Genomic DNA, 115,343 nt, shown 5'->3' with positions numbered 1-115,343 from the left:
CCGTCGGCCGTGATCCGGTCGGTGAAATGGCTCCTCGAACGTTTGAAGGGCTTCTTGCCGTACTCCGCGTTGCTCTCCGTCTTGCCCGTGCTCCCCGTGCTCCCCGTGCTCCCCGTGCCCCGCGTGCTCTCTGGGCTCTCCGTGTTCTCTGCGCTCTCCGGGTTCATCGCCGGTCTCCTTTCGGTGGTGGGGACCCTCGGTGCCCTCGGTGGGTGAAGGGCCGCGTCGGTCCCGTACCCCGCTTTCCGTCCCGGTGCGCCGTGGCCACGTCGGCGCCGGCGACCAGCAGCGCCGCGAGCACGAACGCCACCGCGACGATCAGCCCGTGGTCGAACGCCTTCGCCCAGCCGTCCCGTCCCACCTGGCCGAAGAAGACCGACCCCACGGCGGCGATACCGATGGCGGATCCCACCCGCTGACCGGTCTGGAGCGTGCCGCCCGCGCTGCCCGCCATGGGCACCGGCACCTCGGAGAGCGTCAGGGTCTGGTTCGGTGTGATGACGAGTCCGCTGCCGAGGCCCGCCACCAGCAGCGGCGCCGCCATCGCCCAGCCCGCGCTGTGTCCCGGCACCAGGTGTACGGCGAACGCGGTGGCCGCCAGACCGGCCGTCACCATGATCAGTCCGACCACGACCAGCGGCCTCCCGAACCGGTTGACCAGCCGTCCGCCGATGCCCGCCGCCACGGCGGAGCCCACCGCGAAGGGGGTGATGGCCAGTCCGGCCTCCAGGGCGGAGTAGTGCAGTCCGCTCTGGAGGTAGAGGGTGCTGATGAAGAAGATCGTGGTGAACCCGGCGAAGTACAGCAGGATCAGCAGACACCCGAGCGAGTAGGAACGGACGCGGAAGAGCCGGAGGTCCAGCACCGGCTGGGTGCCGCCGGGCCGGCACCGGGACTCCCATTTCACGAAGCCGGCCAGCAGCGCGGCGGCGACGATCAGCAGCAGCCACTTCTCGCCGCCGTGCCACTGCTGCGACTGGACGAAGGGAAGCAGAAGCGCCAGCACGCCGGTGCCGAGCAGCAGTACCCCGAGTGGGTCGAGATCGCGTGGCCGTACGGGGGCCGCCGACGGGGTGTCCGGCAGCAGTCGCCTCGCCAGCAGCAGACAGATGACGCCCAGGGGCAGATTGACGTAGAACACCCAGCGCCAGCCGTCCCGCTCGCCCGCCGCCTGGATGATCAGACCGCCCAGCAGCGGTCCCACGGCCGTCGAGATGCCGACCACCATTCCGAACATGCCGAAGGCGCGGCCCCGCTCGCGGCCGGTGAACATCTGCTGGATCAGTGCGGAGATCTGGGGGGTGACGACGCCTCCGGCGAAGCCCTGAACCAGCCGGGCGATCACCAGCCAGAGACTGGACTGGGCGGCTCCGCAGGCCGCGGAGGCCAGGGTGAAGAGGGCGAGCCCGATCATGAAGACCGGGCGCCGGCCGCGGGCGTCGCCGAGCCGCCCGGCGGGGATCAGGAAGAGGCCGAAGGCGAGCGCGTAGCCGGACAGCACCCACTGGAGGTCGGAGACTGGGGTGCGCAGCCCCTCCCGGATCGACGGCAGGGCCACATTGACGATGGAGACGTCCAGGAGCGTCATGAAGCCCGCGACCAGACATACGGCCAGGGCCTTCCAGCGCCGGGGGTCCGGCGCCGCGGCGGCGTCCTGTCCGCTCCCCCGCCCTGTGTCTCCGGCCATGAATCGCACCCTAGTTCGCGGGCCCGGATCCCTCACCCGGAGTGCGCCGACCGGTGGACGGGACGGCGCGGACGGGGTACGGGCCCGCGCGTGGCGCGCACGGGCCCGTACCCCGTCATGTCCGTCGCCCGGCCTCAGACGCCGTGCCGGACCGTGCGGGTCACTTCACGTTGATGGCGGTCCAGGCGGCGCCGACGGCCTTGTACTCGGCGCTGGTCGTGCCGTACAGGGCGCCCGCCGCGCTCAGCGTCGCGGTGCGCGCCTTCGCGTAGTTGGTGGAGGACGTCATGTACGTGGTCAGCGCCTTGTACCAGATCTGCGTGGCCTTGTCGCGGCCGATGCCGGTGACCGTGGAGCCGTCGTACGTCGGGCTGTTGTAGCTCACGCCGTTGACCGTCTTCGCGCCGCTGCCCTCGGACAGCAGGTAGAAGAAGTGGTTGGCCGGGCCCGAGGAGTAGTGGACGTCGATGTTGCCCAGGGTGGACGACCAGTAGTCCTTCGACGCGCCGTCCTTGCTCGGCTTGTCCTGGTAGCGCAGCGGCGTGCCGTTGCCGTTGATGTTGATCTTCTCGCCGATGAGGTAGTCGCCCGGGTCGCTCGCGGTGTTCGAGTAGAACTCGACCGCGGTGGCGAAGATGTCGGAGGTCGCCTCGTTGAGACCGCCGGACTCACCGCTGTAGGTGAGGTTGGCGGTGGCGGCGGTGACGCCGTGGCTCATCTCGTGCGCGGCCACGTCGAGCGAGGTGAGCGGGTTGGCGTTGCCCGAGCCGTCGCCGTAGGTCATGCAGAAGCAGCTGTCGCTCCAGAACGCGTTCACGTAGTTGTTGCCGTAGTGGACGCGGGAGTAGGAGCCGACCCCGTTGTTCTTGATGCCGTTGCGGCCCAGCACGTTCTTGAAGAAGTCCCAGGTCTCGGCCGCGCCGTAGTGGGCGTCCACGGCGGCGGTCTGCCGGCCGCCGGCCCAGACGTCGTCGGCGTCGGTGAAGAGCGTGCCGGTGCCCGAGGTGCCCTGGTTCAGGTCGTACGTCTTGTGGCCGCCGCGACCGGCGTCGGTGAGGTTGTACGTGGTGCCGCTCTTGGTGGTGCCGAGTGTCACCGAGCCGTTGTACTTGCCGGTGCCGGTACCGGCCTCGATGGCCTCGTCGGTGAAGAGCTGCTTGCCGGTGGCGGCGTCGGTGATGACGTGCAGCTCGCTCGGGGTGCCGTCGGGCTGGACGCCCTTGACGACGGTCTCCCAGGCCAGCACGGGCTTGCCGGTCGCGGCCCAGATCACCTTGCGGGGCGCGGTGTCGGCCGCGGCCTTGGCGGTCTTCTCCGCCGAAGCGGCCTTCAGCGCGCTCGACTTGGCGGTGGCCGCGGGGAGTTCGGCGGCGGTGGAGGGCACGGCTATTCGGGCCGTGGTCGCCTTGGTCACGCTGCGCGCGCCGGCCGGGGCCTCGTGGACGACGAGGTCGCCGCCGAGGACGGGCAGGCCCGCGTAGGTCCGCTCGTAACGGGTGTGGACGGTTCCGTCGGCGTCCTTGATGACGTCCCGGACGACGAGCTTCTCCTGGGCGCCGAGGCCGAGGGCGCCGGCCTCGCTCGCGGCGTCCGCCTGGGCGGACTTGATGGCGTCGACGCGCTGGGCCGGGCTCAGCTCCAGAGCCGTGGCGCCGCTCTCCCGGGTGGGGTCGGGCTGGGCGGCGGCCGGTCCCGACTGGACGCCGACGACCACCATGGCGGCGGAGGCGACCAGGGCGGCGACACGGACAACGTTCGTGCGGGGGGTGGAAGCTACGAGTCTCACTCAGTCTCCAAGAGTGCCGGGCCGTCGGTAACGGCCCTGTGTGGGGAAGCGGCGGCCGTGGATGGACCGTCGCCCGGTGGTGCTGAGCTGTGCGAGTGCCGTGAACAGGCTCACCGCGTGGTCCACCCGCGCTGAGCCGTCCAGAGAGTGACATCGATCGGACTCGTAAGAACAGATCGGATACCAGGATTTGACCTTGTGTTGTCAATTCAGTGCGGCATACAGACATCAATCGGTCGCGTCGACAGGGGGGTTGACAGCGGGAGGGTCCCGCGCCGGGGAGACACGGGACCCTCCGTGGGCAATCGGTCATACGCCCCGAAAAGCCGCCGCTATTCGAAGAGATCGGCGTACGAGCCGAGGGCGAGCGCGATGTCGGCCTGCGCCCAGAAGCGGTGGTACGTGAAGGTCGGCGCGGCCCCGCCGTTCAGATACGCCTCGACCTTCGACCAGGCCGGGTCGTCCTCGTAGAAGGACCGGATCGACGCGAAGGTGGAACTCCCGTTGATCGCGTCGCCGTTGGGCATGGTGCCGGTCCAGCCGCTCGGTACGTACACCGGGTCGTCGAAGCGGCTGTAGTCGGCGCGGGTCTCCGGGACCGCGATCCCGAGCGCGTCCCGGTGGTGGTCCCACATCCCGTCGAGGAGCGCCTTCGCGGTGGTCCTCGCCGCCGCGTTGCCGGACTTCGCGGCGTAGTAGGAGAGGGTCTTGGCGTACGCGGCGGCCACCCCGACGTCATTGGTGTAGTCGGCGACCGTCACATGCAGACCGGTGTTGGCGCCGGGAGCGGCGGCGTTCCAGGTGTCGGGCTTGCCCGACCACTGGAGGGTCGACGGGATCCGGTACGTACCGTCGGGGTTGACGGTGGTCTTGGACAGGGCCCAGGCGACCCACTTGTCCAGCACGGCCTTGGCGGCGCTGTCGCCGGTCTGGTGGTAGTACTCCGCGACCCGCTCCATGGACCAGGCCTGGAAGCCGAACCACTGGTTGGACGGCGGGTCGTGGTAGACGGGCGCCTCGTCGTAGTACATGCCGTAGAAGGTGGGGGTGCCGGCCGGGGGCTGCGCGTACCGGCCCTGCCAGCTGTTGGTGGCGCCGCCCGCGATGGCGCCCTCGGCGGACTGGAGCCAGCGGTAGAACTCCACCTGCCGTTTGAGGCTGGTGTTCCAGTCCTGCTGGCCGGTGGCGGACGCGGGCTTGAGATCGGCGTACGAACTCAGCGCCCAGGCGGCCATCGGGTTCTGGTAGCCGCTGTGGCTGAAACTGGAGCCGATGCGCCAGGCCCAGCCGGCCGAGGCATCGGTGGCGCCGCCCCACGCGTAGTACCAGGAGAGCAGGTAGTGCGAGCTGTTCTTGCCGCTGCCCGCCGGGCAGGCCGTCTCGCCCACGCAGCCGCCGACCTTCTTGAAGTACTTGTCGTACATCGCGTAGCGGAGGTAGTCCCCCATCTTGGCCGCCTTGGCGACACTGGCCGCGACCTCGCCGCCCTTGCCCTGCTCCTTGGCCCACTCCGACGCCCAGTACGCGGCCTGCACGGCGCGGGCGTCGGCGTCCGGCGCGTTGGTGAACTTCCACTGCTTCGCGTAGGAGGCGTCCCCGGTGAAGAGGTCCAGATAGCCGTTCCTGCCGCCGTACGTGAAGGAGTCGCAGGTCGGCTGGGTCACGGTCTCCCAGACGGACTCCTGCGGTCCGCGCTGGAAGGTGTTGATGTACGAGGGGCCCTGGTCGGCCGGTCCCGCCTCGCACTTCCCGGGCGAGTTGCCGAAGCCGTAGACGTTGTCGACGTCCTGGATCCAGTGCATGCCATAGATGTCATCAGTGCCGTAGGCGCTCTTCAGCTCGCCTGCGAGGGGGTCGTTGCCGACCGCGACATTGCCGTTGAGCTGCGAGGGATACTGCGAGGGCAGATCCCACTCGGGGGCGTAGGTGGCCGGTTTCGACGCGTTGTAGAACCCGTTCGTGGGCTGGTCGGCGTGGGTGGGGATCATGTACTTCTCCATGGTGGCCCACGCGCCGTTGAACTTGCTCCAGTCGCCGGTGACCTTGCCGTACATGGCCTGGAGCCAGATCAGATAGCTGTACGCCTCGGAGGTCGTCTCGTGCCCCTGGTCGGGCGCCTCGACGATCAGGGTCTCCACCGAGTGGTACGGGATGCCCTCCGGCGAGAAGTAGCCGGCGGCCGGGTCGGTGATCTTGCCGTACAGATCGAGGAACCGGGCCTCGTAGGTGCCGGCCGCCGCCAGCTGGGTGACGGTCACCTCGGCCTTGGTCTGGCCGGGCGCGGTCGCCGTGAAGGTGGCGGCGCCGGTGCCGGTGGCCGCGGCGGAGACGGTCACCTGCTGGGCGGTGTTCCAGTTGGCGCCGGTGAAGGTGAGAGTGGAACCGGAGGTGAGGGTGAGGCCGGTGTTGCCCGCGGTACGGGCCACGGTGACCGTCACCTCGGCGGCGGGCCGGGTGGAGAGCTTCACCCCGAAGGTGCCGGTCCTGCCCTGCTGCACGCCGAGCTGGGCGGGGCTCGCGACGAGCGACGGGCCCGCGGTGACCCGTACGCCGACCGGCGTGGACTCCGCCGCGGCGCCCTGGCCGTCGTACGCCTTCGCGTAGAGCGAGAGATCGCCGGCGGGGACGTCCGGGTAGTCGAAGGTGTACGGGGAGGTGGTGTCCGTGCCGAGCAGCCGGGTGTCGCTGTAGAACTCGACCTTGGAGATCCCGGCGCCGTCGGCGGCGACGGCGGTGGCGGCCATCGGGATGGTGCCGCCCGCGGTGAACACCGCGCCGGGCGCCGGACTGGTCAGCACGGTGAGGGGCGGCTGATGCGCGCCCGTGCAGCGCACGCCGTTGACGGTGAAGACGGCGGGCGCGGTGTTGGTACCGCTGTAGGTGAAGTTGGCACCGGCGGTCGCCGCGGCACCCGGGGCGATCCGCGCGTTGTGCGCGGCGTTCCTGACGGTGGCGGTGGTGCCGGACTGGCTCCAGGCGCCGTTCCACCCGCTGGTGAGCTTCTGGTCGCCGGAGTAGTCGTAGCCGAGCGTCCAGCCGTCGATGGGGTCCGTACCGCGATTGGTGATCGTGAGGTCGGCCGTGAAGCCGCTGCCCCAGTCATTGGTCTTGTAGTCGACACCGCACTGGACGGCCGCGGCATGCGCGGGGGTGCCGTTGACCGCGGTGAGCCCGAGCGGCAGGGAGAGGGCGGCGGCCAGCGCGGTGAGCAGGCGCCGGACTCCGCGCGGCCGGACTCCCCGGGGCCGCGTTTCACGCGGTCGGACTCCACGTGGTGTGCCGGATCTTCCGGGTGGCGGTGGTGCCCCTGGCGGTGAACCTCGTAAGCCGGGCATGGGGTGGTCCTCCTCGCGGTCCGGTGCGGGTGGTGTGGGGGTGCGAACCAGTGGGAGCGCTCCCAAGCGTTGAGCGGGACCGTGGGCCTGTCAAGAGTTTGAACGCGACGCATGTCCGGGCGAGTTGTCAGATAAAAGAATTCAACTGGGCTGTTGACTCACGCGACTTCGGCGCTACCGTCGGAAGCCAACCAGTGGGAGCGCTTCCATCAGTCATACGCCGTGTCAGGCGGCGTATCGGCCATCGAGGAGTCGCTCCATGCGAGCACCACCCCGCCTCACCGCACTGCTGGCCGCCGCGGCCCTGGCCGTGGCGGGCACCGCTCTCGCCCCGCAGCCGGCCGCGTCGGGAACCGCGGCCGGCTGCACCACCGCCTACAGCACCACCGGTCAGTGGGACAGTGGCTTCCAGGGCGCTGTCACGGTCACCAACAACGGGTCACCCGTCGAGAACTGGACACTCACCTTCGATTTCCCCGGGAGTCAGAAGGTGACCCAGGGCTGGAACGGGAAGTGGTCGCAGTCCGGGAAGACCGTGACCGCCGTCAACGAGAGCTGGAACGGGAAGATCGCCACCGGCGGCTCGCTCAGCGCCGGGTTCATCGCCTCCTGGTCCGGGTCCAACCCGGCGCCCACCGCGTTCAGGCTCAACGGCGTGGCGTGCGACGGCGGTCCGGGACCGGGTGACCCCACCGATCCGCCGACGGATCCCCCCACCGACCCACCGACCGACCCGCCGGGGCCGGGGGGCGCTCCACCGAAGCTGCGCGCCTCGGGCAACAAACTGGTCGACGAGAACGGCACGACCCGCCGCATGCTCGGCGTGAACCGCTCCGGCGGCGAGTTCGCGTGCGTCCAGGGCTACGGCATCTTCGACGGCCCGGTGGACGACGCGTCGGTGCGGGCCATCGCCGACTGGAAGGTCAACACCGTACGGATACCGCTCAACGAGGAGTGCTGGCTCGGCCTCGCGCATGTGAAGCCGGAGTACGCCGGCGCGAACTACATCGCCGCGGTCAAGCAGTTCGTGACCAGGCTGGAGGCACACGGCATCACCCCGGTCGTCGAACTGCACTGGACGCACGGCACGTACACGGGCAACGACAGCCACTGCCCGGACACCGAGTACGCGACCTGCCAGAAGCCGATGCCCAACGCGCGGTACACACCGGCCTTCTGGACCTCGGTCGCGCAGACCTTCAAGGACGACCCGGCGGTGGTCTTCGACCTCTTCAACGAACCGTTCCCGGACCGGGCCACCAGCGATATCAACGCGGCCTGGACCTGCTGGCGCGACGGCGGCACCTGTCCGGGGATCGATTTCGAGGTGGCCGGAATGCAGTCGCTGGTGAACGCGGTACGGGCGACCGGCGCCCGGAACCTGGTGCTGATCCCCGGCATCGCCTACTCCAACGACATGCGGCAGTGGCTCAAGTACCGGCCCGCCGACCCGGCGGGCAATCTGGCCGCCGCCTGGCACACGTACAACTTCAACGTCTGCGCGAGCGAGAGCTGCTGGAACGAACAGCTCGCGCCGGTGGCCGCCCAGGTGCCCTTCGTGGCGGGCGAGATCGGCGAGAACACCTGCTCGCACGGCTATATCGACCGGGTCATGGCCTGGCTCGACAACCATGGCGCCTCATATCTCGGGTGGACCTGGAACACCTGGGACTGCTCCTCGGGACCCGCTCTGATCAGCGATTACAACGGCACGCCCACCAGTTTCGGCGTAGGACTCCGTGACCATCTGAAGGGACTCTCATGAGCCGCACCCCCGCCCCTCCGCGACGTGCACGAGGCGCGGCGCTCGCCGCGTTCGCGCTGGTCGCCGCCGCGGCCGGCACCGCGACCGCGCTGGACGCGCCCGCCGGCGCCGCCGCGGCCGGCTGCACCGTCGACTACCGGATCCAGACCGCCTGGAACGGCGGTTTCTCGGCCAATGTCAATGTGACCAACACCGGCGACGCGATCAGCTCCTGGAAACTGGAGTGGAGCTTCGCCGGCGACCAGAAGGTGACACAGGGCTGGAACTCCGCGATCACCCAGAGCGGTACGGCCGTCTCCGCCGCCAATGTGGCGTGGAACGGCGCGCTGTCGAGCGGCGCCTCGGCGTCCTTCGGCTTCAACGCGTCGGTCACCGGGTCCAACGCGGTTCCGGCCGTCTTCAAGCTCAACGGTGTCACCTGCAACTCCCCCGGTGGCGGCGGGCCGACGGATCCGCCGACCGACCCGCCGACCGACCCGCCCGCCGGTGCCAAGGTCGACAACCCGTACGCGAACGCCGGGGTGTACGTGAACCCGGAGTGGTCCGCGAAGGCCGCGGCCGAACCCGGCGGCACCAAGGTCTCCAACCAGCCGACCGGTGTGTGGCTGGACCGGATCGCGGCCATCGAGGGTGTCGGCACGGGCATGGGGCTGCGCGACCACCTCGACGAGGCGGTGCGGCAGGCCGCGGGCAGGCCGTTCGTCGTCCAGCTCGTGATCTACAACCTGCCCGGCCGTGACTGCGCCGCGCTCGCCTCCAACGGAGAGCTGGGCCCGACGGAGATCGGCCGCTACCAGCGCGAGTACATCGATCCGATCGCCGCCATACTCGCCGACAGCAAGTACGCGGGTCTGCGGATCGTGACGACCGTCGAGATCGACTCGCTGCCCAATCTGGTCACCAATGTCACACCGCGGCCGACCGTCACCCCGCAGTGCGACGTGATGAAGGCGAACGGCAACTACATCAAGGGCGTCGGTTACGCGCTCAACCACCTCGGCGCCATCCCCAACGTCTACAACTACGTCGACGCGGGCCATCACGGCTGGATCGGCTGGGACGACAACTTCAACGCCTCGGCGCAGATCTTCAAGCAGGCCGCGACCGCCGAGGGCAGCACGGTCGACAAGGTCCACGGCTTCATCGTCAACACCGCCAACTACGGCGCGCTCAAGGAGAACAACTTCACCATCAACGACAACGTCGCCGGCAAGTCGGTCCGCGAGTCGAAGTGGGTGGACTGGAACCGCTACGTCGACGAGCAGTCGTTCGCCCAGGCGTTCCGGCAGGAGCTGGTGGGCGTCGGCTTCCCGTCGGGCATCGGGATGCTGATCGACACCTCGCGCAACGGCTGGGGCGGCTCGGCGCGGCCCGCCGGTCCCGGTCCGCAGACCAATGTGGACACCTATGTGAACGGTGGACGCTACGACCGCCGGATCCATCTCGGCAACTGGTGCAACCAGTCCGGTGCCGGGCTGGGCGAGCGGCCGAAGGCGGCGCCCGCCGCCGGGATCGACGCGTACGTGTGGATGAAGCCCCCGGGCGAGTCGGACGGCGCGAGCAAGGAGATCCCGAACAACCAGGGCAAGGGCTTCGACCGGATGTGCGACCCGACGTACACCGGCAATCCCCGGAACAACAACAACATGTCCGGTGCGCTGCCGAACGCGCCGCTGTCCGGTGACTGGTTCTCCGCGCAGTTCCAGGAGCTGCTGAAGAACGCGAACCCGGCGCTGTAGCCACCGCCCCTCCACCGCCCTTTCCACTGCCACTGCCACGGCCACTGCCACGGCCACTGCCACGGCCACTGCCACTGAGGCCGTCGCCGGGAGCGAGGTCGTGGCCGGGTGAGGGACCGACGCGGAACGGGCGTGGGACCGGCGGAAGCCCTACGGGGAGCCGGTCCCACGCCTTCCATATATTCCACTTATTCCGTTTCGCCGGGAAAGGAGGAAAATGACAGAAGAAAGAGCTAATGGAGGCGAGCGATGACACAGTCCCGCTACACCCAGGACCGCGGACTGACCACCCGCATGGTGACCACCATGTTCCTGATCGGCCTGCTGTACGTGGTCCTGGTCGGCGTGCTGCTGGCCGTGCTGGGCAAGTTCTGGCCGGTCATCCTGATCCTCGTCGGAGGGCTGTTCATCGCCCAGTTCTGGTTCAGTGACAAGATCGCGGCCTTCGGCATGGGCGCGCGCGAGGTCACCCCCGAGCAGGCACCCGAGCTGCACGGAGCCGTCGACCGGATCTGCGCGCTGGCCGATATGCCCAAACCCAAGGTGGCGATCGCGCGGAGTGACATACCGAACGCGTTCGCCACCGGCCGGAGCGAACGCAGCGCGCTGGTCTGTGCCACCACCGGTCTGCTCCGCAGGCTGGAGCCGGAGGAGCTGGAGGGTGTCCTCGCCCATGAGATGTCGCATGTCGCGCACCGCGATGTCGCCGTGATGACCATCGCCTCGTTCCTGGGCGTGCTCGCGGGTCTGATCACCCGGATCGCGCTCTACAGCGGGCTGTCGAGGAGCGCCAGGAACGCCGGCCCCGCGGGGCTCGCGATCCTGCTGATTCCGCTGGTCAGCGCCGTGGTCTACGCGATCGGCTTCCTGTTGACCCGGCTGCTCTCCCGCTACCGCGAGCTGTCCGCCGACCGTACGGCCGCCCTGCTCACGGGCCGGCCCTCGGCGCTCGCCTCGGCGCTGACCAAGGTGAGCGGCCAGATGGCGCGGATCCCGACGGAGGACCTGCGGAAGGCGGAGCCGTACAACGCGTTCTTCTTCGTGCCCGCGTTCGCCTCGAAGGAGAGCCTCGGGCGGCTGCTCGCCTCGCACCCGACGCTGGAACAGCGGCTGGACCAGCTGGCCCGTATCTCCGCCGAACTCGCCCGGCCGTAACCCGGCCGAAGGGCGTGACCGGTCGGCGCGGCCGTCACTGTCGTCCCCCGAACCTCTGTTGTGAGGAGCTGGTCCTGTGGGCCTTCTCGATGCCATCCTCGGCCGGAGCAAACCGGTCCGTCCCGATCTCGACCAGCTCTTCGCCCTCCCGTCCGCCGCGCTCACCCTCCAGGCCGGGGCCGGATACACCCCCACCGGCCTCGGCTCGGTCTGTTTCGCGGGCGTCGAGGGCGGTGGCTTCGCCCGGATCCGGCAGGACGTGCGCGAACTGCTCGACGCGGACACCGGCCAGGACAGCCGCCCGGTGGAGTTCAGCCAGGACTCCTACGGCTACACCTGGCTTCTGGTGCGCCGGGCGCCGGACGACACGGCCGCCCTGGTGACCGATCTGCACGCGGTGAACACCCTGCTGGAAGAGGGCGGATTCGGCCCTCAGCTGCTCTGCTCACTGCTCAGTTTCCGGGATACCGAGCACCGGCCCCTCGCTCTCGTCTATCTCTACAAGCGGGGCAGCTTCTACCCCTTCGCGCCGCTGCCCGGCACCGCCGAGAAGCGCGACAATCAGCGGGAACTCCAGGTCAGAGCGGTGCTCGGGGACGATCTGCGGATCGAGCCCGATCTCGCGCGCTGGTTCCCCGTCTGGGGTGCGCCGGGACTCTGACCGGACCCGTTGTCAGTGGTGGACGGCAGGACCGAGCTGGCTCCGCTGATCGACAAGCTCGTCGCCGCGGGTGTCAACATGACCGAACCGGGCGCCACCGAGCCGCCCTTGGCGTCGTCGGAGGAGGACGGCGCCGGGCCCGGGCGGACGGCCGGCGACGCCGCTTCCGGCGGCGGTCCGCTGGACTCCATGACCGTCGTGGTGACCGGCGCCATGACCGGACCGCTGGCGAAGCTCTCGCGCAACGAGGTGAACGAACTGATAGAGCGGGCCGGTGGCACGTCCTCGTCCGGCGTCTCCAAGCGCACCACGCTCCTGGTCGCCGGCGAGAAGGCCGGCTCCAAGCGGACCAAGGCCGAGGCGCTGGGGATACGTATCGCCACGCCCGAGGAGTTCGCCGTGCTGGTGGCCGGTCTGCTCGAAGACGCCTGACGGCCGCCCGCCCCGCTATCCGGCGTACGGCAGCGGGGCCAGTCCGGCGATCTCCGGGTCGACGGTGAACACGGCGCCCGCGGCCGGGTCGTCGCCGTCCGCGAGGCCCTGCCGTGAGGTGGTGATGAACAGCCGGCGATAGCCGTCACCGCCGAACGAACAGGCGCTGACCTGGCGTGCGTTGACCTCGACCACCTCGTCCAGGGTGCCGTCGGCGGCATAGCGGCGGACGGCGGAACCGCCCCACAGCGCGACCCACACTCCCCCTTCTGCGTCCACGGTCAGGCCATCGGGGGAGCCGTCGCCCGGGTCGATGGTGACCCAGGGCTCGGGGGTGGAGAAGTGTCCGGTCGACGGGTCGGTCGTGATCCGGGCGATGGTCCCCGTGGGGGTGTCGACGTAGTAGGCGAAGTCGCCGTCCGGGGCCCACGCGAGGCCGTTGGAGATGGTGACCCCGGTGTGGACGAGGGAGGTGGCGCCATCGGGGGTGAGGCGGTGGACGGAACCGGCACCGGGGCGGGCGTCGTACGCCATGGAACCGCAGTAGAAGTTACCGGCCGGATCGCAGGCACCGTCGTTCATCCGGACCGTGGGGTCGGTCCACAGCTCGTCGCCCGCGGTGACCGTGCCGTCCTCGGCCACCAGGACGAATCCCCGCTCGACGGCCGCGACCACACCGCCGGAGCTCCGGGGCCGCCAGGCCGCCGCGACCTCGCCGAGGTGCCACCGTTCGTACGCACCGCCGCCGGCTTCGGTGTCGAAGGTGAGGAGGTCGCCGGCCAGCAGGTCGACGATCCTCAGCCGGCCGGCGCCGGGGTCCCAGCCCGGGCCCTCGCCGTGATGGGTGACGACCCCGGTCCACTGCTCGGCGCGCATGGCGGCCCCTCTCGTCTCAGCCTTCCGGAGCCACCCGGGGCGCCCCGGGTGGCTCCGCTCACGCTCGCACGCATGCTACGGGCGTGTCCGCTACGTATCGCGGTCCGCCCTCGCCTGCCGAGAACGGCGGCGGTGGCCCGGTCATCCCGGCTTCGTCATGTCCCGGGACACGGCCAGCCGCATGGCACCGAGCATGTAGCCGTGGTCGGGTCCGTGACCCGCCCCACGCAGCTGCCGGTCCAGCCGGTCCATCCACTCGAAGTCGCCGGCCCGGCCCTCCCGCAGGCCGTCCACGGCGGGAAGGGTGGACCGGTCGACGGTGCCGGCCATCCGCATCTGCGGGTGGAGGGAGAATCCCGCCAGCCGGTACCGACGGGTGGCGCCCGCGTGGACGCTGGAGGAGAAGATGCCGGGACGCCCGTCGGCATGGGCGAGTACGGCATCCATCAGGCGCTTCCCGATGCCCTGGGCCTGATGGCCCGGCAATACGCCGTAGGTCGCCAGGTACCACAGGCCGCCGCGGTTCTGGGACATGGCGAATCCGACGACTCCGTCGGCACCGGTCCCCTCTTCCACCGCGACCCAGCACCCTCCGGGGTCGACGCTCAAGGAGAACCGCGTCCGGTCGATCCACTGCTCCGAGGCGACCGCCGAGCGCGGCTCGGCTTCGGGCTCACTGACCCGTCTGGTGCTCCGCTCCGCGTCGAGGAACGTCAGCGCCGATGCCCGTTCCGCCGAGGCGAGATCGTCCGCGCACATCAGTCTGACCCGCACAGAGTCCAAGGTTGTGGTGTCCGCGGTTTCAGCGTAGTGATCGGCGAGTCCGGGCCGCATCCGGTTATCCGTGGCCAGGCGCCGCCGGTCCCCCGGCGGCGCCACGCCATGTGTGCGGTGTCCGGTCGCTACGGCCTGGGCAGGGTGCAGCCCGGACGGGTCAAGTCGATCTTGCTGCCGGTGCCGACGCACGGCACGATCCCGTAGGTCTCCTGGGCGTAGTTGATGCCCTGACGCACGGTCACCGTACCGTTCTGGTCCACCTCGCACGGATTGTTGACCGTGCAGCGGCCGCCGCTCTCATTGCCGGTGTTGTTGACGGCGACGACCTTGCCGGTGGTGTTGTCGATGACGGGCGAGCCCGAGGTGCCGCCGATCGTGTTGCACGCGGAGGTGTAGCGGACCGAGTCCTTCCAGGTCCAGCTCCCTTCCTTCAACTGGTAGGCGAATCCATCGATGTTGCAGCTGTAGATCCGCTTCCAGTAGCCGGAGACGACCTTGATCGCGGTGCCCTGGACCGGGCGGGTGGTGTTGAGTTCCAGCGCCGAGATCCCGTAGGAGCTCTGTATCTGCGCGTAGGTGCTGGTGAGCTGGTACAGCGACACATCGGTGTCGGTCATCGTCGCGTACGCGATCTTGCTGGCGCGCAGGGTCGCGACGCCGGTGCCCGAGGAGTTCAGCAGGCTGAAGGTGCGGGTGGACGCCCGGTCCACGATGACCTGGCCGGCGGCGGGCATGCCGGTCTCCAGGCAGTGGCCGTTGGACAGGACGAGTGCGGGGTCGCTCGGTTGCGAGGCGGGCGTACGGACAACGGAGCCGGAACAGTTGCTGAGTGCGACCGTTCCGGCGAAGTCGACTGCCTGGACCTTGGCTTGGGCGGTTGCCGCGGTCCCGGCGGCCTTCGTGGGCGCGCCCGCGTCATGGCTTGTGGCCATGGCGGGTGCCGCTCCCGCTCCGAGGAGCAGAACGGCGAGCAGCGCGCCGAGGAGAGGCTTTCTCATGTGGGGTCCCCTCTGTGACCGAAGTTCCTTCGGTTTTGTCATGGGCATTGTTGACGCATGTGTGGCAGCGGGCAACCATGCCTGGACGAGGCTCACGCGGACCCCTGAATTCCGGCCCCTGACATGACGGTGGGGGCGGCGCCGGCCCGGCACCGCCCCCACCCACCGTCATTCCCTTCAGTTGATCAGATCGTTCCCGGCCTTCACCGCGTCGGCCCCGGCCTGCACCGCGCCCTTCACGGCGCCCACCTTCTTGTCGACCTTGTTCCCGAGGACGCCTTCCACAACGGGCTTGGCCTTGGTGCCCACGGCCGCCGCGGTCTGCGCCGTACTGCTCAGGGTGGAGCCGAATTCGACCGCCTGGGCGGCGGGGGCGACGGCGGCGAGCAGCGCGGAGCCTGCCGCGGCGGCGGTGAGAAATCGATACGCGTTCATGGTCGGTGTAACGCGTGGAGGCGGTAGAGGACACGCGCCCCTCCACCGGCGGGGGCACGCCGCGCCGGCGTGGGCGCGGCCCCCCGTCAGGCCGCGCCCGCCTCCGCCTCCGTACCCGTAGGCGCACCCGTGCCCGCGATCACCTCGGGCCGTAGCAGGGCCATGAGCCGGTCGGCCGGCAACAGCCCGCGTTCCAGGACCAGTTCGGCGACACCGCGCCCGGAGGCGAGGGCCTCCTTGGCGATCTCGGTCGCGGCGAGGTAGCCGATATGCGGGTTGAGCGCGGTGACGAGCCCGATGGAGTTCTCCACGCTCGCGCGCAGCGTCTCGGTATTGGCGGTGATACCGGACACGCAGCGCTCCGCGAGCGTGACACAGGCGGCCCGCAGATGGGTGATGCTCTCCGAGAGGGAGTGCAGGATGATCGGTTCGAAGGCGTTGAGCTGGAGCTGCCCCGCCTCCGCCGCCATGGTGATGGTGACGTCGTTGCCGATCACCTCGAAGGCCACCTGGTTGACGACCTCGGGGATCACCGGGTTGACCTTGCCCGGCATGATGCTGGAACCCGCCTGCACCGGCGGCAGATTGATCTCCGCGAAGCCCGCGCGCGGTCCCGAGGAGAGCAGCCGCAGATCGTTGCAGCTCTTGGAGAGCTTGACCGCGATGCGCTTGAGCACGCCGGAGAGATGGACGAAGGCGCCGCAGTCCTGGGTGGCCTCGACGAGATTGGCCGCCGTGACCAGGGGCAGCCCGGTGATGGCGGCGAGATGGCGCCGGGCGGCCTCCGCGTAACCCACCGGGGCGTTGAGGCCGGTGCCGATGGCGGTCGCGCCGAGGTTGATCTCATGGACGAGGCAGACGGCCTCGGCGAGCCGGCACTCGTCCTCCTCCAGCATCACCGCGTACGCGGAGAACTCCTGGCCGAGAGTCATCGGCACCGCGTCCTGGAGCTGGGTCCTGCCCATCTTGAGGATCTCGCGGAACTCCTCGGCCTTGGCCGCGAACGCCTCGCGCAGGATCGTCACCGCGTCGAGCAGTTCGCGGACGGCGATGATCGTGGCGACGTTGACGGCGGTCGGATAGACGTCGTTCGTCGACTGGCTGAGGTTGACGTCCTCGTTCGGGTGCAGCTCGTGGTAGTCGCCCTTGGCGTGGCCGAGGAGCTCCAGCGCCCGGTTGGCGATGACCTCGTTGGCGTTCATGTTGGTCGACGTACCGGCGCCGCCCTGGATCACGTCCACGACGAACTGGTCGTGCAGCAGGCCCTCGTTCCTGATCTCCCGGCAGGCGGCGGCGATGGCGTCGGCCTTCTCCGCGGTGAGCAGCCCCAGGTCCTGGTTGGCGCGGGCCGCGGCTTCCTTGACGGCGGCGAGCGCGTTGATCAGATGGGGGTAGGCGGCGATCGGCGTACCGGTGATGGGGAAGTTCTCCGAGGCGCGCAGGGTGTGCACTCCCCAGTACGCGTCGGCTGGTATGTCGCGGTCGCCCAGCAGATCGTGTTCGCGGCGGTGGCCGGCAGTCATGTCGGGGTCCTTCGTGAGAGCTGCGGGTGGGTGTGCCGTGGCGGCGGGACGGCGGAAGGCGAGACGGCGGGGAGACCTGGAGGAGAGGCTGGGCAAGGCGGAACGGTGGGGGAAGGCGGAACGGTTGAGGGAGGCGGAACGGTGTTACGCGGCGGGCGGGACCGAACCGGTCCGCGAACCGGCCGACGGGGCGAAGAAGGGTGCCAGGGCACCTGCCGCACGCAGGGTTCCGACCTCCCGTCCGCCCCCGATGACCGGTACGCGGTCGAATCCGGCGAGGATCTCCGGGTCGATCCCGCATCTGGCGAGGGCCGCGGCGGTCACCGGCATCCTGGCGCGGTCGGCGCCGTCGGCGATCTTCACCCCGACCGCCCGCCCGTCCGGCAGCGCCACGATCTGCACGCCCTCGAACCCGTCCTTGGCGAGCAGTCCCGGGACCGCGCGCATCAGCCGGGCGACATCCCGTCCGCTGCCGGAAACCATCCCGGGGTGCTCGCGCATGGCGTGCGCGACCCGGCCCTCGTCGGTACCGGGCGCGGCCGTCGCGATCCGGGCCGCGGCCCGGGTGAGACCGTGCAGGGATACGGCGAAGAGCGGCGCGCCGCATCCGTCGACCGTCACCCGTGCGATGGCCTGCCCGGTCAGTTCCTCGACCGTCGAGGCGATCTCCCGCTGGAGCGGATGCCCGGGGTCGAGGCAGTTCTCCAGCGGCCAGCCCCTGGCCTTGGCCGTCATCAGCATGGCGGCGTGCTTGCCCGAGCAGTTCTGGGCGAGCCGGCTGGGGCCGCGCCCGGCGCGGATCCATTCGTCCCGAACCGCCGGGTCGTACGGCAGATCGGGCACGTTGCGCAGGTCGTCCTCGGTCAGTCCCGCCGCGTCCAGGATGCGCCGGGCCACGGCCAGATGGCTTTCCTCCCCGGAGTGGCTGGCCGCGGTGAGGGCCAGCGACTCGCTGTCGAGCGCCGGCAGTCCGGCACGCAGCAGTCCGACCGCCTGCACGGGCTTGAGCGCCGAGCGCGGGTAGAACGCGGCCTCGATGTCGCCCGCGCGGAACTCCACGCCACCGTCCGCCGCGAGGACGACGACCGAGCCGTGGTGGACGCCCTCGATGACACCTCCCCGTACAACATGCGCGACGGGGACATGGGCCGGCTCGCGGACGGCGGGGGGCTCCCCCGGTACGGGGCGCTCTTCCCGCACAGGGGTGCCTTCCGGAGCAGGGGGCTGCGCGGGGCGCGAGGGGCTTGGCGGAATGGCGCCCGCCGGCGTGGAGTGGCTCATGATCAACTCTCGTTGTCGTTCTTGGTGCCGGTGGAAGTCCCGGCCCCGGCAGCAGCGGTCCCGGACGCGGTTTCCCGTACGGTCCCGACCCGGGCCCGTACCAGGAACCAGCCCGCGACGAGCGCTCCCTTCTCGCCCAGGAACTCACGGGCGTACGAGACGAACGCCCCGGAGGACGGCCGGTGCGGCACCGGCTCTCCGAGGGCGCGCACCACGAGGAAGGCGAAGACACCGCGGACGGCGTAGGCCACGGCCGACGAGGGCCCGGCGCAGGCGAGCCTGCCGCCCGCGCCGGGGAACAGCCCGGTGCCGAGGGCCCCGCCGATGGCGATCATGTTGATGCGGCGGGGCTTCGGGGACTTGCCGTATCCGGCGTCACCGGCGTCGATGTGCGCCGCACCGTCCGGCGCGGGTGCGTTGCCCGCTGGCCGAGGTTTCTGGAGGGACGGTTCGTTCACGCCGGGTCGTCGCCATCTGCGGGCGGGACCGCGCGCCGCGGCGCGCGCACGATGGTGGTCAACGTCGACTCGACGCGGGCCAGATGGTGGGTCATGGCTTCCACGGCGTCACGCTCGGAACGGTCGACGAGCGCGTCGACGATCGCCTGGTGCTCCCGGTTCGACTGCTCGCGCCGCCCGCCCAGATCGTTGAGGAACGCCGACTGGCGGGCCAGCGCGTCGCGGATCTCCTCGATGACCCTCCGGAAGACGGGGTTCTGGGCGGCCCGCGCGACCGCGAGATGGAAGAGGGTGTCCATCGCCACCCACGCGGTGGTGTCGGTCTCCCGTTCCATCCGCTCCTGCAGATGCGCGAGATGGTCGAGGTCCTCGGAGGTACGGCGGAGCGCCGCGTACCCGGCCACCGGGATCTCCACATGGCGGCGCACCTCAAGGAGGTCGCTCGCCGAGTAGTCACCGAAGGTCGGGTCCTCGACCGGGCCGTGGGACACGACGAAGGTGCCCTTGCCGCTGCGCGAGACCGTGAGCCCCATGGTCTGGAGCGCGCGCAGCGCCTCCCGGAGCACGGGTCGGCTCACTTCCAGGCGGCGGCAGAGCTCCGCCTCGGAGGGGAGCTTGTCCCCCACGGCGTACTCACGTCGCTCGATGGCACCGCGCAGATGACCGAGCACCGCTTCCAGGGCGCTGATCCGCTTGGGCGCGTCGCCAGCTGTCTGGCTGTCTGACAGGTTCACCCGCGCATCGTGAACCCCCGGGGAGACGGCTGTCAAGACAGCCGTTCACCAAGAGGAACAGACGGCTCCGGAGTCGGCCGGCCACGGCTCCGGCCGCGCACTCGCCCCTCCCCGGCACTGCGCGGAAGACGACGATCCGTCCCGCCACGGCATTGCCACGCCGCGGCGGCAATGCCGTGGGGGCGCGGCAACCGCGGCGGCCGTGGCAGCCGTCGCAGCCGTGGCGCCGTCAGAAAGGCCGGTCGCCCGCGATGGCGACGCGCTCGGCCACCCGGCGGTGCGGGGCGTAGTCGTTGACCGCGTAGTGCTGGGTGGCGCGGTTGTCCCAGAAGGCGATGTCCCCCGCCTGCCAGCGGAACCGCACCTGGTACTCGGGCACATGGGCCTGCTGGAACAGCAGGCGCAGCAGCCGGTCGCTCTCCGCACGCTCCAGCCCTACGATCCGCGTGGTGAAGGAGATGTTGACGAACAGCATCCGCCGTCCGGTCTCGGGGTGACGCCGTACGACAGGATGCTCGACGGGCGGGAACAGCTCCTGGAACGGGGCGAGTTGGGCGGGCGAGGAGAAGCGCGCGAACCCCGGGACGAAGTCGTGCACGGCGCGGGCGCCGTCGATACGGTCCTTCACGCTCCGCGGGAGATTGTCGTACGCCGCCGCCATGTCGGCCCACATCGTGTCACCGCCGACCGGAGGCACCTCGCGCAGTTGCAGCACCGCGCCCATCGCGGGCCGCTCGCGGAACGTCACATCCGCGTGCCAGACGTTCTCGAAGGTGGGCACCGCGCTCCGGTCGAAGCGGACCACCTCCGGGGCGTCTCCGGTGGCCAGCAGCGGATTGGTCTCCAACTCGCCCCAGTTGCGGGCGAAGGCGCGCTGCGCGTCGGACGACAGACGCTGTCCGCGGAAGAAGAGCACCTTCCACTCCAGCAGCGCCCGGTTGAGCTCCTCGCGTACGGCGGGCGCCGGCGGTACGGACAGGTCGATCCCGCGGATCTCGGCACCGATGATCCGCCCCTGCGGGACGACGTCGAAGAGCTCGTACGGCCGGTCCTCCCACTCCTCCGGGAGGCGGCGCAGCACCTTGGGGCCTTCGTACAGGCCGTCGGCGGGTATGCGGTGATCACGCAGTATGGGTGAGACGGACGGTACGGACGCGGTGGCAGGAGCGGACGCGGCGGAAAGGGCGGACGCGGCGGACGGGGCGGTGATGGTCACGGGTCTCCTCTGGAGGAACGGCGGCGGGCACACGCGGGGCAGTCCGGCGGAGGCGGGATCCCGGAGCGGACGAGCCCGTCGAGAACGGGCCGGTGGGGCTACGGGTGACGTCGCGGATCAGCGACAGGAACGGGCCGGGGGAGATCCCACCCGGCCGCGGCGACGCAGAAAGCTGTGGCCGCGGGGCGCGCACTCACCGTGGGGGCCGCTGTGGCGCGGCTCCGCTGCACGGAAGTTCGAGTACGTACCCATGGCAGGCACCGTACCTCAGATCGCCCGGCGGAACGCGGCGAGGAGGTGCCTCGTCCGGCCGGCGGGCTCCGCGTGGGCCACCATCCGATCCATGACCTGCATATGTTCGGCGACCTCGGCGTCCTGATCGAGATAGAGAGCGCCGGTCAGATACTCGATATACACCATGTCGGGCACTTCGGGCATATCAAAGCGGAACAGTACGAACGGACTGTAGGTACCGGGGTGATGGCCCGCGGCGAACTCGGCTATCTGGATCGTCACATTGGGCAGTTCCGTCGCCTCAAGCAGCCGGTCGATCTGTGCCCGCATCACCGCCGACGAGCCGACGGGTCTGCGCAGTACCGTTTCATCCAGGACGACCCAGAGCGCCGGCGCGCCGGCGCGGGTCAGCAGCGCCTGGCGCCGTTTGCGCAGCGCGACATGGCGTTCGATCCTGCCGGGGTCGGTCATCCGGCCCAGGGCGCCCGCGGTGAGGACCTCACGGGCGTAGTCCTCCGTCTGGAGCAGACCGGGCACGAAGTGCGGTTCGTAGGAGCGAATGGTCGTGGCGGCCTCTTCGAGGCTCACATATCCGCTGAACCAGTCGGGGAGTATGTCGTAGAACCGCTGCCACCAGCCGGGTTCGTTCGCCTCGTCCGCCAGCCGCAGGAACATCTCGGCCTCGTCCGCGGGCACGCCGTAGGCGGGCAGCAGGATCTGTACGTAGGGGATCTTGAGCGAGACCTCGGCCGTCTCCATCCTGCGGACGGTGGCGGCGGTGACGCGCAGCAGCTTGCCCGCCTGCTCCCGGCTCAGGCCCGCGCCCTCGCGCAGGGTCTGCAACTGCTTGCTGAGGACGAGTTGGCCGATCGTCGGCGCGGAGCGCGGCTCGCTCACGTCCCACCTCTACGCACCACAGCACCCCCCGAGCGCCACCGTTACGTCGGGCAGTCTGCCACAGCGGCCGCGGCATGAACATGGGAATCTGACGCCTCGTCCGGAACTCCAGAAACTGGTGCCCAAGCGGTTTCCCGGGCGGTTTCCCGGGGGGTGTCCTGAGCGGATTCCCGAGTGGTGCTCAGCGGTTTCGGAGAGGCACTCCGGTCAGGAGGCTGGGAGCGTGAAACCCAGTTCCGCCGCGGCCAGGGAGGGGGTGGGCTGCGACCAGCGCTCGACGGCGTGCTCGGTGCTGGACAGCGAGCGCGTCTCGGCGACGTCGAGGTAGAGCGTTCCGTCGAGGTGGTCCGTCTCGTGCTGGACGATCCGGGCCGGCCACCCCGAGAACTCCTCGTCGAGGTCCCGTCCCCGCTCGTCCTGCCCGCGCAGCCGGACCCGCGCGTGGCGTGCGACCACGGCCTGCCAGCCGGGGACGCTCAGGCAGCCCTCGAAGAACGCGGCCCGGCCTTCGCCGACCGGCTCGTACGACGGGTTGACGAGCACCCGGAAAGGCTGCGGAACCCGGCCGCGCGCGTCCCGCACCTCGTCACTCACCTCGGCGGGATCCTCGATGACCGCGAGCCGCAGGGGAATTCCCACCTGAGGCGCCGCCAGTCCGACGCCGGGCGCGGCACGCATCGTCTCGCGCATGACGCGCACCAGACGCTCCAGCCGGGCGTCCCCCAACTGCCCCTCGTACGGGAGCGCGGGGCGCCGTAGCACGGGGTCACCCGCGGACACGATGGGGAGCGGCGAGGGCCCGTCGAGAAAGGAGTCGACGAGATCGGTGAGTTCGGTGCGTGTCATGGCCTGCATGGCCCCACTTTCCCAGACTCCGGGAAAGGCGTTTCCCGGACTCCGTGAAAGGGGCCGCTCGCCGGGGCTGCTCGACGGGGCTGCTTGACGGGGCTGCTCGACGGGCGCAGGGGGCGTCACCGGGGACGGCGGCCGGCCCGCCCGGTTTCCCGGGACGGGCCGGCCGGTCGAATCAGGCCCTTCGGCGGTTGCGACCGCTCTTCATCGCCGCTGCCGCGCACACCAGACCGAGCAGGATGGTCAGCGCGCCGATGATCGCGTTGGTCCAGATGATGCCCTTGTCCGGACCGGTACCGACGATCCATGGCGCGATGATCAGCCACACACCCATGGCGCACATGGCCCAGCTGAGGCCGTACATGCGCTGAGGCATGACGGTGAAGCCGACAGCCATCACCACAAGCGCGATTCCCATGATGAGGTTGTGCACCGCCAGAGCGGGCTGGGTGGCCGTGAAGTGGATGATCCAGGGCGACAGGGCGCAGAACAGGCCGACGAGAAACACCGGTCCGTCCAAGAGCGCCACATCGCGTCCGCCGAGCATGCGGGCGTAACGCTCCCGCATCTCCGGGACATCGGGATGACCGGCCAGGTCCTGCCTCGTATGTGAGACGTCCTGCCTCTGTGAGACGTCGTGCCTCGTGTGTGAGACGTCGGCCATACGACTCGCCTCCTTCGCTTGCGCAAGTCAGACCGCGATGCGCGACATCGAGTCGCGTCAGATCCATTCTGCGCGCTTTGGCCACTTTTGTGTAGCGGTGAGATAAGAAGAGCGAGATATCCTTTATGTATAAAACACCTGCTGATCTTTTTCATGGCAATACTTCATGGCGGATACACAGCACACAGGCCCGCCCTCCCCCGTCCGGGCCACCCGAACCTGGACACCGGAACACCGGATCAAAGGAGCCGTACCCGTGGCCGAGGACCTCATCGCAGGCGTGATGCGGCAGTGGCAGCAGGTACTGCCCGAACTGGACACCGCCCCGATGGCGGTCATCGGGCGGCTCCATCGCTGTTCCGCGCTCCTCCAGCGGGCCACCGACGCGCCCCTCGGACGGGAGCGGCTGACCCGGCCCGAGTTCGACATCCTGGGAACCCTGCGCCGTACGGACCGGGAGCTGACTCCGGGCCGGATCGCCCGGGAGACCTTCGCCTCCGGGGCGGCGGTGACCAAGCGGCTGCGCCGGCTGGAGAAGCGGGGACTGGTCGCCAGGCGGCCGGACGACCGGGACCGCCGTGTCACCCATATGTCCCTCACCGCCGAGGGGCGTGAGCTGCTCGACCGGCTGCTGCCCGAGCAACTGGGATACGAGGCGGCCCTGCTGGACGGACTCGGCACCCGTGGTCAGGAGCGACTGGCGGGCTCGCTGGGCGAGTTGCTGGTCGTGCTGGAGGGCCGGCTCGGGAGCCTGCCGGACTCTTGACATGGCAGGCCGCGGGGAAGGCCGTACCGGGAGACGCCTTCCCGCAGAGAGGACCTTCCCCGTGGCCGTCGAGGATTTCCCGCGCTATCCCCTGCTCTTCGGACCGAGCCCGATACACAGCCTGGACCGGCTCACCGGGTTCCTCGGCGGCGCCCGCGTCTGGGCCAAACGCGAGGACTGCAACTCCGTTCTCGCATACGGCGGGAACAAGACCCGGAAGCTGGAGTACATCGTCCCCGACGTGCTGGCCCAGGGCGCGGACACGCTCGTCTCGATCGGGGGGTATCAGTCGAACCACACCCGGCAGGTGGCCGCCGTCGCCGCCCATCTCGGTCTCAAGGCCCGGCTCATCCAGGAGAAGTGGGTGGACTGGCCCGACCCGGTGAACGACAGGACCGGCAATATCCTGCTGTCCCGGATCATGGGCGCCGATGTCCGGCTCGGCTCGGCGGGGTTCGGCATCGGGATCAAGGACTCCTGGCAGCAGGCGCTGGACGAGGTACGGGCCGAGGGCGGCGCACCGTACCCGATCCCGGCCGGCGCCTCCGAACACCCGCTCGGCGGGCTGGGGTTCGCGAACTGGGCGTACGAGGTGCAGCGCCAGGAGGCCGAGCACGACGTCTTCTTCGACACGATCGTCGTCTGCAGTGTCACGGGCTCCACGCAGGCCGGGATGATCGCCGGATTCGCGGGCCAGGACCGCCCGCGGCGGGTGATCGGTATCGACGCCTCCGCCAGGATCGACGAGACCCGCGAGCAGGTCGGGCGGATCGCGCGGCACACCGCCGATCTGATCGGGCTCCGGCGTGAGCTGCGTGACGAGGAGATCAGCGTGCTCGAAGGGTGGGCGGGCGACCGGTACGGCGTCCCGGTGGCATCGACGCTGGAGGCGATCCGGCTCACCGGCCGGCTGGAGGGGATGATCATCGACCCGGTGTACGAGGGCAAGTCCATGGCCGGGCTGATCGATCTGGTGCGTACGGGCGAGATCGGCAAGGACTCGACGGTGCTGTACGCGCATCTGGGCGGCCAGCCCGCGCTCAACGCCTACAGCGGCGCGTTCGACTGAGGACGCGACCGCCCGACCGCCCGGCCGACCGCCTGGCCGCCTGTCCTGTCCTGGCCGCCTGGCCGCCTGGCCGCCCCCGCCTGGCCTGGCCTGGCCGATTGCCCGGCCGCCGCACCACGCGATCGCATGGCACCACCGCCGTCAGCTCAGGAACGTCGCCACTACCACCAGCCCCGGCACCGCCAGCATCGTGGACAGCAGAATCGATTCACGGGCCAGCCGTTCGGCGACCCGATAGCGGGACGCGTACGTATAGAGGTTCTGCGCGGCAGGCAGGGCCGAGGTCACCACGACATCGAGCAGCGCCGCGCCGTGCAGCCCGAAGACCAGGGCCCCGAGCGCCCAGGCCACCAGCGGCTGGCCCACGGACTTCAGGACCGCGGACAGCAGCACGGGCCGGCGGTCGGGGCCCCGGCCCGGCAGGGCGCCGCCGTACAGCGAGATACCGAAGGCGAGCAGCACCGCGGGGACGGACATGTTGCCGATCAGCACCAACGGGTCAAGCACCGGCCCCGGCACCGCCACCCCCGTCGCCGCCACCGCGACTCCGCACAGCGAACTGGCCGCGACCGGGTTGCGCAGCGGCGTCGTCACCCGCTGCCACACCGGCCGCTTCTCGCCGGAGCCCGAGAGATCGAGCACCGTCAGCGCGATCGGCGTGACCACGATCTGCTGGAAGAGCAGCACGGGCGCCACCAGTGAGGCATCGCCCAGGACGTACACGGCGATCGGGATACCGAGATTCCCGGCGTTGACATAGCTGGAACAGAGCGCGCCGATCGTGGTGGTCCCCACGTCCCAGCGCCGTACGAGCGCGACCGCCACGAACGCCCCGGCGGCCGCCGCCGTACTGAGCGCGGTGATCAGCAGCCTGCTGGAGAGGACCACCGACAGATCGGCCCGGGCCAGTGTCGTGAACAGCAGCGCCGGTGTGGCCACGTGGAACGCGAGCTTGGTGAGCACCTCGCGGCCGTTGTCCCCGAGATATCTGCGCCGACCTATCAGATAGCCGACACCGATGACGACCGCGATGACGCCGAATCCGGTCAGTACGCCGCGCACCGCACGCCCCCGTCGGCGAAGTGGGCAGTCCTCGGGGGCGGCGCGGATGCATGGTCCATGCAGGCAACCTTCCCGAGGAACCTCACCCGGGGTCAACGTGATCTCGCGCACCGGGACCGGGGCCCGCTGTGCTCCCGGCGCCGCCGGTGCCGACACCGCCGGTTCGGCGAGCGCCGGTTCGGCGAGCGCCGTCGGCGCCGTCGCCCCGGCGAACTGACGGAAGGTCAGCTCAGTGGCTTGTCGACGACCGCCTTCGCATGGCTGAAGGTCTCGATCGAGTACTCGCCGTGGTAGCGCCCCATGCCGCTCGCGCCGACACCGCCGAAGGGCAGCTCCGGCATCGCCAGATGGGAGACGGGCAGCCCGAACGTGAGCGCGCCTGAGGAGGTCTCCTCGGTCAGCCGCCGCTTGGTCTCCTCGGACTCGGTGAACCCGTAGAGCGCCAGCGGCTTGTCGCGGTCGTTGATGAAGGCGATCGCCGCGTCCAGGTCCGGTACGGAGATGATCGGCAGCACGGGGCCGAAGATCTCCTCCCGCATCACCGGGGCGTCCGGCGAAACGTCGGCCAGTACGGTCGGGTCGATATGGCGGGCCGCGCGGTCGCTGCCACCACCGAGGACGACGCGGCCGTCGCCGAGAAACGGGATCAGCCGGTCGAAGTTCCGCTCGTTGACAATCTTCCCGTACTTTGGGTTGGCCGCGGGATCGTCCCCGTACATGGACCGGACGGCGGCGGTCAGCAGCGGTTCCAGTTCCTTCGCCGTCTCGCCGATGGCGAGGATGTAGTCGGGCGCCACACAGGTCTGGCCCGCGTTGGGGAATTTGCCGCGCGCGATGCGCTGCGCGGTGACCTCCAGATCGGCGCCCGGCTCGACCACGGCCGGACTCTTGCCGCCCAGCTCCAGGGTGACGGGGGTGAGATGGCGGGCGGCGGCGGTCATGACGATTCGCCCGACCGGCCCACTGCCGGTGTAGAAGATGTGGTCGAACCGCTGCTCCAGCAGGGCTGTGGTCTCCGGGACCGCGCCCTCGACCACGGCGACGGCCTCGCTGTCGAGATACCGGGGCACCAGCTCGGCGAGGGCGGCCGAGCTCGCGGGCGCCAGCTCGCTGGGCTTGATGACCACGGTGTTGCCCGCGGCGAGCGCCCCCACCAGCGGCGCGAGCACGAGCTGTACGGGGTAGTTCCACGGGCCGATGATCAGCACCACCCCGAGCGGATCCCGTACGATCCGGGCCCCGGCGGGGAGGAAGACATCGGGGACGGCGGCCGGCCTGGGGCGCAGCCACTCCTCCAGACGCGCGACCGTATGGTCCAGCTCGTTGAGGGTGAACCCGATCTCGGCGCGGTACGCCTCGGCCGGATTCTTGCCCAGGTCCGCGAGCAGGGCCGCCTGGAGTTCGTCGGTCCGTTCGGTGAGCAGCCGGCGCAGGGCGTCGAGCTGTGCCAGCCGCCAGGAGAGCGGTTTGCTCCGGCCGGTGTTGAAGGTGGCGCGCAGCCGGGCGACGGTGGCGGCGGGGGTCGCGGTGACGGTGGTCATGGTCCTCACTCCTTGCTCGGCGGACTGCGGGGGCTCGGTGAACGGGCAACGGGCAACGGGCAACGGGATCACTATGCGCGTAAGGATGTATGAGGGGCACACGGGGGACGTATAAGGAGCCATGTCGTGTGCGGCGCGCACGAGGGAAGGGAGCACAGCCGGATGATCAGTGAACCCGACCCGGACCCTGTCGTGGACGTGGAGCCCGTCGTAGATGTGGAGCCCGTCGTGGACGCGGGCTCGATCGTGGACGCGGACCCCATCGTGGGCGTGGGGCCCGTCGTTCGCACCGAGTACGGCCGGGTGCGCGGCCGGATCGAGCGCGGGGTCGCCGTTTTCCGTGGTGTCCCGTACGCGGCGGCGCCCGTCGGCCCGTACCGCTTCCGCGCGCCTGCCGCGCCCGCGCCGTGGGACGGCGTCCGTGAGGCCTCGGCCTACGGGCCGACCGCCCCGAAGCCGCCGTACGCCCCGCCGCTGGACCGGCTGCTGCCCGATCCGTCGGTGCCGGGGGACGACTGTCTGAACCTCAATGTGTGGACCCCCGACCCGGGCGGCGCCGGACTGCCCGTGATGGTCTGGATCCACGGCGGCTCGCTGCGGAACGGCTCGTCGGCCGTTCCCACGTACGACGGCGCCGCGTTCGCCCGGGACGGCGTGGTCCTCGTGTCGCTGAACTACCGGCTCGGCATCGAGGGGTTCGGGGTGTTCCCCGACGCGCCCGCCAACCTGGGACTGCGGGACCAGCTCGCGGCGCTCGCGTGGGTACGGCGGAATGTGGCGGCCTTCGGCGGCGATCCCGAACTGGTCACCGTCTTCGGCGAATCCGCCGGGGCGTTCTCCGTCGCCGGGATCCTGGCCTCCCCGCTCTCCGCCGGCCTGCTGCGGCGGGCCGTGCTGCAGAGCGGTGTCCCGTCCGCCGTCACTCCGGCCAGGGGCCGGCGCACCACTCGGCGCATCGCCCGGCGGCTGCGGGTCCCGGCGACGGCGGCGGCCTTCGCCCGGGTGGACCGCGACCGGCTGCTGCGGGCTCAGCGCGAGGTGACCGCGGGCGGCCCGCTGGGCGGTGGCGCGAGCTTCGATCTCGTGGTGGACGGCGAGGTGCTGCCCCGCGATCCGGCCGCCGCGCTGGCGGCCGGACAGGCCGCGGAGATCGGTCTGCTGATGGGAACGACCTCGGAGGAGTACCGGCTGTGGTTCATACCCAGCGGTGCGCTCGACCGGATCGGTCCGGTCACCCTGCGGCTGGCCATGGCCCGCTTCGGCGTACGGGGCAGGACGGCGGCGGTGTACCGGGCCAACCGGCCGGACGCGTCGCCCGGGGAGCTGCTCGGCGCGCTCGCCACCGACCGGCTGCTCCGTATCCCGCTCACCCGGCTCGCCGACGCGCGCGGGAACGCCCCGGCCGCCACCTACTTCTACGAGTTCGCCTGGCCGTCGCCCGTCCAGGGGCTCGGCGCGTGCCACGCCCTGGAGATCGGCTTCGTCTTCGACACCCTCCGGGAGCCGGCCACGCTCTCGCTCACCGGCACCGGGGCGCCGCAGTCCCTGGCGGACACCATGCACGCCGACTGGGTGCGGTTCGCCGCCACCGGGGATCCGGGCTGGCCCGCCTGGGACTCCTCGCGCCCGGTGATGACGTACGGGCCCGGCGCCCCGGAGGTCGTCCACGCCCCCAGGGACGACGAACGCCGCGCCTGGGACAGGCCCTGACGGAACGGCCGGCCCTGCCACGGACGTGGCAAGGGGGCCGGCGCGTCCCGTCATCGTGCCGGTCCTCCGGTCAGCGCGGTTCCGTCAGCGCGGTTCCGTCAGCGCAGTTCCGTCAGCGCAGTTCCGTCAGCGCGCCGTTGTCGAAGGGCACCAGCTCGTCCGCCCGCCCCTCGATCGTCTTCACCGCCCACTCGGGATCGGCCAGCAGCGCGCGCCCGACGGCCACCAGGTCGAACTCGTCCCGCTCCAGCCGGTCGAGCAGCGGGTCGATACCCGCGACGCCCTTGACCTTGCCCTGCTCGACAGCCTCCAGGAACACGCTGTCCAGTCCGACGGAGCCGACGGTGATGGTGGCCCGGCCCGTCAGCTTCTTCGCCCAGCCGGCGAGGTTCAGGTCCGAGCCCTCGAACTCCGGCTCCCAGTACCGGCGTGTCGAGGCGTGGAAGACATCGACGCCCGCCTCGGCCAGCGGGGTGAGCAGGCGTTCCAGCTCTTCAGGGGTTTCGGTCACCTTGGCGGTGTAGTGCTGCGCCTTCCACTGGGACAGCCGGAAGATGATCGGGAAGGACGCCGACACGGCCGCGCGCGCGGCCGCGACGATCTCGGTGGCGAAGCGGATCCTGGACGCCTCGTCGCCGCCGTAGGCGTCGGCACGCCGGTTCGTACGGGACCAGAGGAACTGGTCGATGAGGTAGCCGTGCGCGCCGTGCAGCTCGATGCCGTCGAAGCCCAGGCGCTCGGCGTCGGCCGCGGCGGTGGCGAAGGCCGCGACCACCTCGTCGATCTCGGCGAGACTCATCGCCCGGCCCGCCGGGTTGCCGTCCAGCCCCAGCCCGGACGGGCTGACCGCCTTCGCCACCGACTCGTCGTCGGTCACCCGGCCGCTGCCCTCCGCCCACAGCTGCGGAACGATCCGGCCGCCGGCGCGGTGTACGGCGTCGACGACCCGGGCCCAGCCGGCGAGCGCGTCCTCCCCGTGAAAACGCGGGATCTGCTGTTCGCGCCCGGAGTAGGGGTGGTCCACATGGGTCCCTTCCGTGATGATCAGCCCCACGCCGCCGGCCGCCCGGCGCGCGTAGTACTCGGCGACATCGGCACCCGGGACACCACCGGGCGAGAAGTTGCGCGTCATGGGCGCCATGGCTATCCGGTTCGGCAGGACCAGGTCCCCGATGCTGAAGGAGCGGGAAAGGAGCTGTCCTGCCCTGCTCGCCCGCTCGTTCGGTGTCGCTGATGCCGCCGGTGCCGTCGATGTCACGGATGTTCTCCCTCGGATATCTGGAGAGTGGTCAACTCCACGCGCACAACGAGGTGGGGCCGGAGCGTATTCCCTCGCCCGGAAGCTCAGCCGGACGGTGAGAGGTGACTGTCACCGTGACCGGGACCGGGACCGGGGGGGGACACGATCGGGTGAATGTGGCCCGGCGGTGATTGCCGGGCGCCGAGGCCCCGAGACGCGGCACGGCGGCCCATCGGCCCAGTCACAGCACGCTTCCCGGGAATTCCGCCGGATCCGTTTCCGATTCTCGCGACGCGCCGGAGGGGAGAAGGTCGCACCGGCCCGGTGAAAGCAACGCCATGCTGCTGCCGAGTTCACACGGGACTGTTGACCGGAGGAGCGTTGCGGTGACCACGACGGGCACGGAAGAATCGGCGGAGGCCGACGACAGCTACGAGAATGAGCTGCCGGTACGGCGCAGGGAGCCGGGCAAAGTCATCGTGGGGTGGCTGACCACCACCGATCATAAGACGATCGGCACGCTCTATCTCCTGACATCGTTCGCGTTCTTCATCCTGGGCGGGGTGCTGGCGCTCTTCATGCGCGCCGAACTGGCCCGTCCCGGTATTCAGATCATCTCGCACGAGCAGTTCAATCAGGCGTTCACGATGCATGGCACGATCATGCTGCTGATGTTCGCCACCCCCCTGTTCGCCGGATTCACGAACTGGATCATGCCGCTGCAGATCGGCGCACCCGATGTGGCGTTCCCGCGGCTGAACATCTTCGCGTACTGGCTCTATCTCTTCGGATCGCTCATTGTCGTGGCCGGTTTCCTCACTCCGAACGGCGCGGCGGACTTCGGGTGGTTCGCGTATTCACCGCTGACGGACGGGGTCCGCTCGCCGGGGTCCGGCGGCGATCTGTGGATCATGGGTCTGGTTTTCTCCGGCTTCGGGACGATCCTCGGCTCGGTCAACTTCATCACCACGATCATCTGTATGCGCGCGCCCGGCATGACGATGTTCCGGATGCCGATCTTCACCTGGAACGTGCTGCTGACCGCCGTACTGGTCCTGTTCGCCTTCCCCATTCTGGCCGCCGCGCTGCTCGCGCTGGAAGCGGACCGCAAATTCGGCGCGCATGTCTTCGAAGCGGCCAATGGCGGGGCCCTGTTGTGGCAGCACCTCTTCTGGTTCTTCGGCCATCCCGAGGTCTACATCATCGCCCTTCCGTTCTTCGGGATCGTCACGGAAATCCTGCCGGTCTTCAGCCGCAAGCCGGTCTTCGGCTATATCGGTCTGGTGGCGGCGACAATCGCGATCGCGGGGCTGTCGATCACGGTATGGGCGCACCATATGTTCGTGACCGGCGGGGTGCTGCTGCCGTTCTTCTCGTTCATGACCTTCCTGATCGCGGTGCCCACCGGGGTGAAGTTCTTCAACTGGATCGGCACGATGTGGAAGGGCTCGCTGTCCTTCGAGACGCCGATGCTCTGGTCGATCGGCTTCCTGGTCACGTTCCTCTTCGGCGGTCTGACCGGCATCATCCTGGCGTCGCCGCCGATGGACTTCCATGTGTCCGACTCGTACTTCGTGGTGGCGCACTTCCACTACGTGGTGTTCGGCACCGTGGTGTTCGCGATGTTCGCCGGATTCCACTTCTGGTGGCCGAAGTTCACCGGCAAGATGCTGGACGAGCGGCTCGGGAAGATGACGTTCTGGACGCTTTTCGCCGGTTTCCACGGCACCTTCCTCATCCAGCACTGGCTGGGCGCCGAAGGCATGCCGCGCCGTTACGCGGACTATCTCGCCGCCGACGGTTTCACCGCGCTGAACATGGTCTCCACGATCAGCTCGTTCATCCTCGGCCTGTCGATGCTGCCGTTCTTCTACAACGTCTGGAAGACCGCCAAATACGGCAAGCAGGTCGAGGCCGACGACCCCTGGGGGTACGGGCGTTCGCTGGAATGGGCCACTTCCTGTCCCCCGCCGCGGCACAACTTCATCACCTTGCCGCGTATCCGTTCCGAGTCCCCCGCGTTCGATCTGCACTATCCGTCCATCCGGCTGCTCGACGAGGCGCTCAACAACCCCGGGGCCTCCGTCACCGTGGCACCGGGGGACCGGCAGAAATGACCGGCCCGGCGCGGCGACACGGCGTACCGGGTCGGGGACAAGGCGTACCGGTTCCGGGACACGGCGTACCGGTTCCTGGACACGGCGTACCGGGAGAGCGAGGAGAATGGCGTGGAGCCCGACAAGGAGAGCGCCCGCGGTCTCTACCAGATCGAGGGCTATCTGCTCTGGAGTGCGGAAATCGAGGACGTACGCCGGCAGGCGGCCCGCTTCACCGCGCAACTGCCCTGGCTGACCACGGCCCAGCGTGAGGACGTGGAGCGGGTCTACACCGCGGACCGGGCGGCGGCCTCCCGGGCGATGCTCGTACGGATCTCCGATCGCGCAACCGAACTGCGCCGCGAATACACCGCGCGCTACCGGCAGTTGAGAACGCGCGTGGTGGCGGCGGCGGTTGTGGCCGTCGGGGTGGCGAGCGGCGCCTGCGGTGCGGCCACGTATCTGACCCGCTGACACACGTCGCACAAACCGCGCATTCCTCATCATCAGGACACAAGGCGGCGCGCCGGACGAAATGTGATTCGGCTTGTTTCTCACGCAGGATCGAGCGGTCCTGTGAAGCGGTCGTGAATTCATCTTCATACCCTTCCGGCGACGCTCCTCTGACCACGCCCTATTACCTCCGAACGGCATCGCGGAAAATGATCAGTCGATGACCGAATCACTCTCTTGACCATCCCTTGACACACAATCCAGACTCGCAAGCGGCACTCATGCATCAGGAGCCACTGACGCATACGCGTGCGGCCTTCGCATACGCATGCGGATGGCCCTGCGAGACCGATATCGCACGGGGTGTGTGACGGGGAAAAAAACGGAGAGCGCGTAGGCCGGTCGGATCGGCGTATACGCGCGTTCCCCGAACTTCCTCTCCTCATCTCTTGGTGCGCGAAGGGAATGGAGGGGGAATGCCGACGCACATGGGCTATCCCGGCGTTTACATCGAAGAGCTTCCCAGCAGCACCCGTACCATCGCCTCGGTCACCACCTCGGTGACCGCGTTCGTGGGACACACCCGCCGGGGTCCGCTCAATCAACCCGTGCGGATCACCAGCTTCGCGGACTTCGAGCGCCGCTTCGGCGGGCTCACCTCCCAGAGCGCTGTCAGCTACGCCGTCCATCAGTTCTTCGGCAACGGCGGCTCGGTCGCCGTGATCGTGCGCGTGGCCAAGGCCGGCACCGGCGAAGAGGCCTGCGTCACGCTCGAATCCACCGAGGGGCACAGTCAGTGCCCGGTGCTGGAGGTGCGCGCCAAGGAACCCGGTGTCTGGGGCTCGGGGCTTCGGGTGGCCGTCGACCACGACACACCGACGCCGGACAGGACGTTCAACCTCCGGATCCTCGACGCGCGCGGCGGCGCCCGTGAGACCTTCACCGGGCTGTCGATGAACGCCGGCCACGGACGGTTCGTGGAGACGGTCGTCAACGCCGGTTCGTCCCTCGTCCGGGTGAAGGCCCTGGACGAGGACAGGCCCGACCCCTCCGGCACGGTCTCCAAGCCCTTCTCGGCGGAACTCCCCAACCTGAACGTTGAGTTGAAGGTCAAGATCGGCGACGTGGAGCGTGAGTTCACCCTCTACGACCCCGACCACGACGGCGAGGCACCGAGCGGCGTCACGGAACTGGCCCTCCTGCTGGAGCGCAAGCTGCGCTCACTCCCCGACGCCCCGGGCAAGCACACCTTCGCCGGCGCCGAGGTCACGGCGTTCGGCCGGCGGATCCAGGTTGTCGCCGGATCCGTCGACCCCGACGACGTGGTGCGGTTCGTCGGCGAGTGCGCCAACGACCTGGGCCTTGAGGCCTCGGTCAACCCGCCGGTCTTCCCGCTGCGGGGCGGCGAGGACGGCGATCCGCCCGGACCGCGCGACCTCATCGGCAGCGAGGCGAGCAAGACCGGAGTGCAGGCGCTGCGCGATGTGGACGACGTCAATCTGCTGGCCCTGCCCGAGCTTTCGGCGTACGAGTCCACCGAGGACATGGTCACCGTGCTCTCCGCGGCCGAGCAGCTCTGCCGCGAACGGCGGGTCTTCCTGCTCGTGGACTCGCCGTCCACCTGGGGCAGTGTGGACGCCGCGCGCGCCGGGATCGGCGCGTTCGAACCCGTACGCAGCGATCACGCCGCGTTGTACTTCCCGCACCTCCAGCTGACGGACCCGCTCACGGGACGGCTGCGCGCCTTCCCGCCGTCGGGTGCCATCGCCGGGGTCATCGCCCGTACCGACGGAGAGCGCGGAGTCTGGAAGGCGCCGGCCGGAACCGAGGCGCGGCTCGCCGGGGTCCGGTCGCTGACGGTCAAACTCACCGACCGGGAGAACGGACTGCTCAATCCGCTGGGCGTGAACTCCCTGCGCACCTTCCCGGTGGTCGGTCCGCTGGTGTGGGGCGCCCGTACGCTCCAGGGCGCGGACGCGCTCGACAGCGAGTGGAAGTACGTACCGGTGCGCCGGCTCGCGCTGCACGTCGAGGAGAGTCTCTACCGCGGTCTCCAGTGGGTCGTCTTCGAACCCAACACCGAGCAGTTGTGGCAGCAGATCCGGCTGAAGGCCTCGGCCTATCTCAACGATCTGTTCCGGCAGGGCGCTTTCCAGGGCGGCACACCGCGCGAGGCCTACTTCGTCAAGTGCGACAAGGACACCACCACCGAGGCCGATATCGAGCGCGGAGTGGTGAATGTCGTGATCGGTATCGCGCCGGTCAGGCCCGCGGAGTTCGTGATCGTGAAGATCCAGCAGGTGGCCGGGCAGTTCGACCTGTCGTAACCGAGGAAAAGGAACACGAAGGAAACCGATGGCTGAGTTCCAGATCAACGCCCATCGCTTCGACCCCTACAAGAATTTCAAGTTCCTGGTCCTGTGGGACGGTCGAACGGTCGCGGGCATCAGCAAGATCAGTCCGCTGAAGCGCACCACCGAAGTGGTCAAACACCGCCACGGCGGTGACCCCAGCTCGCCGCGGAAGTCGCCGGGCCGCTCCGAGTTCGAGGGGGTCACGCTCGAACGCGGCGTCACCCACGACCCGGAGTTCGACCGCTGGGCCAACAAGGTCTGGCAGGTCGGGGCCGGGCTCGGCTCGGAGGTCTCGCTGCGGGACTTCCGCAAGGACATCATCATCCAGGTCCTCAACGAGGCCGGGCAGGTGGCCGTCTCGCACAAGCTCTACCGGGCCTGGGTGAGCGAGTACCAGGTGCTCGGCGAGCTGGACGCCAACGCGAACGCCGTCGCCATCCAGAGCGTCAAGCTCGAATGCGAGGGCTGGGAACGGGACTACGAGGTGGAGGAGCCGGTCGAACCCTCGTTCACCTATCCGGCCTGATCCGCGCGAGCCGTACCACCTGTGTCACCTGTGTCACCTGTGTCACCTGTGTCATGCGTACCACCCGTACCACTCGTACCACCTGCACACCGGAGGAATGAGCGATGACGCCGACGGGGCCGGCCGAGCTGCTCGCCACCTGGGAATCCGGGCTGGCGCAGCACGACGCGGGACGGTCCCTGCTGCTGCACCGGGCGGCCCGCCCCGGGGCCGGCACCGACGAGTTGCTGTCGATGCCGGTCGGCGCGCGGGAGGCGGATCTCTTCGCGCTGCGCCGGGCCCTGTTCGGCGAGCGCATGCAGGTACGCGTCGAGTGCGCGTCGTGCGGGGAGGCGATGGAGTTCGATCTCGACGCGACGCTGCTGGGCGTCCGGGGGCGCGCTCCTGACGGACCACTGCGGGTGGCGGAGGGCGACTGGGTGGTGGAGTTCCGGCTGCCCACCGTCGCCGACCTCGCGGCGGCCGGCTCCGCACCGGACGCGGCGGAGGCCCGTCGGCTGCTGGTCGCCCGCTGCGCGGTCTCGGCCGTGCGGGGCGGGGAGACGGTGCCGCCGGAGCGGCTGGCCGGGCTGCTGCCCGCGGACCTGCAACGGCGTCTCGCCGAGACGGCGGCGGAGGCGGATCCGGCGGCCGACGTGACGCTGAATGTCAGCTGCCCCGAGTGCGGCGGGGGCACGCCCGCCGAACTGGACATCACCTCGTATCTGTGGACCGAACTGGACACCTGGGCAAGGGACTTGCTGCTCGATGTCCATCTGCTCGCGAGCGCCTACGGGTGGAGCGAGCCGGAGATCCTGGCGCTCAGCCCGCTGCGGCGTCGTTACTACCTGGAGCTGTGTGCCGATGCCTGACTACTTCGACCGGCTGCTCGCCCGGTACACGCCGGTGCCCGGGGTGGGCGGCGCCGAGGGTGCGGAGGGGATCGGGGGCACCGAGGGCGCCGGGAGCAGGACGCGTGTCCGCCCACGGCTGCCCGGCCCGTACGAGCGGGTCGAGGCGCTGCGGTCCGGCCCGCAGGAGCCCGACGAGCCGGCCGCGCTGCTCCCGTCCGTCGCTCAGCCTTCCTCCGGTCCGGCCGAGTTGGTGCGCGAGCGACGTGAGGTGCGGACGGACCGGCACACGGTGGTACGGACCGAGGCGGTACGTCCGGACGGCGAGCACGAGCGGCCCGCCGGCCCCGACGCCACACCGAGCACAGGGCCGCTGTTCCCGCCGCTGTCGCACCGCGCTCCGGGGCCGCGACCGGCGTCGGGCGACAGCCCGCGCGCACCACGGCGGCCCGCGGCCCCCTCGGCATCCGGCTCGGAGCGGACGGCGCCCGCCACCACACCCCGTGCCGCCACCACTCCCCCGGCCGCCGCCGCGCCGCTCAGGCCGCGCGACGCCGACACCACCGCCGCCCGGGGCACCGCGCCGAACGGGGTGGGACGGCGCGCGCCCAAGCAGGCCGAACGGGTCGTCCACGTACAGATCGGCCGGCTCGAAGTGACCGCCGCGCCGCCGCCCGGCGGGAATCGCCCCGGCGCAGCCGACCGCCCCGATCACACCGGGCGGCGCGGGCCCGCGCTGACCCTGGACGCCTATCTGTCGCGCGGCGAGAAGACGAGGAACTGAGGCCATGAGCAACGCACTTGCCGTCGCGACGGTCACCCAGGCCCTGGCACTGCTGATCGAGAGAAATCTGGGGCCCGAGATCGATATCGCAGTCAAGGTGGAGACCCGTAAACCGCCTGCCGAGCCGCCTGCCGAGCCGACCGTCAATGTCTTTCTGTACCAGGTCACTCCGAACGCCTCGATGCGCCACACCGACCTGCCGACGCGCTCGTCGGACGGCACGCTGGTCAAGCGTCCCGCCGCGCCCCTCGATCTGCACTATCTGATCAGCGCGTACGGGGAGGAGGCCGAACTGATCGGCCAGCGGCTGATCGGGGGTGTGGTCAGGACCCTGCACGAAATCCCGGTCCTGCCCAAGGAGTTGATCGAGCTGGCGGCCGAGCGTCCGTATCTGGCGGGCAGTGATCTGGCCGAGTCGCCGCAGCTCGTGCGGTTCACACCGACGGTGATGGACATCGACGAGACGTCCAAGCTCTGGGGGATGCTCCATCAGACCCCGTACACACTGTCGGTGGCGTATCAGGCGTCGCTCGTGCTGATCGAGGGCCGCGAGCGGCCCGTACCGGCGAGACCGGTGGAGCGACGGACGGTACGGGCGCTGCCGTTCGGGTCACCGGGCGCGCCGGTGCCGCCGGTCGCGAAGGAACCGTCGGACGCCGACGCCGGCGACACCGTCACCGCCACGGAGAAGGAAACGAAGCCGGAGCCGGACACGGGGACGAAGCCGGGGACGAAGCCGAAGGCCGGCGCGCCCGCGAAGAAGCGCGCGGCGAGCAGGACCGCCACCGCCAAGACGTCGGCCAAGCGGGCCGCGTCCGGCTCTCGTACACGTACGCACACCCGCGGCAGGCCCGGCACGGGCGACGACGGCACGGAGAGCTGAGGCCGCGGTGCGCGAGACAGGGGCGGGTGAGGGCATGGGGACGTATGAGGGAGCGGACCGGGGCGCGGCGGAGGGAGCCGGTACGGACGGTCGCGCGCTGGCGGCGGCCGTACGGTCCGTCCTCGCGCGTGTCGACGCCCACGCGCGACGCGCGAAGGGCCGTACGCGACGGGCGGAGGACGACGAGCCCGCGGGCACGGACATCGACACGGGCGCGGGCGCGGGCGGCGGTACCGGTACCGGTACCGGGGCGGACACCGAAACAGGCGCCGGCACCGATCCAAGGGCTGGCGCCGGCAGCGGTCCAGGCACCCTGGACGCGCTCGTCCGGTGCTTCGGGCTCAGCGCGTTCGAGCGCGAGGTCATCCTGCTCGCCGCCGCCGCGGAGCTGGACCCCACCGCCGGCGCCCGGTGCGCCGCCGCGAGCGGCGATCCCGGCCGGGCGCACCCGACGTTCTCGCTCACCCTCGCCGCTCTGGCGGAGCCGCACTGGAGCGCGCTGACGCCCGTCGCCCCGCTGCGCCGCTGGCGACTGATCGAGCTGGACGACGAGACGCGGCTGACCACTTCCCGGCTGCGCCTCGACGAACGCGTCCTGCACTTCCTCGTCGGCTCGCCGTATCTGGACGCGCGGCTGCACGGCCTGTTGCGCCGTACGACCGCGCCGGACTCCCTCCCCGCCTCGTACGAACGGGCGGCGGACCGGGTCGCGGCGGGACTGGCGGGCGCCGGACCGTACGCCCCGTTACGTGTCGAGCTGGTCGGCGGTGACCTGCGCTCCCGGGCCGATATCGCCGCCGCGGCCGCCCGCCGTTCCGGGCTCGGTCTGTACGCGCTGGCCGCCGACGATCTGCCCACCGATCCGGCGGAACGCGACCGGCTGGCCCGGCTCTGGCAGCGTGAGGCCGTTCTGCTGCCCGCCGCGCTGCTGGTGGAGATCGGCGAGCCGGACCGCGAACAGACTGCCGCCACCGACGCGTTCGTCGAGAGCGCGGGCGTACCGCTGGTGGTCTCCAGCCTCGACCCGCGGCAGACCGCCCGGCCGCGCGGCGAGCGGGTGACCGTGCCGTCGCTGGACGCCGAGGAGCAGTTGGGGGTGTGGACGAACGCCTTTCAGGACGTACCGGCGGTGTCGGAGCACGACTTGCGGGGACTGGTCGAGCAGTTCTCGCTGCCGCCCCATCTGATCCGGTCCGCGGGCGCGGCCGTCGTACGGGATCTGTCCGGTGAGGACGAGCCGGACGCGGCCGGTCTCGCCTGGCGTGCCGGGCTCACCGAGGCCCGGATGGGGATGGACGAGCTGGGCCGGCGGATCGAACCTGACGCGGCCTGGGGTGATCTGGTGCTGGCGGAACGGCAGTTGAGGATCCTGCGCGAAATCGTCGCGCACGTACGGCAGCGGGCCACCGTCTACCAGGAGTGGGGCTTCGAGGCGACACTGCGCCGGGGCCTGGGCGTCACCGCGCTCTTCGCGGGCGGCTCCGGTACCGGAAAGACACTGGCGGCCGAGGTGATGGCGCGGGAACTGGGCCTGGATCTGTTCGTCATCGATCTGTCGCAGGTGGTCAGCAAGTACATCGGTGAGACCGAGAAGAATCTGCGCAGGGTGTTCGACGCGGCCGAACGGGGCGGCGCGCTGCTGCTGTTCGACGAGGCGGACGCGCTCTTCGGCAAGCGCAGCGAGGTGAAGGACAGCCATGACCGCTACGCCAACCTGGAGGTCAGCTATCTGCTGATGCGGATGGAGGCGTACCGGGGGCTGGCGATCCTCACCACCAACATGAAGCAGGCCCTGGACACGGCGTTCATGCGCCGGATCCGCTTCGTCGTCGACTTCCCCTTCCCCGGCGAGTCCGAGCGCGCGGAGATCTGGCGGCGGGTGCTGCCCGCGCGGGCGCCGATGAAGGGCATCGATCCTGAGCGACTGGCCCGGCTGACCGTGGCGGGCGGCTCGATCCGCAATATCGCGCTGTCGGGTGCCTTCCTCGCCGCGGAGGAGGGCGACCGGCTCCAGATGCGCCACATGCTGGAGGCGGCGCGCACCGAATACCTCAAGCTGGACCGCTCCTTGACGCCCACGGAGGTGCACGGATGGGTCTGAACGAGGCACCACGCACGTCCGAGGCACGGGCGGACACCGTACGGACGGAAACCGTACGGGCGGACACCGTACGGGTCGACATAGGCGAGTTGGTGCTCGACGGCTTCGATCACGTGGACCCCGAGCGGCTCTCGGCGGCCTTCCGGACGGAGTTGGCCCGCCTCGTACGGGACCATGGCGTACCCCTGGCCACGGACGGCGGCCGGGCCCTGGACGCCCTCTCCGGCCTGCCGTCCCTGCCCGCGACCACCTCACCGCGGCGACTGGGCGAGGCGCTGGCGCGCGCGGTGCACGCGGGACTCTCGGGGCGGGGTGAGTCACGATGAGCACCACGCACTCCGAGGAGCGCGACAACCGGTCGGCGAACGACAAGCGGCGCAAGCGCAAGGCCAGGACCACGTCCCGTACCCCGGAACCGAAGAACATCGTCAGCGGCGCCGGCCAGCCCCTGGACCTGAGCGTACGGCGCGAGCTGGAGGAGCGGCTCGGCCACGACTTCAGCCGCGTACGCCTCCACACCGACCGCGGTGCGGGCGCGCTCACGGAACTGCTGGGCGCGGACGCGGTCGCGGTCGGCCAGGACATCTTCTTCCGCGAGGGCACCTACCGTCCGGGCACGGTGGACGGACAGCGCCTGCTCGCCCACGAGTTGCTCCACACCGTCCAGAACCCTGACGGCCTGGGCGCGTTGCGCGCGGGCCGCGATCTGGGCGCGGTGAGCCTGCCGCAGCAGACCATGGAGCGCGAGGCGGAATCGGCGGCGCAGCGGTCCGTACGGGACGGAGAACCGGCCCCGGACATACGACGGGACGAGTCCACACCGGGCTGGCTGCGCTACGCGACGCTCGACGCCGATCTGCGGCGCCAGGAGCAGCTCGACCCGGCGACGCTGGTGGACCGGCTGACGAACAGTCTGCTGCGCTCGCTGCGCGGCGACCCGGAGGACCGGTCCAAGCGCGTACGCACGCAACTCGCCCGCTTCGGTCCCGAGTTGCAGGACGCTGTGCTGGACCGGCTGGAGCTGCGGCTGCTCCCCTCGGAGCGTGACCGGCTGATCGATCTGGTCGAGGAGAGCGAGGACAGCGGACCGCTCGAACTGGACGCCCTGAGCGCGCCGGCGGCCGTACCGGACGTCGTCGAGCCGCTGGAACGGGAACCCGAACGCTCGGTCGAGGCCGAGCGTCGGCCGAGCCCGGAGCAGGGCGAGACGATCGACCAGGGACAACAGGAGCAGCGGCGGCCGGCGTCGAACGGCGATGACCGTACGGCCGGGCCCGGGGCGCGGCAGCCGACCGGAACGTCCGGCGGCGCCTCGCGGAGGACGCAGGCGTCGGAGCAGGGCGGTGGCGGCCGGAGCAGCGCCAATGGCGACAGGACCGGCGCGGGCAAGAAGACCGATACGGGGTCTCAGCAGCAAAGCCGGAAGGACTCCGGAGAGGGTGTGGCTGCCCCTGAGGTCAGTGGTGCGCCCACGGCCGGCAAGGAGGAGTCCGCCGCGAAGAACAGACCCGGCGCCGTGGAGCCCTTGGTCGCGGGGGGCCAGCCGCGCGGGGCGGACAGGCGTCGCGAGGACGGTCAGGACTCGGCGGGGGTGGAGCCCGGCGCTCTGCTGAGGACCGCGGATCTGGGCAGCCGCAGCACGCTGGAAGGGATCCGTCCCCAGGACGCGGAGTTGGAGGATGAGCCGCCGGGCCCGGAGTCCGGTGCGGCCGGCGAGCTGGAAGAGCTCGAAGCGGAAGAGGCGTTCGACAGAGACAGCGCGTGGAATACCGAGATCAGACCTGAGGACTTTCTCCCCGCGTCCGACCTCGACGTGTCGGGTGTACCGACCGCGGACAACATCACCCCGGACCAGGGCGCCGGTCCGTCGACGCCGAGCTTTCCCGAGCCTCCCGGGACCAAGGCCGAAGAGGTGCAGGCGCGACGGGACGAGGAGGACGCGGCGGAGTCCGACTCCGGGGAGGACGAACTCTCGGGGCCGATGGGCGCCGACGGTGAGGCGCATGATTCCCCGGCGGCCCGCGCCGAGGCGGAGGGCCGGCAGCTCAACGCCCTCCAGGCCGAGAAGCCGGTCGGACAGGAGGTGGGCCCGCCACCCTCGTCCGACGGACCGGCCGGTGACCCTACCGTGCCTTCCGGACCGACACCTGAGGTGAGGGACCGGGAATCGGCGGCACCGGAGACGGAGCGGTCCGAACCGGACCAGAAGCCGGAAGCCCAGGAATCCGGGACGGCGGAACAGAGCCAGGACCGGGGGCAGAGCCAGGGGCAGGGCCGGGGCCGGGACCAGCCGTCGGCGGGCGGGACGGCAAAGTCCGGTACGGCCTCAAGTACGCCTTCGGGTACGGCCTCCGGCTCGCCCACCGCGTCCTCTCCTGCCGCTGCGACGTCCCCGACGCCGGACACGGGCACGTCCGAGGGCGCCCGCCAGAGCGGTGACGCCCGCTCGGGCGAGCAGGACTCCGGGACAGGCACATCAGGCGACGTCTCCCCAGCCCGGGACACCCATGTCTCAGGTGCGGGAGGGGCGGCGGGAACCACGAGCGGCGGTGCGCCGGAGCCGGGGGCGGAGGCCCCACGGTCGGAGGCTCCCACTTCGGCTCCCGAGCCCACGGCCAGTCCCACGTCGGAGGCGGCTCCCGCGGCCGCACCGGCCCCCTCGCGTTCGTCCGGCTCCGCGTCCTCACGGACCGTCAAGGGCGGGGGTGGCACGCGCGGCGCCTCGGGCGGTGGCGGAGGCCGCGGGGGCTCACGCGCCGCCGCACCGGCCAGGGCGAAGCGCGAACCGGCCGCGCCGAACCTGTCGCAGGTGTCACCGGAGGCCGGGCTCAGCACCGCGGCGAACCTCAAGCCGCACCGCGCCCTTGAGGCGCTGGGTGGTGTCAACGGAGCGGTGGACAGGACCGTCGGCGAGGAACACCAGGCGCTCCAGGCCGCGCCGCCGACGACGGAACGGCCGTCCGGTGCCCCACAGACGTTGAGCGGCGCGCCGAGCACCTCCGCGCCGGGCGAGTACTCCAGTGATCCGGCAGCCCAGGTCGACGCCCCCGAGCAGGAGGAGGCGGAGGTCGAGGGGGACCAGGCCCCGGAGGGCGAGATCCCGGGGATGGAGATCGAGGAGCCCGGCAAGGTCGAACTGGGCCTGGCGGCCGGTGGGCAGGCCGTCGCCGGGATCGTGAACGGAGTCAGCAATTTCGTCGGGGGCGGCGACCTCATCGACACCGACGCCCTCGTGGGCTGGATCCTCGACCTGCCGACCGAGGACGAGATGCTCGCACAGGCGTCGGTGGGCACGGCACCCGGCGTCGGACTGGAAGGGGAGACCGGTGGCCGCGTCGACGAACAGGGCGGTGAACTCGACGCCAAGGGGCAGGAACTCCACGCGTCGGGGCGGGACGACGCCGGCCGGCCGCTGGGCGAGGACCAGATCTATCCCGACGTACCGCGGGAGACGCTGACCGCTCGCGTACCGGGCGCCCAGGGGCGGGGCGGCGGCGCGGGCCGGAGCGGCGGCGCGCCGGTGGGAGGGCGGATCCCGCCGGAGGCGGTCTCGGAGGTCGCGGAACACGAACGCGGACCGCGGCTCCGGAGCGCGTTCAGCGACGGCCGGAAGTCGATGTCCGACAAGCGGCAGGCCAAGGACGACGACTTCAGGAAGTCACAGGAGCGGCACAGGCAGGACGTCCGCGGCGAGATCGAGACCAATACGAGGACCCAGACCGCGGAGCGCGAGCGGACCAGGGCCGAGGTCGAGGAGTCCCGGGCGCGGTGGAGGACGGAGCAGGACGGAGAACTCGACTCCCTCGGGACGAAGAAGAGCGACAAGATCGAGAAGATCCGCCAGGACGTCAAGGACAAGGAGGAGCAGACCGACGAGGACGTCGAGACGCGGCGGACGACGGATCAGGAGGAGATCGGACGGGAGAGGACCAGGGCGGAGGAAGGCGCCAAGAGCGAACGCGACACCGCGAAGAACGACTCGGGCAGCTGGATCTCCCGGGCGTTCGACTGGATCCGGGACAAGCTCAATGAGCTCAAAGACGCCATTATCAGGGTCTTCCGGGCGGCCCGCGAGGCGATCACCAGCCTGATCACGGACTTCAAGGGCACTGTTCTCGGCTGGATCGAGGAGGCCCGTGAGTTCATCATCGAGAAGTTCGAGGAGTTCACCGAGGCCCTGATCCAGCTGGGCAAGGATCTGCTCGACGGCCTCCTTGAGATCGCCAATGAGATTCGCGATCTCATCATCCGGATCCGCGACGCGGCGATCGAGCTGGTCAACGAGATCGCCGACGAGCTTCGAGAGATGGTCAACGATCTCCTCGACCAGCTCGGCGAGATGCTCAGCGGCCTCCTTGACGCGCTGCGCGAAGGTCTCCGGATGGCGGTCGACGCCGTCATGAGCGGGCTCAGGGCCATCATGGACTTCGCGCTCGGCCTGCTCAACGCGCTGGGCGAGTGGGCGTTGATCGCCGCCGACATCATCACCGACCCGGGAGGCTGGCTCAGCGGAGCCGCGGCCTCGGCGGAGGACGGTGCCAGGAACTACCTCTTCCAGGAAATCATCTCGGCGGTCAAGAACTGGTTCAACGAGAAGATCCAAGAGGTACTCGGCCTCCCCAAGGCGATCTTCGACGCGCTGCTCAACGGTGGTGTGAGCAAGGAGCAGATGGCCGAGGAGGCCTGGGCCGAGGCCCAGCCCCAACTGCCGTTCATCATCGGTGAGATCGTCATCACCAAGGTGATCGCCAAGCTCATCCCCGGCGCGGGCTGGGTGCTGGCGATCATCGACGCCCTGAAGGCGGCGTGGGGTGCGCTGAGCGAGATCCTGCAGGCCTTCGGCGCGTTCATGGACTACCTGAAGGCGGTCAAGGGCGGCAACGCGGGCCTGCTGTTCGCCAAGGCCGTGGCCTCGGGTGTGGTCGCGCTGCTGGAACTGGCCTACCAGGCGCTGCTGAGCGGGGTCGCCAGGTATGTGAAGAAGGTGGGCGACCGCCTGAAGGGAGTGGCGGAGGGCCTCAAACGGGACCCCGCCAAACCGAACACCCCGAACGCCGCAGGCGGTCCCCGGGCCGCGCCGCGTCCCCAGGACCCCACGCGCCCGAACAATCCGAACAGGCCACAGGCGACGGAGCGGCCGAGGCCGGACGACCAGCGGCGCAGGAACCAGGAGACACGGGACGCCCAGCAGCAAGCGCGGCGCACCGCCGACGAACTGAGGCGCCGACCGCCCCGCCCCGGCCGGCCCCCGCGCCCGTCCCGAGGCGCCACCGCCCGCCCCGCGACCCGCCGCCCCCAAAGCTCCCCCGCCCCGTCCACGCGCCCGCGACCGGACCGCCCGACCGACCGCGCGACCGACCGCGACCGCCGGAACGACCCCGACCGCACCGACGAGAACACCCCCCAGGACCGCACCCGCCCACGCCGCGAACCCGACAGCACGAAGCCAACACAGCGCCGCCGCCCCACATCGCCGGCGGCCAGGGCCATGAACCGCGCCAGGCGGACGGTACGGGCAGCCCTCAACCGCACCCGCAGGGCCAAAGACGCCCTGGGCCGCCGAGACACCGGCGACCGGCGCCGCCGCGACCTCGACAACAACGCCCGCCGCATGCGAGACGCCTACGCCCGCCGCCGCGACCTGCTGCGCCAGCAACAGAGGACGCGCCAGGAGCAGCGACGGCGGCAGCGGGATCAGCGCCGCAAGACGGAGAACTCCACCGAATCCAAGGTGGATCGCCTACGCAGGATCGTGGCCCGCATCCGCCCCGTCGAAGAGAGCAGGCTACGCAAGGGCGTTGCCCGGAAAGACCACGTGTTGGCGCTGGAAGCCATGCGGCGGTGGTACCGCCTCACCGAACTCAGCCGACAGCACCCTCCTCGGTTCGAGGTCGTGGCCAGGCTCAACCCCTCGCGCGGCGTCATCAGCGGCAGGGAAGTCCCGGAGGAGGGTTTCGACAACGCTGGATTCGACAGGGGCGACAAGACCGTCCCGGTCGACTGGCTTGAGGACACACGTCGCGACCCGAAGCTGCCTCCAGTGAATTCGCCGAAGTTCGAGGACAACAAGCTGGCTTCCGGATTCACTTCCGAGTACGTGAACCAAAAATTCGCCCTATCCGAACAGGACCGTAACACCAAGCGCACACCCGAGCCGTTTGGATTCCGGTATCTCAACACGATGACGAATCTCAAGGACAGCGAACGCTGGGACAGGACACACCTCTTGCCGTATGAACTGGGCGGCAACGTCAAGAACCAGAACCTCGTGCCGGCGAGGCACTATCAGAACATGAAGCTCAGGGTAACCGAAGGTCCGGCTGGAAAGTGGATAGCCAACGGGGCCAGGATCGTCTGGTATCAAGTGAACATCACCTACCACCCGAAGAAGGACCATCCTGGTGGAGGCGATCCAATTCAGGGGTTCCCGAACAAGCTGAACACGGCGTGGGGAAAGTACACGCGCAAGGCCGGAAAGAGCGGCGAGAGCCAATCCCACTGGGACCGGGGGCGCTCCGTGACCCAGGTATCGATTCCGGATATGGAGGAGCCTCCGGCCAGTGGAGTCGCTCCTGAAGTCGCAGTGAACGACGAAAAGGACACATACCGACTGAAGCTCGCCCTCGAAGCCCGGGATTCACACATGCGCGCCATCCTAAGGCTGCGGGAAGAACAGCGATTTAGCAACGAGACCGAGATGATGGACCGCCTGCAGAAGTACCAACCACGATTCAAACTGATCAAGATACAGCGCCGTCTCATCAAATTGAGAGGCGAAGGACGTCTACGGTTCTAGCGCTGCACGCCCATCCCTCTCTCCATCCATGCTCCGCGTCCCCACCCATGCTCCGCGCCGAAGGTGAACCATGACGGATCCTCTGACACAGAGCGAGACTTTGCAGACCGAATCGATCAGGGAACTCGCGCGAAGCTCGCTGTTCGATGTGACATGCAGGCAGGAAGACATCACATTCCCACTGGCGACCTTCGATCCCCTGTCGGATGAGAGCCCGGAGTGGGCGGATGTGATGCTCAGCGATGAGCTCAAAGAGTGCGCGCTACGGTTCGTACATCTCTCATGTGAATGGTCCCTGGCGTCACAGGATCGGAAGTGCACCGGCGAGTTCAGCCTTCCTCACCTTTACCTGGCCATCACCGGAGACCCACCACGGCACAACGACCTGGCCATGGAGAGCGAGCGAGCACTGCTCGCCGGCCTCCGGATGATCGACTCGGCTCCGCACCGGGCCACGGGTGAAGCCGCTTTCATCCGGCTGGAGCCACACAAAGAAACGCTGGAGATCTGGTACCAGGACCGGTATCTGTTCGACGAGCAGATCAACACCCAGGGCTTCCTGAGGATGGAACTCAACTATTGCCAGTATCTGGACACCCTGCGCCTCACCAAGGGGGCGTTTGGCTGGCAGATGCTGTTCGTGGATGCTTCTCTGCGCGACGGCGGATTCCGCGCGCACGTGGAAAATCTGACGACGATGCTCGAGACGTTCCCCGCTGTGTTTCCGCAATACGACTACACGTCCTTGACAAACCGTCTGGAGGCCCGGCTGTGACTCGCTACGCGGATATTCCCAAGCCCATCCGGTCCGGGATCGTCATCGTCGATCCCGAGCGCGGCACGCCCCAGCGCATCATCGTGCTGCAGTTCAATCCCGACACCCTCGAACGCTCCGTCGCGCCCCAGGCCGCCGGGGGTAGTGGGGACTCCGGCGGAGGGGGGAGTGGAAGCGGGGATCGGAATGAGGCGCTGCGGCTCAAGGGGCCGGCGCAGGAGACGTGGAAGTTCACCGCTGAGATCGACGCGACCGATCAGCTGGATGTCGCCGCGCCCGATGGGATTCATCCTCAGCTCGCCGTCCTCGAGATGCTGGTGCAGCCCACCACGGCGCAGTTACGGGCCGCGTCCCGCCTGGCGCAGAACGGGACCATCGAGATCAGTCCGATCGAGACGCCGCTGACGCTCTTCACCTGGGGCAGTAAGCGCGTCATGCCCGTGCGGCTGACCGAGCTGTCGATCAATGAGTCGGCGTTCGACGTGAATCTGAACCCCATACGGGCCTCGCTCGGCATCGGGCTGAAGGTGCTGACGGTCAGTGATCTGCCCGCCGGGCATCGCGGGGCCGAGTTGTATCTCGCGCATCTGGCGCAGAAGGAGCGGCTGGCCGCTCGGGTAGCGGCGGGGCAGCTCGGGGCTCTGGGGCTGAGTGGTGGCGTTGGCGGCGGTATCGGGATGGGGAGGTAGGCCACAGTGATCGAGCCGTATGAGAGTGCGTTGGACGGGATACCCGGGGCTCATCCGTACCCCCGTTCCAGTCGGTATCACGACGCCGAGATCGGGGTGCACCAGCAGCCGGACGGGACCGAGGTGCGGTATACGAAGCGGCGGTTGCTGCCTCCGCTGGGGGACGGGCGGGCGAGCGCGCCTCATGTCGTCAGTGATGGGGAGCGGCCCGACCATCTCGGGCAGCGGTATTTCGGCGATCCCGGCCAGTGGTGGCAGATCGCCGACGCCAACCCCGTACTCGATCCACGCGAGTTGACCGACGAGCCGGGGCGGGTGATCGGGATTCCGCTGCCCGGCGGTGCCGTGGGGAACGGCCATGGCTGACGAGCCGATCGGGACCGGGCCCGTCCATCTCACCCTCCGCATGGGCCCCAAGCTCACCCGTCCCGTCCCCGCCGAGGTCAGTGAGGCGCTGCTGTCCGCGCAGATCACGATGACGGCCGGGGAGCGGAGCGGGTTCCAGATCGCCTTCGATCTGACGAAGACCGGCATGATCACGCGGCGGCTGCTGCCCGAGGGGTTCTTCGATCCGCGCACGCGAGTGATCGTCACGGCGTCGGTCAAGGGGACCACGACCGTGCTGCTCGACGGGCTGATCGTGCGTCAGGAGGTCGGGGCCAGTAATCAGCCGGGGCAGACGACACTCACGGTCACCGGCGAGGACCTCACCCTGCTCATGGACCTGGAGGAGCGGACCGACCGGTATCCCAATCTCGCGCCCTCGCAGCGCGTCGAGCGGATCCTCGCGAAGTACGCCGACTACGGGATCGACGCGCGCATCATCCGTGAGCAGATTCAGCAGCCGGCCCGGGAGCAGTACCGCGTCGACTACCAGACCGGGACCGATCTCCAGTATGTGAACGAGCTGGCCAAGGCCAATGGCTACACCTTCTATCTCGATCCGGGGCCCGTGCCCGGCCGGTCCAGCGCGTTCTGGGGGCCCGAGCAGCGGCTCGGGCAGCGTCAGCACGCGCTCAATGTGAATATGGACAACAACTCGACCGTCGACCAGCTGACGTTCGCGTACGACGGGACCGCCCGCGAGGAGCCGCAGGCGCGCGTGCAGGACCCCGCGTCGCGCGACTCCACACTGCTCGCCCAGCCCGACATCAGCCCGTTGCGGCCACCGCTGGGCCGCCGGGCCACCCCGGCGCTCAAGCGCAAGACCCTCTCCGGTACGGCGAAGAAGGACTTCGGGCAGGCGAGTGCCGAGGCTCTCGCCAGGGCCGCGACCTCGGCCGACGCGATCTCCGGATCCGGGTCACTGGATGTCAACCGGCATGGATACGTACTGCGGCCAAGGGAGTTGGTGGGCGTCAGAGGGGCCGGGGTGACCTACGACGGCGACTACTACGTCAAGAGCGTCACCCACAACCTCAGGCCCGGCTCGTATCAGCAGAACTTCACGCTCACCCGCGAGGGCCTCATCGCCCGCAGCACGACCGTTCGCCCGTAGGGACCAGGAGACTTTCGTATGGCGGCACCGAACAACCGCTTCCTCGGCAAGTTCCGCGGCCGTGTGATCGACAACAAGGATCCGCTCAGGATCGGCAGGATCACGGCCCAGGTGCCGGATGTGCTGGGCGACGAGGCGTCGACCTGGGCGCTGCCCTGCCTGCCCTTCACCGGGCGGCGGTCGGGGCAGTACGCCGTCCCGGAGATCGGCGCCGGGGTGTGGGTGGAGTTCGAGCAGGGAGATCCCAGCTTCCCCGTCTGGACGGGGTGTTGGTACGGGGACGCCTCGGAGCTGCCGCCCCGCGCGAGCGCGGAACTGCCCGCCTCGCAACCGGTGGTGATCCAGACCCCCGGCGCCCACAAGCTGGTGATGTCGGACGTGCCCGGCGGCGACGGGATCCTGCTGGAGGCCAAGGGCGGTGCGTACGTCCGGATCGACGAGAAGGGCGTGACCATCGGCAACGGCAAGGGGGCGTCCATCGTGCTGATCGGCGACGAGGTCAGCATCAACGAGGGCCGGCTGATCGTGCCGAAGAAGCGATGAAGAAGCGATAGCGACGGCGATACAGCGATGACAGCGATGACAGCGACGAAGACGAAGACAAAGACGATGACGACGAACACCACGGGGAGAGGTCTGTTGTCCGGGAATGTTGTGAACGGTGGGTCCACGATCAGCTGTCCGCACGGCGGCCGGGTCGTACCCGCCGCCGCCCGGTCGTCCGGTGTACGGGTCGACGGCCTGCCGGTGCCCACCGCCACCGACGTCTTCACCGTCAGCGGCTGCCCGCACCTCATCGACGGGGTCCCCCATCCGTGTGTCACGGTCCGCTGGACGCCGGAGCGCGGCGGTGTGCTGATCGACGGCGCGCCCGCGCTGCTCGACAGCACGTCCGCGCTCTGCTTCAGCGCCGCGCTGGTACCGCAGGGACCGCCGGTGGTCGCCCCCGTGACCCGGGGGGTGTCCAGCCGGTGAGGAGCGACATCGCCTTTCCCTTCCGCACCGACCGGCGCGGGCGCACCGCGCACGCCGACTACGACGACCATGTGCGGGATCTGATCGAGCAGTTGCTCTTCACCAGCCCCGGCGAACGCGTGATGCGCCCCGACTTCGGCTGCGGTCTGCTCGATCTGGTCTTCACACCCAACAGCCCGGAACTGGCCTCCGCCCTGGAGCTGTCGGTACAGGCCTCGCTCCAGCGCTGGCTGGGCGAACTCATCGAGGTGGAGGCGCTGGACGTGGTGAGCGAGGAGAACGTGGTGCGGGTGTATCTGCGCTACGTGGTGCGCTCCACCGCGAGCCGGCGCGACGAGGTGTTCGAGGGGAGCGGCCCGGTATGAGTGTGCCGAGCGATCAGCTGGTCTGCCGTACGGACGGCAGGCGTACGAAGGTACGGGCCGCGCGGCTCGGTGGTGTGGACGCGGTCGAGGTCGGTGACGACGGGCTGACCCTCACCGTCACCTTCCTCGGCAAGGCGCCCCACGGGCTCTGCCCGGAGAACATCCGGATCGACGGCGGCCGGCGGATCACCAGGATCGAGGCCGTCGAGGTGTCGGTGGAGCGTGAGGAGGACCCGGAGCTGGACGACCGGCTGTTCGTCACGCTCGACCGCACCGGCGACACCTCGCGCTACCGGCTCTCGGTGGTCGGGACGGATCCGTACGGACGGCCGGGCACCGAGCCGTTCCCCGGCTTCGACCAGCGGTACTTCTGGGCCGACTTCGACTTCCGGGCGGACTGTCCCACCCCCTTCGACTGCGCGAAGGACGAGCGGGCCGGCGGAACGGCGGCCCCGCACACCCCCGCCCCCGTCATCGACGCGGCGCCCGTCATCGACGCGGCGCCTGTCATCGACGCGGCGCCTGTCATCGACTACACGGCGCGCGACTACGACACGATCCGCCGCCTGATTCTCGACCGGCTGGCGCTGACCACTCCGGGCTGGGTCGAGCGCAACGCCGCCGACCTCGGTACCACCCTGGTCGAACTCATCGCCCACACCGCCGATCTGATCAGTCATCAGCAGGACGCGGTCGCGACGGAGGCGTATCTCGACACGGCACGGCGCCGGGTGTCCGTACGCCGCCATGTGCGGCTCATCGACTATCCGATGCACGACGGGGTCAACGCCCGCGCCTTCGTCACGGTCGAGACCGTGCGCCGGCTGACACTGCCGCCCGGTACGTTCCGCTTCGCCGCCGTCGACGTCCGTACGCCGGCGCCGCGCGACCGGCCCGAGATCGGTACGGTCATCGATGACCGGGATCTGGCCGTGCTGGACGAGCGCAGTTCGGTGGAGGTCTTCGAACCGGTCGTCGCCGAGGAGCCGTTGGTCCTCTCCCCCGGACACAACACCATCCGTTTCTGGACCTGGGGCGACGAGGTGTGCGCGCTGCCCAGGGGAGCCACCGCCGCCACGCTCCGTGACGAGTGGGCGGACAACGAGTCGGCGGACAAGGAGCCGACGGAGAAGGAGCCGGCGAAGAAGCAGTCCCCGGAGAAGGAGTGTGTGTCCCGGACGCTGGAGCTGTCACCGGGCGATCTGCTGGTGATCGAGGAGGTACGGGGACCGCGTTCCGGGACGCCGGGCGACGCCGATCCGGCGCACCGGCAGGCCGTACGCCTCACCTCCGTCACTCCGGGCGTGGACCGGCTGACGGACCAGCCCGTCCTGGAGGTCACCTGGGCGCGGGAGGACGCGCTCGCCTTCCCCGTCTGTCTGTCCACACGCGGCGGCCCCGGCTGTGAGCCGGTCGAGGATGTGAGCGTGGCGCGCGGGAATGTCGTGCTCGTCGACCACGGCCGTTCGCCGGCCTTCCACGGCGGCGCGGCCCAGACGGTCACCGTCCCGCCGGCGCCCGCCGTCCTCGGTTCCTGTGAGCCGTCGGGCTTCGGCTGCCGGGACGGGGACGCGGGGAACGCGACGGCCGCGCTGATCAACACCCGTATCAACCAGACGCGTTGCGGCCGGTCACTGACGGCTAATCAGATGCGCGAGCTGTTCACCGTCGTCGGCGAGGAGGCGACGGTACGCGCCGGACTCACGCTGGAGCTGGCGGGGCGCCGGCGGGAGAAGGTCGTCCCCGGCACCGCGTACGCCCAGGCGGAGGCGCTGGCGACCCTGCTGGCGCAGGTCACCTATCCGGGCATCCGGCCGCGCTTCCGGCCGGTGCTCGACCGCTCCCCCGTTGTCCAGTCCGTACCGTTCCCTGAGCCCCGGCATGTCTCGGCCGGACAGGCCGACAGGCTGGCGGCCATCGGGGGCCGGGTGCGGGCGCGGCTGGTGGAGCTGTGGCGCGGCGCCCGCGATCACGACGAACTGACGGACCGTGAGATCGCCGAGCTGACCGTGCTGTTCGGGCCCCGGGTGCTGGAACGTATCGAGCTGCGGCGCCATCCGGTGCGCGCGCTGCGTGAGTTGCTGCACCGCGCCGAGCGTCTGCTCGCCGCGAAGCTGCGACGGCTGGAGGTGCTGGGCGCGCGGGCGCGGGCGGGCGCGGTGCTCGACGGCACCATCGCCTGGGAGATCGCGCACAGTTGGGGCCCGGCGTACGCGGTCGGGCTGCATCCCGGTGAGGCGGTGCTGCGCGGACCCGCCGCGGCCCTCGTACAGGATCCGCGGGCCGCGCTGCCCGCGGTGCGTGTCATGGACGGTGACACGCCCTGGGCGCCCCGGCGCGATCTGCTCTCCAGCGGCCCGCGCGACCGGCACTTCGTCGGTGAGCTGGAGGACGACGGGCGGATCGCCCTGCGTTTCGGCGACGGGCGGCACGGCGCGCGTCCGCGACCCGGGGCCCGGCTGGAGCTGCACTACCGGCTCGGCGGTGGCACGGCGGGCAATGTCGGCGCGGAGGCCATCAACCATCTGGTGCTGTGCCGTGACCCGGACGCGTCCGACGCCGGGGAGCCGATGCCCGTGGCGGGGGTGCGCAATCCGCTGCCGGCCGTCGGCGGCACGGAGCCGGAACCCATCGATCAGGTACGCCAGCTGGCGCCGCTCGGCCTCAAGCGCTCGCGGCTGCGCGCCGTCACCGCCGAGGACTACGCGGCGCTGGCGGAGGGGCTCCCGGGGGTGCGGCGCGCGGCGGCGGAGATCCGCTGGACGGGCGGTGTCCAGGAGGCGCATGTCGCCATCGGCGCGCTGGGGAACGGTGATCCCTCCCCCGAGCTGCTCGACTCGGTGTCGTACGCGCTGGAGAGCTACCGCAGGATCGGCCATGACCTGGTCGTCGGCCCCGCCAGGAACGTACCGCTGGACATCGCTCTCACGGTGTGTGCCGCGCCCGGCCACCAGCACGGGCAGATCCTGGCCGAGCTGTACCGGCTGCTGGGCGGCCGCCGGCTGCCGGGCGGCCGGCCCGGCTTCTTCCACCCCGACGCGCTGACCTTCGGCGAGCCGGTGCGGCTCAGCAGGCTGGTCGCCGCGGCGGCGGCCGTACAGGGCGTGGAGAGCGTACGGGTGACCCGGCTGACCCGGCTCTTCGACGAGGCTCCCGCCCATCATGCCGACACGGACGGCACGGACGATACGGACGGCACGGACGACACGGCACTGGACGAAGGCGTGCTGCGGCTCGGCCCGCTGGAGATCGCGCGGTGCGACAACGACCCGGACCGGCCCGAGAACGGCCGGCTGTCCATCGAACTGGCCGGAGGCGCACGATGAGAGACACCCGCACCTGCGGCTGCGGCCGCGGTGGGCACGACGAGCGCCACGCGCCCCCGCCGCTGTACAACCCGCCGGGCAGGACGGCCCTCGACTACCGCGTCGGTGAGTACGGCTCGTTCCTCGCGGCCATGCTCGACCGGCTGGCCTCCCCCGGCTACCCCGCGCTGCGCGGGCTGACCGTCCGTACCCCGGACGACCCGGCGATCGGGCTGCTCGACTCCTGGGCGGTCGTCGGTGACCTCCTCACGTTCCACTCCGAGCGGATCGCCGAGGAGGGGTATCTCCGTACGGCGCGTGAGTACCGCTCGCTCGCCCTGCTGGGGCGGCTGGTCGGGCACCGGCCGCGGCCCGGCATCGCCGCCGACACCCATCTCGCGTACACCCTGGACCGCGATCCGCGCGCCGGGGACCTGCCGGTGCTGATCCCGCGCGGCGCGCGCAGCAACAGCGTGCCCGCCTCGGCGGACGAGGAGTCGCGGACGTTCGAGACCAGTGAGGACCTGACGGCCCGCTGGGCCTGGAACGAGCTGGCGGTACGCCGGCGCCGCCCCGCCCTGCTCACCCCGGACGACCTTCCCAGGCGGTCCGAGATCCAGGTGTCCGGCACGGCCACCTCGCTCCGGACCGGCGACAGGCTGCTGTTCGTCTTCGCCGCGGACGGGGAGACGGCCGGGGTGCGGCGGCTGCTGCCGGTCGCGCGGGTCCGGATCGACCGGGACGACGAGGTGACGGCGATCGGGCTGCCGCAGTCCGCGCCGCCGTCGCTCGCCGAGCTGGTGGCGGAGCTGCGCGAGTGGATCACCGAGGACGGGCGGGAGGCCGAGGAGGGCGATCCCACCCCCGAGAACCCCAATCCGCGCCCGGTCAGCCTGATCATCGAGGAGTTCGACGCTCAGGTGCTGGCGCCGCTGCGCGGCGAGCTGGACGGCATCGCGTCCCCGGCGGCGTTCGCCCGGCGGCTCGCGGATCCGCATGAGCGGCTGACCGAGGCACAGGCCGTGGCGGCTCCGTACGAGGAAGTCGTTGCCTGGTTCGAGCAGTTGGAGGCGGTGGTCGGCGAACTGATGGAGCGGGCGGCCGCGTTGGAGCCCTCGCAGCCCGTGCCGCCGGCCCCGGCGGACGTCTCCCCGTACGCCTCCGCGGGCACCACCACGGGCACCCCCGTACGCGCCACCGCGAACGCCGGGGGTGGCACCCCCGTACACGCACCCGCGAACGCCGGGGGTGGCACCCCCGTACACGCACCCGCGAACGCCGGGGCGGCGGACTCCCCCGCGATGCGGGCGCTCGGCGCCGTCCTGCCCGCGCTGCGCTCCCGGGTCGTCACACCCGCGCCGGGGGCACGCGCGCTCCCGCACGACCCGGCGCGGCTCTTCGCGCCGGGCTCCGACCTCGGCGCACGGCTCCTCTCCGCCCTCGACCCTCGTATCGCGGACGGGATGTACACGGCGTGGCGCAACGCTGCCCCGGCCGTGCCCGCGCTGCTGCGCGAGCTCCAGGCGATGCGGGTGACCGGGGCCCCGTTCGGGGCGACGGCGCCGCTCAAGCCCGTCCAGGACGAGCGCGGGCGGGTCATCCGGCAGACCGACTGGCCGCTGGGCGGCTCGTCCCTCACCACCATGCGGATCGTGTACGACGCCGCGGGCCGGGTGCCGGTACGCGCCGAGTTCCAGCACACGGAGACCGGCTCGTCCGTTCAGCGGTCGGAGAATCTGCCCGCCGAGATCACCTTCGAGCTGGCGCCGGGACGGGTCTCGCTGGTGACGCGTACCGCCCAGGACCGCGATCTGAGCTGGCTCTCCCGGCGCCCGGCGGACTCCCAGGAGCCGGGCGTGACCGCACAGTTGCTGCCCGGTCTGCCGGAGCGGACGCTCTTCGTCTCCCGGCCGGGCGAGGACGGCCGGGTCCATGTGGCCGTGCACAACGGCGAGGCACTGGAGTGGTGGCTCGCTCCCGGCGAGCACAAGCAGGTCACTCACGCCGGGCTTGAGCTGACCGTGCGGTACACCGTCGGCGGCGAGCCCGCGAATGTCGAGATCGGTCTCGCGACCGTTCCCGAGCGGGCCAACCGCCATGTGCTGCCGCTCGATTCCGTCCAGGACGGCATCACGGTCGGCAGCTGGATCGTGGTCGAGCGTCCCCGCAAGGGCGCCGAGGGGCCCGACGGGATCCCGGGCGACAGGAAGCTCGCGTTCCTGACCACCCGTGTGACCGCCGTACGCACCGCCGCGTACACCGACTACGGCATCACCGGCCGGGGCACCGAACTGACGCTCGCCGACCCCTGGCTGGACGAGCACGACGTCCTGCTCTCCACGATCCGTGACACCACCGTGCACGCGGGCGGTGAGGCGCTGCGGCTCGCCGACGAGCCGCTGGGCGAGGACGTCCACGGCAATGAACTCGAACTGGCCGAGCTGTACGACGGGTTGGCGCCGGGGCGGTATCTGATCGTGTCGGGCGAGCGCACCGACATTCCGCACACGGCCGGGGTACGGGGCACCGAACTGGCCATGATCGCGGCGGTGGAACAGGCGCTGGACCCCGGGCTGCCCGGTGACCACGTCCATACGAGGCTCACGCTCACCACGGACCTGGCCCACCGCTACCGCCGTGACACGGTGCGCGTCCAGGGCAATGTGGTGCCCGCGTCACACGGCGAGAGCCGCGACGAGCCGATCGGCAGCGGCGACGCCGGCCGGATCAACCAGACGTTCGCGCTCTGGCAGTCGCCGCTGACCTGGCTGCCGGCCGACAATCCGCTGGGCGCCACGCCCACCCTGGAGGTACGGGTCGACGGTCTGCTCTGGCACGCGGTGGACAGCCTGGCCGGTCGCGGTCCGCGCGACCGGGTGTATGTCACCGGCACGGCCGCGGACGGGCGTACGACGGTGACCTTCGGCGACGGGGTGTTCGGCGCCCGGCTGCCCTCCGGGCACGAGAACGTACGGGCCCGGTACCGGTTCGGCACCGGCAGCGCCGCCAATGTGCCCGCGGACCGGATCACCCAGGCCGTCACCCGGCCGCTGGGCATCACGGCCGTCACCAATCCGCAGCCCGCCACGGGCGGCGCGGACGCCGACGGTCCCGGTCTGACCCGGCGCACGATCCCGCTCGCGGTCTCCGCTCTGGACCGGCTCGTGTCCATCAGGGACTACGAGGACTTCGCCCGCTCCCGGGCGGGCATCGGCCGGGCCGCCGCCCGGGAGATCTTCGACGGGCGGCGGCGGGTGCTGCACATGACCGTCGCCGGGGCCGACGACATCCCGATCGCCGACGACTCCGAGGTGCTGGACTCCCTGCGGTCCTCGCTCGCCCGGTACGGCGACGCGCGCCTGCCCGTGCGGGTGGACGTACGCGAGTTGGTGCTGCTGCTGCTCGCGGCGCGGGTGAAGGTGGCCCGTGATCACACCTGGAGTGTGGTCGAACCCCTGCTGCGCCGGACACTGTTGCGTGAATTCGGCAGCGGGCGAAGGGAGTTGGGCCAACCGGCCCGGCTCTCGGACGTACTGGCGACGGCGCACCGCGTGCCCGGTGTGGACTATGTGGATGTCGATGTCTTCACCGGGGTACCGGCGTCCGTCACCCCGGAGGAGCTGATCGCCCTCGCGGAGCGGCTGGACCGGCCGCGCCACACGGTCCCGGCGCGGCTCGCCACGTACGACGAGGACGTGCACGTGGTCTCCGAGCGGGACGGTGAGACGCTCACCGGGATCGCCGGCCGGTACGGCATCCCGCCGGCCGAACTGCTGCGGCTGAACCCGGACATCACCGATACCCGGCGGCTCGCGCGCGGCCGGGCGGTGTGTGTCTTCCGTGGCATCAGGCCGGCCCGGCTCGCCCTGTTGTCACCGCGTGTCGCGGACACACTGATTCTGACGGAGGTCACCGCATGAGCAGGGAACCGGACGGGCTCGCGGAGCTGCTCCCGCAGTGGCACCGGCTGCGCGACGCCGAGGGCGGGGAGCCGCTGCGCGCGCTGCTCGCGGTGATCGCCGAGCAGGTCGACCGGGTCCGCGACGGGGTCGAACAGAGCTATGAGGACTGGTTCGTGGAGACCGCGGCGCCCTGGGTACTGCCGTATCTCGGCGATCTGGTCGGCTACACCCCGCTGCCCGGCTACGAGCGGGTGCTCGCGGAAGGGCTGGAGAGCGGCGGGAGCGCCGAGGAGGCGCGCGACCGGCTCGCCGAGGCCCTGGCGCCGCGCGCCGATGTCGCCGCGACGGTCGCCAACCGGCGGCGCAAGGGCACCCTGGCGCTGCTGGAGGAGCTGGCCGAGGACGTGGCGGGCCTGCCCGCACGGGCGGTGGAGTTCTCCCGGCTCCTCGCGTACCAGCAGCCGGTCAGGCTGTACGGATCGGGGACGGCGGCGGTGAACGCGCGCCGGCTGGAACGCGGCCGGCTCGTGGACGTACGGGAGGGCGCGGCGCTGGATCTCGCGGGCGGCCCGTTCGGCGCGGTCGCGCGGTCGGTGAACGTACGGCGGGCCGGCTCGGCACGTACGCGGGGCGGCCAATCACCGGCGGGTGTGGGCCTGTTCGTGTGGCGGCTGAAGCCGTACCACCTGACCGGGGCGCCCGCGTACTGCGTCGACCGGGCCCGTCACCTCTACACGTTCTCGATCCTCGGCAATGACACGCCACTGGTGACCAGGCCGGTGCCGGAGCCGTCGGCCACCCATGTCGCGGCCATCGACAACGTCCCCGCGGCCATCCGCCGCAGGCAGCTCGCCGACCGGCTCGCCGACTACTACGGACCCGGCAGGAGCTTCACGGTGTGGCGCGACGGCCAGGACGAGCCGGTGGCGCCGGCGGATCTCGTGGTGGCGGATCTGACGGACTGGCGCTACCGGCCCAGGCGCGGGCAGGTCGCCGTCGATCCGGAGCTGGGCCGCATCGCCTTCGGCTCGCGCTCCGCGCCGCGCCAGGGCGTCTGGGTCACGTACCACCACGCGTTCTCGGACGACACGGGCGGCGGCGAGTACCCGCGCGACCGGGAGACGCCGGTGTCCGCGGCGGTCTACCGGGTCGGCCCCGGCCAGCCGTACCAGCGGATCATGGACGCGTACGGGCAGTGGCGCTCGGACCGGCGGGCCGGCCACCGCGGGCCCGACGGGCTGATCGAGATCACGCACAGCGGCGCCTATCAGGAGCAGCTGGACTTCGATCTGGACCCCGGCGACCGGCTGGAGGTGCGGGCCGCCGAGGGCACCTGGCCGGTGATCCGGCTGCTCGACTGGTACAGCAACCGGCCCGACGCGCTCAACATCCGGGCGCGGGAGGAAAACCAGGCGCGGGAGGAAAGTCCGGCGCGGGACGATGACGGACGGCAGGGCGCGGGCCCGGCCCCCCGGATCGTGCTGGACGGTCTGCTGATCACCGGGCGGGGCCTCCATGTCTCCGGCCCCATGGGCGCGGTCGTGCTGCGGCACTGCACACTCGTACCGGGCTGGTCGCTGGAATCGCACTGCGCGCCGCACTCCCCCGAGGAACCGAGTCTGGTGCTGGACAGGACCACCGCGTGCGTGGAGATCGAACGGTGTGTCCTCGGCACCATCGAGGTGATCGGCGACGAGGTGGGGCACGACCCGCTGCCCCTCCATATCCGCGACAGCGTCCTGGACGCCACCGGCCATGACCGGGCGGCTCTGTCCGCCCCGGACTGCCGGCATGCCCACGCCGTGCTGCACGCGCACCGCACCACCGTCATCGGGGAGATCCACACGCACGCGGTGGCGATCGCCGAGAACTCTGTCTTCACCGGGGCGCTGCGGGTGGCCAGGCGCGGCGTCGGGTGCGTGCGGTTCTCGTACGTGTCGCCCGGCTCGCGCACCCCGCGCCGCCATCGCTGCCAGCCCGATCTGGTGGGCGGTGAGGAAGCCGCGCGGGTACGGCCGTTGTTCACCGGTGAGCGGTACGGCACGCCCGCTTACGGGCAGTTGGCGGCCGGGTGCGCGGAGGAGATCAAGCGGGGTGCCGAGGACGGCTCCGAGATGGGCGCCTTCCACGATCTCTACGAGCCGCAGCGCCTGGACAGTCTGCGGGCGCGGCTCGCCGAGTACACCCCGGCCGGTACCGACGCCGGGATCGTCACCGTGACCTGAGCCCTCCTTCCGCCCTGAGCCCTTCTCCGCCCTGTGCCCTGCGCGGCAGCCCCGTATCCCGCGCCACCGAATGCCGAACTTCCGAGGGGGACCCCTTCCCATGCACGCAGATATCTCCCGCACCACCTTCCGGCCCGACCGGCACTACTCGGCGGTGATCGCCCAGCAGGGCCGCGTCCAGCTCGACGCGGACGCCAATGAGCAGGCCGCGATCCAGCTGCACCAGGCCCGTACCCTCGCCGCCGATCTGATCGGACGGCACGGCGGTCCGCGTGGCGCCACGGGGTTCGCGCTGGGTTTCGTGGGCGGCGGCCGGGAGCTGGACGATCTGTCCATCGCGGGCGGCCGTTACTACGTGGACGGCATCCTGGTGGACGCGACCCGTCCGGCGCCCGGCGTACCCGTCGAGGATGACGCGGCCCCCGCCGAGGACGACGGCAAGGACGCTCCGGCGGCGCCGCGAGCACCGGCCACCTGGACGTACTGGGACCAGCCCGACGCCTACCGCGACCCGGAGCGGCCGGGCGACCGGCTGCCCACCCAATTCCCCTATCTGGCCTATCTGAAGGTGTGGGAGCGTACGGTCACGGCGGCCGAGGACCCGCTGCTGCGGGAGGTCGCGCTGGGCTCGGCGATGCCTGACACGGCGGCCAGGCTGAAGGTCGTGTGGCAGGTGCTGGCGCTTCCGGGCGCACGGCTTGCGCTGGATCCGGCGGACGGAACGCCGCAGGAGCAGGCCCGCGCGGCGTTCACCACGTGGGTGGCGGCGCAGGCGCCGACGGCCCGGATGGCGGCGCGCGCCCGGCGGCCCGAGCACGCGGACGAGGACCCGTGCCTGGTGAGGCCGGACGCGCGGTACCGGGGTCCGGAGAACCAGATGTACCGGGTGGAGATCCATCAGGGCGGCGCGGCGAAGGACGCGACGTTCAAATGGTCCAGGGAGAACGGTTCGGTGACCTTTCCGGTCGACGGACTCGACGGTACGTGGGTGGAGCTGGCCTCGCTCGGCGGTGACGGCAAGCTCGATCTGAACGTCGGCGACCAGGTCGAGTTCGCCGACTCCGCGTATCTGAGCAGGGGCGAGCCGCTGCCGCTGCTCAGGGTGGAGGAGGTCGACCTGCCGGGACGGCGCGTACGGCTCTCGGCCGAGCCCGACCCGTCGGTGGGGCGCCGGCCCGAGCTGCACCCGTTCCTGCGCCGCTGGGACCACCGGCCCGCGTCGCACCGGAGCGGTGGTACGGGGCAGTCGGGCCGTACGAAGCGGGGCGCCGCGAGGCCGCGCGACGGCGCGCTGCGGATCGAGGAGGGCGGCTGGCTGCCGCTGGAGGACGGCGTTCTCGTCTACTTCGAGCCGGGGAGGACGTATCGCTCCGGTGACTTCTGGACCGTTCCCGCGCGTACCGCCACCGGCGATGTGGAATGGCCCACGGACGCGGCCCGCAGGCCGCTGCTCCAGGCCCCCGGCGGGGTCCGGTACCACTACGCTCCGCTCGCCTGGGTGTTCGGCGAGGGCTCCGCCGCCGATCTGCGGCTGGCGTTCGCCCCGCTGGCCACCGCGATCCCCGCGGCGACCGAAGCCGAGCTGGCGGCGGAGACCGCGGCCGAGGAAGAGGCCGTCGCCGCGGAGCTGGCGGCGGCGGACGGCGCCACGGGACCCGCGTCGGAAGAGCCCAGCGGGGAACAGAACAGCGAGAAACCAAAAGAGGACTGACGAGCAGTCAGAGAAGCGAAGGAGCGCCACGATGGCAACACCTCTGTCCGCCACCAAACTGCTGCAAGTACTCCGTAACGAAGGTCTGCGCGTCGTCGAGCACCGGAGCTGGCGCACGCACAACCGCAACCACAAGGGTCCGTGGGGGCCGCTGCACGGAGTGATGATCCATCACACCGTGACGTCGGGTACGCAGAGTTCCGTGGAGCTCTGCTACAACGGCCATTCGAGCCTGCCGGGCCCGCTGTGCCACGGAGTGATCGCCAAGGACGGCACGGTGTATCTGGTCGGCAACGGACGGGCCAATCACGCCGGGTCCGGGGACGACGACGTGCTGCGCGCGGTGATCAACGAGTCGGCGCTGCCCGCCGACAACGAGGCCAACACCGACGGCAACCGCTACTTCTACGGCTTCGAGTGCGTCAACCTCGGCGACGGCAAGGACCCGTGGCCGGCCGCCCAGCTGGAGGCGATAGAGAAGGCCGCGGCGGCCATCTGCCGGGCGCACGGCTGGACACAGCGCTCGGTGATCGGTCATAAGGAATGGCAGCCGGGGAAGATCGATCCGCGCGGCTTCACGATGGAGTCGATGCGCACGCGGATAGGGGACCGGCTCGGCGGCAAGCCGGACGGCCCGTCGACTCCGCCGCCCAAACCCCCGGCGAAGTTCGAACCGTTCCCCGGAGCGGCCTTCTTCGCGGTCGGCCGGCGCAGCGCCGTGATCACGGCGATGGGCAAGCGGCTGGTGGCGGAGGGGTGCGGACGGTACGAGGTGGGCCCGGGGCCGGAATGGACCGAGGCCGACCGCAAGTCCTACTCCGCCTGGCAGCGCAAGCTCGGCTACTCGGGGAGCGACGCCGACGGTGTGCCGGGCAAGACGAGCTGGGACAAGCTCAAGGTGCCCAACGTCTGATCCAGGGATGTACGACCCGCGTGGCCCGCCTCCACGAGATCCGGAGGCGGGCCCCCGTCGCGGCCGGCCGTTCTCGATGAGCGCCTTGAGCCGCGGCAATGTCTTCTCGATGCCCTCGGCGTTCATCCTGGTCCTGCGGGTGCGCGCCAGGAGCGGACCGGCCGGCTACGCGTGATCGGTATCCCCCCGGGGACCGGCGACGATTCGGATACTCCGGGAGCCCGCGATGGCTCAGATTCCCTGGGGCAGTTCGCCGGGGTACGTCGCGGCGCGCTCGGACAGGGCCTCAAGCGCGGGCAGCGCGGCGTACAGGGCCCGCTGTTCCGCGTCCGTCAGCAGGGCGATCCGCTCGGCGAGGCGTGCGGCGGTCTCACGGCGTCTGGTCTCCAGTACGGTCTCGCCCGTACGGCTGAGGGCGACCAGGCTGGCGCGCTGGTCCTGTGGGTCGGGATGCCGTGCGATCCAGCCGATGCTGTCGAGCAGATCCACCATGCGGGAGACGGTGGACAGGGCGACGCCCATGCGGGCGGCGAGCTCGCTGATGCGCAGCGGGCCGTGGGCGGCGAGTGCGGCCAGGGCGGCCTGGCGGCTGGGGGTGAGATCGCCGGGGGCGCTCCGGGCACGCAGCACGGGCAGCAGGTGCTGGATCGCCAGCCGGAGCCGTCCGGCGATCTCAGCGGCCTCGGTGACCCCCATGGCATCGGTGATCTCAGCCACCTCAGCGGTCCCGGCGATCTCGGCGGAGTCCGGGTCGGGGGCAGGTGCGGGTGCGGGTTCGGTCATCACGGCCCCTCGGACGAGGGCGGCGGCGGAGGCGGAGGCGGAGGCGCGGGGGACGGCCCCACATACGGCCGTGGGGACGCATGCCCGGACGAGTGCGCGGACGAATGAGCGGACGAGTGCGCGGACGGCAGCGGCGCCGCGGCGGCCGACGGGGCCGGCGACTCCGAGGTGTCCGGCCGCCGCCCCGCCGCGGCGGGAGGCGCGGCCGGGGGACGGTCTCCGTGGACGTAGCGCCCGCCCCGGAGCAGCGAGGCGACGGCCGCGACCAGGCAGGCGGCGATCGCGAAGTCGAAGGCGACGGAGAGGCCGTCGGCGAACGGCTGGGAGATCAGCGCCGGGAAGAAGGCGCGCCCCGTCAGGTAGTCGGCGTGCCCGGCCGGCAGCTGGGCGAGCACATGGGGCCCGAGCAGCGTCTGCACGGGGTTGTATCCCAGGAGCGAGGCGAACAGCACGCCGACCGGCGGCAGCGCGGCGACCCTCGCCGCGTCGGCCGCGGGCACGCCCTGGGCGGTCAGACCGTGGGTGAGGGCTCCGGGCAGCGCCCCGGCGAGCCCCGCGATCATCAGGGAGAAGAAGACGCCGATGGAGAGCACCGTGGCGGAGTTCTGGAACGTGGTGCTGATCCCGGCGCCCACCCCGCGCTGGTCGGGCGGCAGGCTGTTCATGATGGCCGCCCGGTTGGGCGACGCGAACAGCCCCATGGCCAGCCCGTTCAGCAGCAGGATCAGGGCGAACATCGGATAGCCGAAGTCGACCGGGAGTTCCTTCAGCGCCACGAACGTGCCCGCGGCCAGCAGCATGCCGCCGGTGGCGAAGGTCCGCGCGCCGAACCGGTCGGAGGCCCAGCCGGAGAAGGGACCCGCGATCAGGAATCCGATGGTCAGGGGAAGCATGTAGATACCGGCCCAGAGCGGGGTCTCCTCGAAGCTGTAGCCGTGCCGGGGCAGCCAGATCCCCTGGAGCCAGATGATCAGGATGAACATCAGTCCGCCGCGTCCCAGCGACGCGAGCAGGCTGGCCACGTTGCCCGCGGTGAACGCGCGGATCCGGAACAGCGCCAGGTGGAACATCGGCTCGGCGACCCGCGTCTCCACCACACAGAACACCACCAGCATCGCCAGTCCCCCGCCGATCGCGGTGATCACCCAGGGGTTGGACCAGCCCATGGTGTGGCCACCGTAGGGCTGGATCCCGTAGGTGATGCCGGACAGGACGGCGATCAGACCGATGGCGAAGGTGAGATTGCCCCACCAGTCCAGCCGGGCAGGGGCGCGGACGCCGGTGTCCCGCAGTTTGAGGTACGCCCATACGGTGCCGAACAGGCCGATCGGTACGGACACCAGGAACACCAGATGCCAGTCGACGGGCCCGAGCAGACCGCCGAGGATCAGCCCGATGAAGGATCCGGCGATGCCCGCCACCTGGTTCAGCCCCAGGGCGAGCCCGCGCTGATGGGTGGGGAAGGCGTCGGTGAGGATGGCGTTGGAGTTCGCCATCAGCATCGCGCCCCCGACGCCCTGGAGGACGCGCATCCCGATGAGCCACAGCGCGCCCGCCGTGCCGTGCAGCCAGGTCACCGAGAGCAGGATGGAGAACACGGTGAAGACCGCGAACCCCAGGTTGTACATACGGACCCGGCCGTACATGTCACCGAGCCGCCCGAAGCTGACCACCAGCACGGCGGTGACCACCAGATAGCTCATGATCAGCCAGAGCAGCAGACTGGTATTGCCGGGCTGGAGCGGATCCACGCCGATGCCGCGGAAGATGTCGGGCAGCGCGATCAGCAGGATCGACATATTGATCGTCGCGATCAGGACGCCGAGTGTGGTGTTGGACAGGGCGATCCACTTGTAGCGCGGTCCCGGCTCACGGTCGGTTTCGGCCCCTGAGCCGGCCGGTTTCGCGACTGTCCACCGCACTGGGCATCACTCCCGTCGCGCGCGAAACCCGCGTCGCACGCCATCGACGGATTTACTTGCTTGACCTCAACCAATCTAATCCCGGTGCGGCGATGAGGCCAGTGCCCGGGGAATTATCCGAGCTCAAGACTGGTGACGGCGTACAGACCCGGTAGATCCATTTCGGGAACCGGTCCGGTATACATGCGCGCGGCCTCGAAGGAGGGTGTCAGTCCGAGTTCTTCCGCGAGCCGTACGGACGGCGCGTTGATATCCGGGATGTCGATCGCCACGGGCGCCCCGGGGACGGTCGCGGCCAGGCCGCTCAGCAGCGCGGCGGCGATCTCCGGGGACGCGGCGTAGAGCGGTCCGATACGGGAGGCTCCGCTGCACGGGCGGATGGCCGCGAAGCCGCGCAGTTCGCCGTCGCGCACGACGGCGAGGCTCGTACGGTCGGGCAGCCCGATCCACGAGGCGAGGAAGGCGTCACGCTCCGCCGGAAAGAACCGCCTGTCATAGGCGGCGAGTTGATCGAAGGGGATCCGGCGGGCGTCGGTCAGCGTCATTCCGTCCGGAATGCCGGTGGCCCTGGGCACGCCTTCGTAGCGGATATTGTTCCAGGCTGTGCGGAAGCCGGACTTACGGTAGTTCTCCTGCTGGTCGATCACTCCGTCGAGCCCTACGTTCCGGCCGGCCAGCCGCGCCATGGCCGCCCGCCAGACCTGGATTCCGTACCCCTTTCCACGCACGGCGGGCCGGGTGATATAGAAACCGATGAATCCGAAATCGGCGCCGTAGCGCACGGCGGAAACAGAGGCGACGGCCTCCCCGTTCAGGCGCCCGAAGATGAAGCCGCCCGGATCGGCCGGGAAGAAGGAGTGTCTGTCGGATTCACCTGGATTCCACCCCTCCTCGTCCGCCCAGGTACCGAGCTGTTCGATGTCATCGGCGTTCGCGGTCACAATCTCAAACGTCACCATCGGCCTCCAGTGCGGTGGGCTCACACCCTGCCACAGCCCGGCCCCGGGAAGACCGGAAGTGGATCAACTCTCAGCCATGCGAGAACTTTCGGCGCGGCACGGGCGTCTGTCCGGCGAACACACGCACTGACACGGGAGTTCACATGGCCATACGTACGAAACCGGCGCACCGCGGCGGCGCGCGTCGCGCGTGGACGGGCGCGCTGGCCGCGGCCGCTCTGGTGAGTACCGCGCTCACCGGCCCCGCCGTGGCCTCTTCGGCTGCTTCGGATGCCTCGGCCGCTTCGGCCGCTTCGGCCGCTTCGGTCGCCTCGGTCGCCTCGGTCGGTCACGCTGCCACCCAGCGGCAGTTGGACGCCGCCGTCAGGGACGGGGTCCCCGGCGCGCTGGCGCGGGTGACGGACCACGACGGCGTCTGGAACGGCGCCGCAGGAGTCGCGGACCGTACCACCGGACGCGAGCGGCTGCCCCGGGACAGATACCGCGTCGCCTCGCTCACCAAGACGTTCGTCGCCACCGTACTGCTCCAGCTGGAGGCCGAGGGCCGCCTCGGCCTGGACGACACCGTCGAGTCCTGGCTGCCGGGCGTGGTACGGGGCAACGGCCACGACGGGCGTACCGTCACCGTGCGGCAGCTGCTCAATCACACCAGCGGGATCTTCAACTACAACTCGGACCCGGAGTTCCGCCGGAAAGTCGCCGGAGACGGTTTTCCGACCCACCGTTATGACACGTGGCAGCCCGAGCAGTTGACCGCCCTCGCCATGAGCCATCCGCCCTACTTCGCGCCCGGTGCGGGCTTCCACTACTCCAACACCAACTACATCCTCGCCGGGATGATCGTGGAGAGGGTGACAGGACGCCCGTACGGCACCGAGATCGAGCGCCGTATCCTGAGCCCGCTCGAACTGCGTGCCACCAGCGCGCCGGGGACCGATGTACGGATGCCCCGTCCTTCGGGCCGCGCCTACTCGAAGCTGCTGTCCCAGGATCCCGCCGCGGAGATCCACGACGTGACCGAGCTGAATCCGACTCTCGCGGGGGCATCAGGATCGATGATCTCCGACTCGGCGGATCTGCAACGTTTCTACCGCGCGCTGCTCCGGGGCGAGTTGCTGCCCGCCGAGCAGCTCGGCGCGATGATGGACACCGTGGACCTGGGCGCCGGCGTACCGGCCGGGTACGGCTACGGTCTGGGATTGCTCCGTCAGGAACTGCCGTGCGGTGTGGAGATCTGGGGCCACAGCGGCGATACGCGCGGCTCGCTGTCGGCGGTCGCGATGACCCGCGACGGAAGCCACTCGATCGCCTTCAACTTCAACGCGGACTGGACGGGTGACACCGGGAAGGTCGTCGAGGCGGAGTTCTGCGGCTGACCGGGCGAGGCCGCTCGCTGCCCGTGGGGGCGACCGGTGTGCCGGTCGCCCCCATCGGTGCCGGTGCCGATCCCGGTTCTTGGTCCGGTTCCGTCCCCGCTCCCGCCCCCGGCCCCGCTCCCGCTCCCGCTCAGCCGAACCGGCCGTTGACGTAGTCCGCGGTCCTGGTGTCCTGGGGCGCGTTGAACATCGCGTCCGTGTCTCCGTGTTCGACGATCACCCCGGGTGTCCCCTGCTCCGCGAGGAAGAAGGCACAGGAGTCGGAGACGCGCGCGGCCTGCTGCATGTTGTGCGTGACGATGACGATCGTCACCTCCGTCTTCAGTTCGGCGATCGTCTCCTCGATGCGCCGCGTCGAGGTCGGGTCGAGCGCCGAGCACGGCTCGTCCATCAGCAGCACCCTCGGCCGCACCGCCAGTGACCGCGCGATGCACAACCGCTGCTGCTGGCCGCCGGAGAGAGCGCCGCCCGGCTGGCGCAGCCTGTCCTTGACCTCGCGCCAGAGCCCGGCCTTGGTGAGGCACTCCTCGACGAGGTCGTCCTTGCTGTCCCGCCCCGCCTTGATGCCATTGAGCTTCAGCCCGGCCAGGACGTTGTCGTACAGCGACATGGCGGGGAACGGATTGGGCTTCTGGAAGACCATGCCGATCTGGCGGCGGGCATGGGTGATGCGCCGTCCGCGGTCGTAGATGTCTCCCTCGTCGAGGAGCACGCGTCCGGCGAGAGCGGCGGCCGGGATCAGTTCGTGCATGCGGTTGAGGATGCGCAGGAAGGTCGACTTGCCGCAGCCCGAGGGGCCGATCAGCGCGGTGACCTCGTGCGCGGGCATGGTCAGCGAGACCCGGTCGAGCACCTTGTGGTCGCCGAACCACGCGGAGACGGCGTCGGCCCGCAGTGTGGCGGCGGTGCCGCCGCCCACTGCGGGCTGGACCAGAGTGTCGGCGAGCTGGTGCGGCGGCGTCACCGTCATGGTGGGGCAACTCCCTTTCGGTCAGAGGAGGTTCGGCAGAAGGCGGGTGGCGGCGCCGGAGACGGCGAGGCCGAGTACGGCCAGGACGGGCACCGCGCAGATCCAGGTCTGCCAGCGGCCCCACACCCGGTGTGCCCAGGCGGCGAGGAGCGCGGCGAGAAACAGTCCCTGGGTCCACAGGAAGACGGCGAGCCAGGCGCCGCCGTCGCCCTTCAGCGCTTCTTCCGCGGGACCGATCCACCCGGCACGGCGCTCGCGCGGTGGGCTGGGCTGGAGCGGCGTGGTCAGTTCGGCGTCGACGCGCAGCACCCCCGAGGGGGTGTACGGGGCGCCGGTGGCGGTGATGAGGGTGAGCCGGCCCTGGTTCCGGCCGCCACTGGGCGTGGGCAGTTCGTCACCGGCGCGCCGGCTGCCGGTGACGCGGTACTCCGCCTTGCCCTGCCCTGTCATCAGGGTGATCGTGGCGTTGTCGGGGAGCCGGTCGAGACGGGAGAACGGGCTTCCGTATCCCCACTGCCTGCCCATGATCACCGCGGTGCCCGGCTGGCCGGGCAGCGCGGTGTCACGCCGGTGCCCGGGGCCCGACATCAGCACACCGGACGTGGTGCCCTCGCCGACGACCTCGTGGACACCGAGGGCGGGGATGTCCAGCAGTGCGACGGGGGCGCCCAGGGCGAGATCCTTGCCGTCGTTGTCGAGCGGGCCCACCGGGGCCGTGCCCTCGGCGAGTTGCTTGCGCAGCTCGTCGTAGGCGATCTGCTGGTCACGGGCGTGCTGGAGATGTCCGACGACGGTGAGGTTGGCGGCGAAGCCGAGCAGTACGGCGGCGAGGACGCACAGCGCGGCCCCGGCCAGCGCCAGCCCCGGGCGGCCGGGGGCCCGTTGGGCCGCCCGGCCGCCCGGGGGCTCCGCACGCCGCCCGGATCCGGCGGGCGGTGCGGGGGCGGACGGCGGCGGTGTCAGAACGGCCACGGTGGCTGCGCTCCTCGCTGACTGTCGGGGGGTGGGAGTTGGGGTGTGGGTGGAGAGGTGAGTGGGTGCGGGCCGTCCGGCGTCAGTCGCCCGCCGTGCCCGACGGTGTGGCGAAGGTCAGCAGGCCACTGCGGCGAGCGCCGATGACGAACGCGGCGCCCACGCAGCACAACGCCAGGGAGGCCAGGGCGATCGAGGCGACGCCGGTGCCCGTCGAGGCGAGCGAGCCGCCCCCGCCACTGCCGCCACCGCTGCCACCGGCCGCGCCGCCACCGGTCACCGCGCCGGAGTCGCCGCCCGTGTCACCACCGGAGGTGCCCGCCGCCGCGCCGCCGTCCGCGCCCGCGGAGTCGCTGGGCTCGGGGGTGGGCTCCGTGATCTCGCCCGTGGTGAACGCGAAGGCGACGCTGTGGCCGTCCGCCTTGTCCTCGGCGAGCGTCAGCACATGGTCGCCGTCGGCGAGTTCCGCCGGGACGGTGAACGCGTACGCCTGGACGGTGCCGTCCGCGTCCGCCGTGGCGTCCTCGAAGGGCGCTTCGCTCTCGGCCAGCGTGACCTTCACGGTCGCGTCCTCGGCGTACCCGCGCGCGGTGATCGTCACCTTCTGGCCGGCTTCCAGGTTCGGGTTCGCTTCGAGCGGGTTGCCGTCCGCGTCCACCACATCGAGGTCGGCGGGCTCGCTGGGCTCGCCGGTGGGCTGCTCGGAGTCGCTGGGCGAACCGCTGGGGCCGCCGGCCTTGTCGACCGTATAGCCGTTGATGGCGTTGCTCGAACCGGCGTACGCGTCAAGATCCGTGGGGGTGAACTGGGCGTGGATGTTCTGGACGCCCTGGGGCAGCGCGGTCGTCTTGAACACGGCGGTGCCGTTCTCCACCGCTTTCGCGCCGAGCGCGACCGGCTCCTCACCGGTGCGCTCGGAGGTGAGCGTCACCTCGCCTGCCGCGGCCTCGGGGGTCACCTTCACCGTGACCGTCACCTCGCTGCCCACGACGGGGTGGTCCTCCGGGGCGGCCGTCAGCTCCACGCTGGTCGTCTCGGCCGCGGCCAGCTCCCAGGTGTCGCCAGTGACCACGATGTTCGTGGTGAAGAAGGCCGGGGGCACGTTCGGGTCGAGGATGTTGACGCAGTTCAGCCGCAGCTCGTACGTACCGTCGTGGGGCTCGTCGCCGTACCACCCGGTGAGGGCGTCGAAGAGGGTGAGGAAGTTCTCCGGCATCTCGGTGTCGATGGGCCCGGCGTCGTAGGGTCCCGTCGTCGCGTTGCCCACGGGGGCCGGGGTCGCCGCGCTGTCCGTCGGGTGGATCACACTGAGCCGTACGGCGCCGCCCTGCCCCTCCGGGCACGCGGTGTCGGTGGTGACCCGTGGGACGAGCGGGTTGTCCGTGATGCTGCCGCTGGTCCGGCCGAGGGTCAGGTCGCCGAGCCGGCCTGCCGCGTTCGCGGTGGCCGCGGCGCCGAGCACGACGGCGGCCGCGCCCATGAGCAGGGCGCAGCACAGCAGCAGCGCCGGGAGTGATCTCGCTCGGGCGAGGCGTGTCATGGTCGGGTCCCCCACAGGGTGTTGGTGTTGGCGTTGGTGTGACGGTCGGTGCCGGTTGTGATGCCGGTGTCGGTGTCGATTTTTGGTGCCGGTGTCGGTGTCGGTGCCGGTGTCGGTGTCGGTGCCGGTGCCGGTGCCGGTGTCGGTGTCGGTGTCAGCGGGATACGGGACGGGGACGGGATACGCCCCGGGGCCGGGCACCTGGAGGGTGCCCGGCCTTGGTGTGCGGGGAAGGGACGGTGATCAGCGCTCGCCCTTCAGGGAGGTGGCGCCGCAGGCGGTGCCCAGCGAACCGAAGCCGTACGCCTGGATCTGCGAGGTCTGGCCGCAGACCTTGGAGGCGGTGCCGACGAACGCGCTGACGACGTTGGCGTCGGCGGTGGTGCCGGTGATCTTGGGGGTCGGGACGACGTTGTAGACGTCACGGTTGTAGGGGAAGGCGGTGTTGAGCGTGCCGTTGGTGTTGCGCGGCGCGACGCCGTTCACCTTGCCGAGCACCGTGACGCCGTGGCGGTCCGCCACCACACCGTTGGTCTGGGCGATGTACTGGGCCACGGAGTACGGGGCGATGTCGCCCGCGGTGTCCAGCGCGGTGCCGTCGTGCTCCTGGACGGCGCCGTTGACGCAGGTGCCGACCTGAGCCTCGGTGACCCCGATCTTCTCCAGGAAGAAGGTTCGCGTGCCCGAGCCCGACTGCGGCAGCAGCGGGGTCAGGGTGACACCGTTGTGCGTGGTCTTGACGCAGGTGTAGATGTCACGCAGCTGGGCGGTGGTCAGGTCCAGGGCGCTGTTGAGCGCGCTGTCCGAGCGGACGGCGACGGTCACGGCGTCCTTGGCGAACGGAATCCAGGTCAGCTTGGTGGTCGTCGTGTCCGCCGGTCCCCGGGAGGAGCGGGCGAAGTCGATGCAGCCGGTGCTGTTGAGGACCGCGTTGCGCAGCGCGTCGATGCCGGCCGAGGAGCCGTTGGGCCGGTTGATCGTGCAGCCGGCGGCGCGGGTCTTGATGGTGGCGGAACCCGTCGCGTTGTAGGACGCGATGAGCTGACCGTCCGGGACACCGTCGGGGTCCGGGATGACCGCGCCGAGGCGGTTGCCGATGTCCTGCGTGGTGTCGGAACCCACGCCGACGAGCTGGCGGTACTCACCGACCGCCGGGTCGGCGGAGGCTGCGGGGGCCAGCAGGCCCACACCGAGTGCGGCAGCGCCGACGACGGCACCGAGGCGAGCACGGGACTTGACGTTCACTTCTGTTCTCCTCCGTGAATACGGATTTCGAGGAATGGACTGTCAAGAAGAATCCGGATTTCGTTCCGTCGACCCGTCGGCCGACGCCGTGAACATTTCCGCATATGCACAGTCCGGGACCACCAACTCCGCCGGATCATAAGGTTACGGGGGCATTTCCTAGGAGACACCTGGAGAACTCGCCGATGGTTATGGAGAATTCCCGGAGGGCGATGGGCCGCTCCGGGGCATCTCCTGGACCGGACGGGCTTTGCCCCGCTCTCCCCACTCGTCCTATGCCACCCGGGACCCGCCCGCCGCCGTTACCGCCTTGCGCGCGGAGAGCCGCAGCAGTACGGGGCCGGCCAGCGCGGCCACGCCGCCGACGACCAGGACCCCGAGCAGCACCCAGCGCACGACGCCCAGCACCTCGCGGGGGGTCAGTCCGCCGGCGGCGAGTCCGCTCTGGGCCGCGGGGCCCGCCGCGCCCGCCCCCGCGCCCGGCGGGGCGGCGGTCCCGGAGGGGCTCGCTCCGTCGCCGGCGGTGGCTCCCGCGGCCCCGGTCCCGGCCCCGCCGGCCGCTCCTCCGGTGCCCGCTCCGGCGCCGTCCCCGCCGCCGGCGGACCCGCCGGCCGCCGCACCGCCCGCCGCACCGCCCTCGGCCGACGGGGTGCCGGCGGGCTCGGCCACCTTGCCGCGTACCAACTGGTCGGCCGCGGAGAGTGCCTGGTCGCGCAGCTCCTTGGGCATCGGCGCGTAACCGGGCGGCAGTTCGCCGGGCGTCAGGCCCTGGGTCTGTCCGGCGCCCGCCGCGTACCGGATCAGGCGCGCGTAGTCCTGGCGCGCGTCCGCGGGCTGGTCGACCGGTGCCATGGCGTAGGCCACCGCCGTCAGCGGATACGCCCCGTTCTTCGCGGTGGCGGGGCTCGGCGCCTTGACCCCGGCGACCGGTGAGTCGGGCATCCGGGCGACGGCCCTCAGCATCGAATCGGCGGTCGGACGTACGTAGGCGCCGTCGGCGTTGGGAAGCGCGGCGATGTCGAGTTCGTACCGGGAGGCGGACGCCGCGTCGACGAGGCCGTACGCCTGCCGGGACCCGGGGAGGCTGTCCGAGGCGACCAGCTTGATGCCCTGCGGGGAGTTGGCGTCGAGCGCCGCGAGGAACGTCGCCCCGGTGGCACCGCGCCTGACCCGCAGCGCGCCGTCGTGCATGTCGTTGGAGTACGGGGACTTCTCCAGCTGGCCGTAGGAGATCGCGCGTTCGACGCCGTTGTCGGGCAGCGTCATACGCGTCTCGGTCGTATCGGCCTTCGGGTAGTCGAGCGGCGCGTCCGCGTCCAGGCCAAGCGTCCGGTAGAAGGGGTTCACCTTCATCCCCCACGGGTCCGGCTTGCCCCGGAGGAAGTCCCGCGATTCCGCGTTCGACTGGAGATAGCGCCAGAGCAGGGTGGCGACATCCGAATTACCGGCCTGGAGGAGTATTCCGCCGGGACCGAGCTGCGGCTGTGTCGGGCGGTCGAAATAGGGATTGAGTTTCTTGAATTCCGGGTCGACGACTATGGATTCCGCGTTCCCCTTCAGATGGTCGGGAACCGGATTCTGAAAGCTGATCTGCCGGATGTCGTAGGGGTACGAGCCGGTCACCAGCTTGGCGAGCAGCCGTGGGCTGAGTTTCAGATCGCGCACCTGGCCGGCCTGTCCGTCCTCCCAGAAGAAGCCGACCGTGAGCGCGCTGACCGCGACCGGCGCGTAGACCACGCCCGTCCCTTCCTCGATCGGGGCCACGGTGACCCCCATCCCGGGCGAGGTCGCCGTGGGTTTCGCGATGAGGCGACGCGCGTAGTCCTCGCCGGCCTGGCTGAAGGTGAACCGGGCGTCGGCGCCCGCGCACAGCGTGGCCTGCCAGGACGTGATGGCGTCGGTCAGCAGCTCGGACCCGATGACGCGCCGCTCCGCCTTGTCCGCCGGGCAGGTGTTGCCGACCGCGCCGAAGTCCATGGGAAAGACGAGCCGTTGGTCCCAGTTGGACTGGCTGAGCGGCGAGGTGTGCACACCTTCCGCGGCGTTGACGGTGCCGTCCGGGTCGTGCTCGCCGCGGGGGACGACGACCAGCCAGCACTTCCTGGGCTTCGCTCCGGCCCCGCTGCCGACGTCTCCGCAGCCCAGATAAGGGGCCTCGATCGCCGACTTCACCTCGAAGACCGCCTCGCCGGTGCCGTCGGTCCGCGTGCTCAGCCAGGGCTGGGCGTTGGTGTCGTTGTTGCTGAAGTAGGTGGCGTCGGAGGGCGAGTCGGTCGGATCGCCCTGCAGCGGCTGGAACGGAACGAACGGGTTGTCCTCGCCGGCGTCCGCGTACTCCTTCTCCAGCGGGTCCGTGCCCTTCGGCAGGGTGCGCTGGCTCATCCAGTGGGTGCCACCGCGGTTCCCCCCGAACTCGCACTGCTCCCGGTCGGGGCCCGCCGGGTCGTCTCCCCAGCACTGCATGATCTGGAGGAAGTTGCGGAAGCCGTCCACGGGCGGTACGGCACGGCCCTTCCAGGTCACATCGACGCCCTGGGCCCGCAGGTTCTTCGTCTGGTGGACGGTCACCTCAAGGCCGGAGAAGTCGTCGTACGGGCCCTTGCGGCCGGTCAGCGTCATCGCGGAGTCTTCCGCCGCGGCCCGCGTACCGCTCCCCGCCTCCGCGGCCTGTGCCCGGTCCGTGCCCGGGGGCAGTGGTACGAGCGCGAGGAGCACGGCGGCGAGAAGCGCCCCGACGCCGGCGCTCACGCGCCGGGAGACCCGGGATCCGCCCTTCGGCGCACGGAATTGACGGGTACTCATACGGATCTCTCCCTGCGGCGGGCCCGTGCGGCGAGCGCGCGTGCGGTGAGCGGCGGCCCGACGACCACACCGACGAGGAGCAGGGCGGAGAGCGCCATCAGCGCGCCGCGCAGCCCCGTCGCCTCGTCGGAGGCGAGAGTGACCGGATTCCCGACGACCGCGGAGTCACCGCCGCCGGATCCGTCCCCGCTGATCAGCTCGCCCGTGTCGGGGTCGATGACACCACCGGAGGCTCCGGCCGCCGCGGCGGCCGACTCGGGGGAGCCGGGGGAGGCCGTGGATCCGCCGGTGTTCCCGGTACCGCCCGGTCCGCCGGCGCCCGCGGTGGAGCCGCCCGTACCGCCCGGCCCGCCCGTACCTGCTGAACCGCCGCTGCCCGAGCCGCCGTTGGCGCCCTGGGCCGACGGTTTCACCGGGGTCTTCTGGCCCTTGGCGCCCGCCGTGCCGTCGGAGCACTGCGTCGCGCCCTTCTTGTCGCAGGCTTTGGGCTGCGGGGCGTTCTTGGCGAGGGTGTTGGTCCCGTCCGAGGAGAAAGTGGGGTTGCGGCAGGAGTTGATATTGATCTTGTCCGTGGGCGCGCCGGGGATGCGCCGTACCTGTTCGAAGCCCGCCTGGACGAGGTTCTTGGGCAGCGGCGAGTACCCCAGCTCCTCGGCGATCTGCTGGCCGTCGCAGAGGAAGTAGTTGGCGAAGGTGCCCAGCGAGAGGCCCTTCTCCTTGGTCATCGGGTTCTGCTCGCCCGCCAGTGAGGTGGGCAGGATCATGTAGCTGTAGCTGGAGAGCGGATAGGCCCTGGCGTCGCGGGAGCCGTAGACTCCGTCCAGGATCTGGGTCAGATAGTTCGTGGAGTTCTTGTCCGGGTTGATCCGCGCGCCGAGCAGCCCCACGGCGACGCTGGACGCGGTGGGCTCCACATAGAACTGGGAGGCGTTGAGCATCTTCGCCACCGGGAAACCGGTCGAGATGGCGTACGAGTACTCGACGTAGGTGATGGCGCCCTCTGCCTGGCTCTGCTTCACATAGCCGGAGACGCCGAGCGATCCGGACTTGGCGATCGTGGAGGTGCCAGGCACCACCGGGAAGTACGAGGTGAGACCGCACGGGGTGGCGCGTCCGGCGCGGGCGCAGTAGTCGTTCCACGCCGAGGCGTGCTGCTTGGACAGCCAGGTGGTCAGCTGCGCCGTCGTACCGGAGCCGTCGGAGCGCACGACGGGCACGATCCGGCGGGCGGGGAGCGTGAGGCCGGGGTTGTCGGCCTTGATCTCGGCCGCGTTCCACATGGTGATCTTGGAGGTGAAGATCCTGGCGAGGACATCGCCGGAGAGCCGCAGATTGGTGACCCGCTTGCCGCCGATCTTCAGGTTGTACATGAAGGCCGTACCGCCGGCCACGATCGGCATATAGGCGTAGCCGCGCTTGGGCGGGGCGTCGGTGACGCCGCCCTCCTTGAGGCCGTACGGGATCTCGGAGACACCGAAGTCGACGGAGCCGTTCCTGAACTGCTCACGGCCGTTGGAGGAGCCGGTCGCCGCGAAGTTGACGGTCATACCGAAGTTGGAGGCGACATTGCGGCGCCACTGGTCCAGTGCGTTGGAACTCCACGTGGAGCCCGCACCGTTGATCTTCGGATAGGTCACCGCCCAGGCGGGCGGCGGGCCGACGGCGAGCAGCGCGCAGAGCAGCGCGGCCAGCCCCATGGCCAGTCGGGAGGCAGTCGCGGGTCTCACGGGGTACTCCTGTTGGGCTTGACGGCGGGTGCGGGGGAAGTCGGTGCGGGCGGGCCGGCGGCGGCGCCCCGCGTACCGGTGTGCGTACCGGTGCGGTCACGGCTGCTCGTACGGGCCGAGAACCGTTCGGCGTCGCGGCGGGAGGCCAGCACGCGACGGTGTGTCTGACGTCGTGTCAGCTTGCCCGGTGCGCGCCCGCCGATGAGCCGGGCGAGGACGAACAGCAGCAGCACCAGCGCCATGAGGGTCGCCGCGGTGCCGAATCCGCGCGCGATCATGGCGGGTTCCGGCGACTTGACGAACTCGAAGGTGGCGAGTGGCAGCGAGACCTGGGGCCCGTTGAACGGATCGGCGTTCATCTCCGCGGTGAAGCCCGCGGTCAGCAGTACCGGGGAGGTCTCACCCACTCCGCGCGCGGTGCCGAGGATCACGGAGGTGGTCAGCCCGGAGCGTGCGGTGGGCAGCACCACATGCCAGGCGGTGCGCCAGCGCGAGGTGCCCAGCGCGTACGACGCCTCGCGCAGCGAGCCGGGCACCAGCCGGATCACCACGTCGGAGGCCCTGATGATGATCGGCAGCATCATCACACCGAGCGCCAGGGACGCGGCGAGGCCCGACTTCCCGATGCCCAGGGCGAGGATCGCGGTCGCGTAGATGAACAGGCCGGCCACGATGGACGGCAGCGCCGTCATCGCCTCGACGATGGTACGGACGAACCGCGCGAACCGGCCGGGCACCTCGTTGAGGAAGACCGCGCAGACCAGGCCGGCGGGGACGGTGAGGACCAGCGCGATGAGGATCTGCTCCAGGGTGCCGACGATGGCGTGCAGGATGCCGCCGGCGCTCAGTGGGTCGAGCGGGCCCGCGAGGGTCATGTCCTCGGTGAAGAAGTTCAGATGGGGCAGTGCCTTGCGACCCTCCCACAGCGTGTAGACGATCACGAACGCCAGGGCGACGACCATGACCAGCCCCACCGTGCGTACGACGACCCCGGCGAGCCGGTCCCGTACGGTGGGTCCGTCCTCGTCGAAGGAGACCAGCAGCGCGTAGAGCCCGAGGAAGAGCGCGTACCCGACGATCAGGAAGCCGATCACCCCGTTGAACGGCAGCAGCCATACGAACAGCAGCGCTGTCAGGCTGACGGCCGCGGCGCCGGAGCCGAGCAGCGCGTAGGTGTCCGTGGCGCGCCTCAGCGCCGGGGAGCGCCGCCGCTCCCCGGCCGGCTCCACGGGCCGCGGCCGGCTCGCGGGCAGGACGGTACGCCGTTCCTCCGCGACGGGCGGCGGCGACTCGGGTGCGAGGGTCATGACGGGCGGGTCCCCTTAGGACAGGGTCTAGGCGTCGCTGGCCGCGCCGGAGCGGCTGCGCGCGACGATGGACGAGGCGATGAAGTTGACGATGAGGGTCATCACGAAGAGCGCGAGGCCGGCCGCCATCAGCGCGGACATGCCGAACGGGCTGGCCTCCCCGTACCGGAGCGCGATCAGCGAGGAGACGGAACTCGTGCCGCTCTGGAGGACATGCCACTGGATCTGGAAGACCGGCGAGATGATCAGGTAGACGGCGATGGTCTCGCCGAGCGCGCGGCCGAGTCCGAGCATGGTGCCGCCGATCATGCCGCCCTTGCCGAACGGCAGGACGACACTACGGATCATCCCCCAGCGGGTGGCACCGAGAGCGTAGGCGCCCTCGCGCTCACCGGCCGGTGCCTGGGTGAAGACCTCCCGCATCACGGAGCAGATGATCGGCGCGACCATCAACGCCACCACGATGCCCGCGATGAGGGTCGAGGAGGTGTAGACGGTCTCGGTGGCGAGCGGATCGCGCGGATCGGCTCCGACGACACCCAGTGGCGGGAACCAGCCGAGGTAGGTGGCGATCCAGCGGGCGGTGGGCAGTACGGCGCCCTCGAAGAAGAAGAGCCCCCACAGTCCGTAGACGACACTCGGCACGGCCGCCATCAGGTCGACCACACTGATCAGTGTGGAGCGCATCCCGGGTGGCGCGTACTCGGAGATGTAGAGCGCCCCGCACACCGCCAGCGGCACCGCCACCACGATCGCCACCAGCGCGATCAGGACGGTGCCGACGATGACGGCGGCGATACCGAAGCGGCCCGCGTCCGGTTCCCAGGCCGCGGTGGTGAGGAAGGACCACCCGGCCCGGTCGAGCGCCTGCCAGGCGCGGTACAGCAGAAAGCCGCCCACCAGCAGCATCACGGCGAGCACGAGTCCGCCGCCGCCGCGGGCCACGCCCCGGAAGATCCGGTCGGGCAGCCCGGGGTCGGCGTAGAGCCCACGCGCCCCTTCGGCGGCGGCCGGTTTCCCGGTCGCGAGCCCAACGGATGCCTGGGCGGCGGTGGTTCGCTCCCCTGTTCGTCTCAGCACACCCATGACGCTCACGGGGCGCGGTTGACACGCACGCACCTTTATCTGAACAAGGCGCCTCCTAGAGGCAACTTCGGGTGACGAGTGTGTGCGCGTACCGTGCGGAGACCCCGGACGTCAGGATTCCGGGGCGTCAGCTCCCGCTCCACGGAACCTCGCCGCTCTCCCCCAGTTCCCGCAGCAGCTCACGGAAGCGCTGGTACGCCACCCGGCAGGTCGAGTACCTCTCATAGGAGCGGGCGGACACGATGGTCCGGCGTCCGCTCTCGTCCCGGACGATCCACATCCAGCCGTTGGCCTCCACGGTGTGCTGGACCCCTCCGGTCAGGGCCGCGTGCCGCCGGCACACCTCCTCGAACGCGGCCCGGCACCGCTCGTACGAGGTGAAGGCGAGCGCCGAGACGGCGACCACCCGCCCGTTCTGCGCCACCACCCGCCATCGGTAGCGCCCGTCCGCGTCGATGTCGGTCTGACAGCGCAGCCCGGCGGCGCTCCGTAATCTTCCGCTCTCATCGGCCGATCTCATATCCCCACGTCCCCACCCCTGCCGCTCGTCCCTGTCGGACCGCACGTACGGCCCGTGGAGCGGCAGATGCAACCTATTGAGGCGATCGTGAAGGGCGGGATCCAAACGACGGCCTGCCGACAGGATTCGTCTGGAAGTTGCCTCTAGGCCACCGGCTCTTGTTCTGGAGCGCGTGGGCCGACGGCGGCCAGGCGCAACGCCCGGCGCCATGTGATCGGCACCGGGCGTTACGTTCTGAGATCGTCCGGAGGGTCGTCCGGCAGATCGTCCCGAGGGTCGTCCCAGGGGCTACGGGACGAGGAGTTACCGGACCGGGAGTTACGGGACCGGGAGTTACGGGACTATGCGCAGGAGCTTGTTGGGCGAGCCCGTGCCGGGGTTGGACACGACTCCGTTGGTGGCGCCGTTCACCAGGGCAGCGGCGACCTGGGCCGGGGTCGCGGTGGGGTGTCCCGCGAGGTAGACGGCGGCGGCTCCGGCCACATGCGGGGTGGCCATCGACGTGCCGGAGATGCTGCTGGTGGCCGTGTCCGAGGTGTTCCAGGCACTGGTGATGGCGCTGCCCGGAGCGAAGAGGTCCACGCGCGCGCCGAAGTTGGAGTAGCTGGCGCGGGCGTCGGTGCTGGTCGTCGCGCCGACGGTGATCGCGTCCGCGACCCGGGCCGGCGAGTAGTTCTGGGCGTTCGCTCCGGAATTACCGGCGGCGACCGCGTAGGTCACACCGCTGTTGATGGAGTTCTGCACGGCGGTGTCGATCGCGGCGTTGGCGCCGCCGCCCAGCGACATGTTCGCCACCGACCGGGCGGCGTGGTTGTTGGTGACCCAGTCGATACCGGCCACGACCTGGGCCGTGGTGCCCGAGCCCGCGTTGTTGAGCACGCGCACGGCGACGATCCTGGCCTTCTTGGCCACGCCGTAGGCCGTGCCCGCGGCGTTGGCGGCCACGTGCGTGCCGTGGCCGTTGCCGTCCTGCGCCGTGTTGTCGTTGTCGACGGCGTCGTAGCCGTTCGAGGCCCGGCCCGCGATGTCCTGGTGGGTGATGCGGACGCCGGTGTCGATGACGTACACGGTCGTGCCCTCACCGGCGGTGTCCGGGTAGGTGAAGCTGTTGTTCAGCGGCAGCGCCGCCTGGTCGATCCGGTCGAGGCCCCAGGACGGCGGGTTGGTCTGGGTGGCGAGGGTGTGCACCTCACGGTCCTGGAAGACCTTGTCGACGGCCGGGTCCGCCGCGAGTCTGCGCGCCTGCGCGGGCGAGAGCTCGGCCGCGTAGCCGTTGAGGGCCGCCGTGTACGTCCGCTTGACGGTCCCGCCGTACTCGGACACCACACTCCGGCCCGCGGCCGAGGCGGACGCGAGACCGGCGCTCTTCTTGAGTGTGACGATGTAGCTGCCTTGCACCGCGTCCTTGGCATCGGCGCCGACGACCGTACCCACGGCGGGGGCCGCCTGGGCGGGAACGGCGAGGGCGGTCATGGCCGCAGCCGCCGCTGCCGCCGTGATCGCCGCGGCGATCCGTGTCTTGGTGGTACGCAACACTGCCATCGTGAGGGATCCTCCTCATCGGGTGCGCTGGGGTGCGTGCGCAACGTGGGGGTACATACGAGACGTATGCGTGACGAGCGGACCGTGTGATTCCTGAGGCCGCCCTCCAAAGACCTTCGCTGAGACAACGTCAGACGACAAGAGCCCTGACGCGATGTCATATCCATGACATGACCACGCAATGACGCCGTAGCGTGGGGGCGCCCGCCCGGGGACGTATGGGGCGTCGTGGCACGGCAGTTGAAGACAACACGCACACCTCGCCACCCATGGCGCATAACACCCCCTTTGCCCGCCACATGCGCACCCTTGACCCGATCATGCCAAAGCCTCACGATGACCCCGGGGGCACGTACTGCGTGCCCACACCCCCACGACTCCCCACCCAGGAGACTTCATGCGGCTCCGAATACGCGGAAGCGGCGGCAGCACTCACAGACGGACAGCCACCCTGGCCGTCGCGCTGACCCTGACCCTCGGCGTCACCGCCACGGCCACGGCCACCAGCGCCGATTCGACTCCCTCAGCGTCCGCCGCCAGGGCCACGGCCGCGGACGAGGACATCCAGCAGTACGAGATCGTCACACACGCCACGTCCGCCACGCGCACCGCGCTCGCCAGGACCGGTGTGACGATCGACGCGTCCGACAGCGAGAGCGTGGTCGTCTCCGCCGACCCCGCGCAGGTGAGGAAGCTCCGCTCGCTCGGTTACGCGCCGACGCCGCTGGGCGCCGCCCCGGACCGCGCCCTGAACGGTGCCGTCACTCCGTTCGACTTCCCCTCGGCCGACTCGAATTACCACAACTACGCCGAGATGACGAGCGAGATCAACTCCATCGTCGCCGCCAACCCGGGCATCGCGAGCCAGCGGGTCATCGGCACCACGTACCAGGGCCGGAACATCACGGCCATCAAGATCAGCGACAACGTCGGCACCGACGAGAACGAGCCCGAGGTCCTCTTCACCCACCATCAGCACGCCCGTGAGCATCTCACCGTCGAGATGGCGCTGTATCTGCTGAAGCAGCTGACCTCCGGTCACAACACCGACACACGCGTCACCAACATCGTGAACAACCGTGAGATCTGGATCATCCCGGACCTCAACCCGGACGGCGGCGAGTACGACATCGCCACCGGCTCCTACCGCAGCTGGCGCAAGAACCGGCAGCCCAACTCAGGCTCCAGCGCGCTCGGTACGGACCTCAACCGCAACTGGGCCTACCGCTGGGGCTGCTGCGGCGGCTCCTCCGGCAGCCCCTCCTCCGACACCTACCGGGGTACCGCCGCCGAGTCCGCGCCCGAGGTGAAGGTCGTGGCGAACTTCGTACGCGGCCGGGTCGTCGGCGGTACCCAGCAGATCAAGGCCGCGATCGACTTCCACACCTACAGCGAGCTGGTGCTCTGGCCGTTCGGCTACACCACGGCCGACACCACCACCGGCATGACCGTGGACGACCGCAACGCCTTCGCCGCCATCGGCCAGAAGATGGCCGCCAGCAACGGCTACACGCCCGAGCAGGCCAGTGACCTCTACATCACGGACGGCTCGATCGACGACTGGCTGTGGGGCACGCACAAGGTCTTCGCGTACACCTTCGAGATGTATCCGTCCTCGGGCGGCGGCGGCTTCTACCCGCCCGACGAGGTGATCACCCGCGAGACGAGCCGGAACCGCGACGCCGTACTGCAACTGCTGGAGAACGCGGACTGCATGTACCGGTCCATCGGCAAGGAAGCCCAGTACTGCTGACCGGTCCCCACCGGCCGTTCGCCGCCGGGCGGCTCACGAGGGGGCGTCCCCGTTTCCGACGGGGACGCCCCCGCTTCCGCGCACCGGGTGCACGATGCCCCGATCAGCCGGGCAGGGTGATCCGCAGCGGACCGCAGCCGATACGGCCGGCCTCCGCCGCCACGTAGCGGGGAAGCAGCGCGCGGATGTCGGCCGCGCTGCTCGACTCGTCGCTCCGGACCAGGAAGGTCACATCGCCGGTCTGGCACGCGGCCTGGAACAGCCCGAGGTCGTCGCTGATGAAGCCGCGTCCGTCCGTTGCGCCGGTGGCCTCCATCTGTTCGCCTTCGCGGAGGGCCGACCCCTTGTAGAGCTCGGACAGCCGCGGGTCCTCCACCGTCATCAGCCGCAGTCGGGGACGGTCGAACACCACATCGCTGTCGCAGGTGCGGACCGGTCCCCCGCCGCTGGTCACGAGAGGACGGTCGAACGCGCTCCTCCCCTTCCCGGGCAGACGCAGCCCCTCGATGCCGCACAGGCCCTCGGCTTCCGTGTCCTGGAATCGCGCGGGCGCCGCCATCCGCGCCACCGGGTCGGCGAGGACGCCCTCGCATCCCTCGTCGGCCAGGAAGCCGTTGACGAGTGTGACCACGGCGCGGGCGAGCTGATCGCGCTGACCGGTCTCGACCTCGTCCCGGTAGGTGGTCCAGCCCGTCTCCAGGTCGAACACGAGAGGGCCGTCGTCGCCCTCCGGCCGGCCGGTGCAGCCGTCGGGCACCGCGAGCCAGGCCCGGGTGTCCGAGGCCATCCCCAGCAGCCCGCCGCCCAGCGGGGTCAGCCGCGCGGACAGGAACTCATCGGCCCAGCGCTCCCCCGAGCCGCCCTGCCTCACGTCGAGTCGATGGACCTGGACGGTGATCCTGCGGCCCCGCGGCGACTGCAGGCGGCACTGCCCCGACGACCCTTCGGAGTTGACGCTGTCCCGCCCCAGCTCCACCTCGGACGCCCTGATGTCCCGCTTCCCGCCGAACAGCGCCGCCACGTCGGCCTCGCCGAACGCGCCCCAGCACGCCCGTCCGTCCGTGAACGGCCCCGTCCCCGTCTGCCAGGCCACCCCCGCGCCGCCGAGCACCGCCCCGGCCACGGCGGCGGCCAGCGCGGGCCGCAGCCGGCCGCGCGTCAGCCGCCGCCAGTGCCACCAGGGCCGGCGCGGCGCGGAGACCGCGTCGGCGTGTGCACCGGCGTGGAGGCCGGCGTCGGGACGGATGCCGTTGTGCGTGTCACTCATCGTTCGGAACCCCCGGAGGCGGCGACGGGCGCGACGGGCGCGCAGCCGAGCCTCGCTGTCACGGCGTTGGTGAAAGCGGTGAAGTACGGCGTCGTGTCATCGGTGAGGTCGTCCACCATCAGCAGCGTCACGGGCCGTCCCGCGCAGTCGGCCCGTACGACCTTGTAGTCGTCGGCGAAGACCCCGGAACCGCGCCAGCCGCCCGCGGGCGCACCGCTTCCCGTCGTACCGTCGAACAGCGCGGCCAGCCTCGGCCGGGCGACCATCAGGGCGTCGAAGTACCGGCTCCCGCCCCGCTCCGCGCGTACCGCACAGGACTGGAGATCCCTGGTGACCGCGCCGACCTGGTATTCGAGGGTCTTACGTGTCACCTCGTCGAATTCCAGGCCCTTGATACGGCACGCGCCGGAGAACACGCTGGTCTCGTCCTCCGGCAGCAGGAGCACGGGCGAGGAGACCCGCAGTGGCTGCGCGGGGGCGCAACCCGCCGCCGCCATCCCCCGGTTGGCGGCGGAGACGAGCAATCCGGCCACGGAGCGGACGCCGCCGAGCCCCGCTTTGGCCCGCATGGAACCGCCGCTCCACTCCGTCCGCGCGTCGGAGTCGAGCGTGACCGTGGCCGGCCGGCCGTCACGCGCGTCGCACCGCTCGGGCAGCACGAGCAGACCTCGGCGTCCGTCACTGGCTCCCGGCAGCCCGTCGGGCAGGGGTACGGCGAGATCGCCGAGGTACGCGCCGATCCACTCCATACGCTCCGCGGCGTCCTTGGGCGCCGGGCCGTAGGTGAGCGTGATCCCGGTGCTCCGGGAGGTCTCCTCGCCGTCGCCGCCCGTAGAGCCGGAGCGGAGCCTGACCTCGCACCGGCCGGCCGGCCGCCGCGGGGTCGGCGCGGTCTCCTCGGACGTACGAGCGCCCTCCTCGTCGCCCTCGAACACCGTGTCGCTCAGAAACCCGGGCCCGCTGTTCGCCTCCCAGGATCCCCAGCAGTAACGGTCCTCACCGCCGAACGGCCAACCGCCCCTGGCCCACGTGCCCAGCCCGCCGGCCACCAGCACGACGGCGGCGCCCACGAGCACACCCCCGCGGCGGGTCCGTACGGACCACTTCGGCCGGCTCGCCCGGCCCTGACCGCGATCGGCGCGTGCGTCCCCGTCCTCCATGTCATTCCCCTGTCCCCGTAAGGCCGTTGATCGTATCGGGAGGGTCCGTGCGCGTACGGGCGGGTGTCAGGGAGTACGCAGGGACCGGCGCAACACAGGACGGAAACGCGCCATACCTAGCATTCAATGGTTCAAGGATTTACGAGCCTTAAATTCACTTGATCAACCATCACCTACGGCTTTCTTCGGCCGATTCACGCAACAGCTCCCCCACAGGTCAAGCCCCTCCTCGCGACCACAACCTGCGCTCATACCATCACACGGAGCGACCGAAAGTGGCGGGAGGACCACTCGGCCGCCGTCGAAGGCGGCAAGACTGCCCATGCTTCACAGAACCTTCGACTCAGGGAGAGTTTGAAATGCGGTCCATCGCAACAGGTCTGGCGCTCACCGCCACCACACTGGCGTTCATGGCGCTGCCGGGCACCGGTACGGCGAGCGCCGAACAGGCCGTGTCCGCCGGCCTGTACGCCCCCTCCGCCCTCGTGCTCAGTGTCACCGAGGGCGCCGACACGACGACCGGGACGGTGCTGCGCGCGGTCACTCTCAGCTGCGCGCCCCGGGCGAGCGGCACGCACCCGGACCCGGCCGGCGCCTGCGCCGAACTCCGGGCCGCCCAGGGCCGGCTGGACGCCATCACCGCCCCGGCCCCGCATGTCTCCTGTACCAGGGAGTGGAACCCGGTGACCGTGACGGCGGACGGCGTCTGGGAGGGCAAGCGCTACTCGTACGCGCACACCTTCAGCAACCCGTGTGCGAGAGACGGCGGCAGCGGCACGGTGTTCGCCTTCTGACCTGACCGTGTCCCGCGCGAGCCGCTGAACCCGGCGCCGGGCCTCCGTCCGGGGCGTGCCGTACACCCGGTGCGTCCGCACGTTCTCCGCCAGGCACGGACAAGTGCCTGCGGGCGGAGGCCCGGTGCTGGAACGCTGGACGAATGAACGAGAGCGCGAGGACACTGGGGCCGGGCCGACGGTGGTGTGTGCTGCCCGACGACAAGGACTGGCTGCGGGATCTGCGGACCATGGGGGACCGGCTGCTCGATCATCTGGCGGCGGCCGCCGCCCTGGACGACGATCCGTGGGAACTCCCCGTGGCCCCCTACGCGGAGGCCGCGACCGCGTGCGACCGCGTCGTCTCCATGCTTCCGGCACGCGCCGGAGGCGGTCTCGACCTCCTGCTCTCCCCCACGGGAACGCCACAGCCGACCGTGCACGCCCTCGTGGTGGAGTGCGACGACCTGGACGCGCTGTGGGAGGTCCTCACCCGGCTACACCGCGCCCTCGACGAGGAACCGGGCACCGAAGGGCTCCTGGACCTCGTCGGACAGGCCGGTGCCGAGTGGGGCGACCCGCCGCGCTCACCGCGATGTCTGGTCTCACAGCTCGAACGAGTGGTGGCGGTGCTGGAGTTCGACACCTTCGCGGTACGGACGCTGGCGGTCGTCATGACCGACGGGGAAGCGCGGGAGGCGAAGGAGGCCGGGGCGGTACGGACGCTGGACGATACGGGACAGACCGCCTACGAGTCCGTCACCGCCGCCTGGTCCACCACACTCCAGCCCTGAACACCGTCCCTGAACACTCCAGTTTCGAACACTCCGGCCCTGAACGCTCCAGTCCTGAACGCTCCAGTCCTGAACGCTCCGGTCCCGCCCACCCACGGCCCGTCCGGCCGTCCGCCGCCCGGTCCCTACGACGGCGGATGGCCCTGGAGCGCGCGGACGAGCCCGCTCCTCGCGTCGTCCGCCAGACCACGGTCGTACGCCCTGTCGTAGGCGGGGTCGCCCGCCGCCTCGCGTGCCCGCCGCTCCCACTCCGCGCGGAGCGCGCCGAGTTCGGGCGTGCCGCGATGGGGGTGGCCGATCATGCGCCAGTACGCGTGCCCCGTGCCGTAGGTGCGGGCCGCCTCCACGCCGTCGCCCTGGACCGCGATCGCTCCCGCGAGCAGATCGAGACCGAGAGCGATCCCGAGGCTGTCGTGCAGCTGGTACTTGCCCGCGAGCATCGCCCGCGCGTGGCTCTCGGCATCGCGCGGCCGGCCCTGCAGCAGGTGTATGAAGGCGAGTTGGTGATCGGCGTACGCGCGCGCCCAGCGCTCGCCGTACCGCAGGCTGAGCCGTTGCAGCCCGGCGGCCTCTTCGCGCGCGTCGTCGAGGCGGCCGAGCGCGGTGAGCGCGAAGAGCCTTATCACCCGGCAGCGCAGCTGCGACGGGGCGTCGAGCGGGTCGCCCGGCAGATTGCGCAGCGCGCGATCGCAGACGGTGTACGCGGCGAGGGGACGGCCCATCATCAGGCAGTTGAAGCCGACGACGTGGGCCGCGGAGAGCAGGGATTCCGGATCGTCGTCGTGCCAGGCGGAGACGCTGCACTCCTCACCGACCCGGCGGGCGGCCTCATGGTCGCCCTGGAGCGCGAGAGTGATGCCAAGGGCCCAGAGGGCGCGGGTACGGTGCTGTCCGCCGCCGGTGTGGAGGCGCAGGGCGCGTTCCAGACAGCTGCGCGCCTGGTGGAGGTGGCCGCAGCAACTCCAGAACAGTCCGGTGCGGCCCGCCATCTCCACGCCCTGTTCGGGGTCGTGGTCGAGGAGATGGTCGATCGCCGCGCACAGATCGGCGTGGGTGTCGGCGATGCGCCGGTACCAGGCGACCTGTTCCGGGCCGAGCCAGCCGGCGTGCGCCCGGCGTGCGAGGCCGGCGAAGTGGGCGCCGTGCCGGTCGGCGAGAAGCCTCTCCTCGCCCAGCTCGCCCAGCCACAAGGCGCCGTATTCGCGGATCGTGTCCAGCATGCGGTACCGGCCCCCCTCACCACCGTCCAGACGCAGGACGGACTTGGCGACGAGTCCCTCCAGGGCGGTGGTCACCCCGTCTGGGGTCAGCGGACCGCCCGCGCACACGGCTCGCGCGTCCTCCGCCTCGATGTCACCGCGGAAGACCGAGAGCCTGGCCCACAGCAGCCGCTCCAGCGGCTGGCACAGCTCATGGCTCCACCCGATCGCGGTACGCAGGGCACGGTGGCGGCGGGGCCAGACCGTGTCGTCGACCAGCACATCCAGCCGGGTGGTCAGCAGGTCCGCGACGTATTCGACGGAGTGATCCGTCAGCCGGGCGCAGGCCAGTTCGACGGCCAGGGGGATGCCTTCGAGGCGGTGGCAGATCCGGACCGCGGCCGCGGCCGTACGCGGGTCGTCGAGGGACACCCCGGGCGCGGTATGGGCCGCCCGGTCGCGGAAGAGCCGTAGTGCCTGGTCGTCGCCCTCCAGGGGCAGCGGCCCCACGTCGAGGCGGTGTTCACCCCTCGCCCCGAGCGGCTGCCGGCTCGTGGCGAGAACGGTCAGCCCCGGCGCGGCGGTCAGCAGTTCCCCGACCAGATGCCCGACCTCCGTCACCGTCCGTTCGCAGCAGTCGAGCACCAGCAGCAACCGCCGCTCCGCCAGCCACTCGCACAACGCCTCCACCGGCGAGCGCAGCGAATGATCCGACAACCCGACGGCATCACAGACCGTCCCGAGCAGCAGCCTCTCGTCGTACAGCGGCGACAGATCGGCCCACCACACCCCGTCCGGGAACAGGCCGTCGCCCGCCCGCTCCGCAGCGCGCAGTGCCAGTCGGCTCTTGCCCACTCCGCCACTGCCCGTGAGCGTCACCAACTGGTGCTCCGCGAGTGCCCGTTCGATCCAGCCCAGCTCGCTGTTTCGGCCAACGAAACTGGTCGTCACGACGGGAAGGTTGCCCACCACGGCTATATCCTGGCCCTGTTGCGGCACTTGGCCTACACCCCTGGTCGGAAACGGCCAGAATCGGCCGGGAGTGGGCCCATAACAATCAGCCAGTCACGCGTTCTGCCACGAACGGGCAATTCAGGTGATCCAACGGGCACCGCGTCGGTACGCGCGACAGCAACGCGTCGGTGCTCGCGGCGGCAGCGCGGTCCGGGGCGGGGGTACGGGGCAACGGTACGGGTCAGTACAGGTGGCGGTCAGCGGCGGTCGCGCAGCCACGCGGCGAAGGCGTCCAGGGCCGGTGCCGGTTCGGCGCGCCCGATGCCGATCCGGAAGCGGTCGGCGGGCGTGGCGGTCAGCTCGGAGCGGTAGATACTCGCGGGCAGCAGCAGGACGCCGGCCTCCTGGACGAGCCTCGCGCAGAACTCCTCGACTCCGTCGGCACCCCGGTAGCGGGGGTAGGCCACGCAGCCGCCGTCCGGTGCCCGCCAGGAGAACAGCTCCTCGAACTCCGCGAAGAAGCTCTCGAAGACCGGAAGATTGGCGTCGATGACGGCCCGGTTGCGCGCCAGGATCCGTTCGCTCGCCTTGAGGGCGATCCGCGCGAGGACCTCGCTGGGCGCCGAGTTGCAGATGGTGGTGTAGTGCTTGGCCCGTTCGAGGCGGGAGCGCAGCCGCCGGTCGCGGCAGGTGATCCAGCCGATCCGCAGTCCTGGCAGGCCGAGGGATTTCGAGGTGACGTTCAGGGAGAGGGCGCGCTCCGAGAGATCCGCCGCCTGCGGCAGGGTGCGGGACGCGTCGCGCTCCAGGCCGCGGTAGACCTCGTCGCTGAAGAGGTGGATCTCCCGTTCGTCGCACAGCCGGGCCAGCCGGGAGAAGCCGGCGGCGTCGATGACCTTCCCGGTGGGGTTGTTCGGGAAGTTGACGGAGATCACCCGCGTGTTGGGCCGGATCTCCGCGGCCACCCGGTCCAGGTCAAGGGCCCAGTCGCGCTCGGCGTCCAGGGCCACGCCGCTGACCTCGCACAGCGAGAGCGGGACGGTCTCGGCGGCCTGGTAGTTCGGGGTGATGACCAGCGCGTGGTCCCCGGGCCCCAGCAGGGCGTGCATGGCCAGGTAGAGGCCCTCCTCCGCGCCGGCGAAGCAGATCACGTCATCGGCTTCGGCGTGCGTGTAGGTGTCCGCGATCGCCTGCCGCAGGGCCGGATCACCGAAGGTCTCGGTGTAGCCGAAGGACAGCGTCTCCCAGGCGTGCCGCTCCTCGTCGTCGGCGAGCGCGAGCAGTTCGCCGATGTTCATCGTCTGCGCGTCGGAGGCGGTCAGATGGTGACGCGCGGTGAACTCCCAGCGGGAGAAGTATGTTTCGAGCCGGAAGTCGGGCAGCCTGGTCATGTACGTACCTCGTGGGCTCTGTGCTCGGCGAGCAGGGCGTAGACGGTGGAACGGGACGCCTTGAGCGCGTCGGCGACGACCGGGACGGCGCGGCGGACCTCGAACAGTCCCGCCCGGTCGAGTTCGCCCACGAGTGCGAGCCGGTCCGCGCGCCCGAGGCGGTTCACGGGGCGGCCCCGGGCGCGGACGAACGCCCCCACGGTCCCGTGCACCCGTTCGGTCCAGTCCTGCTCGAACAGCGGCTCGGGCCGGGGCGCCGTCGGAGCGGCGAACCCGGCCAGCACGGCCGCCGCCTGCTCCAGCGGCGTACGGTCGAGGTTCACGCACAGCACGGCCGACGGCTCACCGTCCGGGTCGCGCAGGACGGCGCTGACCGAGGACAGCCGCCGCCCGTCGGCGAGCAGCTTCTCGTACGGCCCGTACACATCGGGGGCGGACGGAGCCGTGCCCTGTCCGTCGGATCCAGACGGGACGGGACCCAGCCGGTCGAGCTCCCCGAGCAGCGAGGGATCGCCGGGGCCACGGCGTGTCATCGGGTTCCAGATGGCCAGCACCCGGTCCTCCGGCACGTCATGCAGAACGACCTCGGCGTACGGGCCCAGCAGCAGGGCCACCGCCTCGCACACCGGTGACCACGCGCGTACCCGCGGGTCTGCCTCGTCCGCCGCCTTCTTCCCGATCTCCGTCTCCATGATCTCCGCCTCCCTGCCTGGACTGTAATTCCAGATCGGACAGAACGTCCAGTCGCGCCGCCGGCGCGTTCGCCCCGGCCCACGTGCGCGGTGGCGCCGGCCGCCGCAGGCTGGGGGCGGACGGAGAGCCGGGGAGACGAGAGAGGTACTCCATGGGACAGCCACTCGGCCGACGAGCACTGCTGTCGGGAACGGGCGGGCTGCTGCTGGGAGCGGCGGGGTGCTCGGCTCCCCCGCCCGCGCCCGTCTCCGCGCCCGTCTCCCCGTCCGTCTCCCCGTCCGTCTCCGGCTCGGGGGCCGGGTCGGCCTCACCGTCCTCCCCGTTGCCCGCGACCACACCGTGGCGGCCCGACCGGGACGATGTGGACCCGGCCGTGAAACTGCGTGCCGTACAGGTCGTGGAGGCGATCGGCGCCTGGGCCCCCGGCCGCGGCGGTGCGGCGGCGGCGAAGAAGCGGGTGGCCGCGCTCGGGGCGGCGCCGTCGCTGGTGGACCAGGCGGGCGCGCTGCTGCCCGCCGCTCCCGAGGCCGCGCTCCAGGTCATCGACGCGCAGTACGGCGGGATCCTGGCGGACTCGGCCAGCGTGCTGGTGGTGTGCCGCCAGTGGACGCCGGGGCACGCGGGCGGCACGACCGTCGACGTACGGCTGAGCCGCGCGCGGCCACGCTGGGACGTGACCGCGCTCCACCCGGCGCGGCCGGGCGCCGCCGCCGCCTCGCTGCCGGACGCCGCGCGGCGGGTACTGGCCGAGTCACGGATCCGGCTGCCTCCCGCCGCCGAGGCGGACATCCGCAGCGGGAAGGTCCGTCCCAGCGTGCTGCGGGCCCTGTCGCGGCTGGCCGGTACGTACCGGATGTACATCAGTGTGGTGCGCTCCGGGCATCCGCTGGACGTCTTCGGCACCAGCCGGCCCAGTGACCATCCGCGCGGCCGGGCGTTCGACGTCTGGCAGATCGACGGGCACAAGGTCGTCGACCCGGCCACCTCGCGCCGGCTGGTCGAGTCGTTCATGCGGGACGCGGCGGCGGCCGGCTCGTACAACGTCGGCGGACCGGTCCGGCTCTCCGGAGGAGAGCCGGGCCAGTTCTTCACCGACAACACCCATCACGACCATGTGCACGTGGGGTTCACGGCCTGAGGCCGCCGCCGGGGCCTGGCCGGGCGCCCGTGCTCAGGGGAAGGGGAGCGTACGGGCGAACAGGGTGACGAGGATCAGCACGACCGGGAAGCACACCAGGAACATGGCGAAGGTGTAACCCATGATGTCGCGTGCCTTGAGTCCGAGGATCGTGAGCGTGGGCAGCATCCAGAACGGCTGGAGCAGGTTGGCGCTCGCCTCGCCGAGGTCGTACACCACGACCACCCAGCCCTGGTTCACCTGGAGTTGATTGGCCGCGTCCAGGACATAGGGGGCCTCGATGACCCACTTGCTGCCACCGCTGGGGACGAAGACACCGAGCACGCAGCTGTAGATGGCGATGAGGGCCGGATAGAAGAACTCGTTCGACACCGACACCAGCCAGCCAGCGATGGTCTTGCTCAGTCCGGTGAAGGCGATCATCCCGAAGATGCCGCCGTACAGCGGGAATTGGAGCAGTACGCCCGAGGCCGCCGGGGTCCCCTCCTTGACCGCCTGCGCGAGCCGCACCGGACGCCAGTGCAGGATGAGCGCCAGCAGGATGAGGATGAGGTTGACGGTGTTCAGGTCCAGGGCGTTGAGCGCGCTGCCCTCCGCGCGGGCGAAGTGCCGCGCCAGGTACCACACTCCGAGCGCGAACAGCAGGATCGCGAAGACGGGGCTGTACTCGATCCACTCCCCCGGCCGGCCCCGGCGCAGCTCGGTACGCTCGTCCGCCACGCTGGGGCCGAGCTCGACGCCCATCTGTTCCGCGGTCTTCGCGCGCTCCGGCGACGGCGACAGGAACCAGGCCATGCCGACGGCGACGACGAACACGATCGCCGTGGCCACCATGCCCTGCCAGAGGAAGATGGTGTCCGTGAGCGGGATGAGACCGCTGCCGCGCCCCTCCTCGATGACCTTCTGCACGGCGGGCGGGCTCGACGCCTCGCCGGCCACCTGGAGCGCCGCGGATCCGGACAGGCCCTGGGCCCATACGGTGCCGAGACCGAGGAACGCCATCGCGCCCAGCGCCCGGTAGTCGACGCCGGACACCCTGCGCGCGATCTCCTTGGCGAGGATCGCCGTGAAGATCAGGCTGAAGGCCCAGTTCAGATAGGACGTCACCATCGCGACGGCGGCGGTGTACGCGATGGCCCCACGGGGCGTACGGGGCACCCGCGCGAGCCGGCCGATCAGCCGGCCGACCGGTGGTGAGACCGCGACCGCGTACCCGGCGATAATGATCATCGCCATCTGGAGCGTGAAGGTGATCAGGGACCAGAAGCCCTGGCCCCACGCGTCCACCAGTCCGTATCCGGTCGTCGCCGTGGGATCCGACGGGGCGCCGAACAGGTCCTCGCCGGTCACCAGGCCGAGTGCGAAGACCGCGAACGTACCCACCAGCACGAAGCCCAGCGCGTCGGGCAGCCATCTCTCGGAGAACGCGGTGAAGCGCAGCGCCATGCGCGCCGGCCAGGGCTCCCTGCCGGTCGATGGGGCCGGCTCCCGTGGGGGCGCTGTGGTCATCGGATGTCCTCCTGTCGGGCGTGCTGGCCGCGACGGTCCGCGAACCCGGGGCCGTGGCTCGGGAGTTCAGGGGTCCGCGTGTCCAGGTGTGCGGTGCCGAGGATCTTGGGCTGCTCCTGACCTGAAAACAATGGAGGTGATCCACATAGCGTGCAGGCACATCATGTGGTGAATCGACTTCCGAAGGGGCGTGAGCCTCAGTACCGTCTGCTCCGTGACCTTGGAGAGAAGTGGTCGGATGTTCCTGGAGCTGCTGGCGCGGGACGCACCCGCGGCCGAGTTCGAGGAGCCGGTCACCGTCGCGCGGGCGGCCGGGGAGAGCGCCGCGGCCCTCGCCGAGCTGGAGCGGTCGAAGCTGCTCGCCCTGCGGGTGCGGGCGGCGCTGGACAGGAGCCGGCGCCGGGAGACCGAACTGTCGGCCCTGTACGAGACGGTGGGCGATCTGGTGGCGCTGCGTGACGTCGACGCCGTGCTCCAGGCGGTCGTGCGCCGGGCGCGCACACTGCTCGGCACCGACACCGCGTATCTCGCCCTGTACGACCCGGAGCGCGGCCGCGCATATATGCGGGAGACGAACGGCTCGGTCTCGGCCAAGCTCCAGCGGCTGCTGATGCCGCTGGGCGCCGGGCTCGGCGGGCTCGTGGTGCAGACCGCTTCGCCGTACTTCAGCAGCAGCTATCTGGGCGACGCGCGGTTCCGGCACACCCGTGCCATCGACGAGGCGGTGACGGAGGAGGGTCTCGTGGCCATCCTCGGCGTGCCGCTGCGGCTCGGCGGGAACGTCATCGGCGTGCTGTACGCGGCCGACCGCAGCGAACGTGGCTTCGCCCGCGACGAGGTCAGTCTGCTCGGCTCGCTGGCCGCGCACGCCGCCGTCGCCCTCGACAACGCGCGGCTGCTCCAGGAGACGCACACGGCCCTGGCGGAACTCAACGCCGCCAACCGGCTCGTGCAGCACCGCAGCGCGTCCGTCGAGCGGGCCGCGGCGGCGTACGAACGGTTCACGGGTCTCGTCGTACGAGGCGGAGGTGTGGAGGACATCGCGCACGCGATCGGCGAGGCGCTGGACGGCTCCGTGGTCGTCGTCGGACCCGACGCCCGGCCGCTCAGTCCGGCCGGGGCGGCGCACCCGCCCGACGGATATCCCGGCGAGGAGAGCGTGGCCGAGGCCATGGCCCGCTCCCGGGCGCAGGGCCGCGCGGTCGCCTGCGGCGGTTGTACGGTCGCCGCCGTGGCGGCCGACCAGGAACCGCTGGGCGCGCTGGTGATATCCGGTGTGCGGGAGCTGGACGAGACCGGCCGGCTGATCCTGGAGCGGGGCGCCCTGGTGACCGCGCTGCTGCTGCTGTTCCGTTCCTCACTGGCCCAGGCCGAGGAACGGGTGCGCGGAGATCTGCTCACCGATCTGCTCACGGAGCGGCACGGCGGCTCCTTCGCCGTACGGGAGCGGGCGCGTCGCCTCGGCACCGACCTCGACAAACCGCACATCGTCGCGGTCGTCGCCGGCGACGACGTCCCCACGCAGCGGATGTCCGCGGCCGCGGGTGCCTACGCGAGCGCCCGCCGGGGACTGGCCGGCCGTCACGAGGGCCGTACGGTGCTGCTCGTACCGGGCGACGATCCCTCCGCCGTCGCGCGCGCGGTCGAGGCGGGGCTGCGTACCGCGCTCACGCGGCCGGTGACCGTGGGCGCGGCGGGTCCGCTGTCCGGGACGGCCGTACGGGATGCCTATGCCGAGGCGGTCCGGTGCCTCGGCGCCCTCCAGGCCCTGGGCCGCGCCGGCTCCGCCGCCGCCATGGACGATCTCGGCTTCCTCGGGCTGGTCCTCGGCAGGCACGCCGACGCGTACGGCTTCGTACGCCGCACCCTCGGCCCGTTGACCGACTACGACGACCGCAGGGGCACGAGCCTGCTGGACACCGTCGAGTCGTACTTCCAGCACGGACAGAGCCTGGCCCGTACGAGTGCGGCGCTCCACGTGCACGTCAACACCGTCACGCAGCGGCTGGAACGGGTCGGACAGATACTCGGCGAGCAGTGGAACACCCCGCAGCACGCGCTGGAGACGCAGCTGGCCCTGCGGCTGAGGAGCGTTCTGACCCAGTGACGGACGGCCCTTCCCGGACCGGGCCGGCCATTGACCCCACGTGTCGTAACACTTAATGTTGCGACTGTCGAGGGCATGAGAAGCGCGGGAGGTTCGGGAGGGCACGGGAGGTGACGAGCGAGTGAGCGCGAACAGCAGGCTGACGATCGCGGCCCACGCGCTGACGTGGATAGAGCTCCACCGGCGCCAGGGGCACGAGATCGCCACCTCGGAACAGATCGCGGGAAGCGTGAACACCAACCCGGTGGTCATCCGGCGCCTGCTCGGCGAGCTGCGCGAGGCCGGGATCGTCGAATCGCGGCGCGGCGCGGGCGCGGGCTGGAATCTGGCGCGCGGACTCGAAGCCATCACACTGCTGGACGTCTACGACGCCGTGGAGCCCAGCCCCCTCTTCGCCATGCACCGCGCCGAACCCAATCTGGACTGCCCGGTGGGCTTCGGGATCCGGCCGACGATGCAGGACGTGTACGACGGCATCGATGTCGTCCTGCGCGATGAACTGGCCCGCACCACACTGGCCGATGTCCTCCAGAACGTGCTGACCGCCCGCTAGGACAGGCACTACAGGCGCTGTCGGCGCGTCGAACCGCGAGTGCGTGCACATGCCGTTTTCGCACTCTTTAATGTAACAAAACTCATTACCTCAAGGATGGATGTCATGGGACAGCTGGACAACAAGGTGGCCCTCGTGACCGGCGGCTCGACGGGCATCGGGTTCGCCACCGCACGCCGGTTCGCCGAGGAAGGCGCCACCGTCTATGTGACCGGACGGCGCAAGCCCGAACTGGACGCCGCGGTGGAAGCCATCGGGGAGCGGGCCGTCGGCGTACAGAGCGATGTGTCGAACCTGCGGGATCTCGACACGCTCTTCGAGACGATCGAGACCCGCAGCGGACGGCTGGACATCGTCGTCGCCAACGCGGGCGGCGGCGGACTCGCACGGCTCGGCAAGATCACCGAGGAGCACTACACCTCCACCTTCGACACCAACGTCAAGGGGCTGATCTTCACCGTGCAGAAGGCCCTGCCGCTGCTGCCCGACGGCGCGTCCGTGATCGTGCTCTCCTCCACCAACGCCTCGCTCGGCGTCGAGGCGATGAGCGTCTACAGCGCCACCAAGGCCGCCATCCGCAACCTCGCCCGCTCCTGGGCCGCGGAGCTGGCCGGCCGCGGGATCCGGGTCAACGCCATCGCCCCGGGACCGATCGAGACCCCCGGCGTCGAGGGCCTGGCCGGTGACAACGCGCAGGCCAGGCAGAAGCTCAAGGACAGCTTCACGGCCCAGATCCCGCTGGGCAGGATCGGCCGCCCTGAAGAGGTCGCCGCCATGGCCGTCTTCCTCGCCTCGGACCAGAGCTCCTTCACCACCGGCGCGGAACTCTTCGTCGACGGCGGCCTCGCCCAGATCTGACCGTTCCGCACCCCTGAGTTGACGGCCATTCGCGTGAATGCGGTGTGATGGTGTGACCGGCCCGTTCCCATGGGGAATGCATGGGCTCGGGCACCGACTCGTGTGCCCGTCCAGCGACCGGTCAGACGCCGATCCGTGTGCGGCCCGGACCGGGCGAAGGGAGCAACGCAGATGATCGCTGTGCGACGCATAGCCGCTGCCGCGGTGCTGGCGGCGCTGGCCGGCATATCCGCGCCTTCCGCGTACGCGGCCTCCACGGCCACCGATGACGCGCCGTTCCTGAAGGCGATCCACCAGGGCAACCTGGCGGAGATCGCGGCCGGGCAGAGCGCACGCAAGAACGCCACGGCGGCTTGCGTGAAAACGGTCGGCGCCACGCTGGTGCGCGACCACAGGAAACTGGACGTCGGAGTCAAGGCGTTGGCGAAGAAGCTGCACGTCACACTGCCGTCCTCGCCGTCCACCGCGCAGGAGAAGACGATGACGGCCCTGCAGGGCCAGGTGGGTACGAGCGCGTACAACACCACCTGGCTGAGCACCGAGGCCAAGAGCCACGAGGAGACGCTGGCCCTGATCGACAGTGAAGTCGCCAAGGGGGGCAACGCCGAGGTCAAGGCGGCCGCCAAGGCGGCACGCCCGGTAGTGGCCGGGCACCTCAAACTGATCCGTGCCTGCGAGGCGCGCGTCAAGTCGTCGTGACCCCCGCGGACACCGACGGAGACCGGCGGCGGCCTCGGGGACTCGGCCGCCGCCCGCCGGTGCCTCAGCGTCGGGCGCTCTTCCAGCTGGCCCAGGCCAGCGTGGCGAGCAACGCGGCGATGGCGATGTCGCCGATCCCGATCGACGTGCCGGCTCGCTCGTTCAGTGTGGCGAGGGACCCTACGGCGAGGGCCGCGAAGAGGATGGCCAGCACGGTCCAGAACCTTCTCATCGCGGCCCCCAAGTGTGGAACATGGTCACCAACTCTAGCGGTCGGTCCGCACCGGGTGCGGGAGTTCGTACGATCCCGGCGGACAGGCGCGCCGTGCCTCCGCCGGGAACGCGCCCGTCGGAATCCCTGCTCCGAGCACGCGCCGGGGGGCGGCGCCATCGGCTTCGGCTTCGGCTTCGGCTTCGGCTTCGGCTTCGGGAATCCTCGTACGGCACGGTTGTTGCACCAGGTGTGAGTATCGCAGCGACCGTTCCCTTCTCCGTGCTGGACCGCTCCCGTATCCGGGAGGGCTCCGACGGTCCCCGGGCGCTGCGCGACAGCGTGGCGTTCGCCCGGCGGATCGAGGCCCTCGGCTATCACCGCTTCTGGGTCTCCGAGCACCACAGCGTGCCGGGCGTCGCCGGCTCGGCGCCGACCGTACTCGCGGCAGCCGTGGCCGCCGCCACGTCGACGATCCGCGTCGGGACCGGCGGTGTGATGCTGCCGAACCACCAACCACTGGTCGTCGCCGAGCAGTTCGGGGTGCTGGAATCCCTCTTCCCCGGCCGTATCGACATGGGGCTCGGGCGGTCGGTGGGGTTCACCGACGGGATACGCAAGGCACTGGGCCGGGACAAACAGGACGCGGCCGACTTCCCGGGGCGGCTCGCCGAACTCCTCGGATACTTCACCGGCACCCAGACCGCGCACCCTCAGGTCCACGCCCACCCCGCCGAGGGGCTGCGGGTCCCCGTCTTCGTCCTGGCCACCGGGCAGGGCGCGCGGGTCGCGGCGCGGGCGGGACTGCCGCTGGTCATCGCCGCCGTACGGGGTGAGGACGCGATGCTCCGGGCCATCGAGGAGTACCGCCGGGACTTCCGCCCCTCCGCCTGGGGCGAGCGGCCGTACGTCGTCCTGTCCGGCACGGTCGCGGTGGCGGAGACCACGCGGGAGGCGCATGAACTGCTGCTCCCGGAGGCCTGGTCGACGGCGTACTCCCGCACCCACGGGGAGTTCCCGCCGCTGGCCCCCGTCGAGACGATCCGCGCCACCGCCATGACGGAGCGCGAGCGCGCGCTGTACGGGGAGGCAGGGCGGGGGCAGTTGTACGGTACGGCGGACGAGGTGGCGGCCGGTCTCCAGAAGCTGCTGGCGCGCAGCGAGGCCGACGAGTTCCTGGTCACGACCAGCACCTACGACCGTGAGGCGCTGCTCGACTCGTACACCCGGCTGGCCCGGCTGCTGGGGCTCACCGGCGGGCAGCTCACCGGTTGAGCCGGCAGCCGGCCGGGACGCCGGTGGGGGCGAGGAGAGGAAACTGATCCACCCCGTGACGCGTCCTGGGAGGGCAGGGGCGGTTACGGGACGGGATGTCATGGTGGTGCGGGCGCGGACGGACAGAGGTGCGATGTCGACGGTGGCGCCCGCGCGCCGGTGGGCGGGGCGGCGGGCTCCGGGCGCGGAGGCGGGGGGAGACTCCGGGGGACGGCCGGCCTGGAAGAGGGGGCGGGTACTCGCCGCGCTCGCGGTGCTGACGGCCGCGCTGATGGTGTTCCACCGGGCCGTGCCCAACTCCGTGGGCCGTCTGGGCAGTTCGCTGGAGGCGTTCCTGCCGTGGCTCGGCGTGGCGGGTGTGGTGCTGCTCTGCCTGGCGCTGCTGCGCCGTTCGGCCCTCGCGCTGGTGGCTCTGCTGCTGCCGGTGGCCGCCTGGACGTACCTCTTCGGCGGGCTGCTCCTGCCCGGGGAGACGTCCGGCGCGCGCGACCTGGTCGTGGTGCAGCACAACGTCAGCGACGAGAACACCGATCCGGCGGGCACGGCGCGCACTCTGGCCGACGCCGAGCCCGATCTCATCGCGCTGGAGGAACTGATGCCCCCCGCGCCGGCGGTCTACGAGAAGACCCTCGCCCCGGACTACCCGTACCACGCGGTACGGGGCACGGTCGGACTCTGGTCGAAGCATCCGCTGACCGGCACGAGGCTGCTGGACATCAAACCCCGGGGAATCACGGAGACCTGGAGTCGTGGACTGCGGACCGTGGTCCACACGCCGCACGGCGAGATCGCGGCGTACGTCGCGCACCTGCCGTCGGTACGCTTCCGGGCGAGCGGCCTGGCGTCCTCCTGGCGCGACGAGAGCGCCGGCCTGCTGGGCGAGGCCGTCGCCGCCGAGGAGCTGAAAACGGTGATCCTGCTGGGCGACCTCAACAGCACGGTCGACGACCGCGGCCTGGCCCCGCTGACCTCACGGATGAACGTGGCGGAACGTGGCTTCGCCTTCAGCTTCCCCGCCGCGTTCCCGCTGGCCAGGATCGACCAGGTCATGGCCCGCTCGGGGACCGTCGACCACATCCGCACCCTGCCCGCCACCGGGAGCGACCACCTGCCGGTCGCCGCCCGGATCACACTGGAGTGAAACCCGCCCCGGCGGGGGTGGGCTTCACTCCGCCGAACGCGACGATGCCGGTGTGCCGGGCGGCGAATCCAGGCCATCGGTCACCGGCTCCGGCGACCGGGCCCGGTCCGTCTTCAGTACGAAGAGGGCGATCAGCAGCGCGCAGACGGCGAAGACGGAGCCGCCGGCGAAAGCGCCTGTCACTCCCTCCGTCAGCACGTGGTGCGCCTCCTCGGTGGCGGACAGTCCGCCGGGGGGATCGTCTTCGGCCGAGCGGACGAACGTGCCGGACACGGTGACGAGGATGGCCAGTCCGAGGGAGCCGCCGACGGTCAGCATCGCCTGGAGCACACCGGACGCGGCGCCGGACTCCTCGGGGGCCGCCTCGGACATCACGATGAGGTTGTGCGAGACCAGGGCGAAGCCCGCGCCGAGCCCGAACAGCACCAGGGGGCCGAGTACGTTCCCGGCATAGCCGCTCGTGGGGGTGAGCTGCGTGAGCCAGCTGGTGGCGGCGGCGACCATGGCGATGCCGGCGACCGCGACCGGCTTCGTGCCGGACTTCGGGAGGATCTTCGGTACGAGCCGGGAGGAGGCGAACACGGCGATCGCCATCGGCAGGAACGCCAGCCCGGTCAGAAGCGGTTCGTAACCGAGCACACCCTGAAGGAACTGTACGAGGAAGAACCACATGCTGGTGAGAGTGGCCGCGATGAAGAGCAGGTTGATGTAGCCGCCCGCGCGGCCGCGGCGGGTGAACAGGCGCAACGGCATGATCGGCTGGTTCGCGTTCCTCTCGATCGCGACGAAGGCGATCGAGAGGATGACGCCGATGGCGAAGGCGGCCAGGGCGACGGGGTCGCTCCAGTGGTCCTCGGAGACCCTGATGAAGCCGTACACCAGGGCGGTCATTCCGACGGTGGAGGTCAGCGCGCCGGCGATGTCGAAGCGGCCCTGTTGGCGTCGGGTCTCGTCGATGAAGCGCGGTGCGAGCAGGATGACGAGCGCGCCGAACGGCACGTTGATGAACAGCACCCAGCGCCAGGAGAGCCCCGAGGTGAGGATGCCGCCGAGGACGAGCCCGAGGGCGAGTCCGGAGCCGGCGATCGTCGAGTAGATCGCGAACGCGCGGTTCCGTTCGGCGCCTTCGCGGAAGCCGGTGGTGAGCAGCGCGATCCCGGTCGGTGCCGCAAGCGCGGCTCCGACGCCTTGCAGGGCCCGGGAGGCGATGAGGGTTTCGTCGGTGGGGGCGAGGCCGCCGAGCGCCGAGGCCAGGGTGAACAGGGCGGTGCCCGCGAGGAAGATCCGCCGGTGCCCCAGGATGTCCCCGGCCCTGCCGCCGAGCAGGAGCAGGCCACCGAAGGCCAGCAGGAAGGCGTTGATGACCCACGACAGGCCGGCCCGGCCGAAGTCGAGGCTCGTCTGGATCGTGGGTAACGCGACATTCATGATCGTCGTGTCCAGTTGGAGCATGAACTCGCACGACACGATGAGTGCGAGAGCGACGGTCGGGTTACGCGTGCGCCGAGGCTCCGCGGGCTTCTCCGCTCCCGGGCCCTTCGACCGCGCGGAGTGCTCGGACCGGCCGGGTTGCTCGGACCGCTCGGACGGCTCGGACTGGTTGGACTGGTTGGACTGGTTGGACTTCGACATGAACTGCCTATCCTCTTCGGGTCGATGGAGGGACACGCCGCGGCGCGCACACCACGACACGACAACCAGAGACAGTCTCCACTTGGACCGGATACGCTACCGGAGACAGTCTCCGCTTTCAATGCGACCCAACGCGAGGAGCACCCATGCCACCGGCATCCGCGGGCGACCGCCGGCGCCCCATGCGCGCCGACGCGCGCCGCAACTACGAGCAGTTGATCGCGGCGGCCCGGGTGGCGTTCCACGAGCAGGGGTCGGACGCGTCCCTCGACGACATCGCCAAACGCGCCGGCGTCGGCCCCGGCACGCTCTACCGCCACTTCCCGCACCGTGACGCACTGCTGGCCGCGGTCATCGGCGACAGCATCGACGCCCTGCACTCCAAGGCCGAGGAACTGCTCGCCATGGACGACCCGGACGAGGCGCTGGCCATCTGGACGCGCGCCGCCATCGCCCACGCCGGTATCTACCGCGGACTCGCCGCCTCGCTGATGAGCAGCATGTACGACGAGGGCTCCCCCCTGCACACGTCCTGTACGAGGACACACCGGGCGGGCGCCGAACTCCTCGCGCGGGCACAGCGGTTGGGCCGGGTGAATCCGTCCGCCGACGCGACCGACCTGTTCGAACTCGTCGCGGCGATCGCGTGGGTGTCCGAGCAGTCGCCCGAGGGCCGCCGGGGCAGCGTCGACCGGCTGCTGCCGCTCCTGTTCGACGGACTCCGGAGCGGCGAAGCGCCCGGCCCCCCGCGCGGCTGACACGCGAGGACCACGCGCGCGAAGCTCCGGGCTTTTGTGGGTCCTTCGCGGCCCGCCGGATGCCGGGCTATGGCAGAGTCGTGCCGGTGGATGAGCTGCGACTTCAGGATCCCGAGCGAATAGGCGCGTGGCGGATTCTCGCCCGGCTCGGTGCGGGCGGCATGGGACAGGTGTACCTGGGCCGTTCGCCGGGCGGACGGCTGGTGGCCGTCAAAGTGATCCGTGACGAGATCAGCGATCACCCCGAGGCGCTGGCCCGGTTCCGGCGGGAAGCCGCGACCGTGGAGACCGTACGCAGCGCCTACACCGCCCAGTTGATCGAGGCGTCGCTCGACGCCTCTCCGTACTGGCTGGCCACCGAGTACGTACCGGGACCCACGCTGCGCGACGCCGTGGGCGTGAACGGCCCGTTCCCGCCCGAGAGCGCTCTGCGGCTCCTCGCCGCGCTCGCCGAGGGGCTGGCCGCGGTCCATGCCCACGGGGTCACGCACCGGGATCTGAAACCGCAGAATGTCATCCTGGCGCCGCAAGGGCCGCAACTGATCGACTTCGGCATCGCCCGGGGACTTGAGCAGACGGTCCTCACCCGGGACGGATTCGCACCCGGGACACCCGGCTACGCCGCGCCCGAGGTCGTCATGCGGAACGACGTCGGCCCGGCGGCGGACATCTTCGCGCTGGGGGCGACGATCGCGTACACGGCGACCGGCCGGCCCCCGTACGGTGTGGGCGACGCCGCGGCGGTGAGCTACCGGGCCGTACACGAGGACATCGACCTGACGGGCGTACGGGACGATCTGGCCGCGCTGATCCGCCAGTGCGTCGCCAAGAACCCGGTGAAGCGGCCCGCACTGGCCGCGGTGATCGCCGGATGCGCGGTGGACTCGGCGCTGGCCGCCGATGCCCACTACCGCTCGGTGGCCCGCGATGCCGACCCGGTGCCCCTGCCCGGACACGCGAAAAACCCACCGGCCGCGTCCGGTGCGCACACGCAGTCGGAGCGGGAACCGGGGACGGTCGCGCCCGCCGCACCTGTCACGTCGGCACCACCTGGACCGCCCGCACCGCCCGCGGATCACGGCCCGGCGCGCCATGCTCCCGCGCCGACGGCGGGGACCGCGTTCTGGGCGTACTCCGACGCCACGCCGCACGACGAGCCGGAGCACCAGCCGCCTCCCGCCCGGCGCGGACGCCGTGGGGCCCTGATCGCCGCATGCGTGGTGGCGCTCCTCGTGCCGGTCGCGGTCTGGCTGTTCCCCAAGGAGGACACCGAGGGCTCCGGAGCGGTACCCACGACCGATGCCGCCGCGTCCGGCCCGGCCACCACGGACGCCCCGGCGGAGGGGCCGCCGGACCACATCGTGAACAACCGCGTCTCGCAGGACCGCTGGACCCTGTCGGACGATGCGGCACAGGCCGCCCAGGGCATCGGCTCCTGCGACCTGGCAAGTCTCACCGAGTCCTTTCCGCCGACGGACCTGCGGTCCTCCGTCTCGCACACCACCGGCACGGACACGGCCTCGGTGGAGCTGCGCCCCACGAACGCCGGCGAGGGAAAGCGCCCCGCGCCGTACTACGTGTCCGTGGGGATACGGCCCCCGCACGAAACCGACCGCACCACCGGGCGCCCCCTCAAGTCGACATCGAAGGGCATCGGCTTCACCAGCAAACCCGTCGATCTCTACTCGAAGTGGTCGTCGGGCGGAACGATCAAGCTCAGCTACCCCAAGGACTTCCGGGCCCACTTCGACAACCGGACCGTCGACGCGATCCCGGTCGGAGACGACAGGGGCGACTGGACCGTGGTGCTCTACCACGTAGAGGGCGGACCCACGAAGTTCACGACGATCGTGTGCAACGGCTTCCACGCCTGAGTCACGAAGAAGGCGTGTCCGATCGCATAATGCGGCGATGAACAGCAACCACGTGGTTTTCGACCGCGGCCTGACCTTCGAGGAGCGGCTCGGCAAGCTCGCCGAGGCATGGATCCGGGACGGTCGTGGCCGCGGCCATCTGGTCAGCGGCGAGGCGTTCTTCGCGGTGTATTCCTGGCATGTCCAGCACGGGACCGACCACGACACCACCTGGGCGGAATACGCCGCCGCCTCGTACGACGCCATCGGTGGCAGCGACGGCTGGTCGGCCATGCTGCGTGAGCGCGCCAACTGCGAGAGCTGTGGGGACAGCTACCGGCTGGAGAACATCGGGGTGTGTACCGGGTGCATGCGGTACACGTGCTACTCCTGCGACGGCCACGGGGCCTGCGCCGGCGTGGTGGTCTGACCGGCCCCGGTGGTGGACGCGGCCATGTGACCAGCGGGCCCGCTGGCCGGCGGGCCTTTCGACCGGCGGGCCTTTCGACCGGCGGGCCTTTCGACCGGCGGGCCTTTCGACCGGCGGGCCTTTCGACCGGCGGGCTTTGACCGGCGGGCCTTTTGATCGGCGGCGTCGATCAACCGATCGAGAAGCGCTCTTGGACGGCCGGTGATCCAGGACGCCAGGATGTCGGAGCGTTCCCCGACTTGCTGGACGACGAGCCGCCGTGGGCCGGAAGTGCGGGGCGCCCGCGAGGAGTCCCGTGTCGATTTCGCCTGCCCTGAACGCTTACCTCCCGATTGACACAGGGGCGTCGCGTTCATGACGCACAGCCAGTCCGGGATACGGGAGGCCGAGGGCGACGCCCGCCCCGCGAAGAAGCCTCGGGCCCGATGGTGGAGAGTCGCCGAGCCGAGGCCACCCCGGCGCACGGTCGCCTCGGCGGCTGTCACCACATCGGTCGCGCTGACCACCCTCGTGGCCGTCGGGACGCTTACGCACCAGACGGTGCTGATACCGCCCCTCGCGGCCACGACGGCGATCGTCACGGCGACTCCGGCCTCGCCCCTCGCGCAGCCCCGCCATGTCCTCGGCGGACACCTGCTGTCCTGTCTCGTCTGTTTCGCGGTGCTCGCTCTCGGCTGGCACGGCCCCTGGGCCGCCGCGGTGGCCTGCGGCGTGGCCTGTGGTCTCGGACTCGTATGCAAGGTGGCCCACCCGCCGGCCATGGCGACCGCCGTCATGATCATGCTCACCGAACCGCAAGCCTCCCGCTTCGTGCCCCTGCTGGCCGCCGGCGCGGCGCTGCTCGTCCTGGTGCAGCTGGTCTCCTCCCGTCTGCAGCGAGAGGTGTATCCCACCGCCTGGTGGTGAGCCGAGGAGTGCCGTCTCAACCGGCGCCGCGCCACGGCTGGTTGTTTCCTCGGTATGAGTGCGGCCAGGTCCTGCCGTGCGCCACCCCGCACACCGCGCGGTCCCCAACGGGAGGACCGGCCCAGGCCCGTCGGCGGCTGGGCCCCCCGACTGGGCCCGGGGGCCCTGCGTTTGGGCCCGGGCCCATCCTTAGGCTGCTGTCGCTCGGGGGAACGGGTGGTGGCGCTGGCGAGGAGAACAGATGAAGGGCTCCGACAGGTTCCAAATATGGCATGAGCATGACTATGTGCCGAGTGGCCAGGGCCTGGGTGGGCGCGGAGACAGGGGGCAGAGCGGGGCCGAGTACGCGGCGATGGTCGGGGTCGTGTCCCTGGTCGTGGCGGGGATAGTCGGCCTGAGCGTGCCCGCCGACGAGGCCACCGGGCTGAAGAGCGCCGTATGCCGGATACTTCACCCACTGAGCGGCGCCGAAGCCTGCTCCTCCGGGGACTACGCGGGCGGTGGGGACGGTGACGGGGGCGACGGAGGCGGCGGCCCCGGCGATCCCTTCGTACCCAACGGCGACCCGTTCGAGCCGGCGAAGTGCCTGCTCTCCCAGGACCAGACCAAGACCACCGTCGTCATCCAGATCCTCTTCATCAAGATCAGCAGCTCGGAGACGGTCAAGCTCCAGCAGTGGTCGGACGGCACCGTCACCCTGGAGCGCGTGACCGAGAGCGGAGGCGGCGTCACCGCGAGCATCTCCGCCGGTATCCCCGGCCTGAAGGACTGGGGCGGCAGCGCCTCGCTGAGCGGCAGCTATGTGAAGGGCAGCGGCAGCGGCGGGCAGTGGCTGTTCAACGGGAACAAGAGCGGCGACCCGCAGGCCGACCTGGCGGCCAACCTTGAGGACGCGCAGAAGTTCGCCGCGTACCTCAAGGCGAACGACGGCTGCAAGTTCCAGAGCGGCTACAACCCCGGTGCGGCGATGGGCGCCTGCCAGCAGGACGCGGCCACCAAGAAGCCCGATCTCGATCCGGAGCTGGCGCCGGACGTCGACATCACCAAGACCTCCACCGAGGCCGCCGGTGGCGTGAGCTTCGGCAAGACCTTCAAGAGCAACGGCAAGAGCGGCAAGGACACCAAGGGCGGTAAGGACGGCAAGGGCGCCGACGGCCCCAAGGACCTCGGCAACATCTCCTTCGAGGGACTCTCCGGCGCGATGACCGAGGACGTCGTCGTCATGCGCGCCAAGACCGGACCGGACGCCGGGAAGATCACCTTCGTCTACACCTTCTCCGTCAGCGGCACCGCGGGCGGCGTCGCCCAGGCCAAGGGCAGCAGGATGCAGCAGGTCGCCGTCACCTACGACGCCGCGGCCTACGACCAGGAGGAGAAGGACGGCAAACCGCACCACCCGCAGAAACTGACGATCACCACCAGCCAGGAATCCGGCGACGGCCCCGGCATCCAGACCGGCGCGGGCGCCAACGCCGGACCCGTGACCATCGACGTCGGAGGCGGCGGCGGAACCGTCAACTCACAGATCCACACCGAGTCCGCCGAGGTCACCCTCGACAACGACACCGACAGCACCGCCGTCGAGGACTGGCTGCGCGGCCGCGGCGACGCCCCCGCCAGCAACCCACTGCCCACCCCCTCCGACGCCGCCGAAGCTCTGGACGACGACGCCGGCCCCATCGAACGACTCCTCCACGACAAGGGCAAACTCTCCAGGCTCGACTACAACGCCAACACCGACTGGTGGAACGCCTCCCTCGGCATCGGATTCGGCATCTCCGCCGGACAGGTCAGCCTCGGCTTCAAACTCTTCGGCATCGACATGACCCACGAATCCAAGGAACAGACGATCACCGGCGACCCCACCTACGCCACCGGCCCCAAAAGCGGCGGCGCCCGGCCCTGGGTGGAGTGGAAGAACTGCACGCGGACCAAGCCCATCCCCACCTGACCGCCGCCTTCTCGGCCGGACACACCGCGGCGGCGCCCAGCCATCCGGGACCGTCCGCCTCAGATCCCACATGCGTCCCACGCACCCCGGGGCCCGCAGGCAATAACCGCTCTTCCGCAGGTCAGTGCCTGTGTCAGTGACAAAACCAGCGCCCGGAGCGGATGTTCGCTCCGGGCGCCACGGTCTGTACGAAGTCTTTACCCGGCCCTTGACGATTAACTGTAAACAATCCTAACTTTTAACCGCCACCCCCGTGGAGCGCACCACATCCATGGACCCCTAGCACGGATTTGTCATGTCCGCATCACGAAGGGTCTCGTCATGTCCTCCTCGCTCCTCAAGAGACTGCGTCCCACCGCGGCCCTCGCACTGGCCGGAGCCCTGTTCCTGGGCCTCGGTGTGACCGCACAGGCCGGCGCCTCCACTCCGGCCGCCGGCCAGGACCGCGTCCCCCAGGCCGCCCCCGCGGCGGACACCCCGGTCAGCGTCAACGGCAAGGTCCGCGTCTGCGGCACCAAGCTCTGCAACGCGTCCGGTACCCCGATCCAACTGCGCGGGATGAGCACCCACGGCACCCAGTGGTACGCGCAGTGCGTGACCGACGGCTCGCTGGACGCCCTCGCCAACGACTGGAACGGCGACATCCTCCGCGTCTCCACCTACGTACAAGAGGGCGGTTACGAGACCGACCCGGCCAGGTTCACCGACCTCGCCAGCCGGATCGTCGACCAGGCCACCGCACGCGGCCTGTACGTGATCGTCGACTGGCACCAGCTCACCCCGGGCGACCCGAACGCCAACACCGCACGGGCGCGTACCTTCTTCACCGAGATGGCGCGCCGCCACAAGGACAAGGTCAACGTCCTGTGGGAGATCGCCAACGAGCCGAACGGCGTCTCCTGGCCGCAGATCAAGAGCTACGCCGAGACCATCATCCCGGTGGTCCGGGCCCAGGACCCGGACGGTGTGGTCCTCGTCGGCACCCGCGCCTGGTCCTCACTCGGCGTCTCCGACGGCGCCAACGAGACCGAGGTCGTCAACAACCCGGTGAACGCCACCAACATCATGTACACGTTCCACTTCTACGCCGCTTCCCACAAGGCGGAGTACCTGAACGCGCTCTCCCGGGCCGCGGACCGCATCCCCATGTTCGTCACGGAGTTCGGCACCCAGAACTACGCGGGTGAGGGCGCCAACGACTTCGCCCAGTCGCAGCGGTACATCGACCTGATGGCCCAGAAGAAGATCAGCTGGACCAACTGGAACTACTCGGACGACAACCGGTCGGGTGCCGTCTTCAAGACCGGCACCTGCGCCCGCGGCCAGTGGACCGGCACCTCGGTCCTCAAGGAAGCCGGCGTCTGGATCCGCGACCGGATCCGCAGCGGCGGCTTCTAGCCGACCGCTCCCGCACCGCTCCCGCACCGCTGAGGGGCTCTCTTCCCGGATCAGATCCGGGGAGAGAGCCCGCCGTCGCGCTGTGGCGGTCACTTCGGCAGGGTGAGGATTTCGGCTCCGTCCTCGGTGATGGCGATCGTGTGCTCGCTGTGTGCCGTCCGGCAGCCTGTCGCGCTTCGGAGCGTCCACCCGTCGGCATCGGTGACGAGTTGAGCGGTGTCCGCCATGACCCACGGCTCCAGTGCCAGCAGCAGCCCGGGGCGCAGTTTGTATCCACGGCCGGGCCGTCCGGTGTTCGACACGTGCGGGTCCTGGTGCATCGTCGATCCGATGCCATGACCGCCGAACTCGGTGTTGATCGGGTACCCCGCCTTGCCGAGGACCGTACCGATGGCATGGGAGATGTCGCCGATGCGAGCCCCGGGCCCGGCGGCGGCGATCCCCGCGGCCAGCGCGCGTTCGGTCGCACTGATCATCGCGACGCTCTCCGCGGGCTTCGCCTCGCCCACGATGAAGCTGATGGCGGCGTCCGCGGCGACTCCGCCCCTGGAGACGGCGAGGTCGAGTGTCAGCAGATCGCCGTCGGCAAGCGTGTAGTCGTATGGCCGTCCGTGGAGCACGGCGTCGTTGACCGCCGTGCAGATGTAGTGGCCGAACGGGCCGCGCCCGAAGGACGGCTCGTAGTCGACGTAACAGGACAGCGCTCCCGACTCGACGATCATGGCCTTGGCCCACCGGTCGATGTCCAGAAGGTTCGTGCCGACCGCACTACGGCCCTTCAGCGTCCGCAGGATGTCAGCGACCAGGGCGCCGGTGTCTTTTGCCCGGGCCAGTAGGGCGGAGTTCAGGATCTCGATCATGCGGCGTCCTTCTTCGTGCAACCAATAACTATACCGGCCATACTATACCGGTACTAGAATGGGAGGCATGGTCAGGCTGCCGCTCACTCCCGCCGAGGTCGAACGCGGACAACGCCTCGGCGCCCTCCTGCGCCGGGCCAGGGGAGAGCGCTCGATGCTCGACATCGCGCTCGACGCACGCGTCTCACCGGAGACACTCCGAAAGATCGAGTCGGGCCGCGTGGCCACCCCTGCCTTCCCCACCATCGCGGCGATCGCCGATGTCCTCGGCCTCTCCCTCGATGCGGTATGGGCCGAGATCCGCCGGCCCGAGTGTGCCGTCGGACCGGCCGACTCCGCTCACCACGCGCATGAGCAGCTGACCCCGTAGGTCTCCGTCCCGCAGCCGCGTCGGACACGTCGGACGCGTCGACAAGAGGGAGAACGTGGCCTTCCGCACGAGCAACAGCGGCTTCTGGGCTGTGCTGTGATGGGTGATCATGGATGGCTCCCGAGCGGTCCGCGTCCGCCCACCACCGTGTTCGCCACTCCGGACGGAGACTGCATGAGTGACAAGATCGCCCTGTCGACATGGCCCACGCCGATGGAGCCGATGCCTCGCCTCGCGACGGCCCTGGGCCTGCGCGAGGACGACCTTTGGATCAAGCGGGACGACCTGACCGGCCTCGGCGGAGGCGGTAACAAGGTCCGCAAACTGGAGTGGACCGTTGGCGCCGCGGTGGCGGCACATGCGGACACACTGGTCACCACCGGTGCCGAACAGAGCAACCATGCCCGCCTCACCGCGGCCGCGGGCGCCCGCCTGGGACTTGATGTCGTGCTCGTCCTTCCCGGAACGTCCGACGGCGCGGCGAACGCCTCCGGCAACCTTGTTCTCGACAGCCTCTTCGGAGCCCGCGTCTTCTGGGCGGGGGACGGCCATCCCGGCACCCTGGCCGACGTGGCCGACGATGTGTGCCGGCGGTTGAGCCGCGACGGAGCACGGCCCTACTCGATCCCCTTCGGTGGCTCAAGTCCCCTCGGAGCGCGCGGTTACGCCGAGGGCGGCGAGGAGATCCGCTCCCAACTCCCCGACGTGGAGCACGTTGTCGTGGCAGTGGGTTCCGGGGGCACCATGGCCGGCCTGACAGGTGCGCTCGGGGAGGAGCGTGTGCTCGGTGTCCACTGCGGGGCGGTGGCGGACCCGGCCGCCACCGTGTCCGCTCTCGCCCGCCCGCTCACCCGTCGCGACATCGCCCCCGATTCCCTGCGTATCCGTACCGACCAGGTCGGCGCGGGATACGGGGTCCTCCATGAGCCAGTCCTGGAAGCGATGAGGACAGCCGCGGCCACCGAGGGCCTCGTTCTGGACCCCGTCTACAGCGGGCGTGCCATGGCCGGGCTCATCGCCGCTGTCCGGGATGGCGACATCCGCCGGGGCCGGCGCACCGTGTTTCTCCACACCGGTGGGCTTCCGGGACTCTTCGGACATGCGGAGACGGTGCACCGATCCGTCACAGCACTGCGTTCCTACGCCCCCGAGTGAGCGGAGGTCCGGCGCTGCCCCTGCCGGAGTGTTGCCGGACTGTGGAGCCGTGGCCGGACCCGCGGCACCGTGTCAGTCACCCTCCAGCGGCTTCCCCGGTTCGTGTCGCCGCTCGAACCGGGACCGCGCGGCCTCGTGGGCGCCGCGCAGAAGCCGCACGAGCGTGTCCGTTGTCCTCCCGGCGGGATTGACGACGCAGACCCAGCCGAGCGCGCCGTACACCGGGTGCGGCATCACGCCGTCGGCGGCCGCGTAGTCGCGAGGGCGGTCGAGACCGCGCGGCTCCTCCCCCGTCAGCTCCCGGAACGTCGTCCGGTCGACGTGCACGTTCACCCGCCAGCGGCCCGGAGGATCAAGGTCGGAGGCGGTGTCGTCGGGGTAGTTCTTGGTGACGATCGTCCCGTAAGGCTGGACGTTCTGAGGCATCTGCCCGTCGGGGGCGTAGTAGAAGAACGCGTCCCCCCACACGAGCTCGGGGAAGTCGCCGCCCGGTTCCGGACTGAACACGAGTGCGCCGTCGAAGCCTCGCACGGTCGCGATGATCTGTTCCATACTCATGGTTCAAGCATCACCTTCAAGTGCTTATGTGGGGTTGGTCGATGGGGAAGCCGGTGACCGGTTCACCGCAGATGCCGCAGATGCCGCAGATGCCGCAGATGCCGCTCCGAACGGTCGATGTCGCCAGGGAGTCGGGGTACTCGGTGCAACAGGTTCGAGACCTGGAGCGGCTGGGAGTCATTCCCCCGGCCGCCCGATCGGGCAACGGTTACCGTGCCTACACACCGCTTCATGTGCACGCCCTTCGCGCCTATCGAGGACTCGCCGGTGCCGTGGGGCCCGTCGCGGCCCGGCAGACGCTCGCGGAGCTGCGAACAAAACCGATCGCGGAGGCGGCCGCGGCGATCAGCGCGGTGCATGTTCGGCTCGCTCGGGAACGAGACGAGGCTCTGCGGGCTCAAGAAGCCTTGGGTGCGATCGAGGCTGAGGCCGCCGCACCCGGGTTCGAGCGGGAGAATGACGCGATGACGATCACGGAGCTCGCCGAAGCGCTCCATGTACGTCCCTCGGCTCTGCGGTTCTGGGAGCAGGAAGGGCTCGTCACCCCCCAGCGAGTGACGTCTCTGCGGGCACGTCGCTACGGTCTGCCAGCGATCGGAGCGGCCAGAATCGTCGCGGCCCTCCGCGGCGCCGGCTACGGCATTCCCGCGGTCCGCGAGATCATGGAATCGCTGCGCCAGGTCGACGGCGTGGAAGCGGCCCACCACATCCTGCGGCAACGTCTTGACCAGATCGCCATGCGGTCCGTGGCGCTGCTCCGGGCGGGCGCGGACTTGGCGGCCGTCGTGGCGCCCGCCGGACAATGACGGCTTCTTCTTCTCCGACGCCGGTTTCGGCCATCGCACCAGCTCGGTTACCACGTCGTATGTGGTGAGGCTAAAGATTTTCGCAGACGCTCACGAAAGGTCCCGTGGGATGGGGTGGCGCCATGACCGCCGCAGTGGTGTTCCCCGGCCCCGCGGCAGCCGCACGCCGGCCGGCTCCGGCTCCCGAAGCCGCCGTCACCGCCGGATACGCGCCGCACGCACCCCTTATGACATCCTCTGCAGCACACAGACACACAGATACACGGCGGACCGCGCGTGCGCTTCCGTGGACAGAAACGACGGCGAGGACTGATGGCACCCGAACCCGAAGCAGGCGGCGGAGTGTCGGATGCGGCGGACTCCTGG

90 protein-coding genes and 2 pseudogenes (1 of these 92 running past the window's edge) are annotated in these 115,343 nt (G+C 70.6%); 50 read left to right on the top strand and 42 right to left on the bottom strand.

Annotation, left to right across the window (positions count from 1 at the left end):
* The 4 genes from ACZ7LS_RS30945 to ACZ7LS_RS30930 form a co-directional block, all read right to left on the bottom strand.
* Positions 1-167, bottom strand: the 5' portion of a protein-coding gene (locus tag ACZ7LS_RS30945; RefSeq protein ID WP_385135663.1) for a glutathione S-transferase family protein. The gene continues 928 nt to the left of window position 1, outside the view; only the first 167 of its 1,095 coding nucleotides appear in the window; the start codon lies at positions 165-167; its stop codon lies beyond the left edge, outside the window.
* The gene (locus tag ACZ7LS_RS30940; RefSeq protein WP_382524443.1) at positions 164-1,687 is read right to left on the bottom strand and encodes an MFS transporter; all 1,524 of its coding nucleotides are present in this window, start codon (positions 1,685-1,687) and stop codon (positions 164-166) included. Before ACZ7LS_RS30940 ends, ACZ7LS_RS30945 begins: the two co-directional genes overlap by 4 nt.
* Positions 1,688-1,847: 160 nt before the next feature.
* Positions 1,848-3,473 carry a M4 family metallopeptidase gene (locus ACZ7LS_RS30935; protein ID WP_382524441.1) on the bottom strand — a complete coding sequence of 542 codons (1,626 nt, stop codon included), beginning with the start codon at positions 3,471-3,473 and terminating at the stop codon, positions 1,848-1,850.
* A gap of 332 nt (positions 3,474-3,805) precedes the next feature.
* Positions 3,806-6,808, bottom strand: a complete 3,003-nt coding sequence (locus ACZ7LS_RS30930; protein ID WP_385135660.1) for a glycoside hydrolase family 48 protein — start codon at positions 6,806-6,808, stop codon at positions 3,806-3,808.
* Positions 6,809-7,067: 259 nt separating this feature from the next.
* Here ACZ7LS_RS30930 and ACZ7LS_RS30925 point away from each other — a divergent pair, with 259 nt between their 5' ends.
* The 5 genes and pseudogenes from ACZ7LS_RS30925 to ACZ7LS_RS30905 form a co-directional block, all read left to right on the top strand.
* Positions 7,068-8,573: a cellulase family glycosylhydrolase gene (locus ACZ7LS_RS30925; protein ID WP_382674556.1), complete on the top strand. Its 1,506-nt coding sequence runs from the start codon at positions 7,068-7,070 to the stop codon at positions 8,571-8,573.
* The gene (locus ACZ7LS_RS30920; protein WP_382524435.1) at positions 8,570-10,312 is read left to right on the top strand and encodes a glycoside hydrolase family 6 protein; all 1,743 of its coding nucleotides are present in this window, start codon (positions 8,570-8,572) and stop codon (positions 10,310-10,312) included. The genes ACZ7LS_RS30925 and ACZ7LS_RS30920 overlap by 4 nt, the downstream gene beginning before the upstream one ends.
* 249 nt (positions 10,313-10,561) lie before the next feature.
* Positions 10,562-11,467 (top strand): zinc metalloprotease HtpX, encoded by a 906-nt coding sequence (htpX, locus tag ACZ7LS_RS30915; RefSeq protein WP_382524433.1) that lies wholly within the window; start codon positions 10,562-10,564, stop codon positions 11,465-11,467.
* Positions 11,468-11,543: 76 nt separating this feature from the next.
* On the top strand, positions 11,544-12,128 hold the full coding sequence (gene pspAB / locus ACZ7LS_RS30910; RefSeq protein WP_382524432.1) for a PspA-associated protein PspAB: 585 nt from the start codon (positions 11,544-11,546) through the stop codon (positions 12,126-12,128).
* A gap of 12 nt (positions 12,129-12,140) precedes the next feature.
* Positions 12,141-12,560, top strand: a pseudogene (locus ACZ7LS_RS30905) (BRCT domain-containing protein); the annotation flags it as partial.
* A 15-nt stretch (positions 12,561-12,575) separates the two neighbouring features.
* Here ACZ7LS_RS30905 and ACZ7LS_RS30900 read toward each other — a convergent pair.
* The 12 genes and pseudogenes from ACZ7LS_RS30900 to ACZ7LS_RS30845 form a co-directional block, all read right to left on the bottom strand.
* Positions 12,576-13,436: an SMP-30/gluconolactonase/LRE family protein gene (locus tag ACZ7LS_RS30900; protein ID WP_382674548.1), complete on the bottom strand. Its 861-nt coding sequence runs from the start codon at positions 13,434-13,436 to the stop codon at positions 12,576-12,578.
* A gap of 141 nt (positions 13,437-13,577) precedes the next feature.
* Positions 13,578-14,210 (bottom strand): GNAT family N-acetyltransferase, encoded by a 633-nt coding sequence (locus ACZ7LS_RS30895; protein ID WP_385135718.1) that lies wholly within the window; start codon positions 14,208-14,210, stop codon positions 13,578-13,580.
* Positions 14,211-14,338: 128 nt separating this feature from the next.
* Positions 14,339-15,211, bottom strand: a complete 873-nt coding sequence (locus ACZ7LS_RS30890) for a S1 family peptidase (protein ID WP_385135656.1) — start codon at positions 15,209-15,211, stop codon at positions 14,339-14,341.
* Between the two features lie 177 nt (positions 15,212-15,388).
* A complete protein-coding gene (locus tag ACZ7LS_RS30885) occupies positions 15,389-15,646 on the bottom strand; it encodes a hypothetical protein (RefSeq protein ID WP_382524424.1) in 258 nt (85 codons plus the stop codon).
* Positions 15,647-15,732: 86 nt separating this feature from the next.
* Positions 15,733-17,169 (bottom strand): aspartate ammonia-lyase, encoded by a 1,437-nt coding sequence (aspA, locus tag ACZ7LS_RS30880; protein ID WP_385135652.1) that lies wholly within the window; start codon positions 17,167-17,169, stop codon positions 15,733-15,735.
* Positions 17,170-17,313: 144 nt separating this feature from the next.
* Positions 17,314-18,369, bottom strand: coding sequence for an asparaginase (locus ACZ7LS_RS30875; RefSeq protein WP_382524420.1), 1,056 nt, complete (start codon positions 18,367-18,369; stop codon positions 17,314-17,316).
* Between the two features lie 146 nt (positions 18,370-18,515).
* Positions 18,516-18,908, bottom strand: a pseudogene (locus ACZ7LS_RS30870) (amino acid permease); the annotation flags it as partial.
* Positions 18,905-19,642, bottom strand: a complete 738-nt coding sequence (locus tag ACZ7LS_RS30865; protein WP_385135648.1) for a FadR/GntR family transcriptional regulator — start codon at positions 19,640-19,642, stop codon at positions 18,905-18,907. The pseudogene ACZ7LS_RS30870 and the gene ACZ7LS_RS30865, both read right to left, overlap by 4 nt.
* Before the next feature lie 229 nt (positions 19,643-19,871).
* Positions 19,872-20,774, bottom strand: a complete 903-nt coding sequence (locus ACZ7LS_RS30860; protein WP_385135715.1) for a TauD/TfdA dioxygenase family protein — start codon at positions 20,772-20,774, stop codon at positions 19,872-19,874.
* Between the two features lie 351 nt (positions 20,775-21,125).
* Entirely contained in the window at positions 21,126-21,989 is an 864-nt protein-coding gene (locus ACZ7LS_RS30855) for a helix-turn-helix domain-containing protein (protein WP_382674538.1), read from the bottom strand.
* A gap of 207 nt (positions 21,990-22,196) precedes the next feature.
* Positions 22,197-22,835, bottom strand: coding sequence for a peptide deformylase (gene def, locus ACZ7LS_RS30850; protein WP_385135713.1), 639 nt, complete (start codon positions 22,833-22,835; stop codon positions 22,197-22,199).
* A gap of 181 nt (positions 22,836-23,016) precedes the next feature.
* Positions 23,017-23,505, bottom strand: coding sequence for an SPW repeat protein (locus ACZ7LS_RS30845; RefSeq protein ID WP_382524414.1), 489 nt, complete (start codon positions 23,503-23,505; stop codon positions 23,017-23,019).
* 256 nt (positions 23,506-23,761) lie between these two features.
* Between ACZ7LS_RS30845 and ACZ7LS_RS30840 the strand changes: the two genes are divergently transcribed.
* Together ACZ7LS_RS30840 and ACZ7LS_RS30835 are read left to right on the top strand one after the other, a co-directional pair.
* On the top strand, positions 23,762-24,271 hold the full coding sequence (locus ACZ7LS_RS30840; RefSeq protein ID WP_382524412.1) for a MarR family winged helix-turn-helix transcriptional regulator: 510 nt from the start codon (positions 23,762-23,764) through the stop codon (positions 24,269-24,271).
* A 61-nt stretch (positions 24,272-24,332) separates the two neighbouring features.
* Positions 24,333-25,340, top strand: coding sequence for a 1-aminocyclopropane-1-carboxylate deaminase (locus tag ACZ7LS_RS30835; RefSeq protein ID WP_385136096.1), 1,008 nt, complete (start codon positions 24,333-24,335; stop codon positions 25,338-25,340).
* 141 nt (positions 25,341-25,481) lie between these two features.
* Here ACZ7LS_RS30835 and ACZ7LS_RS30830 read toward each other — a convergent pair whose 3' ends face one another.
* Together ACZ7LS_RS30830 and ACZ7LS_RS30825 are read right to left on the bottom strand one after the other, a co-directional pair.
* Complete coding sequence (locus ACZ7LS_RS30830; protein ID WP_382675405.1) at positions 25,482-26,402, bottom strand: AEC family transporter; 921 nt, start codon at positions 26,400-26,402, stop codon at positions 25,482-25,484.
* 224 nt (positions 26,403-26,626) lie between these two features.
* On the bottom strand, positions 26,627-27,943 hold the full coding sequence (locus tag ACZ7LS_RS30825) for an aldehyde dehydrogenase family protein (RefSeq protein ID WP_382675402.1): 1,317 nt from the start codon (positions 27,941-27,943) through the stop codon (positions 26,627-26,629).
* 162 nt (positions 27,944-28,105) lie between these two features.
* Between ACZ7LS_RS30825 and ACZ7LS_RS30820 the strand changes: the two genes are divergently transcribed.
* The gene (locus tag ACZ7LS_RS30820; protein WP_385136092.1) at positions 28,106-29,653 is read left to right on the top strand and encodes a carboxylesterase/lipase family protein; all 1,548 of its coding nucleotides are present in this window, start codon (positions 28,106-28,108) and stop codon (positions 29,651-29,653) included.
* 112 nt (positions 29,654-29,765) lie between these two features.
* On the opposite strand, the gene ACZ7LS_RS30815 is transcribed toward ACZ7LS_RS30820, so the two are convergent.
* Positions 29,766-30,911 (bottom strand): NADH:flavin oxidoreductase, encoded by a 1,146-nt coding sequence (locus ACZ7LS_RS30815; protein ID WP_385136090.1) that lies wholly within the window; start codon positions 30,909-30,911, stop codon positions 29,766-29,768.
* Between the two features lie 368 nt (positions 30,912-31,279).
* On the opposite strand from ACZ7LS_RS30815, the gene ctaD reads away from it, so the two are divergent.
* From ctaD to ACZ7LS_RS30705, 22 genes are all read left to right on the top strand, one after another.
* Positions 31,280-33,010, top strand: a complete 1,731-nt coding sequence (gene ctaD, locus ACZ7LS_RS30810) for an aa3-type cytochrome oxidase subunit I (RefSeq protein WP_382969747.1) — start codon at positions 31,280-31,282, stop codon at positions 33,008-33,010.
* A 111-nt stretch (positions 33,011-33,121) separates the two neighbouring features.
* The gene (locus ACZ7LS_RS30805; RefSeq protein ID WP_382524398.1) at positions 33,122-33,463 is read left to right on the top strand and encodes a hypothetical protein; all 342 of its coding nucleotides are present in this window, start codon (positions 33,122-33,124) and stop codon (positions 33,461-33,463) included.
* Between the two features lie 455 nt (positions 33,464-33,918).
* Positions 33,919-35,769 carry a phage tail sheath family protein gene (locus tag ACZ7LS_RS30800; RefSeq protein WP_382524396.1) on the top strand — a complete coding sequence of 617 codons (1,851 nt, stop codon included), beginning with the start codon at positions 33,919-33,921 and terminating at the stop codon, positions 35,767-35,769.
* 28 nt (positions 35,770-35,797) lie between these two features.
* Entirely contained in the window at positions 35,798-36,322 is a 525-nt protein-coding gene (locus ACZ7LS_RS30795) for a phage tail protein (RefSeq protein WP_382675389.1), read from the top strand.
* 104 nt (positions 36,323-36,426) lie between these two features.
* Entirely contained in the window at positions 36,427-37,173 is a 747-nt protein-coding gene (locus ACZ7LS_RS30790) for a T4 family baseplate hub assembly chaperone (RefSeq protein WP_382524394.1), read from the top strand.
* The gene (locus tag ACZ7LS_RS30785) at positions 37,166-37,936 is read left to right on the top strand and encodes a hypothetical protein (protein ID WP_382524392.1); all 771 of its coding nucleotides are present in this window, start codon (positions 37,166-37,168) and stop codon (positions 37,934-37,936) included. The genes ACZ7LS_RS30790 and ACZ7LS_RS30785 overlap by 8 nt, the downstream gene beginning before the upstream one ends.
* Before the next feature lie 4 nt (positions 37,937-37,940).
* A complete protein-coding gene (locus ACZ7LS_RS30780) occupies positions 37,941-38,819 on the top strand; it encodes a Pvc16 family protein (RefSeq protein ID WP_385136085.1) in 879 nt (292 codons plus the stop codon).
* Positions 38,820-38,853: 34 nt separating this feature from the next.
* On the top strand, positions 38,854-40,920 hold the full coding sequence (locus tag ACZ7LS_RS30775; RefSeq protein ID WP_385136082.1) for an ATP-binding protein: 2,067 nt from the start codon (positions 38,854-38,856) through the stop codon (positions 40,918-40,920).
* The gene (locus tag ACZ7LS_RS30770; RefSeq protein ID WP_385136079.1) at positions 40,911-41,246 is read left to right on the top strand and encodes a hypothetical protein; all 336 of its coding nucleotides are present in this window, start codon (positions 40,911-40,913) and stop codon (positions 41,244-41,246) included. Before ACZ7LS_RS30775 ends, ACZ7LS_RS30770 begins: the two co-directional genes overlap by 10 nt.
* Positions 41,243-47,716 carry an eCIS core domain-containing protein gene (locus ACZ7LS_RS30765; RefSeq protein WP_385136077.1) on the top strand — a complete coding sequence of 2,158 codons (6,474 nt, stop codon included), beginning with the start codon at positions 41,243-41,245 and terminating at the stop codon, positions 47,714-47,716. Before ACZ7LS_RS30770 ends, ACZ7LS_RS30765 begins: the two co-directional genes overlap by 4 nt.
* A gap of 70 nt (positions 47,717-47,786) precedes the next feature.
* Positions 47,787-48,491 (top strand): hypothetical protein, encoded by a 705-nt coding sequence (locus ACZ7LS_RS30760; protein WP_385136074.1) that lies wholly within the window; start codon positions 47,787-47,789, stop codon positions 48,489-48,491.
* Positions 48,488-49,180: a hypothetical protein gene (locus ACZ7LS_RS30755; protein WP_382524381.1), complete on the top strand. Its 693-nt coding sequence runs from the start codon at positions 48,488-48,490 to the stop codon at positions 49,178-49,180. Before ACZ7LS_RS30760 ends, ACZ7LS_RS30755 begins: the two co-directional genes overlap by 4 nt.
* A 6-nt stretch (positions 49,181-49,186) precedes the next feature.
* Positions 49,187-49,546 (top strand): LysM peptidoglycan-binding domain-containing protein, encoded by a 360-nt coding sequence (locus ACZ7LS_RS30750; RefSeq protein ID WP_382524379.1) that lies wholly within the window; start codon positions 49,187-49,189, stop codon positions 49,544-49,546.
* Entirely contained in the window at positions 49,539-50,678 is a 1,140-nt protein-coding gene (locus ACZ7LS_RS30745; RefSeq protein WP_385136072.1) for a hypothetical protein, read from the top strand. Before ACZ7LS_RS30750 ends, ACZ7LS_RS30745 begins: the two co-directional genes overlap by 8 nt.
* An 18-nt stretch (positions 50,679-50,696) precedes the next feature.
* Positions 50,697-51,221, top strand: a complete 525-nt coding sequence (locus ACZ7LS_RS30740) for a phage baseplate assembly protein V (protein WP_382675362.1) — start codon at positions 50,697-50,699, stop codon at positions 51,219-51,221.
* Positions 51,222-51,317: 96 nt separating this feature from the next.
* Positions 51,318-51,653 (top strand): hypothetical protein, encoded by a 336-nt coding sequence (locus ACZ7LS_RS30735; RefSeq protein WP_382675359.1) that lies wholly within the window; start codon positions 51,318-51,320, stop codon positions 51,651-51,653.
* Positions 51,650-52,018, top strand: a complete 369-nt coding sequence (locus ACZ7LS_RS30730) for a GPW/gp25 family protein (RefSeq protein ID WP_030352222.1) — start codon at positions 51,650-51,652, stop codon at positions 52,016-52,018. Before ACZ7LS_RS30735 ends, ACZ7LS_RS30730 begins: the two co-directional genes overlap by 4 nt.
* Positions 52,015-55,344 (top strand): putative baseplate assembly protein, encoded by a 3,330-nt coding sequence (locus ACZ7LS_RS30725; protein ID WP_385136070.1) that lies wholly within the window; start codon positions 52,015-52,017, stop codon positions 55,342-55,344. Before ACZ7LS_RS30730 ends, ACZ7LS_RS30725 begins: the two co-directional genes overlap by 4 nt.
* Positions 55,341-59,243 carry a putative baseplate assembly protein gene (locus ACZ7LS_RS30720; RefSeq protein WP_385136067.1) on the top strand — a complete coding sequence of 1,301 codons (3,903 nt, stop codon included), beginning with the start codon at positions 55,341-55,343 and terminating at the stop codon, positions 59,241-59,243. The genes ACZ7LS_RS30725 and ACZ7LS_RS30720 overlap by 4 nt, the downstream gene beginning before the upstream one ends.
* Positions 59,240-61,450: a hypothetical protein gene (locus tag ACZ7LS_RS30715; protein WP_385136064.1), complete on the top strand. Its 2,211-nt coding sequence runs from the start codon at positions 59,240-59,242 to the stop codon at positions 61,448-61,450. Before ACZ7LS_RS30720 ends, ACZ7LS_RS30715 begins: the two co-directional genes overlap by 4 nt.
* 100 nt (positions 61,451-61,550) lie before the next feature.
* Positions 61,551-63,161, top strand: a complete 1,611-nt coding sequence (locus tag ACZ7LS_RS30710; RefSeq protein WP_385136061.1) for a DUF6519 domain-containing protein — start codon at positions 61,551-61,553, stop codon at positions 63,159-63,161.
* 31 nt (positions 63,162-63,192) lie between these two features.
* Positions 63,193-64,074 carry a peptidoglycan-binding protein gene (locus tag ACZ7LS_RS30705; RefSeq protein WP_382675343.1) on the top strand — a complete coding sequence of 294 codons (882 nt, stop codon included), beginning with the start codon at positions 63,193-63,195 and terminating at the stop codon, positions 64,072-64,074.
* 231 nt (positions 64,075-64,305) lie between these two features.
* Here the strand turns inward: ACZ7LS_RS30705 and ACZ7LS_RS30700 are convergent, their stop codons facing one another.
* From ACZ7LS_RS30700 to ACZ7LS_RS30690, 3 genes are all read right to left on the bottom strand, one after another.
* Complete coding sequence (locus ACZ7LS_RS30700) at positions 64,306-64,857, bottom strand: MarR family winged helix-turn-helix transcriptional regulator (protein WP_382675340.1); 552 nt, start codon at positions 64,855-64,857, stop codon at positions 64,306-64,308.
* Complete coding sequence (locus tag ACZ7LS_RS30695; protein WP_385136058.1) at positions 64,857-66,779, bottom strand: MFS transporter; 1,923 nt, start codon at positions 66,777-66,779, stop codon at positions 64,857-64,859. The genes ACZ7LS_RS30700 and ACZ7LS_RS30695 overlap by 1 nt, the downstream gene beginning before the upstream one ends.
* A gap of 113 nt (positions 66,780-66,892) precedes the next feature.
* Positions 66,893-67,738, bottom strand: coding sequence for a GNAT family N-acetyltransferase (locus tag ACZ7LS_RS30690; protein WP_382675334.1), 846 nt, complete (start codon positions 67,736-67,738; stop codon positions 66,893-66,895).
* A 143-nt stretch (positions 67,739-67,881) separates the two neighbouring features.
* On the opposite strand from ACZ7LS_RS30690, the gene ACZ7LS_RS30685 reads away from it, so the two are divergent.
* A complete protein-coding gene (locus ACZ7LS_RS30685; protein ID WP_385136054.1) occupies positions 67,882-69,114 on the top strand; it encodes a serine hydrolase domain-containing protein in 1,233 nt (410 codons plus the stop codon).
* Positions 69,115-69,244: 130 nt separating this feature from the next.
* On the opposite strand, the gene ACZ7LS_RS30680 is transcribed toward ACZ7LS_RS30685, so the two are convergent.
* From ACZ7LS_RS30680 to ACZ7LS_RS30635, 10 genes are all read right to left on the bottom strand, one after another.
* Entirely contained in the window at positions 69,245-70,084 is an 840-nt protein-coding gene (locus ACZ7LS_RS30680; protein ID WP_382524351.1) for a phosphate ABC transporter ATP-binding protein, read from the bottom strand.
* A gap of 21 nt (positions 70,085-70,105) precedes the next feature.
* Positions 70,106-71,056, bottom strand: a complete 951-nt coding sequence (locus ACZ7LS_RS30675; protein ID WP_382969724.1) for a sortase — start codon at positions 71,054-71,056, stop codon at positions 70,106-70,108.
* Positions 71,057-71,138: 82 nt separating this feature from the next.
* Positions 71,139-72,596: an Ig-like domain-containing protein gene (locus ACZ7LS_RS30670; protein ID WP_385136732.1), complete on the bottom strand. Its 1,458-nt coding sequence runs from the start codon at positions 72,594-72,596 to the stop codon at positions 71,139-71,141.
* Between the two features lie 243 nt (positions 72,597-72,839).
* Complete coding sequence (locus ACZ7LS_RS30665; RefSeq protein WP_382675553.1) at positions 72,840-73,841, bottom strand: hypothetical protein; 1,002 nt, start codon at positions 73,839-73,841, stop codon at positions 72,840-72,842.
* A 273-nt stretch (positions 73,842-74,114) separates the two neighbouring features.
* A complete protein-coding gene (locus tag ACZ7LS_RS30660) occupies positions 74,115-76,643 on the bottom strand; it encodes a hypothetical protein (protein ID WP_385136735.1) in 2,529 nt (842 codons plus the stop codon).
* Positions 76,640-78,370 carry a phosphate ABC transporter substrate-binding protein PstS gene (locus ACZ7LS_RS30655; protein ID WP_385136737.1) on the bottom strand — a complete coding sequence of 577 codons (1,731 nt, stop codon included), beginning with the start codon at positions 78,368-78,370 and terminating at the stop codon, positions 76,640-76,642. The genes ACZ7LS_RS30660 and ACZ7LS_RS30655 overlap by 4 nt, the downstream gene beginning before the upstream one ends.
* Positions 78,367-79,677, bottom strand: coding sequence for a phosphate ABC transporter permease PstA (gene pstA / locus ACZ7LS_RS30650; protein ID WP_382530299.1), 1,311 nt, complete (start codon positions 79,675-79,677; stop codon positions 78,367-78,369). Before pstA ends, ACZ7LS_RS30655 begins: the two co-directional genes overlap by 4 nt.
* A gap of 27 nt (positions 79,678-79,704) precedes the next feature.
* Positions 79,705-80,757 (bottom strand): phosphate ABC transporter permease subunit PstC, encoded by a 1,053-nt coding sequence (gene pstC, locus ACZ7LS_RS30645; RefSeq protein ID WP_382530297.1) that lies wholly within the window; start codon positions 80,755-80,757, stop codon positions 79,705-79,707.
* Positions 80,758-80,890: 133 nt separating this feature from the next.
* Positions 80,891-81,283: a YegP family protein gene (locus ACZ7LS_RS30640; protein WP_382530295.1), complete on the bottom strand. Its 393-nt coding sequence runs from the start codon at positions 81,281-81,283 to the stop codon at positions 80,891-80,893.
* Positions 81,284-81,616: 333 nt separating this feature from the next.
* Complete coding sequence (locus tag ACZ7LS_RS30635) at positions 81,617-82,825, bottom strand: S8 family peptidase (RefSeq protein ID WP_382530293.1); 1,209 nt, start codon at positions 82,823-82,825, stop codon at positions 81,617-81,619.
* A 397-nt stretch (positions 82,826-83,222) separates the two neighbouring features.
* Between ACZ7LS_RS30635 and ACZ7LS_RS30630 the strand changes: the two genes are divergently transcribed.
* Positions 83,223-84,578: a M14 family metallopeptidase gene (locus ACZ7LS_RS30630; RefSeq protein WP_382675536.1), complete on the top strand. Its 1,356-nt coding sequence runs from the start codon at positions 83,223-83,225 to the stop codon at positions 84,576-84,578.
* Between the two features lie 103 nt (positions 84,579-84,681).
* Here the strand turns inward: ACZ7LS_RS30630 and ACZ7LS_RS30625 are convergent, their stop codons facing one another.
* On the bottom strand, positions 84,682-85,845 hold the full coding sequence (locus ACZ7LS_RS30625) for a hypothetical protein (protein ID WP_385136740.1): 1,164 nt from the start codon (positions 85,843-85,845) through the stop codon (positions 84,682-84,684).
* On the bottom strand, positions 85,842-87,005 hold the full coding sequence (locus ACZ7LS_RS30620; RefSeq protein ID WP_385136742.1) for a hypothetical protein: 1,164 nt from the start codon (positions 87,003-87,005) through the stop codon (positions 85,842-85,844). The genes ACZ7LS_RS30625 and ACZ7LS_RS30620 overlap by 4 nt, the downstream gene beginning before the upstream one ends.
* A gap of 359 nt (positions 87,006-87,364) precedes the next feature.
* Between ACZ7LS_RS30620 and ACZ7LS_RS30615 the strand changes: the two genes are divergently transcribed.
* Complete coding sequence (locus ACZ7LS_RS30615) at positions 87,365-87,799, top strand: subtilase-type protease inhibitor (protein WP_382530285.1); 435 nt, start codon at positions 87,365-87,367, stop codon at positions 87,797-87,799.
* Positions 87,800-87,942: 143 nt separating this feature from the next.
* Positions 87,943-88,572: a hypothetical protein gene (locus ACZ7LS_RS30610; RefSeq protein WP_382873612.1), complete on the top strand. Its 630-nt coding sequence runs from the start codon at positions 87,943-87,945 to the stop codon at positions 88,570-88,572.
* A gap of 125 nt (positions 88,573-88,697) precedes the next feature.
* Here the strand turns inward: ACZ7LS_RS30610 and ACZ7LS_RS30605 are convergent, their stop codons facing one another.
* From ACZ7LS_RS30605 to ACZ7LS_RS30595, 3 genes are all read right to left on the bottom strand, one after another.
* A complete protein-coding gene (locus tag ACZ7LS_RS30605) occupies positions 88,698-90,740 on the bottom strand; it encodes an ATP-binding protein (RefSeq protein ID WP_385136761.1) in 2,043 nt (680 codons plus the stop codon).
* Between the two features lie 242 nt (positions 90,741-90,982).
* Positions 90,983-92,116, bottom strand: a complete 1,134-nt coding sequence (locus ACZ7LS_RS30600; protein ID WP_385136744.1) for an aminotransferase class I/II-fold pyridoxal phosphate-dependent enzyme — start codon at positions 92,114-92,116, stop codon at positions 90,983-90,985.
* Complete coding sequence (locus ACZ7LS_RS30595; protein ID WP_385136746.1) at positions 92,113-92,808, bottom strand: helix-turn-helix transcriptional regulator; 696 nt, start codon at positions 92,806-92,808, stop codon at positions 92,113-92,115. The genes ACZ7LS_RS30600 and ACZ7LS_RS30595 overlap by 4 nt, the downstream gene beginning before the upstream one ends.
* Positions 92,809-92,960: 152 nt before the next feature.
* On the opposite strand from ACZ7LS_RS30595, the gene ACZ7LS_RS30590 reads away from it, so the two are divergent.
* Positions 92,961-93,947, top strand: a complete 987-nt coding sequence (locus ACZ7LS_RS30590) for a hypothetical protein (RefSeq protein WP_385136747.1) — start codon at positions 92,961-92,963, stop codon at positions 93,945-93,947.
* A 33-nt stretch (positions 93,948-93,980) separates the two neighbouring features.
* On the opposite strand, the gene ACZ7LS_RS30585 is transcribed toward ACZ7LS_RS30590, so the two are convergent.
* Positions 93,981-95,456: a short-chain fatty acid transporter gene (locus ACZ7LS_RS30585; protein ID WP_382530276.1), complete on the bottom strand. Its 1,476-nt coding sequence runs from the start codon at positions 95,454-95,456 to the stop codon at positions 93,981-93,983.
* Positions 95,457-95,670: 214 nt separating this feature from the next.
* Between ACZ7LS_RS30585 and ACZ7LS_RS30580 the strand changes: the two genes are divergently transcribed.
* The 4 genes from ACZ7LS_RS30580 (at position 95,671) to ACZ7LS_RS30565 (ending at position 99,673) form a co-directional block, all read left to right on the top strand.
* Positions 95,671-97,563 carry a helix-turn-helix domain-containing protein gene (locus ACZ7LS_RS30580; RefSeq protein WP_382530274.1) on the top strand — a complete coding sequence of 631 codons (1,893 nt, stop codon included), beginning with the start codon at positions 95,671-95,673 and terminating at the stop codon, positions 97,561-97,563.
* Positions 97,564-97,684: 121 nt separating this feature from the next.
* Positions 97,685-98,116 carry an Rrf2 family transcriptional regulator gene (locus tag ACZ7LS_RS30575; RefSeq protein ID WP_382530273.1) on the top strand — a complete coding sequence of 144 codons (432 nt, stop codon included), beginning with the start codon at positions 97,685-97,687 and terminating at the stop codon, positions 98,114-98,116.
* A 105-nt stretch (positions 98,117-98,221) separates the two neighbouring features.
* A complete protein-coding gene (locus ACZ7LS_RS30570; protein WP_382530271.1) occupies positions 98,222-98,974 on the top strand; it encodes an SDR family NAD(P)-dependent oxidoreductase in 753 nt (250 codons plus the stop codon).
* 171 nt (positions 98,975-99,145) lie between these two features.
* The gene (locus tag ACZ7LS_RS30565; RefSeq protein ID WP_382530269.1) at positions 99,146-99,673 is read left to right on the top strand and encodes a DUF4142 domain-containing protein; all 528 of its coding nucleotides are present in this window, start codon (positions 99,146-99,148) and stop codon (positions 99,671-99,673) included.
* A 64-nt stretch (positions 99,674-99,737) separates the two neighbouring features.
* Here the strand turns inward: ACZ7LS_RS30565 and ACZ7LS_RS30560 are convergent, their stop codons facing one another.
* On the bottom strand, positions 99,738-99,905 hold the full coding sequence (locus tag ACZ7LS_RS30560; protein WP_382530267.1) for a hypothetical protein: 168 nt from the start codon (positions 99,903-99,905) through the stop codon (positions 99,738-99,740).
* Positions 99,906-100,136: 231 nt separating this feature from the next.
* On the opposite strand from ACZ7LS_RS30560, the gene ACZ7LS_RS30555 reads away from it, so the two are divergent.
* Both ACZ7LS_RS30555 and ACZ7LS_RS30550 read left to right on the top strand, forming a co-directional pair.
* On the top strand, positions 100,137-101,159 hold the full coding sequence (locus ACZ7LS_RS30555; RefSeq protein ID WP_385136750.1) for an LLM class flavin-dependent oxidoreductase: 1,023 nt from the start codon (positions 100,137-100,139) through the stop codon (positions 101,157-101,159).
* Positions 101,160-101,292: 133 nt separating this feature from the next.
* Positions 101,293-102,300 carry an endonuclease/exonuclease/phosphatase family protein gene (locus ACZ7LS_RS30550; RefSeq protein ID WP_385136751.1) on the top strand — a complete coding sequence of 336 codons (1,008 nt, stop codon included), beginning with the start codon at positions 101,293-101,295 and terminating at the stop codon, positions 102,298-102,300.
* 24 nt (positions 102,301-102,324) lie between these two features.
* Here ACZ7LS_RS30550 and ACZ7LS_RS30545 read toward each other — a convergent pair whose 3' ends face one another.
* Entirely contained in the window at positions 102,325-103,932 is a 1,608-nt protein-coding gene (locus tag ACZ7LS_RS30545; protein WP_385136753.1) for an MFS transporter, read from the bottom strand.
* Positions 103,933-104,078: 146 nt separating this feature from the next.
* On the opposite strand from ACZ7LS_RS30545, the gene ACZ7LS_RS30540 reads away from it, so the two are divergent.
* The 6 genes from ACZ7LS_RS30540 to ACZ7LS_RS30515 all read left to right on the top strand — a co-directional run bounded on the left by ACZ7LS_RS30540 (position 104,079) and on the right by ACZ7LS_RS30515 (position 111,228).
* Complete coding sequence (locus tag ACZ7LS_RS30540; RefSeq protein WP_382675502.1) at positions 104,079-104,690, top strand: TetR/AcrR family transcriptional regulator; 612 nt, start codon at positions 104,079-104,081, stop codon at positions 104,688-104,690.
* An 86-nt stretch (positions 104,691-104,776) separates the two neighbouring features.
* Positions 104,777-106,564, top strand: coding sequence for a serine/threonine protein kinase (locus tag ACZ7LS_RS30535; RefSeq protein ID WP_385136755.1), 1,788 nt, complete (start codon positions 104,777-104,779; stop codon positions 106,562-106,564).
* A 37-nt stretch (positions 106,565-106,601) separates the two neighbouring features.
* Positions 106,602-106,973 (top strand): hypothetical protein, encoded by a 372-nt coding sequence (locus ACZ7LS_RS30530; RefSeq protein WP_382530256.1) that lies wholly within the window; start codon positions 106,602-106,604, stop codon positions 106,971-106,973.
* Between the two features lie 354 nt (positions 106,974-107,327).
* Positions 107,328-107,879 carry an HPP family protein gene (locus ACZ7LS_RS30525; protein ID WP_382530254.1) on the top strand — a complete coding sequence of 184 codons (552 nt, stop codon included), beginning with the start codon at positions 107,328-107,330 and terminating at the stop codon, positions 107,877-107,879.
* Between the two features lie 286 nt (positions 107,880-108,165).
* Positions 108,166-109,830: a hypothetical protein gene (locus ACZ7LS_RS30520; protein WP_385136758.1), complete on the top strand. Its 1,665-nt coding sequence runs from the start codon at positions 108,166-108,168 to the stop codon at positions 109,828-109,830.
* Between the two features lie 321 nt (positions 109,831-110,151).
* A complete protein-coding gene (locus tag ACZ7LS_RS30515; RefSeq protein ID WP_382530998.1) occupies positions 110,152-111,228 on the top strand; it encodes a glycoside hydrolase family 5 protein in 1,077 nt (358 codons plus the stop codon).
* 89 nt (positions 111,229-111,317) lie between these two features.
* Here the strand turns inward: ACZ7LS_RS30515 and map are convergent, their stop codons facing one another.
* Positions 111,318-112,088: a type I methionyl aminopeptidase gene (gene map, locus ACZ7LS_RS30510; RefSeq protein ID WP_382531000.1), complete on the bottom strand. Its 771-nt coding sequence runs from the start codon at positions 112,086-112,088 to the stop codon at positions 111,318-111,320.
* A gap of 67 nt (positions 112,089-112,155) precedes the next feature.
* Here map and ACZ7LS_RS30505 point away from each other — a divergent pair, with 67 nt between their 5' ends.
* On the top strand, positions 112,156-112,458 hold the full coding sequence (locus tag ACZ7LS_RS30505; protein ID WP_382531002.1) for a helix-turn-helix domain-containing protein: 303 nt from the start codon (positions 112,156-112,158) through the stop codon (positions 112,456-112,458).
* A 174-nt stretch (positions 112,459-112,632) separates the two neighbouring features.
* Positions 112,633-113,613, top strand: a complete 981-nt coding sequence (locus ACZ7LS_RS30500; protein ID WP_382531004.1) for a D-cysteine desulfhydrase family protein — start codon at positions 112,633-112,635, stop codon at positions 113,611-113,613.
* A gap of 72 nt (positions 113,614-113,685) precedes the next feature.
* On the opposite strand, the gene ACZ7LS_RS30495 is transcribed toward ACZ7LS_RS30500, so the two are convergent.
* Complete coding sequence (locus ACZ7LS_RS30495; protein WP_382675559.1) at positions 113,686-114,165, bottom strand: DUF6194 family protein; 480 nt, start codon at positions 114,163-114,165, stop codon at positions 113,686-113,688.
* Between the two features lie 104 nt (positions 114,166-114,269).
* Here ACZ7LS_RS30495 and ACZ7LS_RS30490 point away from each other — a divergent pair, with 104 nt between their 5' ends.
* A complete protein-coding gene (locus ACZ7LS_RS30490; RefSeq protein ID WP_385136763.1) occupies positions 114,270-114,977 on the top strand; it encodes a MerR family transcriptional regulator in 708 nt (235 codons plus the stop codon).
* Positions 114,978-115,343 lie beyond the last annotated feature (366 nt).

It is taken from the genome of Streptomyces sp. NPDC039430, assembly GCF_055639435.1.
The sequence above is the reverse complement of the archived record's forward strand: the minus strand, read 5'-3'. Positions and strand labels throughout refer to the sequence as shown.

Coding starts and splice junctions, on each gene's coding strand:
- ACZ7LS_RS30940 (WP_382524443.1), bottom strand. CDS start 1,687: ATGGCCGGAGACACAGGGCGGGGGAGCGGACAGGACGCCGCCGCGGCG.
- ACZ7LS_RS30930 (WP_385135660.1), bottom strand. CDS start 6,808: ATGCCCGGCTTACGAGGTTCACCGCCAGGGGCACCACCGCCACCCGGA.
- ACZ7LS_RS30925 (WP_382674556.1), top strand. CDS start 7,068: ATGCGAGCACCACCCCGCCTCACCGCACTGCTGGCCGCCGCGGCCCTG.
- ACZ7LS_RS30920 (WP_382524435.1), top strand. CDS start 8,570: ATGAGCCGCACCCCCGCCCCTCCGCGACGTGCACGAGGCGCGGCGCTC.
- htpX (WP_382524433.1), top strand. CDS start 10,562: ATGACACAGTCCCGCTACACCCAGGACCGCGGACTGACCACCCGCATG.
- ACZ7LS_RS30900 (WP_382674548.1), bottom strand. CDS start 13,436: ATGCGCGCCGAGCAGTGGACCGGGGTCGTCACCCATCACGGCGAGGGC.
- ACZ7LS_RS30890 (WP_385135656.1), bottom strand. CDS start 15,211: ATGAGAAAGCCTCTCCTCGGCGCGCTGCTCGCCGTTCTGCTCCTCGGA.
- ACZ7LS_RS30885 (WP_382524424.1), bottom strand. CDS start 15,646: ATGAACGCGTATCGATTTCTCACCGCCGCCGCGGCAGGCTCCGCGCTG.
- aspA (WP_385135652.1), bottom strand. CDS start 17,169: ATGACTGCCGGCCACCGCCGCGAACACGATCTGCTGGGCGACCGCGAC.
- def (WP_385135713.1), bottom strand. CDS start 22,835: ATGACACGCACCGAACTCACCGATCTCGTCGACTCCTTTCTCGACGGG.
- ACZ7LS_RS30845 (WP_382524414.1), bottom strand. CDS start 23,505: ATGGCCGACGTCTCACACACGAGGCACGACGTCTCACAGAGGCAGGAC.
- ACZ7LS_RS30825 (WP_382675402.1), bottom strand. CDS start 27,943: ATGACCACCGTCACCGCGACCCCCGCCGCCACCGTCGCCCGGCTGCGC.
- ACZ7LS_RS30820 (WP_385136092.1), top strand. CDS start 28,106: ATGATCAGTGAACCCGACCCGGACCCTGTCGTGGACGTGGAGCCCGTC.
- ACZ7LS_RS30800 (WP_382524396.1), top strand. CDS start 33,919: ATGCCGACGCACATGGGCTATCCCGGCGTTTACATCGAAGAGCTTCCC.
- ACZ7LS_RS30795 (WP_382675389.1), top strand. CDS start 35,798: ATGGCTGAGTTCCAGATCAACGCCCATCGCTTCGACCCCTACAAGAAT.
- ACZ7LS_RS30790 (WP_382524394.1), top strand. CDS start 36,427: ATGACGCCGACGGGGCCGGCCGAGCTGCTCGCCACCTGGGAATCCGGG.
- ACZ7LS_RS30785 (WP_382524392.1), top strand. CDS start 37,166: ATGCCTGACTACTTCGACCGGCTGCTCGCCCGGTACACGCCGGTGCCC.
- ACZ7LS_RS30780 (WP_385136085.1), top strand. CDS start 37,941: ATGAGCAACGCACTTGCCGTCGCGACGGTCACCCAGGCCCTGGCACTG.
- ACZ7LS_RS30775 (WP_385136082.1), top strand. CDS start 38,854: ATGGGGACGTATGAGGGAGCGGACCGGGGCGCGGCGGAGGGAGCCGGT.
- ACZ7LS_RS30770 (WP_385136079.1), top strand. CDS start 40,911: ATGGGTCTGAACGAGGCACCACGCACGTCCGAGGCACGGGCGGACACC.
- ACZ7LS_RS30765 (WP_385136077.1), top strand. CDS start 41,243: ATGAGCACCACGCACTCCGAGGAGCGCGACAACCGGTCGGCGAACGAC.
- ACZ7LS_RS30760 (WP_385136074.1), top strand. CDS start 47,787: ATGACGGATCCTCTGACACAGAGCGAGACTTTGCAGACCGAATCGATC.
- ACZ7LS_RS30745 (WP_385136072.1), top strand. CDS start 49,539: ATGGCTGACGAGCCGATCGGGACCGGGCCCGTCCATCTCACCCTCCGC.
- ACZ7LS_RS30740 (WP_382675362.1), top strand. CDS start 50,697: ATGGCGGCACCGAACAACCGCTTCCTCGGCAAGTTCCGCGGCCGTGTG.
- ACZ7LS_RS30725 (WP_385136070.1), top strand. CDS start 52,015: ATGAGTGTGCCGAGCGATCAGCTGGTCTGCCGTACGGACGGCAGGCGT.
- ACZ7LS_RS30720 (WP_385136067.1), top strand. CDS start 55,341: ATGAGAGACACCCGCACCTGCGGCTGCGGCCGCGGTGGGCACGACGAG.
- ACZ7LS_RS30715 (WP_385136064.1), top strand. CDS start 59,240: ATGAGCAGGGAACCGGACGGGCTCGCGGAGCTGCTCCCGCAGTGGCAC.
- ACZ7LS_RS30710 (WP_385136061.1), top strand. CDS start 61,551: ATGCACGCAGATATCTCCCGCACCACCTTCCGGCCCGACCGGCACTAC.
- ACZ7LS_RS30705 (WP_382675343.1), top strand. CDS start 63,193: ATGGCAACACCTCTGTCCGCCACCAAACTGCTGCAAGTACTCCGTAAC.
- ACZ7LS_RS30700 (WP_382675340.1), bottom strand. CDS start 64,857: ATGACCGAACCCGCACCCGCACCTGCCCCCGACCCGGACTCCGCCGAG.
- ACZ7LS_RS30690 (WP_382675334.1), bottom strand. CDS start 67,738: ATGGTGACGTTTGAGATTGTGACCGCGAACGCCGATGACATCGAACAG.
- ACZ7LS_RS30685 (WP_385136054.1), top strand. CDS start 67,882: ATGGCCATACGTACGAAACCGGCGCACCGCGGCGGCGCGCGTCGCGCG.
- ACZ7LS_RS30680 (WP_382524351.1), bottom strand. CDS start 70,084: ATGACGGTGACGCCGCCGCACCAGCTCGCCGACACTCTGGTCCAGCCC.
- ACZ7LS_RS30670 (WP_385136732.1), bottom strand. CDS start 72,596: ATGACACGCCTCGCCCGAGCGAGATCACTCCCGGCGCTGCTGCTGTGC.
- ACZ7LS_RS30660 (WP_385136735.1), bottom strand. CDS start 76,643: ATGAGTACCCGTCAATTCCGTGCGCCGAAGGGCGGATCCCGGGTCTCC.
- pstA (WP_382530299.1), bottom strand. CDS start 79,677: ATGACCCTCGCACCCGAGTCGCCGCCGCCCGTCGCGGAGGAACGGCGT.
- ACZ7LS_RS30640 (WP_382530295.1), bottom strand. CDS start 81,283: ATGAGATCGGCCGATGAGAGCGGAAGATTACGGAGCGCCGCCGGGCTG.
- ACZ7LS_RS30635 (WP_382530293.1), bottom strand. CDS start 82,825: ATGGCAGTGTTGCGTACCACCAAGACACGGATCGCCGCGGCGATCACG.
- ACZ7LS_RS30630 (WP_382675536.1), top strand. CDS start 83,223: ATGCGGCTCCGAATACGCGGAAGCGGCGGCAGCACTCACAGACGGACA.
- ACZ7LS_RS30625 (WP_385136740.1), bottom strand. CDS start 85,845: ATGAGTGACACGCACAACGGCATCCGTCCCGACGCCGGCCTCCACGCC.
- ACZ7LS_RS30620 (WP_385136742.1), bottom strand. CDS start 87,005: ATGGAGGACGGGGACGCACGCGCCGATCGCGGTCAGGGCCGGGCGAGC.
- ACZ7LS_RS30615 (WP_382530285.1), top strand. CDS start 87,365: ATGCGGTCCATCGCAACAGGTCTGGCGCTCACCGCCACCACACTGGCG.
- ACZ7LS_RS30610 (WP_382873612.1), top strand. CDS start 87,943: ATGAACGAGAGCGCGAGGACACTGGGGCCGGGCCGACGGTGGTGTGTG.
- ACZ7LS_RS30600 (WP_385136744.1), bottom strand. CDS start 92,116: ATGACCAGGCTGCCCGACTTCCGGCTCGAAACATACTTCTCCCGCTGG.
- ACZ7LS_RS30595 (WP_385136746.1), bottom strand. CDS start 92,808: ATGGAGACGGAGATCGGGAAGAAGGCGGCGGACGAGGCAGACCCGCGG.
- ACZ7LS_RS30590 (WP_385136747.1), top strand. CDS start 92,961: ATGGGACAGCCACTCGGCCGACGAGCACTGCTGTCGGGAACGGGCGGG.
- ACZ7LS_RS30585 (WP_382530276.1), bottom strand. CDS start 95,456: ATGACCACAGCGCCCCCACGGGAGCCGGCCCCATCGACCGGCAGGGAG.
- ACZ7LS_RS30570 (WP_382530271.1), top strand. CDS start 98,222: ATGGGACAGCTGGACAACAAGGTGGCCCTCGTGACCGGCGGCTCGACG.
- ACZ7LS_RS30565 (WP_382530269.1), top strand. CDS start 99,146: ATGATCGCTGTGCGACGCATAGCCGCTGCCGCGGTGCTGGCGGCGCTG.
- ACZ7LS_RS30560 (WP_382530267.1), bottom strand. CDS start 99,905: ATGAGAAGGTTCTGGACCGTGCTGGCCATCCTCTTCGCGGCCCTCGCC.
- ACZ7LS_RS30550 (WP_385136751.1), top strand. CDS start 101,293: ATGTCGACGGTGGCGCCCGCGCGCCGGTGGGCGGGGCGGCGGGCTCCG.
- ACZ7LS_RS30545 (WP_385136753.1), bottom strand. CDS start 103,932: ATGTCGAAGTCCAACCAGTCCAACCAGTCCAACCAGTCCGAGCCGTCC.
- ACZ7LS_RS30540 (WP_382675502.1), top strand. CDS start 104,079: ATGCCACCGGCATCCGCGGGCGACCGCCGGCGCCCCATGCGCGCCGAC.
- ACZ7LS_RS30530 (WP_382530256.1), top strand. CDS start 106,602: ATGAACAGCAACCACGTGGTTTTCGACCGCGGCCTGACCTTCGAGGAG.
- ACZ7LS_RS30525 (WP_382530254.1), top strand. CDS start 107,328: ATGACGCACAGCCAGTCCGGGATACGGGAGGCCGAGGGCGACGCCCGC.
- ACZ7LS_RS30515 (WP_382530998.1), top strand. CDS start 110,152: ATGTCCTCCTCGCTCCTCAAGAGACTGCGTCCCACCGCGGCCCTCGCA.
- map (WP_382531000.1), bottom strand. CDS start 112,088: ATGATCGAGATCCTGAACTCCGCCCTACTGGCCCGGGCAAAAGACACC.
- ACZ7LS_RS30505 (WP_382531002.1), top strand. CDS start 112,156: ATGGTCAGGCTGCCGCTCACTCCCGCCGAGGTCGAACGCGGACAACGC.
- ACZ7LS_RS30500 (WP_382531004.1), top strand. CDS start 112,633: ATGAGTGACAAGATCGCCCTGTCGACATGGCCCACGCCGATGGAGCCG.
- ACZ7LS_RS30495 (WP_382675559.1), bottom strand. CDS start 114,165: ATGGAACAGATCATCGCGACCGTGCGAGGCTTCGACGGCGCACTCGTG.
- ACZ7LS_RS30490 (WP_385136763.1), top strand. CDS start 114,270: ATGCCGCTCCGAACGGTCGATGTCGCCAGGGAGTCGGGGTACTCGGTG.